General features: G+C 62.2%; 108 protein-coding genes and 1 tRNA gene (1 of these 109 only partly in view). 59 read left to right on the forward strand and 50 right to left on the reverse strand.

All coding sequences use genetic code 11. From position 1 onward, the window contains the following. Positions 1-131: 131 nt before the first annotated feature. The 3 genes from JJJ17_RS16640 to leuB all read right to left on the reverse strand — a co-directional run bounded on the left by JJJ17_RS16640 (position 132) and on the right by leuB (position 2,456). Positions 132-208 (reverse strand) — tRNA-Pro (locus JJJ17_RS16640). Between the two features lie 45 nt (positions 209-253). Next, entirely contained in the window at positions 254-1,216 is a 963-nt protein-coding gene (locus JJJ17_RS16645; protein WP_200688430.1) for a DMT family transporter, read from the reverse strand. A 118-nt stretch (positions 1,217-1,334) separates the two neighbouring features. After that, the gene (gene leuB, locus JJJ17_RS16650) at positions 1,335-2,456 is read right to left on the reverse strand and encodes a 3-isopropylmalate dehydrogenase (RefSeq protein ID WP_200688432.1); all 1,122 of its coding nucleotides are present in this window, start codon (positions 2,454-2,456) and stop codon (positions 1,335-1,337) included. A gap of 128 nt (positions 2,457-2,584) precedes the next feature. On the opposite strand from leuB, the gene JJJ17_RS16655 reads away from it, so the two are divergent. The 4 genes from JJJ17_RS16655 (at position 2,585) to JJJ17_RS16670 (ending at position 5,904) form a co-directional block, all read left to right on the forward strand. Beyond that, positions 2,585-2,956: a DUF488 domain-containing protein gene (locus JJJ17_RS16655; RefSeq protein ID WP_200688434.1), complete on the forward strand. Its 372-nt coding sequence runs from the start codon at positions 2,585-2,587 to the stop codon at positions 2,954-2,956. Between the two features lie 98 nt (positions 2,957-3,054). Beyond that, the gene (locus tag JJJ17_RS16660; protein WP_200688436.1) at positions 3,055-4,245 is read left to right on the forward strand and encodes an MFS transporter; all 1,191 of its coding nucleotides are present in this window, start codon (positions 3,055-3,057) and stop codon (positions 4,243-4,245) included. Then, positions 4,238-5,278 (forward strand): glycosyltransferase family 4 protein, encoded by a 1,041-nt coding sequence (locus JJJ17_RS16665; protein ID WP_200688438.1) that lies wholly within the window; start codon positions 4,238-4,240, stop codon positions 5,276-5,278. The genes JJJ17_RS16660 and JJJ17_RS16665 overlap by 8 nt, the downstream gene beginning before the upstream one ends. Further along, entirely contained in the window at positions 5,275-5,904 is a 630-nt protein-coding gene (locus JJJ17_RS16670) for a glycosyltransferase family 29 protein (RefSeq protein WP_200688440.1), read from the forward strand. The genes JJJ17_RS16665 and JJJ17_RS16670 overlap by 4 nt, the downstream gene beginning before the upstream one ends. Positions 5,905-5,950: 46 nt before the next feature. Here JJJ17_RS16670 and JJJ17_RS16675 read toward each other — a convergent pair whose 3' ends face one another. Then, positions 5,951-6,493 (reverse strand): nucleotide exchange factor GrpE, encoded by a 543-nt coding sequence (locus JJJ17_RS16675; RefSeq protein ID WP_200688442.1) that lies wholly within the window; start codon positions 6,491-6,493, stop codon positions 5,951-5,953. Positions 6,494-6,501: 8 nt separating this feature from the next. Beyond that, positions 6,502-7,557 (reverse strand): heat-inducible transcriptional repressor HrcA, encoded by a 1,056-nt coding sequence (gene hrcA, locus JJJ17_RS16680; protein ID WP_200688444.1) that lies wholly within the window; start codon positions 7,555-7,557, stop codon positions 6,502-6,504. A gap of 72 nt (positions 7,558-7,629) precedes the next feature. Here hrcA and rph point away from each other — a divergent pair, with 72 nt between their 5' ends. From rph to JJJ17_RS16700, 4 genes are read left to right on the forward strand one after another with little or no spacing between them, the layout of a single operon-like run. After that, entirely contained in the window at positions 7,630-8,343 is a 714-nt protein-coding gene (gene rph, locus JJJ17_RS16685; RefSeq protein ID WP_200688445.1) for a ribonuclease PH, read from the forward strand. Then, positions 8,340-8,945, forward strand: a complete 606-nt coding sequence (gene rdgB / locus JJJ17_RS16690) for an RdgB/HAM1 family non-canonical purine NTP pyrophosphatase (RefSeq protein WP_200688447.1) — start codon at positions 8,340-8,342, stop codon at positions 8,943-8,945. Before rph ends, rdgB begins: the two co-directional genes overlap by 4 nt. A 49-nt stretch (positions 8,946-8,994) precedes the next feature. Continuing rightward, a complete protein-coding gene (gene hemW / locus JJJ17_RS16695) occupies positions 8,995-10,182 on the forward strand; it encodes a radical SAM family heme chaperone HemW (RefSeq protein WP_200688449.1) in 1,188 nt (395 codons plus the stop codon). 1 nt (position 10,183) lies between these two features. Continuing rightward, positions 10,184-10,537 carry a YbaN family protein gene (locus JJJ17_RS16700; RefSeq protein ID WP_200688451.1) on the forward strand — a complete coding sequence of 118 codons (354 nt, stop codon included), beginning with the start codon at positions 10,184-10,186 and terminating at the stop codon, positions 10,535-10,537. A gap of 42 nt (positions 10,538-10,579) precedes the next feature. On the opposite strand, the gene JJJ17_RS16705 is transcribed toward JJJ17_RS16700, so the two are convergent. The 7 genes from JJJ17_RS16705 to JJJ17_RS16735 all read right to left on the reverse strand — a co-directional run bounded on the left by JJJ17_RS16705 (position 10,580) and on the right by JJJ17_RS16735 (position 17,852). Next, positions 10,580-11,473 carry a ParB/RepB/Spo0J family partition protein gene (locus JJJ17_RS16705; RefSeq protein WP_200688453.1) on the reverse strand — a complete coding sequence of 298 codons (894 nt, stop codon included), beginning with the start codon at positions 11,471-11,473 and terminating at the stop codon, positions 10,580-10,582. Next, positions 11,473-12,258, reverse strand: a complete 786-nt coding sequence (locus JJJ17_RS16710; RefSeq protein WP_200688455.1) for a ParA family protein — start codon at positions 12,256-12,258, stop codon at positions 11,473-11,475. Before JJJ17_RS16710 ends, JJJ17_RS16705 begins: the two co-directional genes overlap by 1 nt. Then, a complete protein-coding gene (gene rsmG / locus JJJ17_RS16715; RefSeq protein WP_200688457.1) occupies positions 12,251-12,847 on the reverse strand; it encodes a 16S rRNA (guanine(527)-N(7))-methyltransferase RsmG in 597 nt (198 codons plus the stop codon). Before rsmG ends, JJJ17_RS16710 begins: the two co-directional genes overlap by 8 nt. After that, positions 12,844-14,703 (reverse strand): tRNA uridine-5-carboxymethylaminomethyl(34) synthesis enzyme MnmG, encoded by a 1,860-nt coding sequence (mnmG, locus tag JJJ17_RS16720; RefSeq protein ID WP_200688459.1) that lies wholly within the window; start codon positions 14,701-14,703, stop codon positions 12,844-12,846. The genes rsmG and mnmG overlap by 4 nt, the downstream gene beginning before the upstream one ends. A 9-nt stretch (positions 14,704-14,712) precedes the next feature. Beyond that, positions 14,713-15,978 carry a tRNA uridine-5-carboxymethylaminomethyl(34) synthesis GTPase MnmE gene (mnmE, locus tag JJJ17_RS16725; RefSeq protein ID WP_200688461.1) on the reverse strand — a complete coding sequence of 422 codons (1,266 nt, stop codon included), beginning with the start codon at positions 15,976-15,978 and terminating at the stop codon, positions 14,713-14,715. Between the two features lie 23 nt (positions 15,979-16,001). Beyond that, positions 16,002-17,273, reverse strand: coding sequence for a transcription termination factor Rho (rho, locus tag JJJ17_RS16730; RefSeq protein WP_200688463.1), 1,272 nt, complete (start codon positions 17,271-17,273; stop codon positions 16,002-16,004). Between the two features lie 132 nt (positions 17,274-17,405). After that, positions 17,406-17,852 (reverse strand): CopD family protein, encoded by a 447-nt coding sequence (locus JJJ17_RS16735; protein ID WP_200688465.1) that lies wholly within the window; start codon positions 17,850-17,852, stop codon positions 17,406-17,408. A gap of 494 nt (positions 17,853-18,346) precedes the next feature. Here JJJ17_RS16735 and JJJ17_RS16740 point away from each other — a divergent pair, with 494 nt between their 5' ends. The 4 genes from JJJ17_RS16740 to JJJ17_RS16755 are packed head-to-tail and all read left to right on the forward strand — an operon-like array spanning position 18,347 to position 21,426. Then, a complete protein-coding gene (locus JJJ17_RS16740) occupies positions 18,347-19,201 on the forward strand; it encodes a shikimate dehydrogenase (RefSeq protein ID WP_200688467.1) in 855 nt (284 codons plus the stop codon). Next, positions 19,198-19,785, forward strand: a complete 588-nt coding sequence (gene coaE, locus JJJ17_RS16745) for a dephospho-CoA kinase (protein WP_200688469.1) — start codon at positions 19,198-19,200, stop codon at positions 19,783-19,785. The genes JJJ17_RS16740 and coaE overlap by 4 nt, the downstream gene beginning before the upstream one ends. Further along, positions 19,778-20,479 (forward strand): DNA polymerase III subunit epsilon, encoded by a 702-nt coding sequence (gene dnaQ, locus JJJ17_RS16750; RefSeq protein WP_200688471.1) that lies wholly within the window; start codon positions 19,778-19,780, stop codon positions 20,477-20,479. Before coaE ends, dnaQ begins: the two co-directional genes overlap by 8 nt. Before the next feature lie 53 nt (positions 20,480-20,532). Next, positions 20,533-21,426 carry a YihY/virulence factor BrkB family protein gene (locus JJJ17_RS16755; RefSeq protein ID WP_200688473.1) on the forward strand — a complete coding sequence of 298 codons (894 nt, stop codon included), beginning with the start codon at positions 20,533-20,535 and terminating at the stop codon, positions 21,424-21,426. Between the two features lie 54 nt (positions 21,427-21,480). On the opposite strand, the gene JJJ17_RS16760 is transcribed toward JJJ17_RS16755, so the two are convergent. Continuing rightward, positions 21,481-22,284 carry a response regulator gene (locus JJJ17_RS16760; protein ID WP_200688475.1) on the reverse strand — a complete coding sequence of 268 codons (804 nt, stop codon included), beginning with the start codon at positions 22,282-22,284 and terminating at the stop codon, positions 21,481-21,483. Positions 22,285-22,378: 94 nt separating this feature from the next. Here JJJ17_RS16760 and JJJ17_RS16765 point away from each other — a divergent pair, with 94 nt between their 5' ends. The 8 genes from JJJ17_RS16765 to JJJ17_RS16800 all read left to right on the forward strand — a co-directional run bounded on the left by JJJ17_RS16765 (position 22,379) and on the right by JJJ17_RS16800 (position 29,602). Further along, positions 22,379-22,525 carry a NepR family anti-sigma factor gene (locus tag JJJ17_RS16765; RefSeq protein ID WP_200688477.1) on the forward strand — a complete coding sequence of 49 codons (147 nt, stop codon included), beginning with the start codon at positions 22,379-22,381 and terminating at the stop codon, positions 22,523-22,525. Between the two features lie 38 nt (positions 22,526-22,563). Beyond that, positions 22,564-23,133: an RNA polymerase sigma factor gene (locus JJJ17_RS16770; RefSeq protein WP_200688479.1), complete on the forward strand. Its 570-nt coding sequence runs from the start codon at positions 22,564-22,566 to the stop codon at positions 23,131-23,133. A 4-nt stretch (positions 23,134-23,137) separates the two neighbouring features. Next, on the forward strand, positions 23,138-24,928 hold the full coding sequence (locus JJJ17_RS16775; RefSeq protein ID WP_200688481.1) for a sensor histidine kinase: 1,791 nt from the start codon (positions 23,138-23,140) through the stop codon (positions 24,926-24,928). A gap of 93 nt (positions 24,929-25,021) precedes the next feature. After that, positions 25,022-25,714, forward strand: coding sequence for a paraquat-inducible protein A (locus tag JJJ17_RS16780; RefSeq protein ID WP_200688483.1), 693 nt, complete (start codon positions 25,022-25,024; stop codon positions 25,712-25,714). After that, the gene (locus tag JJJ17_RS16785) at positions 25,711-26,382 is read left to right on the forward strand and encodes a paraquat-inducible protein A (RefSeq protein ID WP_200688485.1); all 672 of its coding nucleotides are present in this window, start codon (positions 25,711-25,713) and stop codon (positions 26,380-26,382) included. Before JJJ17_RS16780 ends, JJJ17_RS16785 begins: the two co-directional genes overlap by 4 nt. An 8-nt stretch (positions 26,383-26,390) precedes the next feature. Then, on the forward strand, positions 26,391-28,469 hold the full coding sequence (locus JJJ17_RS16790) for a PqiB family protein (RefSeq protein WP_200688487.1): 2,079 nt from the start codon (positions 26,391-26,393) through the stop codon (positions 28,467-28,469). A gap of 4 nt (positions 28,470-28,473) precedes the next feature. Then, on the forward strand, positions 28,474-29,118 hold the full coding sequence (locus tag JJJ17_RS16795) for a PqiC family protein (RefSeq protein ID WP_234464159.1): 645 nt from the start codon (positions 28,474-28,476) through the stop codon (positions 29,116-29,118). Between the two features lie 220 nt (positions 29,119-29,338). Further along, positions 29,339-29,602, forward strand: coding sequence for a TonB family protein (locus JJJ17_RS16800; RefSeq protein ID WP_200688489.1), 264 nt, complete (start codon positions 29,339-29,341; stop codon positions 29,600-29,602). A gap of 316 nt (positions 29,603-29,918) precedes the next feature. Here JJJ17_RS16800 and JJJ17_RS16805 read toward each other — a convergent pair whose 3' ends face one another. The 3 genes from JJJ17_RS16805 to JJJ17_RS16815 form a co-directional block, all read right to left on the reverse strand. After that, a complete protein-coding gene (locus JJJ17_RS16805) occupies positions 29,919-30,716 on the reverse strand; it encodes a 3'(2'),5'-bisphosphate nucleotidase CysQ (RefSeq protein WP_200688490.1) in 798 nt (265 codons plus the stop codon). Continuing rightward, positions 30,703-32,067 carry a TldD/PmbA family protein gene (locus tag JJJ17_RS16810; protein ID WP_200688491.1) on the reverse strand — a complete coding sequence of 455 codons (1,365 nt, stop codon included), beginning with the start codon at positions 32,065-32,067 and terminating at the stop codon, positions 30,703-30,705. The genes JJJ17_RS16805 and JJJ17_RS16810 overlap by 14 nt, the downstream gene beginning before the upstream one ends. Before the next feature lie 101 nt (positions 32,068-32,168). Then, positions 32,169-33,824 (reverse strand): DUF2125 domain-containing protein, encoded by a 1,656-nt coding sequence (locus JJJ17_RS16815; RefSeq protein ID WP_200688492.1) that lies wholly within the window; start codon positions 33,822-33,824, stop codon positions 32,169-32,171. A 77-nt stretch (positions 33,825-33,901) separates the two neighbouring features. Here JJJ17_RS16815 and JJJ17_RS16820 point away from each other — a divergent pair, with 77 nt between their 5' ends. Next, entirely contained in the window at positions 33,902-34,525 is a 624-nt protein-coding gene (locus JJJ17_RS16820) for an enoyl-CoA hydratase/isomerase family protein (RefSeq protein ID WP_200688493.1), read from the forward strand. A gap of 80 nt (positions 34,526-34,605) precedes the next feature. Here the strand turns inward: JJJ17_RS16820 and JJJ17_RS16825 are convergent, their stop codons facing one another. After that, a complete protein-coding gene (locus JJJ17_RS16825; RefSeq protein ID WP_200688494.1) occupies positions 34,606-34,947 on the reverse strand; it encodes a DUF2853 family protein in 342 nt (113 codons plus the stop codon). Between the two features lie 315 nt (positions 34,948-35,262). Between JJJ17_RS16825 and JJJ17_RS16830 the strand changes: the two genes are divergently transcribed. From JJJ17_RS16830 to JJJ17_RS16840, 3 genes are read left to right on the forward strand one after another with little or no spacing between them, the layout of a single operon-like run. After that, positions 35,263-36,027, forward strand: a complete 765-nt coding sequence (locus JJJ17_RS16830) for an amino acid ABC transporter substrate-binding protein (RefSeq protein ID WP_200688495.1) — start codon at positions 35,263-35,265, stop codon at positions 36,025-36,027. Further along, on the forward strand, positions 36,027-36,701 hold the full coding sequence (locus tag JJJ17_RS16835) for an amino acid ABC transporter permease (protein WP_200688496.1): 675 nt from the start codon (positions 36,027-36,029) through the stop codon (positions 36,699-36,701). Before JJJ17_RS16830 ends, JJJ17_RS16835 begins: the two co-directional genes overlap by 1 nt. Beyond that, complete coding sequence (locus tag JJJ17_RS16840) at positions 36,698-37,438, forward strand: amino acid ABC transporter ATP-binding protein (RefSeq protein ID WP_200688498.1); 741 nt, start codon at positions 36,698-36,700, stop codon at positions 37,436-37,438. The genes JJJ17_RS16835 and JJJ17_RS16840 overlap by 4 nt, the downstream gene beginning before the upstream one ends. On the opposite strand, the gene JJJ17_RS16845 is transcribed toward JJJ17_RS16840, so the two are convergent. Further along, positions 37,439-37,858 (reverse strand): hypothetical protein, encoded by a 420-nt coding sequence (locus JJJ17_RS16845; RefSeq protein ID WP_200688500.1) that lies wholly within the window; start codon positions 37,856-37,858, stop codon positions 37,439-37,441. 263 nt (positions 37,859-38,121) lie between these two features. Between JJJ17_RS16845 and JJJ17_RS16850 the strand changes: the two genes are divergently transcribed. The 3 genes from JJJ17_RS16850 (at position 38,122) to JJJ17_RS16860 (ending at position 45,490) form a co-directional block, all read left to right on the forward strand. Next, positions 38,122-39,048 (forward strand): glucokinase, encoded by a 927-nt coding sequence (locus tag JJJ17_RS16850; RefSeq protein WP_200688502.1) that lies wholly within the window; start codon positions 38,122-38,124, stop codon positions 39,046-39,048. A 104-nt stretch (positions 39,049-39,152) separates the two neighbouring features. Continuing rightward, positions 39,153-41,018, forward strand: coding sequence for an autotransporter assembly complex protein TamA (locus tag JJJ17_RS16855; RefSeq protein WP_200688504.1), 1,866 nt, complete (start codon positions 39,153-39,155; stop codon positions 41,016-41,018). Next, a complete protein-coding gene (locus JJJ17_RS16860; protein WP_200688506.1) occupies positions 41,018-45,490 on the forward strand; it encodes a translocation/assembly module TamB domain-containing protein in 4,473 nt (1,490 codons plus the stop codon). The genes JJJ17_RS16855 and JJJ17_RS16860 overlap by 1 nt, the downstream gene beginning before the upstream one ends. A 15-nt stretch (positions 45,491-45,505) precedes the next feature. Here JJJ17_RS16860 and JJJ17_RS20650 read toward each other — a convergent pair whose 3' ends face one another. Next, positions 45,506-47,089, reverse strand: a complete 1,584-nt coding sequence (locus tag JJJ17_RS20650; protein ID WP_200688508.1) for a PAS domain-containing protein — start codon at positions 47,087-47,089, stop codon at positions 45,506-45,508. A 61-nt stretch (positions 47,090-47,150) separates the two neighbouring features. After that, entirely contained in the window at positions 47,151-48,539 is a 1,389-nt protein-coding gene (locus tag JJJ17_RS16870; protein ID WP_234464160.1) for an ActS/PrrB/RegB family redox-sensitive histidine kinase, read from the reverse strand. Positions 48,540-48,562: 23 nt separating this feature from the next. On the opposite strand from JJJ17_RS16870, the gene JJJ17_RS16875 reads away from it, so the two are divergent. From JJJ17_RS16875 to JJJ17_RS16885, 3 genes are all read left to right on the forward strand, one after another. Then, entirely contained in the window at positions 48,563-49,195 is a 633-nt protein-coding gene (locus tag JJJ17_RS16875; protein WP_200688510.1) for an SCO family protein, read from the forward strand. Positions 49,196-49,257: 62 nt separating this feature from the next. After that, positions 49,258-49,815 carry an ActR/PrrA/RegA family redox response regulator transcription factor gene (locus JJJ17_RS16880; RefSeq protein WP_200688512.1) on the forward strand — a complete coding sequence of 186 codons (558 nt, stop codon included), beginning with the start codon at positions 49,258-49,260 and terminating at the stop codon, positions 49,813-49,815. An 80-nt stretch (positions 49,816-49,895) separates the two neighbouring features. Then, positions 49,896-50,207: an H-NS histone family protein gene (locus JJJ17_RS16885; RefSeq protein WP_200688514.1), complete on the forward strand. Its 312-nt coding sequence runs from the start codon at positions 49,896-49,898 to the stop codon at positions 50,205-50,207. Positions 50,208-50,254: 47 nt separating this feature from the next. Here JJJ17_RS16885 and JJJ17_RS16890 read toward each other — a convergent pair whose 3' ends face one another. Genes JJJ17_RS16890 through JJJ17_RS16900 form a run of 3 tightly spaced genes read right to left on the reverse strand, consistent with a single transcriptional unit; the run spans position 50,255 to position 52,015 of the window. Further along, a complete protein-coding gene (locus tag JJJ17_RS16890; protein WP_200688516.1) occupies positions 50,255-50,863 on the reverse strand; it encodes an HD domain-containing protein in 609 nt (202 codons plus the stop codon). Positions 50,864-50,869: 6 nt separating this feature from the next. Further along, complete coding sequence (gene secB, locus JJJ17_RS16895) at positions 50,870-51,394, reverse strand: protein-export chaperone SecB (protein ID WP_200688518.1); 525 nt, start codon at positions 51,392-51,394, stop codon at positions 50,870-50,872. A gap of 57 nt (positions 51,395-51,451) precedes the next feature. Beyond that, positions 51,452-52,015 (reverse strand): FxsA family protein, encoded by a 564-nt coding sequence (locus JJJ17_RS16900; protein ID WP_200688520.1) that lies wholly within the window; start codon positions 52,013-52,015, stop codon positions 51,452-51,454. A 110-nt stretch (positions 52,016-52,125) separates the two neighbouring features. Between JJJ17_RS16900 and JJJ17_RS16905 the strand changes: the two genes are divergently transcribed. The 3 genes from JJJ17_RS16905 (at position 52,126) to rimJ (ending at position 54,028) form a co-directional block, all read left to right on the forward strand. Continuing rightward, complete coding sequence (locus JJJ17_RS16905) at positions 52,126-52,782, forward strand: Tim44/TimA family putative adaptor protein (protein WP_200688521.1); 657 nt, start codon at positions 52,126-52,128, stop codon at positions 52,780-52,782. A 1-nt stretch (position 52,783) separates the two neighbouring features. Further along, a complete protein-coding gene (locus JJJ17_RS16910) occupies positions 52,784-53,383 on the forward strand; it encodes a Smr/MutS family protein (RefSeq protein WP_200688522.1) in 600 nt (199 codons plus the stop codon). 66 nt (positions 53,384-53,449) lie between these two features. Continuing rightward, positions 53,450-54,028, forward strand: coding sequence for a ribosomal protein S5-alanine N-acetyltransferase (rimJ, locus tag JJJ17_RS16915; protein ID WP_200688523.1), 579 nt, complete (start codon positions 53,450-53,452; stop codon positions 54,026-54,028). Between the two features lie 42 nt (positions 54,029-54,070). On the opposite strand, the gene JJJ17_RS16920 is transcribed toward rimJ, so the two are convergent. The 3 genes from JJJ17_RS16920 to hslV form a co-directional block, all read right to left on the reverse strand. Then, the gene (locus JJJ17_RS16920; RefSeq protein ID WP_200688524.1) at positions 54,071-54,250 is read right to left on the reverse strand and encodes a PLD nuclease N-terminal domain-containing protein; all 180 of its coding nucleotides are present in this window, start codon (positions 54,248-54,250) and stop codon (positions 54,071-54,073) included. A gap of 58 nt (positions 54,251-54,308) precedes the next feature. Next, the gene (gene hslU / locus JJJ17_RS16925) at positions 54,309-55,616 is read right to left on the reverse strand and encodes an ATP-dependent protease ATPase subunit HslU (RefSeq protein ID WP_200688525.1); all 1,308 of its coding nucleotides are present in this window, start codon (positions 55,614-55,616) and stop codon (positions 54,309-54,311) included. Positions 55,617-55,697: 81 nt separating this feature from the next. Further along, positions 55,698-56,255 (reverse strand): ATP-dependent protease subunit HslV, encoded by a 558-nt coding sequence (gene hslV / locus JJJ17_RS16930; protein ID WP_200688526.1) that lies wholly within the window; start codon positions 56,253-56,255, stop codon positions 55,698-55,700. A 101-nt stretch (positions 56,256-56,356) separates the two neighbouring features. Here hslV and JJJ17_RS16935 point away from each other — a divergent pair, with 101 nt between their 5' ends. Together JJJ17_RS16935 and JJJ17_RS16940 are read left to right on the forward strand one after the other, a co-directional pair. Further along, positions 56,357-57,253, forward strand: coding sequence for a hypothetical protein (locus tag JJJ17_RS16935; protein ID WP_200688528.1), 897 nt, complete (start codon positions 56,357-56,359; stop codon positions 57,251-57,253). 14 nt (positions 57,254-57,267) lie between these two features. Beyond that, a complete protein-coding gene (locus tag JJJ17_RS16940; protein WP_200688530.1) occupies positions 57,268-57,663 on the forward strand; it encodes a cupin domain-containing protein in 396 nt (131 codons plus the stop codon). A gap of 533 nt (positions 57,664-58,196) precedes the next feature. Here JJJ17_RS16940 and trxA read toward each other — a convergent pair. From trxA to tsaE, 5 genes are read right to left on the reverse strand one after another with little or no spacing between them, the layout of a single operon-like run. Beyond that, on the reverse strand, positions 58,197-58,517 hold the full coding sequence (gene trxA / locus JJJ17_RS16945) for a thioredoxin (protein WP_200688531.1): 321 nt from the start codon (positions 58,515-58,517) through the stop codon (positions 58,197-58,199). 60 nt (positions 58,518-58,577) lie between these two features. Further along, complete coding sequence (gene addA / locus JJJ17_RS16950; RefSeq protein WP_200688803.1) at positions 58,578-61,982, reverse strand: double-strand break repair helicase AddA; 3,405 nt, start codon at positions 61,980-61,982, stop codon at positions 58,578-58,580. Beyond that, positions 61,945-64,890 (reverse strand): double-strand break repair protein AddB, encoded by a 2,946-nt coding sequence (gene addB / locus JJJ17_RS16955; protein WP_200688533.1) that lies wholly within the window; start codon positions 64,888-64,890, stop codon positions 61,945-61,947. The genes addA and addB overlap by 38 nt, the downstream gene beginning before the upstream one ends. Continuing rightward, the gene (locus JJJ17_RS16960) at positions 64,883-65,557 is read right to left on the reverse strand and encodes a nucleotidyltransferase family protein (protein WP_234464162.1); all 675 of its coding nucleotides are present in this window, start codon (positions 65,555-65,557) and stop codon (positions 64,883-64,885) included. The genes addB and JJJ17_RS16960 overlap by 8 nt, the downstream gene beginning before the upstream one ends. Next, complete coding sequence (gene tsaE / locus JJJ17_RS16965) at positions 65,539-66,948, reverse strand: tRNA (adenosine(37)-N6)-threonylcarbamoyltransferase complex ATPase subunit type 1 TsaE (protein WP_200688535.1); 1,410 nt, start codon at positions 66,946-66,948, stop codon at positions 65,539-65,541. Before tsaE ends, JJJ17_RS16960 begins: the two co-directional genes overlap by 19 nt. A gap of 109 nt (positions 66,949-67,057) precedes the next feature. Here tsaE and JJJ17_RS16970 point away from each other — a divergent pair, with 109 nt between their 5' ends. After that, positions 67,058-67,669 carry a COG3650 family protein gene (locus JJJ17_RS16970; RefSeq protein WP_200688537.1) on the forward strand — a complete coding sequence of 204 codons (612 nt, stop codon included), beginning with the start codon at positions 67,058-67,060 and terminating at the stop codon, positions 67,667-67,669. Between the two features lie 70 nt (positions 67,670-67,739). On the opposite strand, the gene JJJ17_RS16975 is transcribed toward JJJ17_RS16970, so the two are convergent. Both JJJ17_RS16975 and dapB read right to left on the reverse strand, forming a co-directional pair. Continuing rightward, a complete protein-coding gene (locus JJJ17_RS16975) occupies positions 67,740-68,171 on the reverse strand; it encodes an HIT family protein (RefSeq protein ID WP_200688539.1) in 432 nt (143 codons plus the stop codon). Between the two features lie 25 nt (positions 68,172-68,196). Then, positions 68,197-69,033, reverse strand: a complete 837-nt coding sequence (gene dapB / locus JJJ17_RS16980; RefSeq protein ID WP_407673376.1) for a 4-hydroxy-tetrahydrodipicolinate reductase — start codon at positions 69,031-69,033, stop codon at positions 68,197-68,199. Positions 69,034-69,103: 70 nt separating this feature from the next. Between dapB and rbfA the strand changes: the two genes are divergently transcribed. Then, a complete protein-coding gene (rbfA, locus tag JJJ17_RS16985; protein ID WP_200688541.1) occupies positions 69,104-69,517 on the forward strand; it encodes a 30S ribosome-binding factor RbfA in 414 nt (137 codons plus the stop codon). Further along, positions 69,507-70,265 carry a phosphodiester glycosidase family protein gene (locus tag JJJ17_RS16990; RefSeq protein ID WP_200688543.1) on the forward strand — a complete coding sequence of 253 codons (759 nt, stop codon included), beginning with the start codon at positions 69,507-69,509 and terminating at the stop codon, positions 70,263-70,265. Before rbfA ends, JJJ17_RS16990 begins: the two co-directional genes overlap by 11 nt. Before the next feature lie 45 nt (positions 70,266-70,310). Here the strand turns inward: JJJ17_RS16990 and JJJ17_RS16995 are convergent, their stop codons facing one another. Beyond that, on the reverse strand, positions 70,311-71,870 hold the full coding sequence (locus JJJ17_RS16995) for a BCCT family transporter (protein ID WP_200688545.1): 1,560 nt from the start codon (positions 71,868-71,870) through the stop codon (positions 70,311-70,313). A gap of 310 nt (positions 71,871-72,180) precedes the next feature. Between JJJ17_RS16995 and JJJ17_RS17000 the strand changes: the two genes are divergently transcribed. Further along, entirely contained in the window at positions 72,181-73,821 is a 1,641-nt protein-coding gene (locus JJJ17_RS17000; protein ID WP_200688547.1) for an FAD-binding dehydrogenase, read from the forward strand. A 199-nt stretch (positions 73,822-74,020) separates the two neighbouring features. Here the strand turns inward: JJJ17_RS17000 and JJJ17_RS17005 are convergent, their stop codons facing one another. Then, a complete protein-coding gene (locus JJJ17_RS17005) occupies positions 74,021-76,228 on the reverse strand; it encodes a primosomal protein N' (RefSeq protein ID WP_200688549.1) in 2,208 nt (735 codons plus the stop codon). Positions 76,229-76,347: 119 nt separating this feature from the next. Between JJJ17_RS17005 and fsa the strand changes: the two genes are divergently transcribed. From fsa to JJJ17_RS17020, 3 genes are read left to right on the forward strand one after another with little or no spacing between them, the layout of a single operon-like run. Further along, positions 76,348-77,001, forward strand: a complete 654-nt coding sequence (gene fsa, locus JJJ17_RS17010) for a fructose-6-phosphate aldolase (RefSeq protein ID WP_200688551.1) — start codon at positions 76,348-76,350, stop codon at positions 76,999-77,001. Positions 77,002-77,021: 20 nt separating this feature from the next. Continuing rightward, a complete protein-coding gene (locus JJJ17_RS17015; protein WP_200688553.1) occupies positions 77,022-77,699 on the forward strand; it encodes a DUF484 family protein in 678 nt (225 codons plus the stop codon). Beyond that, entirely contained in the window at positions 77,696-78,637 is a 942-nt protein-coding gene (locus JJJ17_RS17020; RefSeq protein WP_200688555.1) for a tyrosine recombinase XerC, read from the forward strand. The genes JJJ17_RS17015 and JJJ17_RS17020 overlap by 4 nt, the downstream gene beginning before the upstream one ends. A gap of 6 nt (positions 78,638-78,643) precedes the next feature. Here JJJ17_RS17020 and JJJ17_RS17025 read toward each other — a convergent pair whose 3' ends face one another. After that, positions 78,644-79,006, reverse strand: a complete 363-nt coding sequence (locus tag JJJ17_RS17025) for a winged helix-turn-helix transcriptional regulator (protein ID WP_200688557.1) — start codon at positions 79,004-79,006, stop codon at positions 78,644-78,646. A gap of 163 nt (positions 79,007-79,169) precedes the next feature. Between JJJ17_RS17025 and JJJ17_RS17030 the strand changes: the two genes are divergently transcribed. Continuing rightward, a complete protein-coding gene (locus JJJ17_RS17030; RefSeq protein WP_200688559.1) occupies positions 79,170-79,640 on the forward strand; it encodes a nuclear transport factor 2 family protein in 471 nt (156 codons plus the stop codon). 72 nt (positions 79,641-79,712) lie between these two features. On the opposite strand, the gene JJJ17_RS17035 is transcribed toward JJJ17_RS17030, so the two are convergent. The 3 genes from JJJ17_RS17035 to JJJ17_RS17045 all read right to left on the reverse strand — a co-directional run bounded on the left by JJJ17_RS17035 (position 79,713) and on the right by JJJ17_RS17045 (position 85,227). After that, complete coding sequence (locus JJJ17_RS17035) at positions 79,713-81,647, reverse strand: autotransporter domain-containing protein (protein WP_200688560.1); 1,935 nt, start codon at positions 81,645-81,647, stop codon at positions 79,713-79,715. 205 nt (positions 81,648-81,852) lie between these two features. After that, entirely contained in the window at positions 81,853-83,127 is a 1,275-nt protein-coding gene (gene rhaI / locus JJJ17_RS17040; RefSeq protein ID WP_200688562.1) for an L-rhamnose catabolism isomerase, read from the reverse strand. 3 nt (positions 83,128-83,130) lie between these two features. Beyond that, on the reverse strand, positions 83,131-85,227 hold the full coding sequence (locus JJJ17_RS17045) for a bifunctional rhamnulose-1-phosphate aldolase/short-chain dehydrogenase (RefSeq protein ID WP_200688809.1): 2,097 nt from the start codon (positions 85,225-85,227) through the stop codon (positions 83,131-83,133). 192 nt (positions 85,228-85,419) lie between these two features. Between JJJ17_RS17045 and JJJ17_RS17050 the strand changes: the two genes are divergently transcribed. The 11 genes from JJJ17_RS17050 to JJJ17_RS17100 all read left to right on the forward strand — a co-directional run bounded on the left by JJJ17_RS17050 (position 85,420) and on the right by JJJ17_RS17100 (position 95,428). Beyond that, a complete protein-coding gene (locus JJJ17_RS17050) occupies positions 85,420-86,229 on the forward strand; it encodes a DeoR/GlpR family DNA-binding transcription regulator (RefSeq protein ID WP_200688565.1) in 810 nt (269 codons plus the stop codon). A gap of 30 nt (positions 86,230-86,259) precedes the next feature. Further along, entirely contained in the window at positions 86,260-87,252 is a 993-nt protein-coding gene (gene rhaS, locus JJJ17_RS17055) for a rhamnose ABC transporter substrate-binding protein (RefSeq protein WP_200688567.1), read from the forward strand. 54 nt (positions 87,253-87,306) lie between these two features. After that, positions 87,307-88,839, forward strand: a complete 1,533-nt coding sequence (locus JJJ17_RS17060; RefSeq protein WP_200688569.1) for a sugar ABC transporter ATP-binding protein — start codon at positions 87,307-87,309, stop codon at positions 88,837-88,839. Further along, on the forward strand, positions 88,836-89,807 hold the full coding sequence (locus tag JJJ17_RS17065) for an ABC transporter permease (protein WP_200688582.1): 972 nt from the start codon (positions 88,836-88,838) through the stop codon (positions 89,805-89,807). The genes JJJ17_RS17060 and JJJ17_RS17065 overlap by 4 nt, the downstream gene beginning before the upstream one ends. Further along, positions 89,804-90,802 (forward strand): ABC transporter permease, encoded by a 999-nt coding sequence (locus tag JJJ17_RS17070; protein ID WP_200688584.1) that lies wholly within the window; start codon positions 89,804-89,806, stop codon positions 90,800-90,802. The genes JJJ17_RS17065 and JJJ17_RS17070 overlap by 4 nt, the downstream gene beginning before the upstream one ends. Continuing rightward, positions 90,802-91,116 carry an L-rhamnose mutarotase gene (locus tag JJJ17_RS17075; RefSeq protein WP_200688586.1) on the forward strand — a complete coding sequence of 105 codons (315 nt, stop codon included), beginning with the start codon at positions 90,802-90,804 and terminating at the stop codon, positions 91,114-91,116. Before JJJ17_RS17070 ends, JJJ17_RS17075 begins: the two co-directional genes overlap by 1 nt. Further along, positions 91,113-92,480, forward strand: coding sequence for an FGGY-family carbohydrate kinase (locus tag JJJ17_RS17080; protein WP_200688588.1), 1,368 nt, complete (start codon positions 91,113-91,115; stop codon positions 92,478-92,480). The genes JJJ17_RS17075 and JJJ17_RS17080 overlap by 4 nt, the downstream gene beginning before the upstream one ends. 83 nt (positions 92,481-92,563) lie before the next feature. Further along, positions 92,564-92,953 carry a cupin domain-containing protein gene (locus JJJ17_RS17085; protein WP_200688590.1) on the forward strand — a complete coding sequence of 130 codons (390 nt, stop codon included), beginning with the start codon at positions 92,564-92,566 and terminating at the stop codon, positions 92,951-92,953. A 20-nt stretch (positions 92,954-92,973) separates the two neighbouring features. Next, the gene (locus JJJ17_RS17090) at positions 92,974-93,852 is read left to right on the forward strand and encodes a sigma-70 family RNA polymerase sigma factor (protein ID WP_200688592.1); all 879 of its coding nucleotides are present in this window, start codon (positions 92,974-92,976) and stop codon (positions 93,850-93,852) included. A 197-nt stretch (positions 93,853-94,049) separates the two neighbouring features. Next, positions 94,050-94,406, forward strand: coding sequence for an iron chaperone (locus JJJ17_RS17095; RefSeq protein ID WP_200688594.1), 357 nt, complete (start codon positions 94,050-94,052; stop codon positions 94,404-94,406). A gap of 254 nt (positions 94,407-94,660) precedes the next feature. Next, entirely contained in the window at positions 94,661-95,428 is a 768-nt protein-coding gene (locus JJJ17_RS17100; RefSeq protein WP_200688597.1) for a hypothetical protein, read from the forward strand. Positions 95,429-95,517: 89 nt separating this feature from the next. On the opposite strand, the gene JJJ17_RS17105 is transcribed toward JJJ17_RS17100, so the two are convergent. The 6 genes from JJJ17_RS17105 to rocF all read right to left on the reverse strand — a co-directional run bounded on the left by JJJ17_RS17105 (position 95,518) and on the right by rocF (position 102,803). Beyond that, on the reverse strand, positions 95,518-97,188 hold the full coding sequence (locus tag JJJ17_RS17105; protein ID WP_200688599.1) for an FMN-binding glutamate synthase family protein: 1,671 nt from the start codon (positions 97,186-97,188) through the stop codon (positions 95,518-95,520). Between the two features lie 136 nt (positions 97,189-97,324). Continuing rightward, positions 97,325-98,218, reverse strand: coding sequence for a LysR family transcriptional regulator (locus JJJ17_RS17110; RefSeq protein ID WP_200688601.1), 894 nt, complete (start codon positions 98,216-98,218; stop codon positions 97,325-97,327). Positions 98,219-98,302: 84 nt separating this feature from the next. Beyond that, on the reverse strand, positions 98,303-99,187 hold the full coding sequence (locus JJJ17_RS17115) for a universal stress protein (protein ID WP_200688603.1): 885 nt from the start codon (positions 99,185-99,187) through the stop codon (positions 98,303-98,305). Continuing rightward, the gene (locus JJJ17_RS17120) at positions 99,187-100,644 is read right to left on the reverse strand and encodes an amino acid permease (RefSeq protein WP_234464163.1); all 1,458 of its coding nucleotides are present in this window, start codon (positions 100,642-100,644) and stop codon (positions 99,187-99,189) included. The genes JJJ17_RS17115 and JJJ17_RS17120 overlap by 1 nt, the downstream gene beginning before the upstream one ends. 131 nt (positions 100,645-100,775) lie before the next feature. Further along, positions 100,776-101,867, reverse strand: a complete 1,092-nt coding sequence (locus JJJ17_RS17125; protein WP_200688605.1) for an ornithine cyclodeaminase — start codon at positions 101,865-101,867, stop codon at positions 100,776-100,778. A 9-nt stretch (positions 101,868-101,876) separates the two neighbouring features. Then, entirely contained in the window at positions 101,877-102,803 is a 927-nt protein-coding gene (gene rocF, locus JJJ17_RS17130; RefSeq protein ID WP_200688607.1) for an arginase, read from the reverse strand. Between the two features lie 111 nt (positions 102,804-102,914). Here rocF and JJJ17_RS17135 point away from each other — a divergent pair, with 111 nt between their 5' ends. After that, positions 102,915-103,361 carry an Lrp/AsnC family transcriptional regulator gene (locus tag JJJ17_RS17135; protein ID WP_200688813.1) on the forward strand — a complete coding sequence of 149 codons (447 nt, stop codon included), beginning with the start codon at positions 102,915-102,917 and terminating at the stop codon, positions 103,359-103,361. Between the two features lie 23 nt (positions 103,362-103,384). Here JJJ17_RS17135 and JJJ17_RS17140 read toward each other — a convergent pair whose 3' ends face one another. The 5 genes from JJJ17_RS17140 to JJJ17_RS17160 all read right to left on the reverse strand — a co-directional run bounded on the left by JJJ17_RS17140 (position 103,385) and on the right by JJJ17_RS17160 (position 108,202). Next, on the reverse strand, positions 103,385-104,071 hold the full coding sequence (locus JJJ17_RS17140) for a CPBP family intramembrane glutamic endopeptidase (RefSeq protein ID WP_200688609.1): 687 nt from the start codon (positions 104,069-104,071) through the stop codon (positions 103,385-103,387). Then, complete coding sequence (locus JJJ17_RS17145) at positions 104,071-106,131, reverse strand: prolyl oligopeptidase family serine peptidase (protein ID WP_200688611.1); 2,061 nt, start codon at positions 106,129-106,131, stop codon at positions 104,071-104,073. Before JJJ17_RS17145 ends, JJJ17_RS17140 begins: the two co-directional genes overlap by 1 nt. 132 nt (positions 106,132-106,263) lie before the next feature. After that, complete coding sequence (locus JJJ17_RS17150; RefSeq protein ID WP_200688613.1) at positions 106,264-106,908, reverse strand: TetR/AcrR family transcriptional regulator; 645 nt, start codon at positions 106,906-106,908, stop codon at positions 106,264-106,266. A 94-nt stretch (positions 106,909-107,002) separates the two neighbouring features. After that, entirely contained in the window at positions 107,003-107,290 is a 288-nt protein-coding gene (locus JJJ17_RS17155) for a hypothetical protein (RefSeq protein ID WP_200688615.1), read from the reverse strand. Positions 107,291-107,527: 237 nt separating this feature from the next. Further along, on the reverse strand, positions 107,528-108,202 hold the full coding sequence (locus tag JJJ17_RS17160; protein WP_325168830.1) for a rhodanese-like domain-containing protein: 675 nt from the start codon (positions 108,200-108,202) through the stop codon (positions 107,528-107,530). Between the two features lie 27 nt (positions 108,203-108,229). On the opposite strand from JJJ17_RS17160, the gene pedF reads away from it, so the two are divergent. The 4 genes in view from pedF to JJJ17_RS17180 are tightly spaced (at most 51 nt apart) and all read left to right on the forward strand, a layout consistent with a single transcriptional unit that may run on beyond the window. After that, positions 108,230-108,886, forward strand: coding sequence for a cytochrome c-550 PedF (gene pedF, locus JJJ17_RS17165; RefSeq protein WP_200688630.1), 657 nt, complete (start codon positions 108,230-108,232; stop codon positions 108,884-108,886). Positions 108,887-108,893: 7 nt separating this feature from the next. Further along, positions 108,894-109,670, forward strand: coding sequence for a quinoprotein dehydrogenase-associated SoxYZ-like carrier (locus JJJ17_RS17170; protein WP_200688636.1), 777 nt, complete (start codon positions 108,894-108,896; stop codon positions 109,668-109,670). Beyond that, on the forward strand, positions 109,667-110,623 hold the full coding sequence (locus tag JJJ17_RS17175) for a quinoprotein relay system zinc metallohydrolase 1 (protein ID WP_200688637.1): 957 nt from the start codon (positions 109,667-109,669) through the stop codon (positions 110,621-110,623). The genes JJJ17_RS17170 and JJJ17_RS17175 overlap by 4 nt, the downstream gene beginning before the upstream one ends. Positions 110,624-110,674: 51 nt before the next feature. Then, positions 110,675-111,891, forward strand: partial view of a PQQ-dependent methanol/ethanol family dehydrogenase gene (locus JJJ17_RS17180; RefSeq protein WP_200688638.1) — the 5' portion only. It continues 664 nt past the right edge of the window; only the first 1,217 of its 1,881 coding nucleotides appear in the window; its start codon is at positions 110,675-110,677; the stop codon falls past the right edge of the window.

Here is a 111,891-nt window from a genome sequence, read left to right on the forward strand (position 1 = left end):
CTGTCTCAGATAGAAACTTCGGTTGGAGGCGTGAGCGGAAACTCATCGAGCCTTACGTCAGCCTTCCTGCCGCAAAGGAAGAATAGTGGCCACTTGAGGAAGACTTTAGTGGCAATCCACAAACCGAAATCTGGTCGGAGCGAGAGGATTCGAACCTCCGACCCCCTGCTCCCGAAGCAGGTGCGCTACCAGGCTGCGCTACGCTCCGACCGTAGGACGGGCAGGTAGCGCGCGGAAAGGCTGAATGCAAGCCCTATCCGCCGCGCGGGGGCCACAATCTTTGCAGGACCGTCGTCTTCGGCGTTGTCACCGTTTCGGCGCGAAGGCGTGCCGACGTCACCGGGCGGTTGGCTGAATTTCCGCCCCTGCCCTCGCGCCAGACGATGTAGATGCCCGAGCCGATGATGATCGACGCGCCGAGAAGCGTCACTCCGTCCAGACTTTCGTCGAAGAACAGGATGCCATACCCGGTCGCCCAGAGAATTTGCGAATACTGCATCGGGGCGACGATCGCCGCCTCGCCCGCCCGGTAAGCGAGGATCAGCAGAAATCCCGCAATCAGCCCCAGCAACGCGATCAAGGACGATAGCGCCAGATGTGACAACTCCATTGGCCGATACTGGATGCTCAGCGCTGCTCCGGTCGCGACGAAGTTGCCTAACATCGGCCACATGATGAGGACCAAGGGTCGCTCGGTGCCGCCCAGACGGCGGATGATCAACGCGGTCGAGGCGCCGCCAAGTGCTGCCACCACGGCGGCGATATGGCCGAAGTCCAAGGGTTGCGAACCGGGTCGCAGGACGACCAGCACTCCGGTCAGCCCGATCAGCACGGCGGCCCAGCGGTGAATGCCCACCCGCTCACCCAGTATCGGGATCGACAGGATCGTCACGATCAGCGGGGCCGAAAACAGGATCGCGTAAACCTGTGCGAGCGGGAGAACCGAGAAGGCGTAGAACCCACAGATGCCGCCAAGCACGGCGAAAATCGTCCGGGCCGCGATCCAGCCGGGATTGGCAGGCCGCAGGCTTCCGGGGTTGCGGTCGCGCATCAAGACGACCGAGACCAGCGGGAAGGACAGAAGCGAGGCGAAGAACAGGATCTGGAAGGAAGGGTAAATGCCGCCAAGATATTTGATGATGGCGTCATGCGTCGCATAGAGGCCCATCGCCAGCAATGCCAGCAAGGCACCCCTGACATTCGCCGACCCGTTCATTCTGCTGTCTCCCCGACCCGCGCCACACCCTCGGCGCTAGGAGAAACAACTGCCGGAGGAAAGCGCAACCCCGCCCGCTACTGCGGACGGGGTTTCCAAAGGTTAACGTCGCGGCAGCTTATGCCTGTGCCAGCGCGGCGACGATCCGGTCGCCCATCTCAGAGGTCGAGACCGGGGTGCCGCCCTCTGGTCCCATTAGATCGGCGGTGCGGACGCCGTCGGCCAGCACCTTCTCGACCGCGCGTTCCAGCGCATCCGCCGCAGCGCCCTGATCGAAGCTGAAGCGCAGCGCCATCGCAAAGCTGAGGATACAGGCGATCGGGTTTGCTTTCCCCTGCCCGGCGATGTCGGGGGCAGAGCCGTGGACCGGCTCGTAAAGCGCCTTCGGACGGCCATTCGCCATCGGTTTGCCAAGGCTGGCCGAGGGCAGCATGCCCAGCGATCCGGTCAGCATCGCCGCCGCATCCGAAAGCAGGTCGCCGAACAGGTTGTCCGTCAGGATCACATCGAACTGGCCCGGTTTGCGGACCAACTGCATCAGCCCGTTATCGGCATACATATGGGTCAGCTCGACCTCGGGATATTCGTTGTCGCGGACCCACTGAACCTCTTCCCGCCAGAGGATGCCGGATTCCATGACGTTGGCCTTCTCCATCGAGCAGACCTTGTTGTTGCGCCGCCGCGCCAACTCAAAGGCCGAGCGTGCGACGCGCCGGATCTCGCCCGAGGTATAGCGCTGCGTGTTGATACCAACGCGACCACCCTCGTTGTCAGAATTATTGTCGGCATGGATGCCGCGCGGCTCGCCGAAATAGACGCCGCTGGTCAGTTCGCGCACGATCAGGATGTCTAGCCCCGCGACCACATCGCGCTTTAGCGACGAAAAGTCGGCCAGTGCGTCAAAGCACTGCGCCGGACGCAGGTTGGCATAAAGGTCCATGTCCTTGCGCAGGCGCAGCAGGCCGCGTTCCGGTTTCACGCTGAAATCGAGATCGTCGTATTTCGGCCCGCCGACAGCGCCCAGAAGCACCGCATCAACCGCCTGCGCCTTCGCCATCGTCTCGTCCGTCAGCGGCGTGCCATGCGCGTCATAGGACGAGCCGCCAACAAGACCGTGGCTGATATCGAAGGACAGGCCGCGATTGGCCTGAAGCCAGTCGATGACCTTGACGACCTCGGTCATGACTTCGGGGCCGATCCCGTCGCCTGGCAGAATGAGAAGCGAGTAGCTGTCGGACATGCGTTCCTCCATAAAGCGCCAGCGGTGGCGTTAATGGCGGGACTAGCGGTGAGCCGCCGCGGGGTCAAGTTCACAGGGTTCCGTGCTAGGCTGATCGGATACTGATCGGCCTTGGAAAGGATTTCGCCATGAACGCCGCCATCCTTACGTCTCATGTCCGTCTGAAACGCGCCTATCTGGCCGCTTCTGCGGACGATGGGTTGCGGATTCTTGTTGATCGGCTTTGGCCGCGTGGCGTGAGCAAGGAAAAGGCCGCCTTGGACGACTGGCTGAAGGACATCGCACCCAGCACCGAGTTGCGGAAGTGGTTCAACCACGATCCCACCCGCTGGTCCGAGTTCCAGAAGCGTTACCGTGCCGAGCTTGCCCGGAACCCGGCTCCGTTGCAGCAACTGCGCGACAAGGCGGCGGATCATGTCGTCACGCTGATCTATGGCGCCCGCGATACCGAACATAACGAGGCGGTTGTGTTGCGGCAGGTTTTGCTGGGCGAAAACTAAGCCTTTCGCCGCTGGCACCCCCGAAACTTCTCCGCCGGGACTCTTGCACCTTCCGCGCCCATGTCCCAGCCTGCCCGGGGAGATCGGGGGACCACGACATGCATGCCTTTTCGGCGGGGTTTATCAGCCTGGTTCTGGCCTATGTGCTAAGCCAGTTTTATCGCGCCTTTCTGGCCGTTCTTGCCAACACGCTGGAGCTAGAGCTGGGGGCGACGCCCGGCGATCTCGCGCTTTCTTCGGGGCTGTGGTTTCTGGCCTTTGCGGTGATGCAGATCCCGTTGGGCAGCGCGCTGGACCGGATCGGGCCGCGGCTGACGGTATCGGTCGTCCTGGGTCTCTGCGCAGGGCTTGGGGCGGCGGTCTTTGCGCTGGCCGAGACACCGTGGCACCTGCATCTGTCGATGACGCTGCTGGGCATCGGCTGCGCGCCCGCGCTGATGGGGTCTTACTTCATCATCGCCCGCGAATACCCGCCCGCTGCCTTCGGCGCGATGGCCGGACTGGTCGTGGGCCTTGGCTCGCTGGGGAATATCCTTGGGGCAACGCCGCTGGTCTGGGCAATCGAGGCAATCGGATGGCGCGAGGCTCTGTGGGTCATGGCCGCCGCCACCATCGCCATCGCGGCCCTAATCGCGATGACCGTGCGCGACCCGGCCCGGTTGGGTGCCGAGGCGCAGCGCGGAACACTGGTCGATGTGCTGCGCATCGGGGCGTTGTGGTTCATGCTGCCCCTGCTTTTCGCCAATTATGCGGCATCGGCGGCGATCCGGGGGCTTTGGGCCGCGCCTTATCTTGAGGGCGTTTTCGTCGCCGATACCGATCTGATCGGCCACGCGACTCTGGCGATGGGCGTGGCGATGATCCTTGGAAATTTCCTTGTCGGCCCGGCGGTGCGGCTTGTCGGCAGCCTGCGCCGCACGATCCTGATCTTCACCTTCGCCACGGTTCTGGTTCTGGCGGCGCTTGTGCTGCGCCCCGATCCGGGTATTGGCATCGCCGTGTTCCTGCTGGCACTGATCGGGTTGTCCGGCGCGGGCTATGCGCTGCTGATGGCGCATGGCCGGTCGTTCCTGCCGCCGCATCTGGTGGGCCGCGGCGTGACCTTCCTGAACATGGTCTCAATCGGCGGGGTCGGCATCCTGCAATTCGCCTCGCGCCCGGTTTATGGTGCGGCATCGCTGGCCTACCCCCCGCCGCAAGCCTTCGCTATGCTGTTCCTGTTCTTCCTGATCCCTCTGGCGGTCGGGTTCCTTTTCTACTTCCTGACACCCGAGGCCGATCATGGCTGAACACCCGCTGGTCATTGCCCCCAATCTGAAACGCCGCCTGTCGGGCGTCACCGCCACCGTGGTCCGGCTGATCCCGGTTCAGGCCCGGATGATCGCCATCCGCGCCACCGGCCCCGGCCTGCCGCCCGAGGTGCCGCATATCCCATTGCTGAAAGCCGCCACCCTGCCCCGCGACCGCTGGCGCATCTGGCACGCCCGCCGCAATACCGAAATGGCGCTTGGCCTGATCTTGCGCCGCGTTCTGCGTCGCAAATACCGGCTGATGTTCACCTCGGCGGCGCAACGCCACCATACCGGTTTCACCAAATGGCTGATCCGCCAGCAAGAGGCGCTGGTCGCGACCTCGGCCAAGGCGGCCAGCTATCTGGACCGCCCGGCGACCGTCGTGATGCATGGCGTCGATACCGAGATCTTCCACCCTGCCGCCGACAAGACCGCCCTGCGGCGCGAGCTAGGGCTTGATCCCGATGCCGTGCTGATCGGTTGCTTCGGTCGTGTGCGCGCGCAGAAAGGCGTCGATCTACTGACCCGCGCCGGGATCAGGCTGCTGCTGGACCGGCCCCGCGCCCAGATCATTTTCACCGGCCGCATCACAGCCGAACATCAGGCTTTCGCCGACGAGTTGAAGGCCGAGATCGCCGCAGCCGGTCTGCAGAACCGCATCCGCTTTCTGGGCGAGTTGCCATGGGATCAGCTTGTCCGCCACTATCAGGCGCTTGATCTTTTCGCAGCACCGGCAAGATGGGAGGGCTTTGGCCTCACCCCACTGGAAGCGATGGCCTGCGGCGTTCCGACCGTCGCGGCCCGTGTCGGTGCGTATGAGACGCTGATCAAGGATGGCGAAACCGGCAGTCTGATCCCTATCGACGATCTGGACGCCCTGACCGAGGCCTTGCGCCACTGGCTTGACGATGACAGCGCCCGTGCCGCCGCAGGCATCGCCGCCCGCCAGCATATCGAGACCAACCACGCCATCGAAGGCGAGGCCCGCGCGCTGGTCGAGATCTACAACGACCTTCTGGCCCGGCCATGAGCAAGCTGCGCTTCTATACAGCGCGGCTTCTGCGCGACGACACCACGATGGCGCATCTTTCCACCTCGCAGGACGATCTTCTGTCGGGACTGCGAGGCAAGGCGGTCGCGTTGGTCGGGAATGCCCGCGCGTTGGCGGAGACCGATCACGGCAAGGCCATCGATGCCGCCGATCTGGTCGTCCGTATCAACCGTGCGCCGATGCCACAGCCCGGCAGTCATGGCACAAGAACCGACTGGCTGGCGCTTGCGGTTCGGCTGTCGGACGAGGAGCTTGACCACATCGCGCCCAAGCGGATTTTGTGGATGTCCCCTAAGCGTAAGCGTCTGCGCCATCGCATCGCGCATTCGCCCGGCTTCTACCTTTACCCGCTGGCGGATTACGAAGCCCTGAAGGATCGCCTTGCCGCACCGCCAACCACGGGCGCGATGATGATCGACCTGCTGCTTCGCAGCGACCTTGCAAGCCTGTCGCTTTACGGCTTTGACTTCTTCGCCAGCCAAAGCCTGTCCGGGCGTCGGACAGCCGAACAGGTGCCACATGATTTCAACGCAGAATCCGGCTGGGTGCATGACCTGTTACGCCGCGATCCAAGGCTGTCGCTGACCCCGAATGTGAAAACATAAAAGCCCGACCGATTGGCCGGGCTTTTTTCATGGCTGTAAGGGTGGTTCAGCTTGCCGGGGTCGAGGAGACGCCGACTTTTGCCGGGCGCAGCAGGCGGTCATGCAGGCGGAAGCCGTTATCCATCACCTGAATGATCTCGCCCGCGATGGTTCCGGGCAGCGCGGCCTCGAACATCGCCTCGTGATAGGTCGGATCGAACTTGTCGCCCAGCTTGGGGGTGATCACGGTGATGCCGTGCTTGGCAAAGACGTTCGACAGCTCGCGCAGGGTCAGCTCGACCCCCTCGATCAGCGCCGAGGCGGCGCCGCGCTGGTCATCCGTCACCGCGCCCAAGGCACGCGAAAGCGCGTCATAGACCGGCAGCAGGTCGCGGGCCAGACGCGAGCCGCCATATTGTTCGGCGTCGCGGCGGTCCTTGTCGGCGCGCTTGCGGGCGTTTTCCGCATCGGCAAGGGCGCGCATGAACTTGTCGCGGAATTCGTCACGCTGGGCGGTCAGCGCCACAATCTCATCCGCCGGGTCCGCCAGCGGATCGGCAAGAGGGTCGTCCAGATAATCGTCGTTCTGCGGTTCGGGTTTATCGCTCATCTTCCCACTCATCCTTTCCGGCCGGACAGCACGCGCCCGACCAGTTGGGCCGTATAGTCCACAATCGGCACGATGCGGCCATAGTTCAGCCGCGTCGGCCCGATCACACCGACGGCTCCTACAATCTTACGGTCGGCATTCATATAGGGAGAAACCACCAAAGCGGAACCCGAAAGCGAGAAAAGCTTGTTCTCGGAGCCGATAAATATCCTGACCCCCTCGCCCTGCTCGGTCAGGTCAAGGAAATCGGCGATGTCGCGCTTACGCTCAAGATCGTCAAAGAGTGTGCGGATACGGTCCAGATCTGCTGCTTCGCGGTCCAGGAGGTTGCCGCGCCCATGCACGATCAGCCGGGCATCGGTCGAGCCGTTCTCCCACAAGGCCAGCCCGGATTCGACCAGCTCGGCGGCCAGCACGTCCAGTTCACGCCGCCGGACCGAGATTTCGCGGCTGATATGGGTGCGAAGCTCGGCCAGGGTTTTGCCCTCGGCCATGGTATTGAGAAAGTTTCCCGCCTCGCGCATCGAGGATGGCGTCTGGCCGGGCGGCGGGGTGAAAATCCGGTTCTCGACATGGCCATCCGCGAAAACCAGCACCACCAGCGCGCGGTCCGTCCCAAGGCTGACAAACTCGATATGCCGGATCGGGGCTTCGTGCTTCGGCATCAGGACCAAAGATGCGCCGCGCGTGATCGAACTTAGCGCGGTGCTGACACGGTCCAGAAGCACCCCAGTTTCGGGATCGTCATTGCCAAGCGTCTGATCGATTGCGGCGCGGTCGGTCGGGGCGACGGGGTCAACCTCCATCATCCCATCGACGAACATGCGCAGGCCCAGTTGCGACGGCAGGCGGCCAGCAGAGATATGCGGGCTGTCCAGCAGACCCATGAATTCCAGATCCTGCATGACATTGCGGATCGTCGCCGCGCTGATGCGTTCGGACAGGGTGCGCGTCAGCGTGCGAGAGCCGACCGGCTCACCCGTTTCCAGATAGGATTCGACAACGCGGCGAAACACCTCTCGCGAGCGGTCATTCAGTTCGTTGAGCAGGGATTCCTGGTTCATTTTCCGCTCGGGCTTGCGTCATGGGGTTGTCGGGCGGTATTGGGCTGCCAATCTTCATGAAAAGGATCACTCATGCGCCCCTCTGGTCGAAATCTAAGCCAAATGCGTCCGATTTCAATTGAAACCGGGGTGATGGGCCATGCGGAAGGCTCTTGCCTGATCCGTTGCGGCAACACCCATGTACTTTGCACCGCCTCGCTCGAGGAAACCCCGCCCCGGTTTCTGAAGGGCACCGGGCTTGGCTGGGTCACCGCGGAATATGGAATGCTGCCGCGCGCGACGAATACCCGCAACCGGCGCGAGGCGACGCAGGGAAAACAGTCTGGCAGAACGCAGGAAATTCAACGTCTTATCGGGCGCAGCCTGCGCGCTGGCGTTGACCGGGTCGCTTTGGGTGAACGGCAGATTACCGTGGATTGCGATGTCATTCAGGCGGATGGCGGGACACGCTGCGCCTCGATCACCGGGGGTTGGGTCGCGCTGCGTCTGGCGGTCAACAAACTGCTGAAAGCGGGCGCGATCACCACCGATCCGATTATCGATCACGTCGCGGCGGTGAGTTGCGGGATCTATGGCGGGCAACCGGTGCTGGATCTGGACTATGCCGAGGACAGCGAAGCCGGGACCGATGGCAATTTCGTGATGACCGGCGGCGGTAAGCTGATCGAGGTTCAGATGTCCGCCGAGGGTGCGACATTTTCGCGCGATGAGATGAACAAGCTGCTGGATCTGGCCGATCTTGGGCTGGCCGAGCTTGTCGCGGCACAGAAAGCTGCGGTGGCATGAGGAAGTTCACCGAAAAACGTCTGCTGGTCGCCACACATAATGCCGGGAAGCTGGCAGAGATGCGTGCGCTGCTGGCCCCTCGCGGCATCGAGGTGATCGGTGCCGCCGAGGCGGGATTGGCCGAGCCGGTCGAGACCGAGGATAATTTCGTCGGCAACGCGCGGATCAAGGCGCGCTCGGCTGTCGAGGCGACCGGGTTGCCGGCGCTATCGGACGACAGCGGCATCAGCGTCGATGCGCTTGGCGGCGCGCCGGGCGTCTATACCGCCGACTGGGCCGAAACCGGCAATGGCCGTGATTTCCAGATGGCGATGACGCGGACATGGAACGAGCTTGAGGCGCTGAACGCCCCTGCCCCACGGACCGCTCAGTTTCGCTGCACGCTGGTTTTGATGTGGCCGGACGGGCATGATGAGGTGTTCGAGGGCGTGTTGCCCGGTCAGGTCGTCTGGCCTCCCCGAGGGGAAGAAGGTCACGGTTACGATCCGATTTTCATGCCGGATGGTGAAGAACAGACCTTGGGCCAGATGCCCGCCGACAAGAAGAACAGCCTCAGCCACCGGGCACGTGCTGTGGCGAAGATGCTGGAAGGAAGTTTTTGAGCCGGGTTTTAGATAAACTGTCGGCATGTGGCCGGGTGGAACGACGAAGATGATCTCTGTCGCGCCAGACCTTGTCCAGCCAGACGAAGATTGGCGCGCAGGCGGCTTTGGGCTTTATGTCCACTGGCCCTTTTGCGCCGCCAAATGCCCCTATTGCGATTTCAACAGCCATGTCGTCGCCTCGGTCGATCAGAGCCGCTGGGCGGCGGCGTTGGCCGGTGAGATAGCACGTCTTGGCGCAGAGCTGCCGGGTCGGCATCTGGGCAGCATCTTCTTTGGCGGCGGGACGCCGTCACTCATGGCGCCAGAGACCGTGGACGCGGTGATACGGGCGGCGCGGGCGGCCTGGGGTTTTACCAACGATATCGAGATTTCACTGGAGGCCAATCCGACCAGCGTCGAGAAAGGCCGTTTCGGGGCTTATGCCGAGGCTGGGGTCAACCGACTGTCGATGGGCGTTCAGGCGCTGAACGATGACGATCTGCGGCGGTTGGGGCGGATGCATAGCGTGGCCGAGGCTCGCGCAGCCTTTGATGTCGCAAGGTCGTGTTTTGATCGTGTCAGCTTTGATCTTATCTATGCGCGACAGGGACAGGGCCGGGCCGAGTGGCGGGCCGAGTTGAAGGACGCGCTGACGATGGCGGTGGATCACCTATCGCTTTACCAACTAACGATCGAACCCGGGACGGCTTTCGGCGCCCGCGCGGCAGCCGGGAAGCTACGCGATCTGCCGGATGAAGATGTCTCCGCCGATATGTATCACGACACGCAGGAAATCTGCGACGCCGCCGGTATGTCTGGCTATGAAATCTCGAACCACGCGCGGGATAGTGCCCAAAGCAGGCACAATCTGGTCTATTGGCGTCAGGGGGATTGGGCCGCCGTCGGGCCCGGCGCTCATGGCAGGATCACGCTTCCGGGTGGTCGATACGCGACCGAGGCGCATATGGCGCCCGGGGCGTGGATCGACGCCGTAGAACGTGACGGAACGGGAGAGTCACTTAGAGAGTTTGTGCCCGACGACGAGCGCGCGACCGAATATCTGTTGATGGCGTTGCGATTGTCGGAAGGTCTTGACGAGACGCGATATGCGCGGCTGGCAGGGCGTGGTTTTGACGAGGGCGTGGTTGAACGACTGATGGAACTGGACATGATTGAACGGAGCGGCGACGCAATAAGGACAACGCCGACGGGTCGCCCCCTGCTGAACGCCATTCTCCGCGAACTGGCTGCCTGAGATGCGGATTCTTTGGCTAAGCATCGGCTGGACTGCATTGATTTTGGGCGTGATCGGGATCGCGCTTCCGGTGATGCCTACTGTTCCGTTTCTTCTGGTCGCCGTATGGGCGTTCGCGCGCAGCTCACCCCGGCTGCGCGCCCGCATCCTGCGTCATCCGACCTATGGGCCGCCGATCCGTGCGTGGCAGGACCGCGGCGCGGTCGGACGCTGGGCGAAGATCTGGGCAGTGACCGCAATGGCCGGTGGAATCTGTATCGCATTGATCCTAGGCCTGCCGCTTTGGATGGTAGCGATTCAATTCGGAATTTGCTCTGCAGTCGGAGCGTTCGTGGTCACGAGACCAGAAATGTAGCTATATATATAGTGGGTTATATGAAAAAAACCGCTATATATGCTAGTTTCCGCCCAATAGCTGACACAGTGCGTCTAGCTGATCGAGGTCACGATAGGTCACTGTTAAGGTGCCGCCGCCAGAATCCACATGGTTGATCACAACCTGCATTTTCAGGTGTGCTGAAAGATCGCCCTCAAGCGCGCGGGTGTCTGCATCTTTCTCGGAAGCCCCCGACGACCGCCGGGTCGGTGCGGATGTTCCCGGCTCAGATTTCTTACGTACCAAGCCTTCGGTTTCACGGACCGAGAGCCCGCCATCGATGACGCGACGCGCCAATGCAACGGGATTATCGGCGGTAATCAGCGCCCTAGCGTGACCAGCCGAAAGCTTACCCTCTTTAACGAAATCCTGAATAGAATCCGGCAGGTTCAGAAGCCGCAGCAGGTTCGCAATGTGGCTGCGGCTCTTATTGAGCGCATCCGCGAGCTTTTCCTGGGTATGGCCGAAGCGATCCATGAGCTGGCGATAGGAAGCCGCCTCTTCGATTGCATTCAGATCGGCGCGCTGGATATTTTCGATGATCGCGACTTCCAGAACTTCGGTATCCGAAAACTCACGGATGATCACCGGCAGCTCATGAAGCTGCGCCATCTGGGCCGCCCGCCAACGGCGCTCACCCGCAACGATCTGATACAAGCCTTCATCGCGCGGATGCGGGCGGACGATCAATGGCTGCAGAACGCCGCGCTGACGCAGCGAATCCGCGAGCTCTTGGAGCGCTGTCGGTTCAAAGCTCCGACGCGGCTGATCGGGGTTTGCAGTGATCTGCTCGATCGGAATCATCGTGCCTTCGCGCGATGTCTGCGAGGCGGTCGCGCCAGAGATGTCCATATCTGCCATGAGCGCAGAAAGACCGCGGCCCAAACCTCGTTTGGCAGTTTTGTGATCGGACATCAGGCTTCCTCCGGGACAAGCTTAAGGCGTTGGGCGAATTCTTTTGCGAATTGCAGATAGGCGGCGCTGCCTTTTGACGACGGATCGTAAAGCAGCACAGGTTGCGCATGCGACGGCGCTTCGGACACCCGAACATTGCGAGGAATCACGGTTGGAAAAACCAGATCGCCAAGCGTGGCGCGCGCGTCCGCCTCGACCTGCTGTGATAGGTTGTTGCGATAGTCCGACATCGTTAGCAGAACGCCGTTAACCCGGAGATTCGGATTTCCGCTTTGCCGGACATGCTTTACCGTGGTCAAAAGCTGAGAAAGGCCCTCGAGCGCGTAAAATTCGGCTTGAAGAGGCACCAACACCGCGTCCGACGCCATCATGGCGTTGATCGTCAGCAATCCGAGCGCCGGTGGACAGTCAATCAGGATGGTTGTTCCGTTAGTAGCAGCATCTAGCTTTTTACGTAGGAGTCGTGTCCGGTCCTGCATCTGGGATAGTTCAACATCGGCAGACGCAAGATCTGGTGTCGCGGGGACGATGCTAAGATTAGCGATATGCGTAGATTGCGAACAATCTTCCAGCGATTCCGGTCCCGCGAGCAAATCATAAACAGTCCGCTCACGCCGTTCCGATCCGATACCCAGGCCTGTTGATGCGTTGCCCTGAGGGTCCAGATCGACGAGAATCGTCGGATGCCCAGAAATCGCGAGTGCGGCCCCAAGGTTAATAGCGGTCGTCGTCTTTCCGACCCCGCCCTTCTGGTTCGCGATCGCAATCACGCTTTGCTCAGACATGAAATACCTCGCTGATCTCGAGTATTGCTGCGCCATCTTGCGATGCACTTGGGTGGGCTTTCACTTTGAATTTCCACTCTTTTTCTGCATCGGACATCTCTTCCTTCCAATGACGGCCCTTCATAAGCCACGCCGTCCCTTCCGGTGCCAAGTGACGCTGTAAATATGGCATAAGCCGGGGCAGCGGAGCAAGGGCGCGCGCGCTGAGATAGGCAGCATTCAGCGGATCCAGCTCTTCTATGCGCTTGTTTTCGACATTTACATTCGTCAGCGATAGCTCCCGGATAACCGTGCGTAAAAAGGCCACCTTCCGGCTATCACTCTCAACCAACGTAAAATCCGTGGTTGCTTCTACGTGGGCTATTGCAAGGACAAGGCCCGGGAAACCGCCACCGCTTCCAAGATCGACCCACCGGCCGTTTATGGGGCAGCAAAGTTGGGAAAGTTGAAGGCTGTCCTCAATGTGACGCGCTTTTATATCATTTAGCGATGCTGGTGCGACCAGGTTAATTTTAGGGTTCCAGCGCCTGACAAGCTGTTCAAATTGATCCAGCTTCTGAAGCGTTTCACGTGAAACAATCTCGCTCATGCTTTACGCCGTTGCAATGTCCTTGAAACCGCAAGCAAAAGCGAAAGTGCTGCCGGGGTCATCCCTTCGATCCTTGCTGCAGCGGCAAGGGTTGTTGGGCGGCGGGCTTCGAGTTTCGCGCGGAGTTCCCCTGAGAGACCCGAAATCGCGCTATAGTCCAAATCGAGCGGAAGTAGGACAGCCTCATCGGCACGCAAAGCCTCGGCATCGCGAGCCTGCCGATCAACATACTGATGATAAAGTGCGTCGATCCTAACCTGCTCGATAGCGTGGGGTGACATATCTTCAAGAGCGGGCACGAGCTTTGTAACTGCAGCGAAATCTATATCCGCCATCCCAAGCAACGCAAAAGCTGACCGGTTCTGGCCATCTTGCCGGATCGCCAAGCCCTCGCGTTGAAGCTTCGTCGGCGAAAATATTGCCTCGTCGGCCAATTTTCGGGTTTGATGATAGGCTTCCTGTTGTCGATCGAAAAGAATTCTCCGCCTCTCCGATATTAGGCCAAGCTCGATACCGAGAGGCGTCAGCCGCCGATCCGCATTATCAGCGCGCAGCGTAAGTCTGAATTCAGCCCGAGAGGTGAACATTCGATACGGTTCCGTCACCCCGCGACTTGTCAGATCGTCGATCATGACGCCAATATAAGATTCGGTGCGGCTGAAACTAATCGGAGAGCCCCCCTTCGCCGCCAATGCGGCGTTCAATCCGGCGACCAGCCCTTGCGCCCCAGCTTCTTCATAGCCTGTGGTTCCGTTAATCTGACCTGCGAGGTACAAGCCCTCAACATTCCGAAGTTTTAGCGTAGAATCAAGGGCTTGTGGGTCGACAAAATCGTACTCAACAGCATAGCCCGGTTGGAGAATCTCAACGTTCTCCAACCCAACGATAGTACGTACGTATTTCTGTTGCACATCAGCCGGGAGTGAAGTGGAAATCCCATTTGGATAGACAGTCGGATCATTCAGACCTTCAGGTTCGAGAAAAACCTGATGCGAGCTTTTGTCGGAGAAGCGAACCACTTTGTCTTCGATGGACGGGCAATAGCGCGGTCCCTTGCCGGTGATATGGCCACCATACATCGCAGATTTGGAGAGGTTTTTTTTAATAATTTCATGTGTTTCCGCGTTAGTGTGCGTAATTCCACATGCAATCTGCGGTGCTTCCGGCGCTACATTCAAATATGAGAACATCACCGGCGAATCGTCGCCTGGCTGTTTTTCCAGGCGGGACCAATCGATAGTATTGCCATCCAACCTGGGCGGTGTTCCGGTCTTTAGCCGCCCAAGCGGCAATTCGAATCTTTGAATAGACCGCGCCAGCCCAGTAGAGGCTTTGTCTCCCCAACGCCCGGCAGGGCGGCTGACGTCTCCAATATGAATGATCCCGTTCAGAAAGGTACCCGTCGTCAGAACAACACTTGTCGCTGCAAGCTCAGCGCCATTTGAAAGCGTTACACCTGTAACGCGAGTATCGTTGCCCGTAAGCGCCTCAACCTCGGCATAGATAAGCTCAAGCCCATCTACCTTTCGGACTGCTTGCATCGCGGCCGCCCTATAGAGCGCGCGATCCATCTGCGCGCGCGGGCCCTGAACGGCTGGACCTTTCCGACGGTTCAACAGCCTGAACTGGATTCCCGCACGATCAGCAATAACGCCCATCAGACCGTCTAGAGCGTCAATTTCGCGAACTAGATGGCCCTTTCCCAGTCCACCGATAGCGGGGTTGCATGAAAGGGTTCCGATATCTTCCGGTCGCATCGTAACAAGCGCAGTGAGCGCGCCCGCGCGTGCAGAAGCAGCAGCCGCTTCGAGGCCTGCATGACCGCCTCCGATCACTATGACGTCGTAATGTTTCACGTGAAACACCTACTTTCCGATGCAAAACGAGCTGAAGATCACATCCAAATACTCTTCCGCACCGATTCTGCCAAGTAAACGATCAAGTGAAGATGCTGCTGTTCGGATAGATTCCGCAAGTAATTCGGGCTCCACGTCCTCGGTGCGATGAAGAGCGTTTCTAGCATCCATCAAGGAGAGCAGTTGGCGTTCATGGCTGACTATACCTGCAATCGCTACGCGCTTCGATAACACCTGATGGATCAGATCAAGAAGATCGTCGATCCCAATGCCAGTGGTGTTGGATATGGACACATCGCCGTGCTCCGAGCTTAGGTCCGCCATCGTTCGGACCAAAATATCACCTGTTTCCCAAAGGCCCTCATCCCGGCTTCCGGTCGAGGACAGATGCAGCCGAAGGTCTGCCGATATTGCCCTCTGTTTAGCCCGATCGACTCCCATCCTCTCGATTCGGTCGTCCGATTCACGAAGGCCTGCAGTGTCGAGAAAGGTAACCGGCAGCCCCTTCAGATCAATTCGAAGCTCAATCACATCTCGCGTTGTCCCTGCGACGTCGGAAACAATTGCGACCTCTCTTCTAGCCACTCTATTGATAAAACTAGATTTTCCGGAATTTGGTGGTCCAATGATCGCGATCTCGAACCCTCGGCGAACACTTTCCGCCGCAGCATAGCCCGCAATCTGTGAATCCAGTTCCCTGCGAAGCACGTCGAGTAATTCGTGAACCTCTACCGGAACATCCTCAGGCACATCTTCGTCAGCGAAATCGACACTCGACTCCACCAGCGCTCCAGCCCTGATCAGAAGGCCGCGCCACCGCTCTGCATGCCGCCCAAGCTCTCCACCCGCCAAGCGCAGGGCCAGCCGACGTTGCGCCTCAGTCTCAGCCTCCAGAAGATCGCCCAGACCTTCGACTTCTGCCAGATCCATCCGCCCATTCAGGAATGCGCGCCGCGTAAATTCGCCCGCATCAGCCAATCGCAAACCAGATTCGCCGAGTAACATCATTACGCGCCTGACAATGACCGGCGCCCCATGAAGATGCAGCTCAACGACCTCTTCGCCGGTGAAGCTGCTTTCGTGCGAAAACCAGATGACCAGCGCTTGATCGAGGACGTCGTCTCCGTCCCGCAGATCGCGTAGATAGGCTCGCCGAGCCTCCGGCAAGGCGCCTGTCAAATTCTCGACGGCAGCCTTCGACCCAGATCCGCTCAGCCGAATAATGGAAACGCCACCCCGCCCCGGCGGAGTGGCTTCTGCAAAAATCACGTCCATGACGTCTCCGTCAGATTGCGCCCTCAGGCGTTCATCGAGTCGAAGAATTCAGAATTGGTTTTCGTCTGCTTCAACTTCGAGATCAGGAACTCGATTGCGTCCGTCGTTCCCATCGGATTCAGAATTCTGCGCAGCAGATAGGTCTTCTGCAGATCCTTCGCATCGACAAGAAGCTCTTCTTTCCGCGTGCCCGACTTCAGGATATCCATCGCCGGGAATACACGCTTATCAGCAACCTTACGATCCAGAACGATCTCGCTGTTACCCGTACCTTTGAATTCCTCAAAGATCACTTCATCCATGCGCGAACCCGTATCGATCAGCGCCGTAGCAATGATCGTCAACGACCCACCTTCTTCGATATTCCGCGCCGCGCCGAAGAATCTCTTCGGCCGCTGCAGGGCATTTGCATCAACGCCACCGGTCAGAACTTTACCCGAGCTTGGCACGACGGTGTTAAATGCCCTACCAAGTCTTGTGATCGAGTCCAACAAGATCACAACATCTCGTTTATGCTCTACCAGCCGCTTGGCCTTTTCGATCACCATTTCCGACACAGCGACGTGCCGACTGGCCGGCTCGTCGAAGGTTGATGAGATCACCTCACCGCGCACGCTGCGCTGCATATCGGTCACCTCTTCCGGCCGTTCATCGATCAGCAGAACGATCAGATAGCATTCGGGGTGGTTCTTCTCGATCGAGTGCGCAATGTTCTGCAGCAGCACCGTTTTACCCGTCCGCGGCGGCGCAACAATCAGCGACCGTTGCCCCTTACCAATCGGCGCAACCAGATCAATGATCCGTGCGCTGCGGTCCCTGATGGTCGGATCTTCGATCTCCATCTTCAGCCGATCATTCGGATAAAGCGGCGTCAGGTTGTCGAATGCCACCTTGTGCCGCGCCTTCTCGGGATCTTCAAAATTGATCCTCTCGACCTTCGTCAGTGCAAAGTAACGCTCATTCTCACCAGGCGCGCGGATCACACCCTCGACAGTATCACCAGTGCGCAAAGCATACTGGCGGATCATGTCGGGGCTCACATAGATATCGTCAGGACCGGGCAGATAGTTCGCCTCGGTCGAGCGCAGAAAGCCAAAGCCATCCTGCACGACCTCAAGAACACCTTCTCCACCGATATCCCAACCTTCCTCGGCATGCTCTTTCAGGATCGAGAACATCATCTCGCCCTTGCGCATGGTCGAGGCGTTCTCGATCTCCCATTCCTCTGCCATGGACAGCAGATCGGCGGGGCTCTTCGCCTTCAATTCAGACAGATTCAAACGTTCTTCGGTCATATGGTCACCTATCACCACCTCCACGGCATCGCATGGCAGGGGTACGGTCAATGTATCATCGGGAATCCCCGTACCGGACGGTCGGGCTTGGCGTGCAGATAGGCCTTCACAGACCGCGAGTCAATATTTGACTCAGAATTTGACGATCACCGACAGCACAATCACCACCATCAGCGCGGTCGGCAGCTCGTTCATCATCCGGTAATAGCGCCCGGCACGCGCTTGTCCCGCCGCCAGAAGCCGTCTCTCACGCGCGCACCACATATGGAACCAGGTCATCGCCAGCACGGCGGCTGCCTTGCTCCATGGCCAGATCATCGCCCAACTGACGATACCCGGCGTCAGCACCAGACATAAACCGCTTAGCCATGTCGCGATCATCGCGGGGTTCATGATCAGTCGCAGCAGCTTCTGCTCCATAACCACAAAGCTCTCCGTCGGCTCACCGTTCAATGCCTTGCGCTCGGCATGATAGACGAACAGCCTTGGCAGATAGAACAACCCGGCCATCCACGAAATGACCGACATGACGTGAAACGCCTTCACGTATGGATACAGGATCGCCAACAGGTCGGTCATCGTGCCTCGTCTCTGCTTTCTTCAATATTAATAAGGTAAAGAAGATAAGGATGATGATGATGTAGGCCCTGTGGGTAGCAGGATAAACCCCAAACAGCCAGATCATCCACGGCCAATCGCCCTTGTGGATAAATCGGTGACTGTTTATCATTAACGCAAATTAGTGACTAAATATCAATATGATGAACTTTGGATAACTTTACGGGAAAACGCATCGCAGCGGCAGCTTTCCACAACCTGAGGATAGAGCCGTGTCATCTTGTCCCACTGTGGATGATCAGCGCTTGTTCATGATCCGTTCATCGCCATGCTGACCACACAAAATCCATCCCCAATCGGCGACACAGGCGCCAGACCGATTCCTCCTCAAATTTATCCACAAGGTGCTGAGTCGTCGTTGCTACACCCTTTCCGCTTATCGGCGCTCAGGCCTTTCTTCGCGGGCAAACAGCCCCTATCCTGCAAGAAGGCCAGAAATAACCGCGACATAATTGATGACTGATGACAGCCACGCAAAGCCGCCTGCGCAAATCCCGCTTGCAGGCGTGATCGGGATGCCGGTTGCACATTCGCGCTCGCCGCAGCTTCATGGCTATTGGCTGCGCCAATATGGGATTCGCGGCCACTATGTTCCGCTTCCGGTGATGCCAGAGCATCTTGCCGAGGTCCTTCGCATCCTGCCGCGCGCGGGCTTTGTCGGCGTGAATGTCACCATCCCGCATAAAGAGGCGGTTCTTGCGCTCGCCGATGTCGTCACCGACCGCGCAGCCCTGATCGGTGCGGCCAACACGCTGATTTTCCGCGCGGATGGCAAGATCCACGCAGACAACACTGACGGCTACGGCTTTATCGCCAATCTCAGACAGAACGCGCCGGATTGGCAACCGGATGCCGGTCCCGCTGCCCTGATCGGCGCAGGCGGCGCCGCCCGCGCTGTCGTTGCCTCGCTTCTCGACAGCGGCGTGAAAGAGCTTCGGATCACCAACCGCACCAGAATCCGATCCGAGCAGATCAAGGCAGAGTTTGGCGCGCGGCTGGTCGTCTATGACTGGGCGCAGGCGGGCAATATGCTGGACAACGCGACAACGGTGGTCAACGCGACCTCGCTTGGCATGCAAGGCAAACAGGCGCTGCGGATCCCGCTGGACGCGCTCAACCCCGATGCGCTGGTCACGGATCTTGTCTATACACCGCTGATGACCCCTTTCCTGACCGATGCTCAGAGCCGCGGTTGTCGTATCGTTGACGGCCTCGGCATGCTTCTGCATCAAGCGGTGCCCGGCTTCGAGCGGTGGTTTGGCACCCGGCCAGAGGTTAATGACGACACCCGCCGGGCGGTTCTGGAATGACCTTCTTGCTTGGCCTCACCGGCAGCATAGGCATGGGCAAATCCACCACCGCACAGATGTTTCGCGATCTTGGTTGCCCGGTCTGGGACGCGGATGAGGCCGTGCATCGCCTCTATTCACCCAACGGTGCAGCCGTCCAACCCGTCAGCGCCGAATTTCCGACCGCATTGATCGATGGCCGCATTGACCGAAACGCCCTGAAAGCCATCCTTGCGGGTGATCCGCAGATGCTGACCCGGCTAGAGGCCATCGTGCATCCCCTTGTCGCAGCCGATCGCGAAGGCTTCATCGCCGATCACGCGGCGGAAAGGATCATCGTTCTCGACATTCCGCTGCTTTTCGAGAATGGCTATGAGACGCAGATGAATGGCGTGGCCGTCGTCTCGACGGGCGCAAAGACACAACGCGAACGGGTCATGGCACGCCCCGGCATGACGGCAGAAACGCTGGCCCTGATCCTGTCGCGGCAGATGCCGGACGCCGAAAAGCGCGAAAGAGCCGACTGGGTCATCCCGACCGACACGCTCGACGGTGCGAAAGCTGCGGTGCTCCGCATCGTGAAGGAGATCAAGGCCCATGCGTGAGATCGTTCTGGACACCGAAACCACCGGCTTCGACGCTGAAAAGGACGACCGCATCGTCGAAATCGGCGCGTTGGAGCTGTTCAACCACCTGCCGACGGGCCGAAAGCTACATCTCTACATCAACCCCGAACGCTCGATGCCGCAGGAAGCGTTCGAGGTTCACGGCCTTGGCGACGAATTCCTGCGCGACAAGCCGAAATTTGCTGAAGTCGCGCAGGAATTTGTGGACTTCATCGCGGATGATGCCCGGCTGGTGATCCATAATGCCAGCTTCGACATGAAATTCCTGAATGCCGAACTGCGCCGCGCCGGTTATGCGACCCTGCCGTGGTCCCGTGCACTGGACACGCTGGCCCTTGCACGCAGCAAATTCCCCGGCGCCCCTGCCTCGCTTGACGCGCTTTGCCGCCGTTTCGGCGTGGACAATTCCGGCCGCGAGTTGCACGGCGCGCTTCTGGACAGTGAATTGCTGGCCGAGGTGTATCTGGAACTGATCGGTGGTCGTCAGCCCGATCTGGTTCTGGCCCAGCCCGGCCAGAGCCAGCAAGAGCAGCAACAGGATGGCCAGCCGCGCCGTCGCGCCGCCCGTCCTGCGCCTTTGCCGCCACGTATTTCCGATGCCGAGGCTACCGCACATGCGGAATTCGTTGCCAAACTGGGTGAGGCTTCGGTATGGGCGCGTTACTCGGGCTAAGCTCGTGTGACTGACAGGCCCGCTTCGGACCTGTGGGGAACGAGGATGTTTTGATGGTGATATGGAGCATTCTTCGCGATGTCTGGGCCTTCTGGGCCGCAGTCTTCGAAAGAATGGACAAGATCCATATGGGCCTCATCGCCGCCGGTGTGGCCTTTTACGCCATGTTCGCCGTTTTTCCCGGCCTTGCCGCGATCCTTGCGCTATGGAGCCTGTGGTTCGACCCTTCGGTCATCATGGCCTATGTGGATGTCGCCCATGAATTCATCCCCGACGGCGCGTCAGAGATCATCGACGGGCAGGTTCATTCGCTGACCGCTGCCGGGCGCACATCGATTGGTTGGGCGTCCTTCGTGTCGTTCATGGTCGCGACAATCGCCGCCCGCGCGGGTGTCGAGGCGCTGATCCGGGGTCTGAACGCCGCCTATGGTGTGCGCGGCCATTCCACGGTCTTCGGCTTTCTTCTGGCCTATATGCTGACGCTTGCCATCGTTGGGATATCGTTGGCGGGGCTTGCAACCATCGTGATCGTGCCGATCCTGCTGACCTTCGTGCAGATCGGGCAGGTTCGCATCTGGTTGCTGGGCGGCCTGCCATGGGCTGCCATGTTCGGGCTGGTGATCCTTGGGATCGGCATCCTCTATCGCTACGGCCCCAACGTGAAGACCCCGCGCACGCCGATCTTCACATGGGGGGCGCTGTTCGCGGCCCTGCTTTGGGCGGCGGCATCGGTGGGCTTCTCGGCCTATCTCAGCAGCTTCAACAGCTATAACCGGATCTACGGCTCCATCGGGACGGTCGTGGCGCTGCTGATGTGGTTCTACCTTGCCGGCTTCTCGGTCCTTTTGGGCGCGCTGATCAATGTCGAGCTTGCCCGGCGGCGGCGCGTCAAGGCCGCCCGGGCGGCCCGGCGCATCGCGTCTGAGGCAAAGACCAACCCGGAATGAAAAAGGCGCCAGCCAAAGCGGCGGCGCCTTCTTATTGTCGAAATACCCGAAAGATCAGGCCTTCAGACCCTCGGTCGAGGCAAAGAACATCGCCTGACTGACGGCAGAGCGGACCTGCTCTTCGCTATAGGGCTTCGAGATCAGGAAGGCTGGCTCCGGGCGGTCGCCGGTCAGCAGCCGTTCGGGGAAGGCGGTGATGAAGATCACCGGAATGTCGCCCAGACTGCCCAACAATTCATTGACCGCATCGATCCCGGAAGAGCCGTCGGCAAGCTGGATATCCGCTAGGATCAGGTCGGGACGCTCGGCCCCGGCCAGCTCGATGGCGGCAGAATGCGTGCGCGCAACGCCGGTCACGTCATGGCCAAGAGCCTGCACGATGCCCTTCAGATCCATGGCGATGATCATTTCGTCTTCGATCACCATCGCCTTGCCGCGCACGACATTCGCCATCTCGTCCATCGCGATGCGAACCAGTTGCTCTGCCTCGGATTGATCGATCTGCATGATTTCGGCGACCTGGCCGAAACGCATTTCCTCGATCGTGTGCAGCAGCAGCGCCTCACGCGAGTTCGGGGTCAGCTTGCTCAGGTGATCCTGTGCGCGCCGCTCGCGGGACGAAACCTCGCCATCCTCGACCGGCTGGCCCGAGCTTTGCCAGATTGCGTGGAATGCCTTGAACAGACCGATGCGGACATCGGCCTCGTCAGCGATGATCGAACGATCGGTCAGGATCGCCTCCAGCGTCGCCGCGGCATAGTTGTCACCCGCGCTCTGGCTGCCCGTCAGCGCACGCGCATAGCGACGCAGATAGGGCAGTTCGCGCCCGATGGATGTGGCCAGATCAACAGATGCCATAATAATTTGTCCTTATTCCCGTATTGCGAGGAACCATAATTAACCCCTACAGGTTGGGTCGGGTGCGCACAAGATTTCCGGGACTAACAAAAAGATGACAGCGAAGCGAGATGATCGCCGCAAGGCCGAGGTCGAAAAGCAGATCGACGAAAACCTACGGCGAGTTTACGAACAAGATTCCACGACAGAGATACCGGATCGTTTCCTGGATCTTCTCAAGAAACTGCGTGAGCAGGGATGACGCCCCCGGCTTCGCGGCCGCTTCGTGACGGGAATGGAATGACACAATCCGCCTCTACCGACCCCAAGGACCAGTTGGTCGATCACTTGCCTGCCCTGCGCGCCTTTGCGCTGTCGCTGACCCGAGAGGGGGCGTCGGCGGATGATCTGGTGCAGGACACGATCGTCAAGGCATGGACGAATATGGACAAGTTTCAGGCCGGGACCAACCTGCGCGCCTGGCTGTTCACGATCCTGCGCAACACCTTCTATTCTGCCCGCCGCAAGACCAAGCGCGAGGTCAGCGATACCGACGGCATACATGCCGCCCGTCAGGCCACCCGGCCCGAACATGATGGCCGCCTTGCCATGCGCGACTTCCGCGAAGCCTTCCGGCAACTGCCCGACGAACAGCGCGAGGCGCTTATTCTGGTTGGCGCATCCGGCTTTTCCTACGAGGAAGCCGCCGAGATGACCGGCGTTGCCATTGGCACAGTGAAATCGCGGGCCAACCGCGGACGGCGGAAGCTTGCCGAGCTGATGCATATGGAAGACGGGGAAGAGCTGGACATGACGGATCAGGCGACCCTTGCCGTCATGGCGGCGAACCAACCCACCACATCGCGGTAACCCGGTGCTGCGCCATCTGGGCGAGAGACTGAATTTCACCCGCAAGCTGGGGTTTCGGCTTGGGGCGCTGCTTTCTGTCGCGGTTCTGCCGCTTGGCCTGATCTCGCTGATCCAGAACTTCAATCTGGTCGGCTCGGCCGAGCGCAGCGTTGAAATCGCCCTTCTGGGACGGACGACTTCGGCGGCTGCGGGTGAACGGGCGTTGCTGCACTCGGCGCTGGGCTCTGCCGATGCGCTTGGGCCTGCGGTGCTGGAGGTGCTGGACCGTCCGGGCGTCTGTGCCGATCTGATGCGCAATTTCATCGAACGCAGTGCCACCTATGTCTCGGCGGGCTTCGTCTCGATGGACGGGTTCAGCCGTTGCGCCTCATCCGGCGACGGCAGCCCGATTGATCTGCGGAAATCATCCGCCTTTCAGGAGTTCGCCGAGGATCCCGGCACCCTTGTCACCTCGGTCGAGCGGGGCATCGTCAGCGGCCGTTCGGTCGTGATCGTCCTGCAGCCGCTTTACCGGGACCGCGATCTTCTGGGCTATGTCTGGCTGTCGCTGACCTATGAGCTGCTGCGATCCACCCATGACATCAGCCTTGGGACCGAGGGCGCTCGGATCATCACCTTCAATCATCGCGGCGATATCCTGACCTCGGATGGCGGCGTTGCCCGTCAGTATGAAGATATCCTGCCCAGCAATACCGACATGCTCAGCCTGATCTCGCGCAGCGAAACCACCTTCAGGGCGCGCGACAATAACGGCCAGAACCGGGTGTTTACGGTGGTGCCGGTGGTGCCGGGGCTGGTTTATGCCATCGGAAGCTGGAGCCCCAAGATCGCCAGCGTCGGTCTGTTTCAGGCATCGCGTCTGGGCGCAGTGACCATTCCGATTGCGCTGTGGCTGGTGTCGCTGGGCGTTGCCTATTTCGCCGTTTTCCGCATGGTCCTGCGCCACATCACCGTTCTGCGCGGCCAGATGCGCCGGTTCGCCATCGGCAACCGTTCCGAGCCGCCGCCGGTTCTGAACCACGCCCCCGCCGAAATCGCCGATGTTAGCCAGACCTTCCACAACATGGCGCGGATTCTGATCCGCGATGAGGAAGCGATGGAGGAAGCCGTCGCCGAAAAGACCGTCCTGCTGAAAGAGGTTCATCACCGGGTCAAGAATAACCTGCAACTGATCGCCTCGATCATCAACATGCAAAGCCGGGTGATCGACGACCCCGACGCCAAGCGCGTGTTGCGTTCGGTTCAAGACCGGGTGGCATCGCTGGCGACGATCTATCGCAACCTCTATCAGGCCGAGCATCTGGATTCGGTCGAGGCCGGGCGGCTGATTTCGGACATCATCAACCAGATGGTGAATGCCTCGTCCGGCCATGGCGGTGAGATGAAGGTCGAGACGGAGATCCAGAACCTTGTCCTTCTGCCCGATCAGGCGGTGCCGCTGGCGTTGATGGCGACTGAAGCCGTGACCAATGCGCTGAAATATTCCGGCACCGCGCCGGGGCAGGACGAGCCTTGGGTGCGGGTGCGGCTGACTTCGCCCGCGCCGGGGAAAGGGCTTCTGGAAATCTCGAACCCGGTCGGTCAGGACCGCGATACCAGCGAAAGCACCGGCCTTGGCAGCCAGTTGATCGAGGCTTTTGCGACCCAGCTTGACGGTGTCGTCGAAACCGGGATCGATGAGAATGTCTTTACCATGCGGCTGGAATTCGGGATCGACAGCGGTATTCCCGGCGTTTCCGCAGATGCGCGCAATGTGGTGCTGACCTCGGCGGCGCGGGATGGGGCGCGTCACTAGGTGGCATCCCGGATTGCAACACCTTCCCGATGATCGATCTGCCCGTGCATCCTGCCGCTTGCGCGGCTTCATTCCCGGTTTATCTTGTTAAACATGAACACACCCGAAAACCCGCAGCTATCCTATGATATGAAGACCGGCGAGGGGCTGATGGCCTGCCCGCGCTGCGATGCGCTGCATGTCGAGGAAGAGCTTGATCCCGGCGAAACCGCCCGCTGCATCCGCTGTGGCGGCGTGTTGGCGAAACCGCAGGGCGGGGCATTCGTGCAACTTATCGCGCTGTCCTTTACCTCGATGATCCTGCTGATGGGCGCGGTGTTCTTCCCGTTCCTTGAAATCTCGCGGATGGGCTTTGGCAACGCCACCTCGTTGTTCGGGGTGGCGCTGGCCTTTGCGGACGGAATTTTGCTGCCGCTGGTGCTGGCGGTTCTGGTGATGATCGTCGGCCTGCCGGTGATGCGATCCTTCCTGATCGTCTATACCCTGATCCCGCTGGCGCAGGGGCAGGCACCCTATCGCCATGCCGCAACCGCCTTCCGCTGGTCCGAAATGATGCGCCCGTGGTCGATGGCCGAGATCTTCGTGATCGGCACCGCCGTGGCGCTGGTCAAGGTGGCCGGGCTTGCCTCGGTCCATCTGGGGCCGGCCTTCTGGGCCTTCTGCGCGCTGATCCTCGTGAACCTCGCCTCTCGCGGCTTCATGTGCCAGACGACGATCTGGGACGCGATTGAGGATGCGGGCCTGCCAACCGACGGGCGCGAACTGGTGCAGGGACGCCGCGCATGAAGTCGGGTGTGGACCATATCGCCCCGATCATGACCGCACATCGGGCGGGGCTGCTGGGATGCCGAAGCTGTGGTCGTGTCTGGCCGGAAAGCGAAAGCCGCTGCCAACGTTGCGGCGCCGCGCTGGTGCCGCCGGATCGCCGTTCGCTGCAGAAGGTCTGGGCGTGGTGGTTTGCCGGGCTGATCATGTATATCCCGGCCAACGTCTTCCCGATGATGAGCACGCAATCCTTTGCGGGTCTGGCGGGCAATACGGAATCGACCATCCTCGAAGGCGTGGTCGAACTGATCCATTACGGCAATTACGACATTGCGATCATCGTCTTCGTGGCCTCGGTCGTGGTGCCGATGGCGAAATTCGTGGCGATCGCATGGCTTGCTATGGTCGCCGGGCGCCCCGCGACCCACGATCAGGCACATACGCGGCTGCATATCTACGAGGTGGTCGAATTCATCGGTCGCTGGTCGATGATCGACGTTTTCGTGGTCGCGATTCTGTCGGCACTGGTGCAATTAGGCTTCGTTGCCTCGATTCATCCGGGCCCTGCCGCAGTGTCATTCGCACTGTCTGTTGCCTTCACGATGCTTTCCGCGCAAAGCTTTGATCCAAGACTGATTTGGCGCGGTCTGCCGCTTCGCAGCCGCACCGATACCGAGGGGCAGGGATAACCACACGAATGACTGACCAGCCGCAGCAGAACGAGCAGCAGTCGCCACCAACCCCGCCCGCACCGTCCAGCCCGGTGCGCAAATCCGCACGCCGCGCCGCGGCCGCCGGTTTGAACGTGGTCTGGCTGGTGCCGATCATCGCTCTGATCGTGACCCTTGTTATCGCGTGGAACGCCTATTCCGGCCGGGGCGAGCTGATCGAAGTCGAATTCGCCGACGCCACCGGCATCAATCCCGGCGAGACGACCTTGCGCTTCCGCGAAATCACCGTTGGTCAGGTCGAGGGCGTGAAATTCACCGCCGATCTGTCGCGCGTCGTGGTGGAAATCCGCGTCGATAAAGACGTGGCGACCTATATCGACGATCAGGCCGCGTTCTGGATCGTCCGCCCGCAGGTTACGGCCCAAGGCGTCACCCGCCTTGATACCGTCCTCAGCGGCTCTTTCATCGAGGGCTATTGGGACGCCGACGTGACCGCCCCGCAAACTCATTTCGTCGGTCTGGCCCGCCCGCCGCTGATCCGCGAGGATGCGAAGGGCACCTGGGTCACCCTGTCGATGGACAATGCCGACGGCATGACCGAAGGCGCCCCGATCCTCTATCGCGGGGTCGAGGTCGGTCGCCTAGAAAACCTGCGTCTTGACGAAAACAGCGACGGTGTCATCGCCGACGCCTTTATCGAGGCCCCGCATGATCAGCGCCTGACCACCTCGACCGTGTTCTGGGATACCTCGGGCTTCTCGCTGTCTCTCGGCGTGCGCGGTGTTTCGTTCAACGTGAACTCTCTCGCCTCGCTGCTACAAGGCGGCGTCGCCTTTGACACCATCGTCAGCGGCGGCCAGCGGGTCGAACCCGGCCATACCTTCGCCGTCCAGACCGACGAAGATACCGCCCGCAGCGATGTGCTAGCCAGCGAACAGGGCGAGGTTCTTTACCTCACCATGCGGATCGAGGATTCGCTGCAAGGTCTGGAAAAAGGCGCCGATGTGCAGTTCCAGGGCCTGAACGTGGGCCGGGTCAGCAATCTGGCCGTCAGCGTCGCGAATAACGGCTCGGGCCGCCCGGATGTCCAGCAAGAGGTGACGTTGGCGATCTCGCCCGCGCGCCTTGGCCTGCCCCATGACGCCACGCCCGAAGATGCGCTTGCCTTCCTTGAGGAAGCTGTCGCGGCGGGCCTTCGCGCCCGTATCGCCAGCGCCGGCCTTCTGGGTATCTCGCTGATGGTCGAGCTGGTCGAAATCCCGGATGCCGAGCCTGCGACCATCGACACCGATGCCGAACCAAATCCGGTCATCCCCTCGGTCGATGGCGATATCGAGGATTTCCGCGCCAATGCCGAAGGCTTCCTGACCCGCATCGGCAACCTGCCGATCGAAGAGACGCTGAAAGCCGCGACCGACATGATGAACAGCGTCACGGCCATTGCCAGCTCGCAAGAGACGCGGGCCATTCCCGGCGCTTTGCGTGAAACGCTGGACAACGCCAATTCCGCCGCCACCGATATCAGCGGCATTGCCCGCGAATTGCGTGAAAACGGCACCGCCGCTGAAATGTCCCGCCTGATTGCCGAAGCCGCCGATGCAGCCGAGGCGATCAAGCTGGCAGCAGCCGACGCGCCGGAAATGGTCGAACGGATCGACGCCGCTGCCGCCGCGGTCGAGGAATTCGGCTTTGCCGAAATCAGCACTCAGGCCGAGGGTATCCTTGCCGATCTGCGCGCCATGCTGGGCAGCGAAGATGCCGAGCAACTGCCGCGCAACCTGTCGAACACGCTTGAGGCCGCCTCGGGCTTGCTCAACGACCTGCGTGACGGCAATGCGGCGGGCAGCCTCAACAACGCGCTTGATTCCGCCAGCAATGCGGCGGATGAGATCGCCAAATCGGTTCAGGAACTGCCGCAGCTTGTTCAGCGTTTGCAGACAACCGCCGCCCGGGCCGATGCGGTGCTTGCCGCATATGGCGAGCGGTCGGCCTTCAACAACGAAGCAATCAACATGATGCGCGAACTGCGCCGCGCGACCGAGGCTTTCGGCTCTCTGGCGCGGCTGATCGAACGCAACCCGCGCGCCTTCATTCTGGGACGATGACCACATGACAGCGATGACCCATCCCCGCATGTTCGCCGCCCTTGCCGGGATCGGCCTTCTGGCCTTGGCCGGATGTTCGAACCCCGAAAAGACGGCGCGCTACCTGATCGATCCGCCGGTGACGGCAGGTCAGGTGCCGAACCGCCTTGGCACGGCGGAACTGAAGGACGTGTCCCTGCCCGAATACGCCTCGGGTCAGGAGGTGGCTTTCCAGACCGAGGATGGCGCCGTCCGCTCGAACCCCGACAACCTCTGGGCCGACAATCCGCAGCGCGGCTTCACACTGGCCCTTGCCCGCGCCATCTCCGATGCGTCCGGCGCCACCGTGATCGGTGAGCCTTGGCCCTTGGGCGAACCCCCGCAACGCACGCTTGAAGTGCGGGTCGAGCGGGCATTGACGCAGGCGAACAACGTCTATCGCCTCTCGGGCCGCTATTTCGTGTCCGACAGCAAAGGCGGCGGCACAAACCACGCCCGCAGCTTCGACATTTCGGTCCCGGTCGGCAGCGAAACCCCCGGCGCAACCTCGGTCGCCGTCTCGCAGGCCATCGCGCAACTCGCGGTCCAGATCGCCACCCTCTCAGGCCCCGGCCGCACGATTGCGACGCAAACCCCGGCGGACCCGTTCGGGCTCGACCCGTTGTTCTGATTATCGCTTGTAGCGCGACCAAATGGGGGCTTCGGTGAGGTTCATTTCGGCAGCACTTATTTCCGTCTGCTTTGTATGTTCAAGCTATGCAGGGCCTCGGTTAGAGAAGTCAGAAAGTCTCCTTGTCGCGACGGATGAAAATGGCCGAGGCGTCGTTCTCGTAACGAACGGGGGAGACTGGGTAGCTGTGATCGGCCACTACATCTCAAGGTCGATAAGGATGCCCAGACAAATCAGGGAAGACGGTCCTTGGGGCGACTTCTTGTTGAAAGTCAGATTCGTAGCCAGTCCCGAAGGTAAGGTGAAAGATGCGCGGATAGAGGAGAGTTCTGGCGACTCTCAACTCGATGCTTATGTACTGGAGGCCATCAGATCGTTGGAACTGATGCGTTTCACCAAAGATATGGGCCAAGAAGATCTGGCCTTCACGCTCCCCATCAATATCAGTAATCCCCCGCCCGCAGAGCCGGCGGTTTCAGATTGATCGCGATCAGTATTGAAGCCGAATTCTCGCTCCACATCGGTCAGGTGAAATTTCTTCTCTTGCATGCGCCTGCCGCCGGATTGCCCTCTGATCTGACAAGCGCGGCGGCGTAACGTCTCCATGTGACAGCCGAACCGATTGTTTCACCACCGCGCAACACCACCGTTCGCAAGCTGTGTACAGGCTGTGCACGCCCTGTGCCTATGCGGTGTACGCTCTGTGCAGTCAAAACCCCAGCATTTGCTGAAGTTCCTACATCACCGCTTCTTCGTTGCCAAAATACCGACAGCAACGTCCGCAGGTGTTGCGCGCCGCCTCAATTCGGGGGCTGTTCAGGCTCCAGCGCATCCAGCAACTGCCCGTGCAGCATCGACCCCGCAACGATCAGCCCGTCCACCATCGCCTTGGGCGAATTGAACTTCATCCGCTCCCCGCGCCGGTCCGAAACAACCGCCCCGGCGCGCTCTGCGATCAGGCTTCCCGCTGCAATATCCCACTCCCACGCTGCCCGCAAAGACAGCGCGGCATCGAACCGACCCTCTGCGGCAAGGCACAGACGCCATGCCAACGACGGACGAAATTCGCGTTTGAAATCAGGAACATGATGACCGCGCCAGAAGCCCGGCTCGGCAGCGGCGCGATAGGTCAGGACGGTCGCGCCGGGCAGGCTGGCATGGCTTGGCCGGATCGGCTCTCCGTTTCGCAGCGCCGGCCCATCCTCGAAGGCGGTATAGGTGACGTTGCGCACCGGCAGATGCACCACCGCCGCTACAATCCGGTCGCCCCGCGCCACTGCCAGCGAATGCGAAAAGCCCTCCTGCCCCGCGATGAAGGCTCGCGTGCCGTCGATCGGATCGATGATAAAGCAATGCCGCGCATCCAGTCGCGACGGATCGGCCTCGCTCTCCTCGGACAGCCAGCCATAATCCGGCCTGACCCCGCGCAGCATCCCCTGCAGCGCGTCGTTCACCGCCAGATCCGCCTCGGTCACCGGCCCAGCATCATCGGCCTTTTCCCATGATTTAGGATCGTTTTTCCAATAGCTTAGCGCGATCTTGCCAGCCTCTCGGGCGGCATCGACCAGCAGCGTCAGATCAACCTCAGGCCCCGGCAACGGTCATCCCCTCGACCAGCAGACTGGGCACTTCGGACCCGCGCCACGGCAGCGCATCATCCGCAGCGATCAGCGTCATCAGCATATCGCGCAGATTGCCCGCAATCGTGCATTCATTGACCGGATAGGCGATTTGCCCGTTCTCGACCCAGAACCCGGCCGCCCCGCGCGAATAATCCCCCGTCGTCCCGTTGACCGAGGCCCCCAGCATCGACGTCACCAACAACCCCTGCCCCATATCGGCGATCAACTGCTGCTGCGTCCGGTCGCCCGGCGTCAGGATCACGTTGCTGTTCGTAGGGGAAGGCGCCGAAGCCAGCCCCCGCGCGGCCGAGGCCGTGCTGTCCATCCCCAGCTTCCGCCCGGTCGCCAGATCCAGAGTCCAGCCCTTCAGAACCCCATCCTCGATGATCTTGCGCCGGAACGTCGCCAGCCCTTCGGCATCGAACGGACGCGAGGACGGATAGCGCAGCCTGTGCGGATCCTCGATCAGATCCATACCTGCGGGCAACACCTGTTCGTCCAGCGCCTTTCGCAGCCAGCTTGCGCCACGCGCGATGGCCGCGCCGTTTACCGCAGACAGCAGATGCCCGATCAATGAGGCCGCCACGCGGCGATCATAGAGGATCGGAAACGCGCCGGTCGGCGGCTTACGCGAACCGGCCCGGTCCAGCGTGCGGTCTGCCGCCAGTAGGCCGATCTCTTCCGGTTCGGGTAGATCCGCAGCCCAAATGCGGGATTCGGCGGCATAGTCACGCTCCATCCCCAAGCCTTCGCCGGTGATCGCCACGGTCGAGATCGCATGGGTCGAGCGTTCGTAACCCGCTGAAAACCCGTTGGAAGCGGCCAGCCAAAGATTGCGGCGGCTGAATGAGGCATTCGCGGCCTCGACCTGACTGATGCCCTTGCGGGACAGCGCCGCAGCCTCGGCGCGCAACGCCAGTTGTTGCAGATGGTCGGGCTGCGGATCGGGTTGATCGTCTGCCAGCTCCAGCCCGGTCGCGTCACGTTCGGCGGCAAGCTGATCCGGGTCCGCAAGCCCCAGATTGTCATCCACCGGAGCCTCGCGGGCCATGACGACGGCGCGTTCTGCCATGTCGCGGATGGTCGCCTCGCTATGTTCCGAGGCCGCCACACTGGCCTGCCGCCCACCGATCAGCACCCGCAACCCGATCTCGACCCCCTCGGCACGCTCTGCATGTTCCAGCGCACCTGCGCGGGTGTCGATGCTGACCGACCGACCATGCATCGCAAGGGCATCGGCCTGATCAGCCCCGGCCCGACGGGCGGCGGCGATCAGCGTTTCGGCCAGGTTTTGCAGGTTAACGGGGGCTTCGGGCTTGCTGGTCATGGCATCTCCTTGCTGCGTCGTATTTTTCGCGCACCGGATGCGGCAGTGCAAATGAAAAGGGCCGGGACTGATGCCCCGGCCCGAAGGTCAGTCGACCACGATTACTTGATCTGCTGGCCGTTGGCGAAGATCGAGCCGCCTTCACGGAATTCGATCTCGGTCGCCAGTTTGTCGGTTTCACCCTCGACCGGCTTGGCGAACATCGCCATCATCATGCGCACGCCCATAACCTGATCCTGCGGCACGAAGCCCATCGCCACGGCCTTGTCCAGAAGACCGTTGATGCCTTCGAAATTGCCCTGAAGCTTGCCGACCGGCTGCTCGGGATTGTCGCCGAAATCAAGTTCGCCGGTCACATCGGCTTTGGCGCCGACCGCATCAAGCGCGACACGGTTGACCTGCAGGGTCTTCGGCTCCATCGGCACCGGAGGCGCGACGGGGAAGCCGTTCGCATCGGTCTGCGGCTGGCTCAGCGCCGGATCGAACAGGTCCATCGTGACCAGCATGTCACCCGACAGATCGACCGTCAGGCTGGCAGGATCGCGCGGCAATTGGCTTTGCGGATCGAACAGGTTCCAGATGGCGTCATCCAGCGTCAGACCGCCCAGCGTATAGGCGAATTTGAACGGTTGCGGCTCTTCGCCCTTGGTCAGCGGCAGCATCAGATCCGCCGAGGTTTCCTGAATGCCGTAGCGGATCGGGAAGGGAACGTCGCTGATGTTCAGCTCGACATTCGTGTTCACCGAATGACCCTTATAGCCCATGCCTTCTTCGGCCATCGCGAAAGCCAGCTCGCTTGCGCCCGACGTGAACGTACCGTTGACGGTTTTCGCCGGTGCTTCCTGCGTGCCGGGCTGTTCGACGTTAAGGGTGCCTTGCATATCCTTGTAGCTCAGCGTGCCGTCGAAGTTGAAACCGGCAGCAAGCGCTTCGGCCATCTGGGTGCCAAAGTCGAATTCACCGGCAGGCGCAGTGCCCTCACCTTTCGAGGCGATGCCGTTCATCGTCAGATCGACTGCGAACTTGCCTTCCTGATTGGGCAGGTCCATGGCGCTGGTGATCTTCAATGCCGAGGCGACCATATCGAAGGTCGAATGGGTCTCATCAGCGCCGGTATTGCGCTGCGTGCCCTTCACATCGGTGAATTCCATCGTCGCAGGCAGGACAACGTCGTCTTCCTGCATCGGAATCTGCATGTCCAGCTTGATCGAGGGATAGGTGTATTCGTACAGCACATCCTCGGGCGAGCCCGACATCAGCATTTCGTTATCCGGCATCAAGATGGTGCCGGTCATTTCCAGCGTCTCGGTCGGCATGTCGGTGCCCGTCGCGGCGTCCGCATCGGCGGTTTCGCCTGCCGCGCCATCTTCGGCGGTCGGATCTGCGGCATCATCGGTTGCCGTGTCCTGATCCGGGCTATCCGTGCCTGCAGCGGCATCCGGGTTCGGAACCTCAAAGGTCGCGCTGAACGCCATATCGCCATCCAACACCATGCGCACCTTGGCGTCGCCGGTCTCGGTGAAGCTGATCTTCGGGATGGTGATGCTGGTTTCGCCAGGATTGTTCTGGAAGGTGAAGGCCGCGTCGGTGACGGTCAGGCTGCTACCGGCGTCATCGACAGTGCCGGTCACCTCATAGCCGAAATCCTTGTAGTATTTGGTCAGGTTTTCCCATGCCTGGGCCGGGGTAATGTCAGCCAGAGCAGGAGCCGCACCAACGATCAGCGCAACTGCCGAGGTTGAAAGCGAACGGAGCATGCCGGATACCTTTCGAAAATGCGTTTGGTCTTTCGGGTGTGTGACACAGACGGGACTTAAGTGAAAGGGAACATTCCGTGATTACGCTTGGGCATCGGCAAGGATCGGCAATTCTGACCATCGCTCGCACGGATAAGGCGAACTCACTTACCGAAGAGATGTTGCAGCACCTGACCGCGCATCTGGACGATCTTGCGGCAAGTGATTGCAGGGCGGTCATCCTGACAGGCGCGGGGCGGGTCTTCTCGGCCGGGGCAGACCTTGACGCGGCGCGGGCCGGGCTTGCCGTCTCGCCGGAATGGGAGCGGCTGTCGGCGCGGGTGGCTTCGATGCCCTGCCTGACGATTGCGGCGTTGAACGGCACGGCCGCCGGTGGTGCCCTTGGCATGGTGCTGGCCTGTGACCTGCGTATCGCCGTGCCAGAGGCGCGGATTTTCTATCCGGTCATGCGGCTGGGCTTTCTGCCACAGCCAAGCGATCCGATCAGGCTGCGCGCGCTGGTTGGTCCGTCACGCGCCAAGATGATCCTGATGGCGGGACAAAAGATCGGCGCGGCAGAGGCATTGGCTTGGGGTCTGATCGACCGGCTGTCTGGGCCTGACAGCCTGATCGATGATGCATTGGCGCTGGCGGGCGATTGTCTGGCGGCGGCACCGGATCACGTCGCGACGATCAAAGGGATGATCGACCGGGCGATCTAGCCGAAATCAGGACTGCCCAGCCGCGAAATCGGCTGGGCGATGTGCTGCGCGCCGTTCCCGAAGAAGAAGGCGCCCTGCCCTCAGCCGTAAACCGACTGGCGGCCGAAATGCTGGCACAGCAGGTAATACAGAACCGCGCGGTATTTGTTGCGGTTGGCGCGGCCATAACGCTCGATCACGGTATCGATCGCGGTCATCAGTTCGGGTCCATTGGCAAGACCCAGCTTCTTGATCAGATAGTTGTCCCGGACCCGCTCAAGCTCTTGAGTGTCGCTTGCCGCCACGGTTTCCGAATCCGCGTTGTAGATTGACGGCCCAAGCCCGATCGTCACTTTGGTCAGCAGATCCATATCTGCGGTCTCACCCAGCTTGTCCTTGATGTCGGCGGCGTATTTCGCGATCAGATCGTCACGTTTGCTCATTGTCCCTAACTCCCCTGTTGCGGCATCTCGCCTGCGTAGAGGATGCTGGCTGACCTGTATGAAATCAAGCGCTTCGACAGGTCTGACAGGGGCATAGGCAATCACGCGCCAGACCGGGGCCGGGGGTAAGATCGTTCCGAGAACGCGCCCTATTGCACCCCGGCGCGGAACGATGTTCCATGAATACGCGATAACAAGCATCACCTGTTCCATGCCGGGCAAAGGATCGTCAGACGGTTTTCTTTTTTCGGCCCGGCGCTTGTGGGCATCGGCGCCCGGGCGCAAGTAAGTGGCAAGAAATGAAGGAGTATTCTGATGCGCACCACCATCCTGTCGGCCATTCTTGCGCTGGCGACCGCCCTGCCCGTCTCGGCCGAGACCATTCGCGTCGGCATGTCCGGCGGCTATTTCCCGTTCACCTTCACCCGCGCCGATGAATTGCAGGGCTTCGAAGTCGATTTCCTGAATGCCGTGGGCGAGATCACCGGCGACGATATCGAATTCGTCACCATGTCCTTTTCCGGCCTGATCGGCGCGCTGGAGGCCGGACGCATCGATACCGTCGCCAACCAGATCACGATCACCCCCGAACGCGAGGCGAAATTCGCCTTTACCCAGCCTTACGTGTTTGACGGCGCGCAGGTGGTGGTGAAAGAAGGCAATGAGGGTGAAATCACTGGCCCGGAAAGCCTGAAGGGCAAATCCGTCGCGGTGAACCTTGGCTCGAATTTCGAGGAATTGCTGCGCGCCCTGCCCTATGCTGATGAAATCGATATCCGCACCTATGAAAGCAATATCGAACAGGACACCGCGCTTGGCCGGGTCGATGCTTTCGTGATGGACCGGGTGTCCTCGGCTCAGGTGATCGCCGAAAGCCCGCTGCCGCTGGCGCTGGCCGGTCAGCCCTTTGACGAGATCCGCAACGCGCTGCCCTTCCGTAATGACGAGGCCGGAAACGCCCTGCGTGACCGCGTCGATGCCGCCATTACCGAGCTGAAGGAAAATGGCACGCTGGCCGAGATTTCGCAGAAATGGCTGAAAGCCGACGTGACGCAGCCGCTGGCTGAAGCGGCGGAATAATGCGGGCACTGGACACCGCCTATATGTGGGATCTGGTGCCGGTGATTGCCGGTTATGTCCCGCTGACGATGTTCATGGCTGTGGTCTCGATGGTGGCGGCGCTGGTGCTGGCCGCCATCCTGGCCATCATCCGTGTGCTGCGGATTCCGGTCATTGACCGGATCGTGGCGGTGTTCATCAGCTTTTTTCGCGGCACGCCGTTATTGGTGCAGCTTTTCCTGTTCTATTACGGCCTGCCGCAGCTTCTATCCTTCATGACCGCGATCGATGGCATCACCGCCGCGATCTTCGGTCTGACGCTGCATTTCGCGGCCTATATGGCCGAAAGCATCCGCGGCGCGATCCTTGGCGTTGACCGCAGCCAATGGGAGGCCGCGCAGTCCATCGGCATGACCCAAGGCCAGCTTTTGCGCCGGATTATCCTGCCGCAGGCTTCACCCATCGCGGCGCCGACGCTGATGAATTACTTCATCGACATGATCAAAAGCACCTCGCTAGCCTTCACCCTTGGCGTGACCGAAATGATGGGCGCGACCCAGAAGGAAGCCGCTGGCAGCTTCCTCTATCTCGAAGCATTTCTGGTCGTCGCCCTGTTTTATTGGGTCATCGTCGAGGTTCTATCCGTCGGCCAACGCTGGATGGAGCGGCATCTGGGCAAGGCGGTGGCACGATGAGCTGCAATATAAGCATCAGCGGCCTGACCAAGCGTTTCGGCACCAATACCGTGCTGAACGACATCAGCCTTAGCCTGACGCCGGGCGAGCGGGTGGCGATCATCGGGCCGTCAGGGACCGGAAAATCCACGCTGTTGCGCTGTCTTAACTATCTGGACCGGCCCGATAAGGGTCTGATAACTTTAGGTGATCTGTCGGTAGATGCCGAACGCGCCAGCCGCGCCGATATTCTGGCGCTGCGCCGCAGGACCGGCTTCGTTTTTCAGAACTATGCGCTTTTCGCCAACAAAACCGCCCGCCAGAACATCATGGAGGGGTTAACGGTCGTCCGCGACTGGTCGAAGGACAAGGCGCGGGCGCGGGCGGATGAGATCCTTGCCCGGATCGGGCTTGCGGATCGCGGCGACAGCTATCCTTCGGCCCTGTCGGGCGGTCAGCAGCAGCGGGTTGGGATTGGCCGGGCGATGGCGCTGGACGCCGATCTGATGCTTCTGGACGAACCGACCAGCGCACTTGACCCGGAATGGGTGGGCGAGGTGCTGGATCTGATCCGCCGCATCGCTGACGGTCGGCAAACGATGCTAATCGTGACGCACGAGATGCAATTCGCGCGTGAGATCGCCGACCGGATCGTCTTCATGGATGGCGGGCGGATCGTGGAACAGGGACCGCCCGAGCAAATCTTCGGTAATGCGCAGGATGAACGCACCCGGGCCTTCCTGCGCCGCGTCGGCTGATCACTCCAGCCCGGCCGAGAAGTAATAAGTCTCGGCCTCGCGCTTGCCATCAAACCCCGTGCCCGAGGCGATGATGCAGCTTGTCCCGTCTCGCATCGGCTCTACCAGTGTCCAGGTGCCCATTTGTGCCGAACCCCAAAGCTCGGTGCCGTCGGGATCGTGGGAATCGACGTGGTCTTCGCTGAAATCATGGGTCAGCGTCCGCCGGATCTCGATGTGATCGGCGCAGTAGGGCTCTTCGCCGATGGCCATATCAGCCGTCGGCATGTCGCCGGACGTGATTTCAGGCGACAATGCGGGCATCGTCTGCTCTTGCAGCGGCTGCTCGGCGCGGATCGCCGCATGGACCGGCATCGAAACGATCAGAGCAGCACCTCCGGCAAGGACAAGCCGGGCAAGGGGATTTTTCGCGTGTTTCATGACGTCAGCCTTCCTCTGCTGTTGCCATCGAAGACGAGAAAAAACGCCGTATTGGCGTCAGGGTTCCGTTTTTTGACCTCGGAAGGTGGTTCACGAGGGGGCTGGGCTACGATCAACATTCTGTATTTATGGGATAAATCTGTGAGGCAAACCTTTCGCTGCAAGCACGGTGAAATCTTAAAGGTTCCGATTGTGTCCTGCTCGCGAAATTCGTAGCACAAACGCTGATAGCGATAGCAACGATTGGCGCGGCGGAGGTCGATATGGCGATGCTTCTGGGGGATGTCGGGGGAACCAATGCACGGTTCGCCCTTGCGCGGAACGGTGTGATCGACCGCGAGACTGTGACCCGTTATCGCGGCGACGATTTCCCGACCTTTGACGAGGTGGTGGCCCGTTTTCTGCAGGAACAGGGACAGCCGCGTATCACTTCGGTCTGTATTGCGGCGGCGGGACCGGTCAGCGGCGGTCGCGCCAGCCTGACCAACCGCGACTGGGACATGACCGAGGATGGGCTGGCGAAGCTGACCGATGCCGATCAGGTCCGGCTGATCAACGACCTGACCGCGCTTGGTTATGCGACGCCCGCCTTGCGCGGTGATGGGGTGCGGGTGCTGCGTGATGCGCCTGCCGACCGGGCGCGGAACGGGCAATCGCTGGTCGTGGGGCTGGGCACAGGCTTCAATGTCTGCGCCGTCCGCGCGCTGCCGACCGGCGGGATCGTCGCGATGGAAGCGGAAGAGGGGCATACCCAGCTTCCCGCGAATGTCTATCGCAGGCTGGTCGATCTGTTGGGGGCTGAGGCGACCGACCGCTTCTTCTCGACCGAGGAATTGTTCGCAGGTCGTGGCCTGTCGCATCTGCACGCGGCCCGCACCCGGACAGCGCCTGCGCGGGGCGAGGATATCGCCCGCGCCGCCGAATCTGGTGAGGCAGAGGCGGTCGCAACCTATGATCTGTTCACTGATCTGGTCGGTTTGCTGTGCCGTGAACTGTCAATGCGCTTCATGCCGCTGGACGGGCTGTTTCTGGCTGGCAGCGTTGGCCGCAGCATCGCCGACCGCATGGACCGTTTTGAGACCAGCTTCCTGGACGAGCCATACATGCGGCATATTCCTGAAAATACGCCGATTTTCCTGATCCTGGACGATATGGCCGCGCTTCACGGTTGTCTGGCGGCTTTGTCCTAAAGGTGACACACCGCCCAAAGATCGGTTAACTGGGACGATCCGCTGGATTCCCCGCTTCTTTCCTGTTCAAATAGCGCAAAGAACAAGAAATGCAGGGCAGGAAGATGCGGGTTATTCTGCGTGCGGCGCTGGTCGCGACCACGGCGATAATCTTTGGCGGCACGGCATTCAGCCAGTCATCCTCTCCGTTTTCCGGGATTTCCGGTCTTTTTGGCGGTGGCAGCGAAAGCGAAGGGCCGGTTTCGCTGACCTTCGAGGTCTCGGGCGACGATGATCTTGAAAGCTCGCTGCGCAACACTTCGCTGATTTCCGGCGCGCTGTCCGAGGATCGGACCACCGGGCAGGACGTGCTTGCCGCGGCCCGCGGCGATTATGCGCGCATTCTGGGCGCGCTTTACGACCGGGGCTATTATTCGGCGCAGATCTTCATCCGTCTGGACGGAGTCGAGGCGGCAGAGATCGCGCCGCTGGACGCGCCTGCGGTGATCCAGAATGTCGTGGTTCAGGTCGATACCGGGCCGCAATTCCGCTTCTCCCGCGCGGCGATTGCGCCGCTGGCACCTGAAACCGATCTTCCCACAGGCTATCGTCGGGGCGAAGCCGCCGGAACCGGTACGATCAAATCGGCTGCCACGGCGGGCGTCGATGGCTGGCGCAACTATGGCCATGCCAAGGCCAATGTCGATGGCCAGCGGATCGAGGCCGACCATCCGCAACGCACCGTTGACAGCCAGATCGGCCTTGCGCCCGGTCCGGTCGTCACGTTCGGCAGGCTGAACATGCGCGGCTATGAGCGGATGAACCCCCGTCGCCTGCACAAGATCGCCGGTCTGCCCGAAGGTCAGCGCTTCGACCCCGAGGATATCGAAGATGTCCGCAAACGCCTGCGCCGCAGCGGCGTCTTTTCGGCGATTACGCTGGAAGAGGCCGAACAGCTTGGGCCGGGCAACACGATGGACGTGAACCTGACAGTGGTGGAACAGAAGCCGCGCCGGATCGGTGCGGGTTTCGAGATTTCGACCACGGATGGCGCGATGCTGTCGGCCTATTGGATGCACCGCAACCTGCTGGGCGGTGGCGAGCGGCTGCGGATCGAGGGCGAAGTCAAGGACATGGGCTCGGACAGCAGTGGCCGGGACGAGGAAGTGACCATCCGGCTGGAACGCCCGGCAACGATCTCGCCCGACACCACCGCCTATATCGAGACGATTCTGGCCCGGATGCGGGAAGAGGATTATGACGCCGATGGTGGTGCAATCGGCATTGGTTTCAACCACATCTACAGCGACCGTTTTACCTTCGATGTCGGCATGCGCTATGAGTTTTCGCGTGTTTACGATGACTTGGGCGAGACGGACTTCAAGGTTCTGGCCTTCCCGATGAACGTCATGTGGGATGCGCGCGACGATCAGAAGAACGCCAAGAACGGCTATTATCTGAACGGCGATCTGGTACCGTTTAAAGGCTTTGACGATACCGGCTCTGGTGCGCAGGTGGTCGGCGAAGGTCGGGCCTTCTATTCGCTGGGCGAGGATGACCGCATCACCTTGGCAGGCCGCGCCCGTGTCGGCAGCGTCCTTGGCAGCGAAATCGACGATACGCCGCGCTATTATCTCTTCTATTCCGGCGGCGGCGGCAGTGTTCGCGGCCAGCCCTATCAATCGCTTGGGGTCGAGGAAATTCAGGGCGAGAACGAGCTGATCAAGACCGGCGGTATGAGCGTGGCGAATATGAGCGCCGAGATCCGCTGGCAGGTCCGCGAAAAGATCGGGGTCGTGGCCTTCTATGATTACGGCAGGCTTTGGACCGAAAGCGCGTGGGATGGGAATAGCCAGTGGCATTCCGGCGCGGGCGTCGGCATTCGCTATAACACCCCGATCGGACCCCTTCGCTTTGACGTGGCCGGTCCGACCGGCGGCGATACGGGCGAGGGTGTGCAGCTTTACCTTGGGCTTGGGCAGGCATTCTGATGCGTAAGATCTGGCTTATCCTGTTCGCAATCCTGTTCCCGCTGGCCGTTCTGGCGCAAAGCGCCGCCGAAATCTCGGAAGAGGTTAGCGACGACCGCGGCTTCATCACCCGGCTTCTGGAAGACAACCTTTCCGGGGCAGGGCGCGAGGTGGTGATCGATGGGTTTCAGGGCGCATTGTCGTCACGCGCGACCTTTGACAGCATCACGATTGCCGATGACGACGGGGTTTGGCTGACGCTGAAGAATGGCGCGATCCAGTGGACAAGGTCGTCGCTTTTGCGCGGCAGGGTCCAGATCGCCGAACTTTCTGCCGAAGAAATCCTGCTGCCACGTCTGCCGGGCGCAGGCCCGTCTGCACCGCAGGCCGAGACGCGGGAATTTGCGCTGCCAGAGCTGCCGGTATCGATCAATATCGACCAGATCGCCGCCCAGCGGGTTGTTCTGGGCGAGCCGGTGATCGGGCTGGAAGCCGCTATCTCTTTGCAAGGAAACATGAATCTCGAGGGAGGAGAGGGGAACGCAAACCTTAATATCCAACGCCTCGACGGCCCTCGCGGGGAATTCGTCCTTGATGCGGGCTATGCGAACGAGACCCAGATCCTGCGGTTGAACCTGTCGCTTGATGAGGCGGCGGATGGTCTGCTGGTCAATCTGGTCAACCTTTATGACAAGCCCGCCGTCAGAGCCCAGATCAATGGCGAAGGCGCAATTCAGGATTTCGCAGCCAATATCAGCCTTGCCACCAATGGCCAACCGCGCATCACCGGGCAGGTCAGCGCGTCGGGTGCGTTGGGCACCGACGGGACGCCGGGCACGGCCTTCAAGTTCCAGCTTGGCGGCGATGTGGCCTCGCTGCTCTCGCCCGAGAACCGGACATTTTTCGGCACCGAGACGCAGCTTCAGGCAGAAGGCTGGCGGGGCGAAACGGGCAGGCTGGATATCCCCGTCCTGAAACTTACCACCGAGGCTTTGGGGCTGGACGGATCGCTTGCACTCAACGACCGGGGCGCACCGCAGAATGCCAACCTTCTGATAACGCTTGGCGAAGATGCCGGAGCGACGCAGGTTCCGGTGCCGCTGCCATTTGCAGAGGGCTCAACCGTGGAATCCGGTCGGCTGACGCTGGATTACAATGCCGCAAAAGGGCAGGGCTGGACGCTGAATGGACGGGTCGGGCATCTGAACACGTCGCAGGTGCAGATCGGCGCGCTGACCTTGGACGGCGCGGGCGATGTCGTGATAAATGATGGCGCGCTTGGCGACATCACCGGCAAAATCGATTTCGGCAGCCGCGAAATGGGCTTCACTGATCCCGGCCTTGCCGAAGCGGTGGGCGAGGCGATCACCGGCTCGACCGATTTCACCTTCACGCCGGGCGACGCGCTGGTGCTGCCGAACCTGACCATCGACGGCTCGGATTACGGGCTTTCGGGCGTGTTCCGGGTGCTTGACCTTGATGAGGGCGGCCGGATTCTGGTGAATGCGGGCGCCCGTTACGAGGATCTGACGCGGCTTTCGACCATTGCAGGCCGTCCGATGACGGGACGCGCGGATGTGCGGGCGCGCGGCAGCTATGTCGTGCTGACCCGGGCTTTCTTCATCGATGCGACGGCGACCGGCAATGACATCTCGGTCGATCAGGATCAGCTTGACCGCCTGCTTGCGGGCGAATCCACCATTGCGCTGAATGCGCGGCGGAACCGGCAGGGGATCACGCTTGAAAACCTGTCCGTCAATGCGCAACGGCTGACCGCCGAGGCCAGTGGGTATCTGAATTCTGGCGGCAGCGATGTGACGGCGCAGATTTCGATGCCGTCGCTGGAAGATGCCGATCCGAACTTCTCAGGCGAATTGCAGGCCGAGGCGAAGCTGACCGGCCCCGACCGGGCGCGGCGGCTGACCGTGAACGGTGAGGCGGTCGATCTGCGGCTTGGCATCGATTTGCTGGACAATGCCTTGCAAGGCCGGACCCAGCTTGACGTGGCGGCGCAGCAATCGGCTGCCGGGTTCGAATTGCAGACCTTCAGCTTCGCCAACCCGCAGCTTCAGGCGCGGGGGCGCGGCAACTTTGCCACCGGCACATTGGACGCAACCGCCGATTTCGCGGTGCCGGACCTTTCGGTGCTGCGGTCCGATCTGGCGGGCGGCTTCGAGGCGCAGGCGAAGCTGACCGAACAGGACGGCACCCGCTTCATCGACCTGACCGGCACCGGCGAAAACCTGGGCATGGCGCAGAACGCCGAGGGCGCGCTGACCGGCACCACCGATCTAAAGGTTCTGGCCGAGGAAAAGGCCGGGGTGATCACGCTGCGCGATGTGCGGCTGAACAATGAACAGGTGAATGCGACGGCAAGCGGTGTTTATGGCGAGGGCGTTACCGATGTTTCGGCCGATCTGAATGTGCGTTCGCTGGCGTTCTTGGGGCAGGGCTGGCGCGGCGCGATGCAGGCGACCGGCAGCTTCCGCGAGGCGGGCGACGGCGTGCGCAGGCTTGAGGTGAACGGAAACGGGCGCGATCTGTCCTTTGGTCAGGCGCAGGTCGATGGCGCGCTGGCGGGCGAAACCCGGCTGGCCGTGCGCGGCACCGAACAGGCGGGCGTCTTTACCATCGAACAGGCGCAGGTCGAAAACCCGCGTCTGGCGGCGACCGCCACTGGCAAGGTCGGCGGCGGCGAAACTGATGTCAGCGCGCATGTTGATGCGGCTGATCTGCGCTTCCTTGGCAACGGCATCAGCGGCGCCGTTGCGGCCGATGCGCGGCTTCAAGAGGTGGATGGCACGCGCCAGATAAGTGCGACCGGGAACGCCAACGGGCTTTCGGTCGGACAGGCGAAAGTAGATCCGCTGCTGGCAGGACAGACCAGTTTCGACGTTGCGGCGACGCAGGCGGCAAGCGGAATTTCTGTGCAGAAACTGTCTGTTACCAACCCGCAACTGAATATTAGCGCGGATGGCGACACCATCAGCGGGCTGAATTTGCAGGCGCGCTTGGCCAATATAGGGCTTGTGCAGCCAGAATTTCCGGGCCCGCTAGAGGTCGGCGGCACCGTCCGGGAAGAGGGCGCGAATTTCATCGTCGATCTGGACATCGCAGCGCCGGGCAACACCCAGCTTGAGCTTTCCGGCTCTGCGGCGCGCGATTTCAGCACAACCAATCTGGCGTTGACCGGCAACAGCAACGCCTCGATCGCGAACAGCTTCCTGCGCACGCGCAGCATCGAAGGGCCGCTGTCGCTGAACCTGAATATCAATGGCGCGCCGTCGCTGAATGCGGTGTCGGGGAGGGTACAGCTTTCGGGCGGGCAGGTCGCCGATCCGGGGGTCGGCATCAGCATCAACGATCTGAACGTGACCGCCGATCTGAGTGGCGGGCGGATTCAGGTCGATGCGGGAGGCAATGTTGCGTCCGGGGGGCGCGTCGAGGTCAGCGGTCCTGTGGATCTGAACGGCGGTTCGATGGATCTGGCGATCATTCTGGACCGGGTGATCGCGCGCGATCCGAACCTATACCAGACCGAGATCAATGGCCGTCTGACCATGAGCGGCAACAACGCCGCCGGGCCTCTGATCGCCGGTCAGATCGATCTGGGTGAGACTGAAATCCGCATCCCCTCGACCGGCTTAGGCGGCGCGAAGGCGATCCCGGATATCAATCATGTGGGTGATACCCGTCCGGTGCGCGCCACCCGCGCCAAGGCCGGGCTGGAAGATTATCCCAGTCAGGCGTCGCGCGATGCGGGAATGGCCGGGCCTCCGTCAACGCCGCCCGCTGCGCCGCCGCGGCTGGATTTGACGATCAACGCGCCCAATCAGGTCTTCATCCGCGGTCGTGGCGTCGATGCCGAGCTTGGCGGCAGCCTTCAGGTTCAGGGCACCACCCGGAACGCCATTCCCATCGGCCATCTGGAACTGATCCGGGGCCGCGTCGATTTGCTGGGCAAGCGCTTCGATCTGACCGAGGGTCTGGTCGAGTTGCAGGGCAGTCTGATCCCGGTGATCCGGCTGGTGGCCGAGACGACGCAGGACGGCATCACCACCCGCATCATCATTGATGGAGAGGTGCGCGACCCCGACATCACCTTCGAATCCTCGCCCGAAATGCCCGAGGAAGAAGTTCTGTCGCAGCTTCTGTTCGGACGCGGCCTTGATAACATCAGCCCGCTTCAGGCGGCGCAGCTTGCCAATGCCATCGCTGTTCTGGCGGGCGCGGGCGGTGAAGGGATCATCGGCAACCTGCGCAATCAGGTCGGGCTGGACGATCTTGATCTGGCGACGGATGACGAGGGGAACGTGCAGGTCCGCGCGGGCAAGTATCTGAGCGATAACCTTTATACCGATGTGGCAGTCGGCAATGACGGCAAAAGCACGATCAACCTGAACCTTGATATCTCTGACACGCTCAGGGCGCGCGGCTCTGTCGGCAGTGATGGTGACAGCACGCTGGGCATCTATTTCGAACGCGATTACTGAGCCGTCCCGGGCGGCTCAGCCCACATCCGCCAACGGCGCGGAGGATTGAACCGGCTCGGAGAGATGGTTCATATCTGCGCTGCGGAAACTGATCATCTGCCGCCCAAGACCCAGATGGTTGACCGTCCAGCTCAGCAAATTCCCATCGGGGCCGGTCATGATGCCATCGCGGCGGGCATCGCCATTTTCGCCGCTCAACCTTGCGCGCAGGGCGGCAAATCCCGGCCCGTCCGAGCCGCGCGCCTGCCAGTCGGCCAGCATATCGGCCTTGGTCGGCGTGCCTTCGCCCCAAAGATTGCGATAGGCCTGATTGGTCAGTGCCACCTGATCACCCGGTGCAAAGACCACCAGCGCGTCGTCGATCGCGTCCAGAACGGTGTTGCCCAGCGACAGATCCGCCCGGAACTTGCGCGTCAGCGAGATTTCCGAGGTGATATCCTCGATCAGGAAGGCCACTGCGCCGTCGGGATGCGGGCGGCCCGTCACCCGATAGGTCTGACCGCCGGGAAGTGACCATGTCTCGACATGGCGACCCGTCGCGGCGGCGCTTTCCAGATGATACATCTGTTGCCGCCACGAGCGGTAATCCTTGGGTTCCGGCACCATCCGCAGCTCTCGCAGCTTGTCCAAAAGGTCGAAGAGCGTGGGGCGAGCGGTCAGAAAGCCCGTCGGCAGGCCTGTCAGATCGATCAGCGCCGGGTTGAAAAGCTGCAAATGCCGTTCCCGGTCGAAGATTGCGAGGCCGGTGGGCAGATCGGCGAAGGTTTTGGTCAGCGTCTGGACGAATTCGCGCAGGCTGCGCTCGGCCCGGATGGCGGCATCGGCGGGCAGGGCGAACATCATCGATTGGTCGGGATCGATCTGGTGGTTGTGGCAATCATACCAGCGCACATTGCCATTGTCGTTCAGGGCTGCGCGCTTGCTGCTGGTGCTGGCACCGGGCACGGCTTGCGGCGGCTCTAACAGGCGGGGCAGGGGCCACGTCACCTCGCCATCGGACAGGGCTTCTGCCTGACGCAGATAGGCGGCATTGGCCCAGGTGACGCCATGCTGCCGGTCCTGTCGCCAGACCAGCATCGGGGTCTGGTCCAGCGCACGGCGCAACAGGTCCAGCTCTTCTTCCATCGCCTGCAAGGACATGGAATCGACCACAATCCCCGCACCATCGGCCTGCGGGTCGGTCAGCGTGATCCGGACAAGGGCCTGATCGATCTGTTCCGCCAGAAGCCGCAGGCTGGCGCTGCCATTGCCGGAATGGCCGACAAGCTCGACCCGGCCCAGACGTGGAAGCTGATCCAGCCTGCCAATGTCGTCGGGAAATCGCGGGCCGATCCATTGCATCAGCCGCCCCCATTCGTGATCGACCGCGCCCAGCCTGTCGAACAGGTTTCGCGCCGGGGGTGTCGCATCGATCAGGCGCCCGTCGTTGAACAGAAAGACCATCGGCCGCAGCGCGCCATCCAGCCCGTCCGAGCTTCGGCGGCGTCGCGTGCCCTTGCGTCGGTCGTCCCATATCCGCATGCCAAGGATCGCCAGAACAAGCGATAATGCACCAGAAAGGATCGCAATGATCGCGACACAAAAACTATGAAAATCCACGGCACGGCCCCCGCTATTTGCACAACTTTAGCGAGCGCATACTTAAAAATCAGTTAAATTCTTATTTTTCGAGATTGGGGTTCTGCCCAAGCGCTGCCCGTGTGTCCGCGCGGATACGGTCCAGCGGCCAACGCACCGTGACAAGCGCCCCCGGTCCGCCATTGGCAAAGGTCAGCCGTGCCCCCGATCTTTCCAGCAGCGTCTTGGCTATGAAAAGGCCAAGTCCCATACCCTCATACCCGTTCCGCTGCGCGCCCGTCCTGCGGCTGGTCAGGAACGGGTCGCCGATCCGGGCCAGCAGCGCCGGGGAATATCCCGGCCCGTCGTCGCGGATCGTGACCGTGACGAACTCGCTGCCTGAATCCGCCTCGATCACCACGCGGGATTGGGCGAAATCGACCGCGTTCTGGATCAGGTTGCGCAGGGCGTGGATCACAGCCGGATCGCGGCGAACATCCGGGCCTTCAGCCAGTATTTCGACGACCGGACCGCGATCTGCATGCGGGCCAGCGGCATCCTCAAGCACGGCGCGAAGCGGGGCGCTGCGCAGATGCAGGTCTTCCTTTCCGGCGCGACCCATGCCGCGCAGAATCTGGCCACAACGCTCGGCCGATTCGCGCAGGGCATTCGCGTCGGCGTAAAGATCGGGCCGGTCCTTCAATTCATCCGCAAGCTCGCCTGCGATCAGCTTGATCGTGGCCAAGGGTGTGCCCATCTCATGCGCCGCCGCTGCGACGACGCCACCCAGATGCTGCAACCGCTGTTCGCGCGCCAAAGCCATCTGGCTTGCAAACAGCGCGCGCGAGGTCGCGCCCAGTTCCGCCGTCACCCTGCGGGCATAACCGGCGAAGAACGCGACGCCGATCACCAGCGCGACCCAGTGGCCGATGGCCAGAACCGGCTCCATCAACAATTGCGTGCCGTTGGCATCGCGCAGCGGCAGAGCGACGACCGAGGCGATAGAGATCAGGACAACGGTCGCCACGCCCAGCATCAGCGTCTGACGATTGTCGAGCGAGGTCGCGGCCACCGTCACCGGCGCCAGCACCAGCAGAGCGAAGGGGTTCGACAGACCGCCGGTCAGGGCCATCAGTGCCGAGATCTGGATCAGATCGAATGTCAGTTGCCCAAAGGCATGAGGGGTCGAGCTGCGCCTTGCCGGGCCAAGCACCAGCCAGAGGTTCATCAGAACCGCAGCGGCGATCAGCGCCAGAACCGGGCCTATGGCAAAACCGATGCCCATGGCCCAAGCGACGATTACCGTGGCAAGCTGACCGACTATGGCAAACCAGCGCAGCAGCACCAATGTGCGCAAGCGAATGGGTTCGGGCTCGGGGGCCTCGGACAGAAACAAGGGTTCGGATTGCGGCGATGCTTGGTCCATGCCATCCTCGGCTGCGACAATCGGCTCCTTGATACGCGGCGAGTGATGCGCGATCAATGCGCGCATTTTGCCAGCTTGGAATGATGAATATGAACGACCGGAAGATTTTGCTGATCGGGGGCGTAGTGGCCATTGCGGTAATCGCGATTGGCGGGATTTATCTTTCCACGCGCCCAAGCACGGGAAACCAGTTCGCGGCTTGTCAGGCCGGGGTTGTCTCGGGCGGCATGGACAGTTTCGGCACCGATTTCACCCTGACCCGCGATGACGGAAATCGGGTGACCGCTGCCGAGGTCTTTGACAAACCCTCGCTGCTTTATTTCGGCTATACGATGTGCCCCGATGTCTGCCCGCTCGACAGCGCCCGTAATGCCGAGGCCGAGGCGTTGCTGAAAGATGAGGGCAGGGATGTTCAGACGGTGATGATCACCATCGATCCACGCCGGGATACGCCCGAGGTCATGGCCGAGTTCACCGATCTTTTCTCTGAGAACATGATCGGTCTGACCGGGACCAACGAGGAAATCGACGCGGTCAGCAAAGGCTGGCGGAATATCTACAAGGCGCATGACGAAGAGGATAAGGAATATTACCTCGTCGATCACATGACGATGACATATCTGGTCCTCCCGGGAAATAAGACGGTCGAGTTCTTCCCCCGAGACGTGACGCCCGAGGTCTTGGCAGAGCGTGTTGGCTGTTTCCTCGACGCAGCCGGGTAGAGGGTGATATTGCCGCGCCTGGCCCGATGTGGCGCAAGGCCGGCTTTCCGAAAGGGCAAACCATGAGCGATCTTCCCAATCCTGCCGAAATCGGCCCCGATCCGTCGCTGCTGCTGGTCGATGACGACGAGATGTTCGTCAACCGTCTTGCCCGCGCGATGGAAAAGCGCGGTTTTACCACGCGCGCGGCACTGAGTGTCGAAGAGGCGATGCGGATGATTGTCGAATCCGCCCCGGCCTATGCGGTGATCGATCTTCGGCTGGAAGATGGCAACGGGCTTGATGTGGTCGAGGCCCTGCGCGAGGCCCGCGAGGATGCCCGGATTATCGTGCTGACCGGCTATGGCGCAATTGCAACCGCCGTCGCTGCCGTAAAAATGGGCGCGACGGATTATCTGGCCAAGCCCGCCGATGCGAATGATGTGACTTCGGCCCTGCTTTCCAGTGGTGAGACCCTGCCGCCACCGCCCGAAAACCCGATGTCTGCTGACCGCGTCAGATGGGAGCATATTCAGCGCGTTTATGAGCAATGCGACAGAAATGTCAGTGAAACGGCCCGCCGATTACATATGCACCGAAGGACACTTCAGCGAATTCTTGCCAAGCGCGGGCCGCGCTGAAATATATACAGGTTGAAACTTTTTGCATTTTCCATATTTATCGGAGCAGAAAGATATTCGTCTGAACTGGAAACCAATCAATGGACTTTGACTTCGACAGCATGTCTCTTAAGGAAATGCGTGAATTGCGGGGAAAACTGGACCGCGCCATAAATTCCTATGAGGACCGGAAGCGTCGTCAGGCATTGGCTGCAGTTGAAGAAGCTGCGCGCGAACATGGCTTCAACTTGGCAGAACTTACCGGCGTTAAAACCCGCCGTGCCGGAACTGTTGCCCCTAAATATGCAAATCCGGACGATCCGACCCTGACATGGACCGGACGCGGTCGCAAACCGCGCTGGGTTCAGGAAAGCCTGGAAGGCGGCAAAGAGCTTGATGACCTGCTGATCTGACGATCAAAATGAAGACCGCCTCCGGGCGGTCTTTTTGCTTTTAATGATTATGAATATGCGTCGATTTCGTGCATCAGCTTATTGAAGCGCGAAAGATACGCCGCCCGCACTTCTGCAGGTGGACGTAACGTAATATTCAAAACTGAAAGAATATGTTCATTTTGCAGGGGAAATAGTCTTTTGGCTTCGCCATCAGTGAAACCTGCAATCTGAACTGCTTCCAGTCTGGCGGAAATACGATCTGCCGCTTTAATCTTCTTTTTCATTGGTGCGGGCAACGTCGCCGGCAATCCGAAACGCCGGTGAATGGCGGCCATCAGCCGCTCGTCCATTGAACCATATTCCGCGCCCAATGCGGCTTTCACCGGAGAAATCATGTCGCCGATGACATATTCCGGGGCATCATGCAGAAGCGCGGCGAGTTTCCATTCCGGCGTAATGCCGGGATTCAGACGGTCGAAAATATCCTCGACCAGCAACGAATGCTCGGCCACGGAATAGGGCCAGTCGCCATGCGTCTGCCCGTTCCAGCGGGCGACAAAGGCCAACCCGTGGGCGATATCCTGAATTTCGATGTCGAAGGGCGTCGGATCAAGAAGATCCAGGCGCCGGCCCGACAGCATCCGCTGCCAGGCCCGGCGTGATCTTGTGGTCATCCGTGATCAGGACAGGCGCTGATCGGCCGCCGGCGCGGCTTCGGTCTGCTGAGACTGCGCGCGACGCTGCAGTTCCTGACGATACAGGGCGACGAAATCGACCGGGTCCATGTTGAACGGAGGGAAACCGCCGTCGCGGGTCAGATCCGAAATGATCCGGCGCACGAAGGGGAACAGAATCCGCGGGCATTCGATCATCAGGAACGGATGCAACTGATCTTCCGGCACGCCTTCGATGTGGAAGACCCCGCCGTAATCCAGCTCTGCCAGAAACAGCGTCGTGTTGTCGCTTTTGTTGGACGAGGTGACGCGGAACTTGGTCATCACCTCATACTGGTGATCGGCGCCGCGCTTGCGGGCGTCCAGGCTGACCTGCACGGTAATCTCGGGCTGAACCTCACCCTGCGGGGCGCCCTTCGTCGCGACGGCGTTCTCGAACGACAGATCGCGAATGAATTGCGCAAGGATCTGCATCTTCACTTGCGGCTGCGCGCCGTTCTGGGCTTGGGGCTGCTGAGTGTCTTCGACCATGATACTTCCCTTTGGATTTCAACTTGCCCAGCGTTCTATCAGGCGACGTTGATGGCCTCAATGCCGCGTCCATCCGGATTTGCCCGGCTTTGAGGGGTTATGAGGGGGGTGTTGGGACGATCCGTCCTCGTCCGACATATCCTGCGGCAGATCGGGCGGCATCCGTGGGCGGGTCGGCACAGGCTCGTCCTCGACCACATAATCGCCATCGATCACGCCGTCGCCATAAGGCGGACGATGCGCATCGTGCCGGGGCCGCCCGCCCGGATGCGTTACCCGAACCCGACGACCCATCCATCGCACCACAAGATCGCGCACCGGCGGGATCATCAGCAACAGACCGACGGCGCTGGTGAACAGCCCCGGAATGATCATCAACACGCCAGCGACCATGATCATCGCACCATGCGCCAGGGGTCGGGAAGGATCCCGCAACTCGTTCAGGCTGCGCTGCGCCTCAAGCCAGGCATGCCGACCCTGACTGCGAACGACCGTCATCCCCAGAACCGCACTCAGCATGACCAACCCAAGCGTGGCCCATAGGCCGATCACGCCGCCGACCTGAATGAACAGTGCGATCTCGATGATCGGCAGCGCGACGAACAACCATAGAAGCCACATGCGAATTCCCCTTCTTGCGGGCCGGATAACTGGACTTGTATCCCTGCAATCCCTACATAATGACACGAAGTACAGATACCAACAGCGCCTTTGCCGACGAGGTCCACCGAATGTCCAATCCATTGCTCCAGTTGCTCATCCTTGCAGGGATCGCGATCTTCCTGATCCTGCGGCTGCGCAATGTTCTGGGCACGCGTGGCGGATTCGAGCCGACCAAGGTGGAAACGCAGGAAAACCCGCGCGACCGCTTCGAGGTGATCGAGGGCACGGCGAACGAAGTTGACCACGACATTCTGGACCACGCGGAAGCAGGCAGCCCTACCGCAGAAGCCCTTGCAGCGATGAAGCAGGCCGAGCCTTCTTTTGCGGTTGGCGAATTTCTGGGCGGGGCGAAATCGGCTTATGAGATGATCCTGATGGCCTTCGAAAAGGGCGATCTGTCCGAGGTCCGGCCTTTCCTTGATGAGCCTGTCGCAGAGGCGTTCCAGTCGGTCATCGATGCCCGCGCCGAAAGGGGGCAGACGGTCGAGGCGCAGTATCTGGGCACGCGCGAAACCGCGCTTGCTTCGGCTGAATTCGATCACTCGACCGGCATGGCCGAGCTTTCGGTCCGCTTCGTCGGCGAACTGATCGCCGCAACGCGCGATGCTGACGGCAAAGTGATCGAGGGCGATCCCAAGGCGGCTCGCAAGCAACGCGACATATGGACCTTTGCCCGCCACATGGGTGAGAACGATCCCAACTGGCAGCTTGTCGCGACAAGCTGAGATGGCACGCCGTCGCCGCGGCCTGACGCCGGAAGAGCGGGACCTGTGGTCCCGCGTTGCACGCAGCGCGACACCCCTGCATCCTGAAAAGCCGAAAGGGAGCGAGCCGGTCGAGATTTCGTCCTCGCCCTTGCCGAAACCGCCTGCCGTCAGAACCTCGGTCCCGCATTTCGACATTGGACAATCCACGGCCCTGCCGATCCCCGATTATGGGCGGCCCAGCCCAAGCCCCGCACAACGCCTTGCCGCACAGCCGTTGCGGATGGACCAGAAGGTTCACCGCCGGATGTCGCAAGGCAAGCTGAAGCCCGAGGCGCGGCTGGATCTGCACGGCATGACCCTTGCCGCCGCGCAGCCGGAACTGATCCGCTTTATCCTGTCCTGCCATGCCAGCGGTCGCCGTCTGGTTCTGGTGATTACCGGCAAGGGCAGGGGTGATCACGGCCCGCTGCCGACCCGTCCGGGCGCGCTGCGTCATCAGGTGCCGTTCTGGCTGCAATCCGCACCGCTGTCGCAGGTCGTGCAACAGATCAGCGCCGCGCATTTCCGGCATGGAGGCGAGGGCGCCTATTACGTCTATCTGCGCCGGTTGCAGGATTAGCGCGGGGTTGTCCCGCCCCCTGATCATCTGAATGATGCCCGCGAAGCGCAAGATAGGGCGGGGCTGATGGCAATCTCTACGGAACGGACGCAGATCCGGCTCCTTGAGCCTGCGGACGCTGACGGGCTGCGCGACTATTACTTGCGCAACGCATCGCATCTGGCGCCATGGGAGCCGATACGTCCCGCAGATTATCACGATCTGCCGCAGTGGCAGGATCGCGCGGCAACCTACGCCAAAGAAGCGACCGAGGACCGATCCTATCGTTTCGTGGTAACTGAGAGGGGCTCAACCCCGATCATCGCCATCGCCAATTTCACCAATATTGTCCGTGGGTCGTTCCACGCCTGCCATCTCGGCTATTCGATCGACAGCGCGCATCAGGGCAACAATCTGATGTTCGAAATTCTCGACGCCCTCATCCCGCACGTCTTCACGACTTATGAACTGCACCGGATCATGGCCAATTTCATCCCTGAGAACCTTCGCAGCGGCAGGCTGCTGGAACGACTCGGCTTCGAGACCGAGGGTTATGCGCGTCAATATTTGCTGATTGCGGGGGCGTGGCGCGATCACGTCCTGACCGCGCGGATCAATGATGCCCTGTTACCGGCGCATGTCGGCGGAACGGGGCTTCCAAAATAGAACGGCCCGCCGGATCGGGCGGGCCGCTGATGTCACTGCGGATCAGGCCGAATAATTCGCCTTTGGTCCCGCGAAATACCACAGGATCAGGCCGAACACCGGCAGGATGGCGATGATCGCGATCCACAGCAGTTTGGTGCCATTGCTCTCATTCGTGTTGATGACCGAGGCGATGGCCCAGACATCCAGCACGAAGATGATAATTCCGAAGATATAGCCCATGGCCGGTCCCTTTTGATGCGTCACCCAGCAAACACGAAACCGGCCATTGCGGTTCCGCCTAGAGCACGTAGCGCGACAGATCGGTAGAGCGCGACAGATCGCCCAGATGCTTTTCAACGAAAGCGGCATCGACGCTGACCTTCTCGCCCGGCTTGTCCGAGGCGGTGAAGGACAGATCCTCGAACACCCGCTCGATCACCGTATAAAGCCGCCGCGCGCCGATATTCTCGACCGCCGAATTGACCTCGGCGGCGATCTTGGCCAGCGCCGCGATCCCGTCCTCGGTAAAGCTGACCTCGACCTCTTCGGTCGCCATCAGCGCGGTATATTGGCGGGTCAGCGCGTTGTCAGTCTCGGTCAGGATGCGCACGAAATCCTCTTCCGTCAGCGCCCGCAATTCGACCCGGATCGGCAGGCGGCCTTGCAATTCCGGCAGCAGATCGCTGGGCTTGGCGACATGAAACGCGCCCGAGGCGATGAACAGGATATGGTCGGTCTTCACCGGCCCGTATTTGGTGCTGACCGTGGTGCCCTCGATCAGCGGCAACAGATCGCGCTGCACGCCTTCACGGCTGACATCGCCGCCACGGGCATCGCTGCGGGCACTGACCTTGTCGATCTCATCGATAAAGACGATACCATTCTGCTGCACGGCCTCAAGCGCGGCAGCCTTCACCGCATCATCATCCAGCAGCTTGTCAGCCTCTTCCGCGATCAGCAGCTCATAGCTTTCGGCCACGGTCACCTTGCGCCGCACCCGTCGCCCGCCAAAGGCCTTCATCAACCCCGACAGATCCATCATCCCGCCAAGGCTGGCCCCCGGCTGGCCCGGCATCTCCATCGCGCCTAGGGGGTTCGACGTGTCCTGAACCTCCAGCTCGATCACGGTATCGTCCAGCTCGCCCCGCTTCAGCTTGTCGCGGAACATCTGCCGGGTGCCCTCACGGGCGGCATCCCCGGCCAAAGCATCCACCACCCGCTCTTCCGCGGATTTATGCGCCCGCGCCTTCACCTCTTCGCGCATCCTCTCGCGGGTATCGACGATGGCGGCGTCGGTTAGATCGCGGATGATCTGCTCGACATCGCGGCCGACATAGCCGACCTCGGTGAACTTCGTCGCCTCGACCTTGATGAAGGGCGCATTGGCCAGCTTTGCCAGCCGCCTGCTGATCTCGGTCTTGCCGACGCCGGTGGGGCCGATCATCAGAATATTCTTCGGATAAACCTCGTCACGCAGATCGTCGCCAAGCTGCTTGCGCCGCCAGCGGTTGCGCAGCGCCACGGCAACGGCCCGCTTCGCCTCTTTCTGCCCGATGATGAAACGGTCCAGTTCGGACACGATCTCGCGCGGAGTCAGGTCGCTCATATTCTTCCAGCCCTCAAGCTTGCCTTGGTCGTCAAACATCCCGGGGGTGAGGCCCGCATGGGCCGAGGGGGCAGCGCCCCCTTACCCTTCCAGCGTTTCGACCGTCAGATTTCCATTCGTATAGACGCAGATATCCGCCGCGATCGCCATCGCCTTGCGGGCCACGGCCTCGGCATCCATGTCGCTATCCAAAAGCCCGCGTGCGGCGGCAAGCGCGAAATTCCCGCCTGACCCGATCGCCGCCACGTCATGTTCGGGTTCCAGCACATCACCCGCGCCGGTCACCACGTAAAGCTCGCGCCCGTCGGTGACGATCAGCATCGCTTCCAGATTGCGCAAATATTTGTCGGTGCGCCAGTCCTTCGCCAGATCGACACAGGCGCGCTGCAACTGACCCGGAGCCTGCTCCAGCTTCTTTTCCAGCCGCTCCAGCAGGGTAAAGGCATCGGCGGTCGAGCCTGCAAAGCCCACCACCACATCGCGCCCGCCCGGCTTCAGGCGGCGCACCTTGCGGGCCGTGCCCTTCATCACCGTCGGGCCGACGCTGACCTGACCGTCACCCGCCACGACAACCTTGCCGCCGCGCCGGACTGCCAGGATGGTCGTGCCATGCCAGCCGGGAAACTTGTCTTCCGCCATAAGGCCCTCGTCAATGAACGTCAGCTTGCGTTCAGATATGGTTGCAATGCGGACTTCGCAACCCGTTGATCCGCAGACCAACCCACCCTAGCCTGCGCGGCATGAGCCATGCCCGCGAACTGCGCATCTACCTGACCGCATCGGTGCTGCAAACCGCGCGGGCCGGAAAGCTGCGCTTTCTCAATCGCTTGCGGGATCTGCTAGAGGCGCAGGGCTGGCAGACCGAGATCCTGCCCTCAACCCCCGAGGCCCGCAGCCGCGCCCCGAACCTGCCCGGCTACGCGCTTTATCATCGCGAAAAGCCCACCCATCCGGCGGCGATGACCTTTCGCCTTGCCTATCACTACCCGTTCTGGCGCCTTGAGACTCAGGCGGAACGCTGGCGCTGGCCGGTGGCCGAGGCGGCGTTTACGCTAGGAGATCCCGCCGCCGCACAGGATTTCGCGTCGAAACTGCGCAGCCGGGTGCTGCCCGGACCGGCGCCGCAAAACGGCTCTTATGCGCTGGTGCCGCTTCAGGGGCGTTTGCTGCAATGCCGGTCCTTCCAGACCATGAGCCCGATCGAGATGGTCGAAACCGTCGCCCGCACCGGCCGTCCGACCATCGCCACCCTGCATCCCAACGAACGCTACGGCGATGCGGCGCGCAAGTCGCTGGCGATGTTGGCCGCCCGCTATCCGAACCTGATCATCGGCAAGGATACCGCGAAACTTCTGCGCAACTGCGCCTTCGTGGCGACTCAGAACAGCGCCGTGGCCTTTGACGGCTATCTCTTGCAGAAGCCGGCGATCCTGTTCGCGCAGTCCGATTTCCACCATATCGCGCTGAATGTCGCCCAAGTCGGGGCCGATCAGGCGCTGGCCCTTGCGCAGGATCACCGCCCGGATTTCGATGGCTATCTGGACTGGTTCCTGCGCGGCACCAGCATCGACATGATGGCCGGTGACGCAAATGATCGCCTGCTTCGGGCGATGCGGGCCGGGGGATGGCCGGTCTGACAGGGAGGAAAAACATGAACGACGACGAAAATACCGCCCGCGCGAACAGGGTGACCCGCGAAGACTGGACCTCGGGGCGCGACCCTTGGCACGGCCATGTCGAGGGTCTGACCTTGGGCACCGATGCGACGGTGCTGTTTTATGCCAACGAGACGCCGGGGCAGGGGCCGAAATGGCACGTCCATCCCTATGACGAGATCTTCATCATCCGCAAAGGCCGCGCGCTTTACACCATCGGCGACCGCAAGATCGAGGCGAATGAAGGCGATGTCCTGCTTGGCCCGCGCGACGTGCCGCATAAATTCCACAATCTGGGACCGGGGCGGCTGGAGACCGTGGACATCCACCTGAACCCGACATGGGTGCAGACCAATCTGGATGATCCTGAATTGCAGGAGAGGCTAGAGTGAAACTCTAACTTGATCGGGCGACAAACCATTTGGTTGCCGCCCGATTAGCTACTTGCACTAGGCGTACTGAATGAGAACCCAGTCGACCGCTCGATAGTTGTGTGGCGGCATAACATTACCCTTGGCTATTGGAGCGGTTGTCGATGGGTAATCGTCTGAGCGCCAAATCCCACTCTCAGGGCATTTTCCGCCAGTCCGAACGCGAGTACCTATAGGAAGTTTGTTCCGCAAATACATGCTCAGGTCCTTTTGTTGTGTTGTTAGGACGGAGCAAGTTGGCTGCTAGGCTCGAATCGCTCCGCCCCACCCATGCGGGTACTCTCAAGTTCAATTTCGGAGCGCTCAGAGTCAAGGTTTATTGTTGTAATTGATACTCAACACATCATCTTGACATACACTATAAGCGATGAAGAGTTCTCAAATAAGAAAACCCGGGGACAAGCCCCGGGTTTTTTCCTCAAATCGTCAGAGCGATTCGAGCCTAGCCATTTAGTTATGATTCAGTCGGATTCGACGGTCAACACCCAATCCTATTAAATCGATTCGTCGATCCAGCTTTTCAGCGCGGCCTTCGGTGCAGCGCCCATGCGGTTCGAGATGACTTCGCCGTCCTTGAACATGAACAAAGCCGGGATGCCGCGCACGCCAAGGGCTGCGGCCTGTTCGGGATTTTCGTCCACGTTGATCTTCACGACCTTGATCTTGCCCGCATATTCATCGGACAATTCTTCCAGAGCCGGGCCGATCTGCTTACAGGGGCCGCACCATTCGGCCCAGAAATCCACCACGACCGGGGTATCGGCCTGACGCACTTCGGCGTCGAATTCGCTGTCGTTCACGGGCACTGTGGCCATCTTGAAACTCCTTCATGCAAGGCGGGGGCCGGAGATCCGGCAGGGAGGCTTGATCAACAGCTATGAACGCGGCGCGCGATGGTCAAGGGCAGCCATCGCCTGATCAAGCACCGGATCGGGCAGCATCATCAGGCTGCGGGTGGCGGTCCACAGCACCGCAGCCTCGACCCGGCGATCCGGCCAGATCAGTCGCAGCGCATCGCGATAGGCCGCCATCTGCCGCAGGATCCCCTCTGGCGTGGCTTCCGGCGCGGCGGGGACTTCGCTGTTCGACTTGTAATCGACGGCAAGGATACACTCGTCCGTGACGATCAGCCGGTCGATGGTGCCGTGCAGGATGCCGATGCCGGGCAGGGGGGCGCTGAGATCCACCTCGCGCAGCAACTCAGCATCCGGCCCCGGCGACATTATTTCCGTCAGATCGGGCGCATCGATCACCGCCGTCACCTCGGCCAGCAGCGCCGTCAGCTCTGCCTCATCCGGCAAGCCGCCCTCATCCCCCGACAAGGCCGAGGTCGCCACATCGCGCCAAGCCTCGCGCGCCTGCCCCGGCAGATGCTCCAGCAGCAGATGCAGCCGGGTGCCGCGCAACATCGCGGCGGCGCGGTCGGCATCCTCGACCGGGCCGCCCAGAACCTTCGCCCCGCCCAAAGAGGTCGCAGCCACCGGCCCGACATAATCCGGCTGCGGCGGTGGCGCGCGCAACGCCCAATCCGGCACCGCAACCTGCGCCTTTGCGACGGCGGCAGCAGCCACCGGCCCCGCAGGCCAGTTGCCAAAGGCCAGCCGCAGCCCGGTGCCGATGCCGTCGATCTCGATCTCGGACCGCTCCAGCGCCACCCGCCCGGCACCCTCTGCGATCATCGCATGCCAGCTTTCCATCCCGCTGCCGGTTTCCCCCGCAGCGGCCACGATTAGCCAGCTTTCCGCTCGCGTCATCGCGACATAAAGCAACCTGCGCCGCTCTTCCTCTTGCCGCTGGTCATGCTCGGCGACGGCGTCGGTGACCGGATCGGGCCGCTCTTCGGCGGAACCCTTCCAGACCGGCAGATCGTCCAGCCGCACTGTCCGGGCGCGGTTGTCGGCTTTACGTTTCTGGGTTTCGGGCAGGATCACCACCGGGCTTTCCAACCCTTTCGAGCCATGCACCGTCATCACCCGGATCAACCCGCCCGATCCGCCCGGCAATTGCCGCTTCACCTGCACGTCGTCGCTGGCCAGCCAGACCAGAAACCCGGTCAGCGAAGGCGTCTCGACCGATTCATAGGCCAGCGCCTGCGACAGCAATTCCTCGATCCCGTCCTCGGCCTCGGGGCCAAGCCGGGCCAGCAGGGCGGCGCGACCGCCGTGACGGATCAGCAGGCGCGAGATCAGATCATAGGGGCGAAGGTAATCCGCCTGAGAGAACAGGTCGCGGAAAATGGCCTTTGCGCGATCGTGCTGCGATTCTTCCAGTCTGGCACGCAGGAAAAGGTTCTTCGGGCGTCCGACGGCCAGCCGATACAGATCGTCTTCGGTCAGCCCGAACAGGGGCGACCGCAGGGCAGCAGCCAGCGAAAGGTTGTCCTCGGGCGTTGCCACGACGCTCAACAGCGCGGTGATGTCACGCACCGCCAGTTCGGCGGCAAGCTTTAGCCGGTCGGCGCCTGCGACGGGAAGGTTTGCCGCCTTCAGCTCTCGGATCAGATCGTCGAACAGCCCTCTGCGGCGCTGCACGAGGATCTGAATATCGCCCGGCCCGATGGCACGCGGCAGCCCGCTTTTCGCATCAAGGATCGGCGTGCCCAGCATAGCGCGGATCTGGCGGGCGATGGCGCGGGCCAGTTCGGTATCGGCGGCGTTTTCAGCCGGGGCATCGACGGGTTGGGTCCAGTCGGCGCGTTCGGGCTTTTCCGGCTCGGGCAAGGCGGGCCAGAGATCGACGCGGCCCGGCAGGGCGTCGCGAAAGGCGATATGCCGGGGCGGATCGCCAAGGCCCTGCGCGGCGGGACCGTCGAAAACCGCATCGACCAGCGACAGGATCGCGGGCGACGAGCGGAAGGAATGCGCCAGCCCGCGTTGCTGCATCGGCTGTTGCACGGCGGCGAAATCATGGTCGAAACGGTCGCGCATTTCCTCGAACACGGCGATGTCGGCGCCCTGAAAGGAATAGATCGACTGCTTCGGATCGCCGACGACGAACAGCGTCCGGGTGCGGTCATGTGCCCCGGCGCCGCTGGTGAATTCGTCGGTCAGGCGGCGGATCACCCGCCATTGGTCCGGACTGGTATCCTGCGCCTCGTCCACAAGAATATGGTCGATCCCGCCATCCAGCCGCCACAAAACCCACTGCGCCATACTGGAATTATCCAGCAGATCGGCGGTCCGCAGGATCAGGTCATCGAAATCCAGCCAGCCATGCGCGGCCTTGCGCTGGTTCACCCGCCCGGTGAAGGCATGACCAAAGCGGTGCAGGGCCAGCGTCTTTTGCGCCAGCCCAAGCGCCATGGCCGAGGGGCGGGCCTCCTGCACCCGCAACATCAGGTCTTCGAGATCTGGCATGAACGCCTTAGCCGCGCCACGCTGCAAACCGACGGCGGGCACCGTGCCAATCTTGGCACTGAACGGCTCTTTCGTCTTCGCGCCCGTCAGCAAAGCATCGCACAGCACCTCAAGCTCTGCCATGCCCGGATCGCGCCAGCGTGGGCCGGTCAGTTTCGCGGCCAGCTTCTGATCGTTCGTGCCGCTGCCATGCAAAAGCGGGATCAGCACGTCGAACAGATCCCCTTCGCTTCCGTCGAACACCTGCGCCAGCAGCGCATCCCCGGTCAGACCCACAGGCAGGCCCATCGCCGCCCAGATCGTCGCTGGATCGGGCGGGTCGCGGAAATCCGTTTGGGACAGCCCGGCAAGGAAGCTGTCCAGATTGTCGCCGGATTGCAACGCGGTCAGGTCGCGGATGGCGGGATCGCCCTCCTCGGCCATCTCTTCGACGATTTCGGCGCGCAGCGCGCGGGCCGAGCGGTCGTCCAGTTCCGAAAATCCCATTGGCACGCCCGCCTCTAGCGGAAACCGCCGCAGCAGCGCCGCGCAGAAGCTGTGGATGGTCTGAACCTTCAGCCCGCCCGGCGTTTCGATGGCGCGAGCAAAAAGCCGCCTTGCCTCGCGCAGATCGGGTTCGCCTGCCTCGCCCAGAATCCGCAATTCGGCCCGCAGTTCCGCCTCTGGCAGCATCGCCCATTTGCCCAGACGGGCCAGCAGGCGGTTCTGCATCTCGGTCGCGGCGGCCTTGGTATAGGTCAGGCACAGGATCCGTTCGGGCGGGGTTCCGGCCAGCAAAAGCCGCGCCACCCGGTCGGTCAGCACCCGCGTCTTGCCCGACCCGGCATTCGCCGTCAGCCATGTCGAGCGCGCGGGATCGGCGGCCTCGATCTGGTTCCGGGTCGCATCATCCATGATCGCCCACCTTTTCCGGCTTGGCGTCATCGGCCAGCGACCATTCGCCGTATCGGGCCAGATGGTCGTAATCGCCTGCATAGCTGGTCTTTTCGGGCGCGCGCATCGAGGTGAAGCCGGTTCCCCCGGTCAGATAGGACGCGATCAGCCGCACAAACCCGTCCCAGTTCTCACCCTCCATCTGGAAGGAGAACTCGCGCGCCTGTGTTTTTCCCTCGCCGCCAAGCTGGATATAGCGGATGCCCGCAATATCGACCGGCCCAAGATCAGCGAAGCCGCCTTTCCGCGCCATCGCGGCCTCCAGCACCAGTTGCTTGTCGAAATGGCGGATCTGGGCGTCGGTGGGCGGTATGCCGGATTTATAGTCGTAGATCACCGCCTGACCGTCATTCAGCAGATCGATCCGGTCGGGCTTGGCGGTCAGGGTGAAATCCATCCCGGCCACCGCCACCCGTCCGCGATTTTCGACCACGACCGGCTGACCTTCCGCCTGTCGCAGCAGTTCATCGGCCACGATCTGATCGGCGATCTTCTCCATCCGGGCCTGCCAGAAGGCGCTGGCGGCGGGCCATGGCACCTCATCCTGCAACACCTCGGCGGCGATGCGCAGAAACTCGGCCTTGAGCCTGTCGGGCGGCATATCCGGGCCGGGCTTGGTCGCCAGCAGCTTTTCGACGATCTTGTGCAGCGTCTGGCCGCGCAGGGCGGGGTCAGGCTCGGGGCGGATCGCGGGCAGCGGGCGCAGGCCAAGGACGCGCTTGGCATAGACCGCATAGGGATCGCGGATCAGCAGCGACACATCGGTCACTGGCAATTCGCGGAAGGGCGGCGCAGGCGGGATCGGCGAGGGGCGCAAGGCAGCAGGAATTTTGTCCTGCGGATGCGCCAAAGCCGCAGCCATCCCCAGCCAGACCTTGCCGCGTTCGCGCATCGCGGCCAAAGCCTCGGGGCCGTGACGGTCGGGCAGGCCGGTCATCAGGTTCATCAGCCGGTTCAGCCAGCGCGAGGGGATCGTCTCGGCCTCGGCATCGCGGCGGGCGCGGGTCAGGATCACCCGGTCCTGCGCGATCGCCTGTTGAAAGTCATGCGCCGACAGGCCGATCTGCCGTTCAGGCACGGTCAGCCCGGCATCCAGCCGCATCTGCCGCGACAGCCACGGATCGGGATCGACCGCCTTCGGCCAGCCGCCTTCGTTCAGCCCCGACAGGATCACCGTGCCATGCCCGACGATCCGCGCCTCGCGCGGGCCGCGGATATGCAAAAGCAGATGCGCCTCGCCTTCGATCCGCACGGTCTGGGCCTGCAATTCGTCGTTCAGAAGCGCCGCGAAATCGCCGGGGCGCATGTCGGGGCCTTGGGCGGCGTGGTCCGCCAGATGGTCCATGACGGCGCGGGCCTTCTTGCCCTCGCGGTTTTGCCACAGCGCCGATGCCTCGGGATCGCCGCCCGGCCCGGCGGCCAGATCCTCGGCCAGATGGCGCAGGTCGGACAGCCGGTCGGGCAGGGGCCGGGATGCCGTGTCACGCTCCAGCGCCTTGATCCGATCCAGGACAGCGGCCAGCCACTCCGCCCAAAGCTTGCGTTGCGCATCGCCCTTTGTGCCCCAGTCCCGCAGCGTGTCGCCATCGGGGAAAGCCGGACCTTTCGCCCGCAGCTCCAGCTCCAGATTGCGTGACAGAAGCCGGGCGTCGTTCGACCCGATCACGGCAGATCCGGTCATCGCCACCGGATGCTTCAGCAGGATCAGCAGCCGGTCGATACTCAACGTCTCGCCAAAAAGGCCCGCAAGCTGGCGCAGGAACAAGCCTTGCGCGGTCAGCGACAACGGCTCGCCCGCGCCTTCATCCGGCCGCAGGTGCCATCGGTCCAGCGCGGCATTGACCCGGCGGATCAGGTTGCCGTCGGCGGCGATCAGGGTGCAGGGCTCGGACCGTTCGGCGGCGTCACGCATGATCAGCGCGATCACCTCGGCCTCCTGACCCGGTTGATCCGCCTCGATCAGCGTCAGATGTTCGGTGGGCGCGATCAGATCGGGCAGCGACGGCCCCTCGGCGATCCACTGATCGGTCACCGGGGCAGGGCGCAGGGCCAGCGACATCAAGCGGTTGCGATCGGGGGCATAAGGCGCGGCATCGGTCCAATGCGCCGGATAGCCCGCGGCGCGGATCAAGGGCGCGAACCGTGCCTGCGGATGGTCGTCCGACCGCTCGCCCAGGCTGTCCCACACCGCCTGCGGCTGATCGAAGTCAAAGCCCGGCAGCACCACCGCGCCTTCCGGCAGCATCGACACCGCCTGCATGAAAAGCCGCGTTCCGCCATGCGATCCGGTCGAGCCCGCGACGATCACCGGCCCGTCGGGCAGGTTCTCGCCCCGCGACCAGTCGTCCAGAAACATCTGCGCCGCCGCCCGCTGCCGCGCCGCCCGGTCCACCATCGGCGCATCCAGATGAAACTCTGCCGCGATCCGCAGGAAGGTCAGCGCGTTCTGCCAGTGGCGGGCATGATCGCCGGTATCAATCGCCTCCAGCGCGGCAAGATCGCGGCCCTCGTTCTGCATCTCGGCCATCAGCGTCGCCAGCGACCGTGCCAGCATCGCCACCGAATGCCCCGCCGCAAGATCGGGCCGTGTCTCCAGCAGATGCGAGACCAGCCGTGCCAGTTGCAGCCGCCGCGCAAGGGGCGAGGCAAGCTGGATATGCCGCAGCGACGGGTGGTCCAGATTGGTGACCGGACGCAGGCGCGGCAGCAACAGCGGGCCACGTTCGTCAAAGGCCGCGCGCAGTTCCGCCAGCGTGCGCGAGGCGTTGGCGTAGATGGTGACGCGGGCGATGGCCTCGGGCGGGCGGCCCTGCATCCGGTCCAGAAAGCCGCGCACGAATTCCCGGGCGAAATCGACGCCGGGGGGCAGTCCGTAAAGGCCGTGAAAGGGCTCAGCCATTCAGCATCGCCTCGGCCAAGGGGATCGCCTCGGGCGAGCCGACATCGCACCAGCAGCCGTCATGGATCATCGCATGGGCGCGACCCTCGGCGATCAGCAGATCCCACAGCTTGTTCAGCGAAAACACCCGGTCGGGAATATCGGCCAGCCGGTTGGGGCGGATGATCTGCGCGCCCGCATAGACGAAATCGCCCTTGCGGCTGATCCGGCCATCGGCGTCCACGCTGAAATCGCCGCCCCCCTTGCGGGCCGTCGCCCGGTCCAGCGGCACCAGCGCCAGCAGCGCATCCATGCTATCATCCCACGCCTGAAGCAGCGCCGTCAGCGGGTTGGGTCCGGTAAAGACCACATCCGGGTTCAGCGTCATCACCGGCCCATCGCCCAGCAGGGGCTGCGCCTTTTTCAGCCCGCCGCCGGTATCAAGGATCTCGCCGGCCTCGTTGCTGATGGCCACGTCCTGTCCGGCAAGATGCTGGATGATCTGCGCGCCAAGATAATGCGTATTGACCACGATGGGCGCCGCACCGGCATCGCGGCCAAGGCTCAGCGCGCGGTCCAGCAGGGTCGTGCCTGCGACCTCGATCAGCGGCTTCGGGCGCAGGTCGGTCAGCGGGCGCATTCTGGTGCCAAGCCCGGCGGCGAAGATCATCAGCGGCAAGTGGCGCATTGGCTGCGGATCCTTTCGATGATGGCGGCATCAGGGGCGGGCAGGCTGTTCACCGCCTCGGCCAGCGCCGCCAGCCCCGGATGGGCAAGGTTGCGCTCTACATAGGCCCAGACGCGCGGCATGAAATCCAGATAGCGGGTCTTGCCGTCGCGCAGGCACAGCCGGGTAAAGATGCCGATGATCCGCAGGTTCCTTTGCGCGCCGAGCAGGGCATAGGCGGCGCGAAAGCGGGCCTCATCCATGCCGGTCGCGGACAGATAGCGGGCAATGCTGGCGGCCTCAATCTCGGGCGCGACATCGCGGCGGGCATCTTGCAGGGCGGATACAAGATCGTAGGCCGGGTGACAGGTCACGGCGTCCTGATAATCGATCAGGCCAAGGGCCGCATCGCCGCGCCAGATCAGGTTTTCGGCATGAAAATCGCGCAGGCTCAGCACCGGCGCGATATCGGCGGCCAGTTCGGCATGCAGGCGTTCGATCAGCGGGGCGATCTCTGCGCCGGTCGCCTTGCTGCCTGCCGCTTGGGGATACCATTCGGCGAAAAGCCCCACCTGTTCCGCAAGCGTCGGCCCGTCCAGCGGCTTGACGAAATCCGGGGCGGGATGGCGGTGCAGGTCCACAAGAAAATCGATGATCCGGGCATAGATTTCCGGCGCGGCCTCGGGGCGGCGTTCTAGCACGCGGGCGACCAGATCATCGCCCAGATCCTCGACCAGCAGCAATCCCGCCGCCTGATCTTCGGCCAGCAAAGCGGGGGCGCCAAAGCCATGCCCCCGCAGCCAGTGCGTCATTGCCACAAAAGGCGGCGTGCTGCCGGAAGGGTCGTCCATCAGCACCGCCTGCCCGTCACCCTCCAGCCGGAAATACTGCCGGGCCGAGGCATCGCCCGCCAGCGGTAACACCCGGGCCTCGCCCCACCCGGCATCGATCACAAAGCGGGTGCGCGCGACCGCCCGATCCAGACCCAGCCAGCCGGTCAGGGTGATCCGGCGCAGGTCGGGATTTGCGTCTGCCTCGATCATCACGGTCAGGGCGCCATCCGGCAGCCGCTCCATCCGGTCGGGCCATTCGATCAGGCTGATGGCGCTGTCCAGCGCCTCATCCAGCCCAAGCTCATCCAGTTCGGACGGATCGGTCAGACGATACAGGTCGGCATGCCAGATCTCGGTCCCCATCGGGTCGTCATAGGTCTGGACCAGCGTGAATGTCGGGCTGGGCACGTCCTCGGCCAGCGCCCCTTGCCGGGCGCGGATAAAGGCCCGGGCGAAATGGGTCTTGCCCGCGCCGACCGGCCCGTCCAGCAGGATCGCCTGACCGGGCCGGGAGATCGCGGCCAGCATCCGCGCAAGTGCGGCAGTGGTTTGTTCATCGGCAATCAGGCGCGTGGTCATGCTGCCGTTCTAGCCGCTGAAAATCGCGGTGGGAACAGCTTGCGAAACCGTGTGATGCGGAATGCGGCGGGGCGCGCTAGGCTGCGGGCAAGTCATCGAAGGAAATTCCATGCTGCGCCTCATCGCCCCTGCCCTTGTCGCCTGCCTGCTGGCCGGTCCCGCATTGGCTACGCAGGAATACATCCTGCCGACGCTGTTCGATGTAACGAATGTGGCCAGCGACGATGTCTTGAACGTCCGGGCCGAGCCGGATGGTTCCGCCGCGATCATCGGCACGCTGGCGCCCGATGCGAAAGGCGTCGAGGTGATCGAGGAAGCCGTTGGCTGGGGCCGGGTGAATACGGGCGAGGGCTCTGGCTGGGTGTCGATGCGTTATCTGAACTATCGCACCGACGTTTGGGAGCCTGGCGCGCTGCCCGCCGATTTCCGCTGTCTGGGCACCGAGCCGTTCTGGGATTTGAAGGTCGAGGGCGAGAATTTGGTTCTGAGCGATCCCGACCAGCCCGTCAGCCAACCCCTAGAGGCGGTGCTGGATACCGGCATCTTCCGCGATCCGACGCGGGCGATCCTTGGCGGAACTCTGACAGTGTTGGCGACGCCGGAGATTTGCTCGGACGGAATGTCGGACCGGCTGTTCGGGCTACGGGCAACCGTGATCCATCGAGGGGAAGGCGAGGCATGGATGCTGAATGGCTGCTGTCTGATCGAGCCGGGGGACTAGCAGAACTTTAGACGTGCCGGGTCGGGGAAACTGACCCGTCGGACGTCTTGTATGCGGATTTTCTGGTGACCTAAGACAGCGTTTCGCCCAACTCGCTTGCAATCCGGGCCATCCGCTCGGGCGGCAATTGCGGCGGAGCAGAGAATTTCTCCGGTCCGTCCTTCAGATATTCCAGCGAAGTCACGTCATGGATGTGATGCATCGGCACGACATGGGCATGGGCGTGCGGCACATGGATGCCGGTGTAGAACATCGAGACCCGCTCGACCCCGTAAATCCGCTTCATCCCTCGCGCGATCGCCTGCGCGCAACTGGTCACACGGGTCGCCAGAGCCTCGGGCAGATCCTCGAACCAGATGTGGTGATCCTTGGGGATGACCAGTGCGTGACCCTCGCGGATCGGATGCAGGTCGAGGAAGGCAAGGATCGCGTCATCCTCATAGACCTTGTGCGCGGGAAGTTCACCCGCGGCGATACGACAGAAGAGACAATCGGCTGGCATCGCATCCCCCTTGCGCTTGCCCGGATCAGTTCAGGCCTAGCACGTCGTCCATATCATATTCACCCGGACCTTTGTCCTGACCCCAGATTGCCGCGCGGATCGCGCCGCGCGCGAAGATCGCCCGGTCGGTCGCCAGATGGCGCAGCACCACGCGCTCACCCGCACCGGCGAAGATCACGTCATGTTCGCCCACCACATCACCGCCGCGAATGGCGGCAAAGCCGATGCTGCCCGCCTCGCGTGCGCCGGTGATCCCCTCGCGGCCAGGCACACGCAGATCGGCCAGCGCCTTGCCGCGACCTTCGGCTGCGGCCTCGCCCAACATCAGTGCCGTGCCGGAGGGTGCATCGACCTTGTGGCGGTGATGCGCCTCGACGATTTCGATGTCCCAGTCTTCGCCCAAGGCGGCGGCGACCTTGCGGGTCAGGCCGACCAGCAGGTTGACGCCAAGGCTCATATTCCCGGCGCGAATGATCGGCGCATGGCGGGCGGCGGCGTTCAGATAGTCAAGCTGCGCCTGATCCAGCCCGGTCGTGCCGATCACATGCACTGCCCGCGCCTGCGCCGTCAGTTCGGCATAGGCGACCGTCGCATTCGGGGTGGTGAAGTCGATCACCGCCTGCGCTTTCGCAATGACCGATACGGCATCATCGCTGACGATGACCCCGACCGGCGCGCCGCCCATCGCCTCGCCCACGTCGCGTCCGACCCAGTCGTGACCCTCGCGGACCAGCGCGCCGACCAGCCGCGTTTCGGGGTTTTCCAGCACCAGACGGACCAGCATCTGACCCATGCGACCCGAAACGCCGGTCACCACGATGCCGGGAACTTCGGTCGTCGCGGTCATTTCAAAGTCGCTCATCGGACACCCCCTGTGCTAGAAACCTCTTATCCCGTTGCGGCGCGGCCCGCGACCCCCTACATCGGACGCCATGGCACAGAACCGCTTTTCTCATGGACAAGGCCCCTCGCAGCGACAGCTTCGCGTGGGCGAGCTGATCCGCCGGACGCTTTCCGACGTGCTTTTGCGCGCCGATGTGCATGACCCGGACCTGAACCGCCACTCGATCACCGTCGGAGAGGTGCGAACCTCGCCCGATCTGAAGGTGGCGACGGCCTATGTGCTGCCACTTGGCGGACATGATGCGGAAGAGGCATTGGTCGCCCTTCGCCGCAATTCCGCCGAGTTGCGGCATCTGGTGTCGAAATCGCTGACGCTGAAATATGCGCCACAATTGCGGTTCCAGTTGGACGAGACCTTCGACCGTCTGGACGACACCCGCCGCCTGTTCGCGGATGAGCGTGTGCGCCGCGATGTCGAGGCAGCGGACGACGATGAGGATTAAGGTGCAACGCCGTATTGGCGTGGCCTTTGGCATGCTCTTGGCGATGGCGATCCCTGCCGCTGCGGATGGTTGCGGACGGATGAGCCATGACGGCCAGAACTATGTGATCTGCGAAGTCGCCGCCGCCCAGGAGCCCGCGTTGCGGCTGTGGCAGGATGACGAGCAGGGTCAGCCGCTGCGCAACTTCAACAATGTGCGGCGGTTGCTGGGGCAGGGCGAAAGCCTTGGCTTTGCGATGAATGCAGGGATGTATCACCGCGACTACAAGCCAGTCGGGCTGCTGGTGATCGATGGCGAGGAAAAGCATCCGATCGTCACCGGCGGAAGCAACGACAATTTCGGGATGCTGCCGAACGGGGTGTTCTGCACCGGCGGCGAGAAACCTTTTCAGGTGATCGAAAGCCGCGCCTTTGCCGATGCCCGCCCGGAATGCCGCCTTGCCACGCAATCCGGCCCGATGCTGGTGATCGAGGGCGAACTGCATCCGCGTTTTCTGGTCGATTCCGACAGCCGCTATATCCGCAACGGTGTGGGCGTGTCGCCTGACGGACAGACGGCATGGTTCGCGATCTCTGACCGTCCGGTAACGTTTCACGAATTCGGGCGTCTGTTCCGCGATGGCTTGGGCGTGCGCGAAGCCTTGTATTTCGACGGCTCGATTTCGCGGCTCTATGCGCCTTCGGTCAACCGTGCGGATTTCGGCCGCAGTCTGGGACCGATGATCGGGCTGGTCGAGCAGGCGGGATAACCGCCGCGGATGGCGAAGCGCCCGAAGGCGCCTCGCCGGTCTTGATTAGCGCCCGCGTTTGACGCCGCCGGTATGGGGGTCCAGTTCCTCGAAATGGCCGTGGACCTCGATATCGTCGAGCAGTCCTTTCCATAGCGAGATACAAAGCCCGACCATGACCAGCAGGAACGGCGCCGCCGCGATGATCGAGGCGGTCTGAAGCCCACCAAGTCCACCCATCACCAGAAGCACCGAGGCCGACGCTCCGGCCAGCAGGCCCCACAGCACGACGATGCCCGAACGTGGCTCGGTCGTCCCGCGTGAGGACAGCATACCCATCACCACCGAAGCCGCATCAGCGCCCGAGACGAAGAAGATCGCCACAAGGAACATCGCAATGGACGATGTGACGCCGACCATCGGATATTGCTCCAGCAGGACGAACAGCGAGACTGCCTCGCCACGCTCGGCGATTGCCTCGACCAGACCGCCGGGGCCGACCAGTTCGGAATGCAGCGCGCTGCCGCCCATGATGGTGAACCAGACGAAGGTGACGGCGCTGGGGATCAGCAGGACGCCGAACACGAATTCGCGGATGGTGCGCCCGCGCGAGATGCGGGCGATGAAGACGCCGACGAACGGTGCCCAGGAGACCCACCATGCCCAGTAGAAAATGGTCCAGCTTGCCAGCCATTTGCCGTCACCGAAGGCCGAGGTGCGGAAGGACATCGACACCAGATCGCTGAGGTAAAGGCCAAGCGCCTCGATCAGCGTGTCCATGATGAAGACGGTCGGACCAAGCGCCGCCAGAAACAAGAGCAGGATCAGAGCGACGATCATGTTGAGGTTGCTGAGGAACTGGATGCCCTTGCCGACCCCGGACACCGCCGAGAGGATGAACATGACCGTCAGGACGGCAATGATCGTCAGCGCGATGGTGGGCGATTCGCCGGTATTCCACAGGAAATTCATGCCGCTGTTGATCTGCTGCGCGCCAAGGCCCAGCGAGGTTGCGGTCCCGAACAGCGTCGCAATGATTGCAAGCACATCGATGGTGCGCCCGATCGGGCCGTGAATGCGGTCGCCCAGCAATGGGAAGAACGCGCTCGACACCAGCGTCGGCAGGTCGCGGCGATAGCTGAAATAGGCCAGCGCCAGCCCGACGACGGCATAGATCGCCCAAGGATGCAGCGCCCAGTGGAAATAGGCGAACTGCATCGCGACCATGGCCGATTCCGGCGTCTGCGGTGCGGCAAGCTCATGCGGCGGTGTGGCGAAATGTTGGATCGGTTCGGCCACGCCCCAGAACATCAACCCGATGCCCATGCCGACGCTGAACATCATGCAGACCCATGACCGGGTGCTGAATTCGGGGCGCTCTCCGTCGTGACCAAGCCTGATACTGCCGAAGCGGCTGAAGGCCAGAAACACGGCGAAGACCAGAAAGACCGCCGTTGAAATGACGAAGCTCCATCCGAAGACGCGGATGATCCAGTCGAGCACGCCGGAGGCAATGGCAGACAGGCTTGCGGGGGAGGCGACCCCCCAGACGACAAAACCGCCGGCAATGAAGATCGCTGGCCAGAAAACGCCGGGATCGATGCCCCGACCGAGTTTTTCTTGCATATCGTTACTTCCCGGTTGAACGAGCGTGAAAGCGGAACGGGTCCGCCAATGGGTCTCGGTCAGGGACCGGACCTCACGCCGGTAACTTGGCGCATTCACGTTCCTGTCATGGTTCAGGGGCGACCAGCATGAAGGCGAATCCGACAGCACGCGCAGATTGCACCGCAAATCCGGGGAAACAGCGTCATTTTGCCGGTTTTGGGCGCTTTGCGCGGCGTTGGCGGTAACGCTGCGTCGAGGGTGTCAGAAGAACCTTCATCCGACGCATCGCGATGGTCTAGCCTGATCGGCGGTAATGGTGGGGGAGATCATGACCGAACAGACAGATGTCATCATCGTCGGAACGGGACTTGCGGGCCTTGTCGCCGCGACCGAACTGATCCGCCGTGGCAGAAGGGTGGTCCTGCTGGATCAAGAGCCACGCGCCTCATTGGGCGGGCAGGCTTTCTGGTCGCTGGGCGGGTTGTTCATGATCGACACGCCCGAGCAGCGGCGGATGCGGATCCGCGATAACCTCGATCTGGCCCGGCAGGATTGGCTGGGCTCAGCCGGGTTCGACCGGCCCGAGGATTACTGGCCGCGGCTTTGGGCCGATGCCTATCTGGATTTCGCCGCGGGCGAGATGCGCGGATGGCTGCACGGTATGGGCATGCGCTGGTTCCCGGTCGTCGGCTGGGCCGAACGGGGCGGCAGTCTGGCCGATGGGCACGGCAACTCGGTCCCGCGCTTTCACGTCACATGGGGCACCGGACCGGGCGTGCTGGAGCCATTCTTGAAACAGGTGCTGGCGGCTGAAACCGAAGGCAGGATCGCTTTGAGGTTTCGTCATCGCGTGACACGTCTGATCCGCGACGGCAGCGGGGTGTCCGGCGTCGAAGGAGAGATACTGGCCGATGATCCGGTTGATCGCGGTCGCCAATCAAGCCGCGATGTGGTTCGGGATTTCCGGCTGGAAGGGCGGGTCATCGTGGCCAGCGGCGGCATTGGCGGGAACGAGGCTCTGGTCCGTCAGGCATGGCCCGCCGACCGGCTGGGACCGCCGCCTGATCGCATGGTCTGCGGCGTGCCGCACCATGTCGATGGTCTGATGATCGGCCATGCCGAACAGGCGGGCGCACGGATCATCAACCGCGACCGGATGTGGCACTATACCGAGGGTATCCGCAACTGGGATCCGATCTGGCCCAATCACGGCATCCGTATCCTTCCCGGCCCGTCATCGCTGTGGTTCGATGCACGCGGCAACCGCATGCCCGCGCCGTGTCTGCCGGGCTTCGACAGTCTCGCCACGCTGAAGCATATCTGCCGGGCCGGTGATCGTCACAGTTGGTTCGTGACCACGCAGAAGATCATCGGCAAGGAATTTGCGCTTTCCGGGTCCGAGCAGAACCCGGACCTGACCAATCGCGACATCGGTTTGTTGCTGCGCAGCAGGCTGGCAAAGGGCGCGCCCGCGCCGGTCGAGGCGTTCAAGCGGCATGGCGAGGATTTCGTGGTCGCCGACACGCTGGAAGCGCTGGTCGAGGGGATGAACCGGATTGGCGATCATTCGATCGATCCGGGCCATCTGCGGGCGCAGATCGAGGCGCGGGACCGCGAGCTTGGAAACACCTTCGCCAAGGATGCGCAGATCGTGGCGCTGCGGCAGGCGCGGGCCTATCTGGGCGACCGGCTGATCCGAACCGCGCGCCCGCATGCGATCCTTGACCCCAAGGCGGGGCCGCTGATCGCGGTCCGGCTGCATATCCTGACGCGCAAGTCGCTGGGCGGGATCGAGACCGATCTGGACGGGCGCGTCCTTGGCGATGACGGCCAGCCGGTTGCCGGGCTTTACGCCTGTGGGGAGGCGGCTGGCTTCGGCGGCGGCGGGTATCATGGATATAACGCGCTGGAAGGCACGTTTCTGGGCGGCTGCATTTTCTCGGGCAGGGCGGCGGGACGAAGCGCCTAAGACGGCGCGTCGAAGAATAACCGTTTCCTCTGCGAGACGAAGAACCCGCGGCCCTCGGCACTCTGGCAGATCATTCCGGCGTATTGGGACATGCATCGCCTGTTGCGCAAACACTGCTGGACCACGGGCGAGGAACAGTTCGGCAAAACCTATGATTGCGATGCCCCATATGCGGCCCCGATGCGAACCTCGTTGGCGATTACAAGAAGCTCTGCGGATCGATATCGATCGACAGCCGCAAATTGGTCGGTAGCTTCACCGGCGCAAGCCAGTCCGCAATCGCCGCCTGCACCGCCGCCTGTCGCGGCGCATGGATCAGAAGCCGCACCCTGTGCCGCCCCCTGATCCGGGCAATGGGCGCAGGCGCGGGCCCCCAAAGCTCTGCCCCCGCATCGCGCAGCACCTGTGCATTCGCGGCCAGATGCCGGGCGAAATCGCTGACCACGGCCAGATCGGGATGGGACAGGATCACCCCTGCCAGCCTGCCGAACGGCGGCATCGCCGTCGCCTGCCGTCCCGCTGCCTCGGCGTCCCAGAAAGCCTCATCCTGCCCGGACAGGATCGCCCGGATCACCGGATGCTCGGGCTGATAGGTCTGCAACAACGCCACGCCCGGACGATCCCCGGCCTGCCGCCCGGCACGCCCGGCCACCTGCCGCATCAGTTGGAACGACCGCTCCGCCGCACGCATATCCGCGCCTTGCAGCCCAAGATCGGCGTCGATCACGCCCACCAGCGTCAGACGCGGAAAGTTATGCCCCTTGGCGACGATCTGCGTGCCGATGATGATGTCGGTCTCGCCATTCGCGATCTCGGCCACGGTTTCCTTCAGCGCCCGGGCCGAGCCGAACAGATCGGACGACAGCACCGTTGCCTTCGCCCCCGGAAAGCGCGCTGCAACCTCTTCCGCGATCCGCTCGACCCCCGGCCCGATGGGGGCAAGTTTCCCCTCGACCCCGCAAGAGGGGCAGGCTGCCGGGATCGGGCGCGTCTCGCCGCATTGATGGCAGACCAGCCGGTTCTGGAACCGATGCTCAACCATGCGCGCATCGCATTGGTGACAGGCGATCTGCTGCCCGCAGGCGCGGCAGACCGTCACCGGCGCAAAACCGCGCCTGTTCAGAAACAAGAGCGACTGTTCCCCGCGCGCCAGCCGCGCCTCGACCGCCTTGGCGAGCGTTGGCGAGATCCATTTGCCCGAGGGCAAATCCTCGGCCCGCAGATCGATCGCCGCCATATCCGGCAATTCCGCCTCGCCATAGCGGGACCGCAGATCCAGCCGCGCATATTTGCCGCTGGCCGCGTTCACCCAGCTTTCAAGGCTGGGCGTCGCCGAGGCCAGCACCACCTGCGCCCCCGAAATCGAGGCGCGCAACACCGCCATGTCGCGGGCGCTGTAAAAGACCACGTCTTCCTGTTTGTAGCTGCTGTCATGTTCCTCATCGACGACGATCAGGCCCAGATCGCGGAAGGGCAGGAACAGTGCCGAACGCGCACCGACAACCAGCCCGACCTCGCCCCGGCCCGCCATGTGCCACAGACGACGACGCTCGGTCCGGGTGATGCCGCTGTGCCATTCGCCGGGGCGGTTGCCGAAACGTGCCTCGACCCGGTCCAGAAACTCGGCAGAGAGCGCGATTTCGGGCAGCAGCACCAGCGCCTGACGACCGGCGCGCAGACATTCGGCAACGGCTTCCAGATAGACCTCGGTCTTGCCCGAGCCGGTGACGCCGCGCAGCAGGGTGGTGCCATAGGCGCGGCTGCGAACCGCCTGCCGCAGACTGTCGGCGGCGGCTTGTTGTTCCGCATCCAGCGCCTTGCCCGGCAGGTTCGGGTCAAGCTGCGGATAGGGAACGTCGCGCGGAGCCTCGATTTCGGCCAGGGTGCCCGCCGTCACCAACCCCTTCACCACCGACACTCCGACTCCAGCCAGTTGCGCCAGCTCGGACGGGGCAAAGCTGGCCCCGCCGTGATCGGCCACAACCTGCATGACCCGTTCGCGCGCCTCGGTCATGCGTGAGGGTGGATCGCCCGCCGGAACGATCACTCGACGCGCAGCCGGCGGTTGGTCCAGATCGGGCGCACGGGTCGCCATCCGCAGCATCAGGGGCGGCGGGGTCAGGGTGTAATCGGCGGCGCGGGTCAGAAATTCGACGAAGCCGCGCCGGAACGGTTCGGCGTCCAGCACCCGTGCGACCGCGCGCAGTTTCGCCAGATCGAAATCGCCCACCCCTTCGCCCCAGACCATGCCCAGCACCCGGCGCGGCCCAAGCGGCGCCAGCACAAGCTGACCCTGACGGACGCCACCCTCAGGTGCCAGATAGTCCAGCACGCCCACCGGCTCGGTCGTCAGAACCGCGATCCGGGCGCGTGGCGGGTAGAAATCGGGCAAGCTGTCGCGAGTCATCGTTAGCGATAAAGCCTCAACAAGGATTGGGCGCAATCCCGACATGTCATGGTTCTGCCCTTTCAGTTGTGCCGCATCTGGAGTAAGACGCCTGCGAGCCGCAGGAAAGGAGCCGGAATATGAAATTCTTCGTAGATACCGCCGATGTTGACGCGATCAAGGAACTGAACGATCTGGGCATGGTCGATGGCGTGACCACCAACCCGTCGCTGATCCTGAAGGCAGGCCGCGATATTACCGAGGTCACCCGCGAAATCTGTGAACTGGTCGATGGTCCGGTTTCTGCCGAGGTCGTGGCCGAAAAGGCCGAGGACATGATCCGCGAGGGCAAGATCCTTGCCAAGATCGCCGACAACATCGCCGTCAAGGTGCCGCTGACCTGGGACGGGCTGAAAGCCTGCCGTGCGCTGTCGGACGAAGGCCACATGGTCAACGTGACGCTGTGCTTCTCGCCCGCGCAGGCGATTCTGGCAGCAAAAGCCGGTGCAACCTTCATCAGCCCCTTCATCGGTCGTCTGGACGACATCCATCTGGATGGCATCGATCTGATCGCGGATATCCGCGAGATCTATGACAATTACGGCTACGAAACGCAAATCCTTGCGGCTTCGATCCGGACGGTTAATCATATCATCGAAGTCGGCAAGATCGGCACCGATGTCATCACCGCCCCGCCCGCCGTCATCAAATCGATGGTGAAGCACGTCCTGACGGATAAAGGGTTGGAGCAATTCAACGCCGATTGGGCCAAGACCGGCCAGAAGATCGGCTGATAACGGAAAGAGAGGCAGGAATGACGTCCGCACTGGACCCGGAGATTCGCGAAAAGCTTTTGTCCGATCCGGGCGTCATTCTGGCCGACCGTGACCTCATGCGCGCGCTGGTTTCGGCGCGCGAGGCGGAAATCGGCGACAATGTCATCGATATCCGCGGTCGCGCGATGGAGGCGCTGGAAGGTCGGCTGGATCGGCTTGAAGTCCAGCATGAAAGCGTCATCGCCGCGGCTTTCGACAATCAATCCGGCAATGCGGTGGTTCAGCGCGCGGTGATCGGGTTGCTGGAAACCCATGACCTGAACGAGTTGATCGACAGCCTGCAATCAGACATCGCGCCGCTGCTGCGGATCGAGACGTTGCGGCTGGTGGTCGAGGCCGATCCGGTCATGCCCGATCTTCCCGAAGATGTGCTGATCGCCCCGGAAGGCGCGGTCGATCGCATCATCACCGCAGGCCGCCGGACCCCGCGCGGCGACGATATCGTGCTGCGCCCCGCCTCGCCCATCACCCAGCCGATCCATGGCCGCGAAGTCGCGTCCGAGGCTTTGCTGCCGCTGGATCTTGGCGCCCGCCGCCCGCGCGCCCTGCTGGTCATGGGCAGCGCCGAGGCTTCGCGCTTCATGCCAGCGCATGGCACCGACCTGTTGCGCTTCTTCGGGCAGGTCTTCCGGCTGGTGTTGATGAGACGGCTGTGACCGCCGCACCAGCCACGCCCTTGGCCCTTGCACCGGCGACCGCCGATGCGCTGGCCCGCTGGCTGGAACTGGAAGCCGCGACACGCGACCGCTCTTTGCACACGATCAACGCCTATCGTGCCGATCTGCTGGCCTTTCTGGCCTTCCTTGGCGGCCATCATGGCGAGGCGGCAACGCCGAAGTCCATTGCCGGGCTGAAGCAAGCCGACATGCGCGCCTTTGCGGCGTCCGAGCGGGCGCGGGGACTGGGCGCAAGATCGCTGGCCCGGCGGCAATCGGCGGTCCGCAGCTTCCTGCGCTGGATATCCGACCGCGAGGGCTATGACCTCTCGGCGGCTTTATCGACCCGCAGCCCAAAATATGCCCGCTCCCTGCCCCGTCCCCTGACCATCGATCAGGCGCAGGACGCGCTGGATATGGTGGCCGATGGTCACCCGACGCCATGGGTCGCGGCGCGTGACGCGGCAGTGATGACGCTGCTATGGGGTTGCGGGTTGCGCATTTCCGAAGCCCTGGGACTGGACGGGCGCGAATGGCCGTTCCGCGACGCACTGACGATCACGGGCAAGGGCGGCAAGGAGCGCAAGGTGCCGGTGCTGCCGGTCGCCCGCGATGCGATTGCCGAATATCTGCGCCAATGCCCGTGGCGGCTTGCCCCCGATCAGCCGCTGTTTCGCGGTGTCCGAGGCGGCAGGCTAAGCGCCGATCAGATCGCCTCGGCCCTGCGCCGCGCCCGCGCCTCGCTGGGCCTGCCCGCGACAGCCACGCCGCATGCGTTGCGCCATTCCTTCGCCACGCATCTGCTGGCGGCGGGTGGCGATCTGCGCACCATTCAGGAATTGCTGGGTCATGCCAGTCTGTCCACAACGCAAGTCTATACCGGCATCGACGATGCGCATCTGATGGCGGTCTATCGCTCTGCGCATCCCCGCGGCTAAAGCGGATCACCCCTGTTCATAGGCCCGCCGGTTCAGCACGATATCGCGGTGATTGGCATCGGCCCATGCGATCATGCCCTGAACCTGTTGCATGAAGGACCGGCCAAGCGGGCTGAGGCTGTATTCCACGCGCGGTGGCACCTCGGCAAAGACCTTGCGGGTCACAAAGCCGTCCATCTCCAGCCGCCGCAGGGTCTTGGCCAGCATCTGTTTCGATATATCGCCGATCCCCCGCATCAGGTCGCTATAACGAAGGGTGCCGTGGCTTAGCGCCTCCAGCACCAGCAGGCTCCACTGATCGCCGATTCGGTCCAGCACGTCGCGGATCGGGCAAGGCTGGTCAAAGATCACTGTTTCGTCAGCGGGCATCACCGGCCTCCTGCAATTGTCCAAAGGTCAGTCTGGAGTGACCTTGTCCCGCGAAGAAGAGTTCTTGCGAGCCTGAATCACCCTTCATAGCCTGATGGTCGTGTTTTTAGACCATGTCGCGGCAGCGGACAATTGCCCGGCATCCAAGCAAGGGAAATCAGTGATGACGGCAATCAAAAGGGTGATTCTGGGTGGTGTGCTGGCGGCGGCGATGCTGGGGCAACCGGCATTGGCGGAAACGGCGACGCGCGATCTGGTGCAGGAAGAGGCCAACCGGGAACTGGTGATCGGGTTCTACAATCGCTTCTTCAACGACCACGAAACGGTCGAGGCGGCGGAGGTCGTGGCCGAGGATTACATCCAGCACAACCCGCAGGTTCCAGACGGCAAGGCACCTCTGGTCGATTACTTCACCGGCTATTTTGCCGAGAACCCCGAATCGAAAGCGGAAATCGTGCGTAGCGCGACCGATGGCGATCTGGTCTATCTGCATGTCCACTCGACCAATGGCGCAGAGGATCGCGGAACCGCTGTCGTCGATATCTTCCGGGTCGAGGATGGGATGATCGTTGAACATTGGGACGTGCTTCAGGAGGTTCCCGAAGAATCCGCAAACGACAATACGATGTTCTGAGATCGTCGGTCAGGCCTATCGGCGACAAGCGCCCGCCCGGATTTGCCGGGCGGGCGCAGCCGTTCTTGCGGGTCAGAACCGCATGCTGACCCCGGCCCCGACGGCGGTTTGCGAACCGGCGTCATGGCCGACACGACCATCGACCGAAATCCAGCCCACCGCCTGCGGAGACAGCTCCATCTCTGCCGAGACGCCGATCCGGCCGAAGGAATCATCCGCGCCGGTCACGCCGACCTTGCGCGCGGTGCCGGTGCTGTCGGTCACCGTCACGCTGTCGGGACGACCATCGGCCAGTTCGCGCACATAGGCCGCATGCGCCGAAAGCCGAACCGCACGGCCGCCCATGTCGATCCGCTGCCCGACCTGACCGCCCAGTTGCAATTCAAGGCTCTCGAAATCCATCTCGTCATAGCTGACCGCGCGCCTGTCATTGCCGCTTTCGGTGAAACCGGCGATGCGGGTGCTGGCATAGTCCAGCCCGATCACCGGGCCATAGCTCAACCCCTCGGACGTGCCGAAATCATGTCCGGCATGGATGCTTGCGCCCAGCATATAGGCATCGGTGTCATAGTCGAAATTGCGCCGCAGAATCTCGGCGCCAAGGCCCGAGGTCATGATGAAATCGCGGTCGCCCGACAGATCGGCTTTGCCATAGCTGACCGCCGCTACCGCCCAGCTTGCCCCCCGTTTCCATGCCGCGTCCAGCCCGGCAGAGAACGATTTTGCCGATACCTCGCCACCATCGGACAGGTCATTGCCGCTGTGCCGATAGCTCAGCGCGCCGCCGAAGCTCAGTTCCTCGCTCATCTGCCAGAAGCCCCCGGCATGTGCCGACAGGGCCGAGCCGCCATCGGTGCCAAGATCCGAATTGCCACCCGGACGGGCCAGCCCTTCGACCGTGACATTCGGGGTAAAGCGCCCGATCTGCCCCGGCATCGCCAGCCGCGCCCGCGCCGATTGCAGCGAGAAGGCCGACAGGTCGTCCTGCTGCATCGCCACGACATCGGCCATCTGCGAGGCGGCCATGCCCGCATTGCGGGACGACGCGATCAGGTCGGCGCCGGTCTCTTCGACCAGCAGGCGGGTCAGCAGCAGCGAATAATCGTGCAGACGCTCGGGGATGCGCTCTTCGCCGAAGGCTGCCGTCAGCACGTCCCAACGATCCAGTTCCGGCGTGTGCCAGGTCGCGCCTCCGGGGATCGCCGGATTGTCGGTCTGGGTATAGCCGTCAAGATCGCCCAGATCCCAGTTGGTCGCCTCCATCCACAGAATCGGAATATCCAGGGCCTCGAACGGGGCCGCGTCCGAGCAGCAGCCGGTATCGACCGGGTAATGCGGATTATTGCCGGGGTTCGAGCGCAGATCGATGTCAAGCTCGTCTGCGATGGAATGAATGCGGGTCCAGAAGGATTTCAGCTCTGCATTGGTCAGATAGTTCGTGCCTGCATGGGCGTATTTGTGATCGCCGGTGATCAGGCTGTCGATATTGATCATCCCGGCGATGTTCTGTTGCTGCTCGGGCGTCAGGTTTTCGACATAGTAGCGACTTCCCTGCAACCCGATCTCTTCCGCGCCGAAAGCGTTGAAGACCAGACCCGTTTCCAGATCCATCCCCGACATATGAGCCGCAAGCTCGGTCAGCAGCGCCGCGCCCGAGGCATTGTCATCGACGCCTTGAAGGTCGTCAAACGTGCCCGCCGTGTCGAAATGCGCGCCGACGACGATGAATTTGCCGTTCTCGCCCTCCATTTCGCGCAACAGGTTGTGTGACGGCCCCCAGCTAGAGGTGAATTCCTGCCGTGTGACAGTGCCGCCGCCAAAGGCGAGCCGGTCGGTCATATAGTCGCTGGCTTGGGTAAATTTTTCGCTGCCGGTATAGCGGCCCGGATAATCGAAGACCAAGGCGCGAATGGAATCATAGGCATAATCCCCGAATTCCTGCGCAAGGACAGGCGCGGTGGAAAGCGCCGTGGTGATGGCGAGCAAGGCGGCAAGCTGATGTCGCATGATGGTTTCCCCGTCGATTTTGTGCGTTGTTGTTGGTTAACGATTGCAGCTTTCGAGGGGATTGCAAGACGAGGCAGCGCGGAATGCGTCAGTTGTTCCGATCCGACGCGAACATTGCTCGGCATCACCGCATTGCGTTGCATTATGCGCTCTGCATCATCACCGCAGCGGTCAGGCTGCGGTTGATCTTTTGGACGGGTGCCTTTCAGACGATCCCGCCACTGCCGCCGCTGACTTTCGGTCGCGTCTCGGCGACCTTCACCCGGTAGCCCGAGGCGCGATAGGTCGCGACCGGATCGACCGCGGCATTCTTCCGCAGCCGCGCCATGGCAAGGATCGGCTCTACATCGGTCCGAAACGCCTGCCGCAGCGTGGCTGACGCCATCAGCGCATCATTCGCCGCCTGATAATCGGCCAGCGCTCCCCGATCGACCAGCGATGCCTGTATAAAGGCGCGCTCGATCTCCATGGCCGAGATCATCAGGCTTTCGATCGGATCGGTGACATTGTGGCTTTGGTCGATCATGTGGGCCAGATCGAGGCCGGAGGTGTTCTCCAGCTCGACCAACTCATTGAAGACCAGAAACAGCCGGTAAGGTTCGATTGTCCCGGCGTCCAGATCGTCGTCGCCATATTTGCTGTCATTGAAGTGGAAACCGCCCAGCTTGCCTGCGCGGATCAGGCGGGCGACGATCATCTCGATATTCGTGTTCGGCGCGTGATGGCCCAGATCGACCAGACATTGCGCCTTCGGCCCAAGCTCCTGCGCGATCATCAGGCTGGTGCCCCAGTCCTGCACCACGGTCGAATAGAACGCCGGTTCATACATCTTATGCTCGGAAAAGATGCGCCAGTCCTCCGGCAGTCCGGCATAGATGTCCTGCATCGAGGCCAGATAGCGGTCGAACTGTTTCGACAGCGAGGTCTGACCGGGGAAGTTGCTGCCGTCGCCGATCCAGACGGTCAGCGCGCGCGAGCCGATCTTTTGACCGATCTCGATACATTCAAGATTGTGCTCGACAGCTTGCGCCCGCGTGGCCGCATCGGCATGGGACAAAGAGCCGAACTTGTAGCTGAGGTGCTGATCGGGCTGGTCCTGAAAGGTGTTCGAATTCATCGCGTCGAAGCCAAGCCCAAGCTGGGCGGCCTTTTCGCGCAGCAAGGCCGGATCGGCCTTGTCCCACGGGATGTGCAGGCTGACCTTGGGCGTCGCGCCTGTCAGGTGATGAATGACGCCGCAATCGTCAAGCTTGTCGAAAATGTCACGCGGCTCTCCCTCGCCGGGAAAGCGGGCGAAGCGGGTGCCGCCGGTGCCGGTGCCCCAAGAGGGAACGGCAACGCCAAAGTCTTCCGCACGCGCCGTCAGCGCCTCGATGTCGATTCCGCGGCGGTCAAGCTGGGCGGCAAGCGCGTCGTAATCCGATTGAAGCGCGGCGCGGCGGGTGTCGTTCTGTTGCTCGATCAGGGTGGGGTCGATCATGGCTTACCTCGTGAATGCCTGCACATTGCCGGCATCGACATTGAGGATATTCCCCGTCGATTTCGCCGACAGATCCGAGGCAAAGAAATACGCCCCCTCGGCGATGTCATCCGGCAGAACCGCGCGTTTCAGCATCGAGCGCTGGCGATACATTTCCTCCAGCCCCTCCTTGTCGGTGCGGTAGGTCGAGGCGCGTTGATCCAGCCACTCTCCCTCCCAAATCCGCGATCCGCGCAGGACGGCATCGGGATTGACCACATTCACGCGGATGCCCGCTTCGGCCCCTTCCAGCGCAAGGCAGCGCGCAAGATGGATCTCGGCGGCCTTGGCGGTGCAGTAGGCGCTGGCATTCGGGCTGGCGGCAAGGCCGTTCTTCGAGGCGATGAAGATCACCGAGCCGCCGATATCCTGGGTGCGGAACAGCCGGAACGCCTCACGCGAGACGAGGAAATAGCCGGTGGACAGGATGTCCATGTTCTTGTTCCACAGCGCCAGAGAGGTTTCCTCGACCGGCGCGGATGAGGCGATCCCGGCATTCGAGACAAGGATATCGATGCCCCCGAACTCGACCGCCGCATCGGCATAGGCGGCGATGACCTGTTCTTCGCTGGTGACGTTCATCTGCACCTTCCGCACCACGTCCTTGCCGTGGCGCGCAGTCAGATCATCGGCGGTCTGCAACAATGCAGCCTCATCTATATCGGCCAGAACGACGCAGGCGCCGTCCTTCAGAAAGCGTTCGGCCGTTGCCGCGCCGATACCGCCCGCGCCGCCGGTGACCAGCGCCACGCGGCCCGCCAGCGCCTTGGGTTTCGGCATCCGTTGCAGCTTGGCTTCCTCAAGAAGCCAGTATTCGATGTCGAAGGCTTCCTGTTCGGGCAGCCCCTGATAGGTCGAAACCGCCGAAGCGCCGCGCATCACATTGATCGCGTTCACATAGAACTCGCCCGAGATCCGCGCCGTCGCCTTGTCCAGCGCAAAGGTCAGCATGCCGACGCCCGGCACCAGCCAGACCACCGCATTCGGATCACGCAGGGCAGGGGAATCGGCGCGCTTGCAGCGGTCGTAATAGGCTTTGTAGTCTTGCCGATAGGCTTCGGCGGCCTCGGCAAGTCCGGCGATGGTGCGGTCCAGATCGGGATTGGCGGGGTCGAAATCGACCACCAGCGGACGGATCTTGGTGCGCAGGAAGTGATCGGGGCAAGAGGTACCCAAAGGCGCCAGCCGCGCCAGATCATGCGAGCCGACGAAATCCAGAACCGCCTGCTGATCGTCGAAATGACCGATCTTGTAGCGATCCTTCGAAATCAGCCCGCGAATGATCGGCATCAGCCGCGCCGCGATGGCACGGCGGTCGGGCGCGGGTAGGGTGGGCAGCTTCTGGCCACCGAATGCGGGCTTCGCCGCTGTCCGTTCCTCGAGCCATGCCGCCGCCTTGTTGATGATCGCCAGCGTCGTCAGATAGCAGTCTTTCGCGGTATCGCCCCAGGTGAAAAGTCCGTGGCTTTCCAGCACGCAGCCCTTGGCCTCGGGGTTCTCGACCGCGAATTTCTCAAGCCACAGTCCAAGCTCATATCCGGGCTTTTTCCAAGGCAGCCAGCCAATCTCGTCACCGAAAATCTCGGCCGTCAGGTCGCGCGAATTGACCGAGGCCGCGATGGCGATGATCGCATCGGAATGGACGTGATCGACATGTTTACGCGGGACATAGGCGTGAAGCGGCGTATCGATCGAGGCGGCGCGGGGGTTCAGGTTGAAGGTGCAATGGGGCAGGTAGCCGACCATCTCATCCTCGAACTCGACGCCGCGATACTTGCCCTTCAGCGCTTGCAGCCGGTCCATGTAAAGCGTTGAAAACCCGTCCATCTTCATGGAGCCGATATCGCCGCCCGAGCCCTTGACCCACAGCACCTCGACGGGATCGCCGGTCAGCGGATCGGTTTCCATCACCTTGGCGCTGGTATTGCCGCCGCCGTAATTCGTCACCCGCTTGTCCGAGCCCAGCAGGTTCGAGCGGTAAAGCAACTGCTCTGATTCGCTCATCCCGGTGGCGCGGGCATCATCCCACAGGTTTTCAAGCCGATTGGCGTCGCGCGTCATGGTCATCGATAGCCTCCCCTGGCGCGGATTCGCCGCGCCTGCTTACCGGCAAAAATGCCAGCCGCCGACAGAATGTCAATCAAAAACGATCACAAACAATCATAATGCACGTGCAGAAAGACATTCTGCGATTGAAAATGATTGACAATGATCGGAACAGCGGGAAATGTGACAGCAGGGAGGACGCGATTCATGCATGAAACCGAACGCCATCGGATCATTCTGTCGGCTGTGCAAGAGCGCCCGGTTGTCACCGTGGCAGAACTGTGCGCCATGACCGGCGCGTCCGAGGCGACGGTGCGCCGCGACATTGCCACGCTGCACGTTCAGAAGAAACTGCGCCGCGTGCGTGGCGGGGCCGAGGCGATTGCGCCGCCGAACTATGTCGGCATCAATGCGCGCCCCTTTGCCGTGCAGGAATCGATCCATACCGCCGAAAAGCGGGCCATCGCCCGCGCCGCGGTGGAATTGTGCGAGGATGGCGATGCGATCATCATCAATGGCGGCACGACCACCTTTCAGATGGTCCACCCGCTGACCGCCAAGCGGCTTCAGGTCTTCACCAACAGCTTCCCGATTGCCGAGCATTTGCTGAAGCACTCGAAGAACACTGTCCTGCTGCCCGCTGGTGCGATCTATCGCGAACAGAACATTATCCTGTCGCCCTTCGATGAGGACGGCTCGCGCCATTTCTATGCCAAGCGCATGTTCATGGGCTGCCGGGGGCTTGGCCCTCTGGGGCTGATGGAGGGGGATCCGCTGCTGGTTCAGGCCGAACAGAAGCTGATCGGGCAGGCGGATGAGCTGGTGGTGCTGGCGGACAGCTCGAAATTCGACAACCGCTCAAGCCTGCTGCTGTGCCCGCTGTCGCGCATTCATACCGTCGTCACCGATGAGGGGATCACCGACCGTGCCGCCAAGATGCTGGAGGCGGCGGATATCAGACTGATCGTGGCCAATGTGGCCGCGAGCGAAAGAAAGGCCCGCGCTCAGGAGGAATGAGCCGGCACATATGCTCAGGGGAGGAACAAGATGGGCATTCTGACGAAAATCATGACAACGGCGGCGGTCGCGACCGCGCTGATTGCCACCAGCGCCAGCGCCGAGACGAAGCGTATCGCCATCGTCGCCAAGGCGCTTGGCATCGGCTTTTTCGAGGCAGCGGCCAAGGGGGCAAACGAGGCTGCGGCGGAACTGGGCGATGTCGAAATCATCTATACCGGCCCGACCGACACCACGGCGGAAGGCCAGATCGAGGTGATCAATTCGCTGATCGCGCAACGGGTGGATGCCATCGCGGTTTCGGCCAATGACACCGACGCGCTGGTGCCGACGCTGAAACGGGCGATGGATCGCGGGATCACGGTCATCTCGTGGGATTCCGGCGTCGCGCCCGAGGGGCGGCAGATGCACCTGAACCCGTCCTCGAACCCGCTGATCGGCAATACGATCATCAAGCTGGCCGCCGATCATCTGCCCGAAGGCGGGGATGTGGCGGTACTGTCGGCCACCACCACCTCGACCAACCAGAATATCTGGATCGAGGAAATGACCAAGGTTCTGCCGGATTATCCGGGGATCAACGTGGTCGCCACCGTCTATGGCGACGATCTGGCCGATAAATCCTACCGCGAGACGCAGGGGCTGTTGCAGACCTATCCCGATCTAAAGGCCATCATCGCGCCGACCAGCGTTGGCATCGTCGCCGCCGCGCAGGCCGTGACCGATGCCGGCAAGGTGGGTGAGGTGAACGTGACCGGGCTGGGCCTGCCCTCGGAAATGGCGGGTCATGTGAAATCGGGCGCGTCGCAAAGTTTTGCGATCTGGAACCCGATCGATCTGGGCTATGCCGCGACCTATATCGCCTATGAACTGGCCAGCGATAAGGCCGAAGCCGCGCCGGGGGCCGAGATCTCGATGGGGCGCATCGGCACGGTGACGCTGGACGACAATAACGAAGGCGCCATGTCCGATCCCTTCACCTATGATGCGTCGAATATCGACGAGTTTTCCTCGATCTTCTGATCATGTGGCGGGTCCGCTGTGCCGGGCCCGCCCCAACCCCGACAGGTCCGATCCATGCAGGCTGAACTGAATGGTCCCGGCGATGGCGCGCCCGTGCTGTCGCTGCGCGGGATCAGCAAAAGCTTTCCCGGCGTCCGCGCGCTGAATGCGGTGCAGCTTGACCTTTATCCGGGTCAGGTGACGGCGCTGGTGGGTGAGAATGGCGCGGGCAAATCAACCATCGTCAAAATCCTGACCGGCATCTATCAGCCGGATGAGGGCACGATCGCCGTCCGCGGGGCCGAGACGCGTTTCCCGACCGCGCAGGCCGCAGGCGAAGCTGGCGTGACCGCGATCCATCAGGAAACGGTGCTGTTCGACGAACTGACCGTGGCCGAGAATATCTTCATCGGTCATGCTCCGCGCGGGCGCTTTGGCCTGATCGACAAACGCCGGATGGAGCGTGAGGCGGCCGAGATTCTGGCCTCCATCGGTGCCGATCTGTCGCCCCGCGTGCGGCTGCGCGATCTGGGCATTGCCTCGAAACATCTGGTGGCGATTGCGCGGGCTTTGTCCATCGATGCCAGCGTGGTCATCATGGATGAGCCGACGGCGGCGCTGTCGCACAAGGAAATCCACGAGCTTTACGATCTGGTCGCGAAGCTGAAGGCGCAGGGCAAGGCGATCCTGTTCATCAGCCACAAATTCGACGAAATCTTCCGCATCGCCGACCGCTGGACGGTGTTCCGCGACGGTCAATTCGTCGGCGAAGGCCTGATGGGCGAGGTGGACGAAGGCCGTCTGGTGCAGATGATGGTCGGCCGCGAGGTCGATCAGATCTATCCCAAGCGTCCGGCCCGGATCGGCGCGCCCGCGCTGACCGTTGCAGGCTATTCGCATCCGACCGAGTTCGAGGACATCACCTTCACCCTGCATGAGGGCGAAATCCTTGGCTTCTACGGTCTGGTCGGCGCGGGCCGTTCCGAAGTGATGCAAGCGCTGTTCGGCATCACCCGCCCGTCCAAGGGCGCCTGCCGCACCGGCGACGGCATCCGCGTCATCCGCAGCACCGCCGAGGCCATCGACGCGGGCATCGTTTATGTCCCCGAGGATCGTGGCAGGCAGGGTGCCGTGCGCGGTCTGCCGATCTTTCAGAACGTGACGCTGCCGTCGCTGTCGCGGACCTCGAAATCGGGCTTCCTGCGCTTGGCCGAAGAATTCACGCTGGCCCGTGAATATACGCAAAGGCTGGATTTGCGGGCGGCATCGCTGGATCAGGATCTGGGGCTGCTGTCGGGTGGAAATCAGCAGAAGGTGGTGATCGCGAAATGGCTGGCGACGAAGCCTAAGGTGATCATTCTGGACGAGCCGACCAAGGGCATCGACATCGGATCAAAGGCCGCTGTGCATGACTTTATGTCGGAACTGGCGGCAGAGGGGTTGGCGGTGATCATGGTCAGCTCGGAAATCCCAGAGGTTCTGGGCATGTCCGACCGCGTCATCGTCATGCGCGAAGGCCGCATCGCCGCCGAGTTCGCGGGCGAGATGATGACTCCCGAAAACCTTGTCCGCGCCGCTGCCGGCATCCGTGAAAGGAACGCCGCATGAGCCTGCTCAAATCGCGCGAGACGGTTCTGGGTCTGGCGATCCTGCTGTTGCTGGCGCTGATCTATAGCCGCTTTCCGGGCTTTGTCCGGCCTGCCAGTCTGGCCCGCGTGCTGACCGACACTTCGCCGCTGATCATTCTGGCGCTTGGGCAGATGGCGGTGATTCTGACAAAATGCATCGATCTGTCGATGGCCGCCAATCTGGCTTTGTGCGGGATGGTCGCCGGGCTGATGAACATGGCCGGGGTGCCGCTGCCGCTGATCTTGCTGGCGGTGATCGCCCTTGGCGCAGCGCTTGGCGCGTTCAACGGCATTCTGGTCTGGAAGCTGAACATCCCCTCGATCGTGGTGACATTGGGCACGATGACCATCTATCGCGGGATCATCTTCCTGCTGACCGATGGCCGCTGGATCAACGCCCACCAGATGAGCGCAGGCTTCAAGGCGTTTCCGCGCACGGTCTATCTGGGCTTGCCGGTGATGACTTGGATCATGATCGTCATCGTCGCGGGCTTTGCCGTTCTGATCTACCGGACGCCGCTTGGCCGGGCGTTCTTCGCCGTTGGCGGCAATCCTCATGCGGCGGTCTATACCGGCATTTCGGTCGGGCGGACGCAGTTCTGGGCCTTTACGCTGGCGGGCGCGCTGGCCGGGCTGACCGGATATCTGTGGGTCGCGCGTTATTCGGTCGCCTATGTCGATATCGCCGCAGGGTTCGAGCTTGACGTGGTCGCCGCCTGCGTGATCGGCGGCATCGCCATTGCGGGCGGTGCTGGATCGGTGGCGGGCGCGGTGATGGGCGCGCTGTTTCTGGGCATCGTCAAGAATGCGCTGCCGGTCGTCGGCATCTCGCCTTTCTGGCAGATGGCGATTTCCGGCACCGCGATCCTTGTCGCCATCGCCTTCAATGCGCGCGGACAGGGCCAGCAGGGCCGGATCATCCTGAAAAAGGCGGAGCAGCGGGAATGAGCGTCACCAGCGAAGAACCAAGGGGCCGCCAGATCCCCGACCGCCTGACCTCGCCCCTGCGGAAGGCGCTGAGCAGTTGGGAATTGCTGCTGTTCGGCGTGGCGGTGGCGATCTTCATCGCCAATTCCTTCGCCTCGCCTTGGTTTCTGGATCCGTGGAACCTGTCGGATGCCAGCTTCAACTTCACCGAGAAGGCGCTGATCGCCTTTGCCATGGCGATGCTGATCATCGCGGGCGATATCGATCTGTCGGTCGCCTCGATCATCGCGCTGACCTCGACCATGATGGGGCTGGCGATGATGGCAGGCGCGCCGATGCCGGTTCTGGTGCTGGTCGGGCTGGTGACGGGGTTGGTTTGCGGGGCATTCAACGGGCTGCTGGTTGCGGGATTTGGCCTGCCCTCGATTGTGGTGACCATCGGCACGATGAGCCTCTTCCGGGGGATCAGCTATATCGTGCTGGGCGACGGAGCCTTTACCGGCTACCCGGCCAGTTTCGCCTATTTCGGACAGGGCTATGTCTGGTGGGTGATCACGTTCGAGCTGTTCCTGTTCGCGCTTTTCGCCGTCATCTTCGGCGTCCTGCTGCACAAGACCAGCTTTGGCCGCGCCGTCTATGCCATCGGCAACAACGCCACTGCCGCCCGCTTTTCCGGCATCCGGGTGAACCGCATCCGCTTCATCCTGTTCCTGCAAACCGGGCTGATGAGCGGGATTGCCGCGATCTGCCTGACCTCTCGCCTCGGCTCGACCCGCCCTTCGATTGCCACGGGGTTCGAGCTTGAGGTGGTGACCATGGTGGTCCTTGGCGGAGTCTCGATCCTTGGCGGATCGGGGTCGATTCCCGGCGTGGTCATCGCGGCACTGGTCATGGGGCTGGTGACCTTTGGTCTGGGGCTTCTGAATGTGCCGGGCATCGTCATGTCGATCATCATCGGTGCGCTGCTGATCGGCGTGATCGCGCTGCCGCGGCTTTGGTCGATGTGGAGGCGCTGATGCAGAAATATGCCTTCCGCATGGTCCTGAACCCCGGCGCAGAAGACGAATACCGCCGCCGCCACGACGCCATCTGGCCAGAGCTGACGGCGCTTTTGAAAGCGGCGGGGGTCGAGGATTACTCGATCCATCTCGACCCCGAAACCAATGCGCTGTTCGGGGTGCTGTGGCGGCGCGACGATCACGGCATGGATGATCTGCCAAACCATCCGGTGATGCGCGACTGGTGGGCGCATATGGCCGATCTGATGCAAACCCACCCGGACCATCAGCCGGTGGCGGTGCCGCTGATCCCGATGTTCCACATGCCATGACCAACCCCCGCCACATCGCCGTCATCGATATCGGCAAGACCAATGCCAAGCTGGCACTGGTCGAGGCGGCAGGCCTGACCGAGATCGCGGTGGTCACCCGCCCGAACCTCGTCCTGCCCGGACCGCCTTATCCGCATTTCGATCTGGAGGGGCATTGGAGCTTCTTCCTTGACCACCTGTCGCGCTTTCATGCCGCGCATGGCGTGGATGCGATTTCGGTCACGACGCATGGCGCCTCTTGCGTGTTGCTGAACGCGGAAGGTGGGCTGGCAGCGCCGATGCTGGATTATGAACATGACGGCCCGGATGATCTGGCCGGGGAATATGATGCGATCCGCCCGGATTTCGCGGAAACCGGCTCACCGCGCCTGCCTGCCGGACTGAACCTTGGCGCGCAACTGCACTGGTTGTTCAAGACGCAATCCGGTTTGGGGGACAGGGTGGCGCATGTGCTGACCTATCCGCAATATTGGGGCTACCGGCTGACGGGCGCGCTTGCCAGCGATGTCAGTTCGCTGGGCTGTCATACCGATCTGTGGAACCCCTATGAGGGGCGGTTTTCCTCACTGGTCAACCGGCTGGGCCTTGCGGAGAAGCTGGCACCGGCGCGGCGGTCTAGCGAGGTTCTGGGACATCTGCGGGCGGATTTGGCAAAGCGGACCGGACTATCGCCCGACACGCCGGTCAGTTGTGGCATCCATGACAGCAACGCCTCGCTTTACCCGCATGTCAGTGGGCGGCAGATGCCGTTTGCCGTGGTCTCGACCGGGACATGGGTTGTGGCGATGGCGGTTGGTGCCGCGCCGGTGCCGCTTGATCCGGCGCGGGATGTGCTGGTGAATGTCAGCGCGCTTGGTCAGCCTGTGCCCTCGGCGCGCTTCATGGGTGGCCGGGAATACGAGGTGATCCGGGCGGGCAGCGAAGCGCAGCCGGACGACGCCGACCGTGACCGGGTGCTGCGCGACCGCGTGATGATCCTGCCTGCCGTCGAGCCGGGTTCCGGCCCGTTTCAGGGGCGACACATGCGCTGGACCTCGGAACCCGCCACCGAGGGCGAGCGTATCTTCGCGTTGTCGCTGTATCTCGGGCTGATGACGGATGCCTGCCTGTCGCTGATCGGGGCGCAAGGTCCGGCAATCATCGAAGGCCCGTTTGCCCGCAATGCGGATTACCTGTCGATGCTCGCCGCGTTGCGCCCTGACGGGGTAGAGATCGCGATTTCGGCAACGGGAACCTCGGTCGGCGCGGCCTGTCTGTGTCTGACGCATGCCAGGGCGCCCGAAACCAGCAAGGTCAGGCAAGGGCCTGCTGCGGACCTGACCGCCTATGCCGCCGCATGGCGCGATCTGGTTCAGGCTGGCTGATCGCTGCATCGCGATCCATCGCTGCGATGTCACATTCGGACTGCCCCGGTCGTCATAACTTCTGCACGCACAGGAGTTTTGACATGAAGACCTTTCTGCTGATCTTGGCCGCACCTTTTCTGGGGGTGACAGCCGCCATGGCCCATGAGGGCATGGTGACCCCGCTTTTCGCCGCCGATATTCCCGAAATGCCGGGGAAAGAAATCGTGCTGATCAGCGTTGACTATGAGGCGGGCGATGAAACCCCGACGCACCGACACGATGCGCATGCGGTCGTCTATGTGCTGGAGGGGGCGGTGATCATGCAGGTCGAAGGGCAAGAGCCGCAGACAGTGACGACGGGTGAGACGTTTTCCGAAAAGCCCGACGACATCCATCTGGTCAGCCGCAATGCAAGCGACACCGATCCGGCGAAATTTCTGGTCTTTCTGTTGAAGGACAAAGACAATTCCATCGTCGCGCCGAGCAATTGATCTGAAGAAGGAGCCCGCCGATGCCGACGGTTCCGGCAACCGAGCTTTTCGAGACGCAGCGGCCGCGTCTGCTGCGTCTGGCCTATCGCATGCTCGGCTCTGTGACCGAGGCAGAAGATGTGGTGCAGGAAGCGTGGCTGCGTTGGCAACGTGCGGACCGGAGCGATATCGATCGGCCCGCCGCATGGCTGACCCGCGTTGTGTCCCGGCTGTGTCTGGACGTGATGAAATCCGCCCGCATGCGCCGCGAAACCTATGCGGGCCACTGGCTGCCCGAGCCGCTGGTGGAACCCGAAGATGATGAACTGCGCGCCGACAATCTGACGCTGACACTGATGCTGGCCCTTGAACGTCTGTCGCCTTTGGAACGGGCGGCCTTTCTGCTGCATGATGTCTTCGACGTGCCCCTGTCCGAAATCGCCGATACGCTGGGCCGCGAAAAGGCGGCGGTGCGGCAATTGGCGTCGCGGGCAAGGCGGAACGTGCAGGCGGACCAGCCGCGCTATGCGGTTGACCGGCAAGAGGGGAACCGCATCGTCCACGCCTTTCTTGACGCCACCCAGACCGGCGACATCGACCGGCTTCAATCATTGCTGACTGAGGGGGTCGAGATCCATTCGGACGGCGGCGGCAAGGTTCTGGCCTTCCCCAACGTGATCCGCGGGATCGACCGCGCGCTGAAGCTTTACGAGGGGCTGTTCCACAAGCTCGGCCCGGCGCAACGGGTGCTTCGCCTGACCCGGATCGACGGCCTGCCGGGCTATATCAGCCTTTATAACGGCGTGCTGCAGACGACAGCTTTCGAGATCCGCGCCGGTCGGATCGCCGCCATCTACATGATCCGCAACCCCGACAAGCTGACCCATGTGCGGATCGGCGTGGAAGATCGCCTGCATTGAGTGGCGTCTTTCACGGTGCTGCTATGTGATCGGAATGCGGGTGGTGTTACTGTGTATGGCGGGCGGGGCCGTCGGGCCTTTCCACTCCAGCAATCAGCTAAAGCTGACCTGATGTCGGATGTTTGCCCTGCGGGACGAAACCTGCTGATCGCCACGAGATAACTTGCTGATCGAGACTTGGTTGTGGATAGTAAGTCATGGCGAAGTTTACAGACCACGACGATTATATCGCAGCGGCCCCCGAGCAATTTCGCCCGCTGCTGGGTCAGTTGCGCTCTCGCTTGGCTGAAGTGCTTCCCGACGCGGACGAACTTATCGTTTATGATATGCCGGGGTTCGGCTTCGGGAAGTCCATCATTGCCGGTTATGCGGCCTTCAGCAAGCAATGTGGTCTGTACGTAAGTAACGCTGCCATCACGGCACATGCAGATGAAATCGTCGCAGCCGGCCTCAAGTTTACCAAGACCGGCCTCACCTTCTCGCCGCGTCATCCCATTCCGGACGAACTCGTCACCAAACTCGCCCTTGCCTCGCGCCGGGAGCTGGGAGTGTGAATCGCTGCGGGAAAATCAGTCCCTTCCTGTCGGATGGCTTCACGATCAAATGACCGAAATGAGCTATACGCGTCGGCGATAGAAGACCGCTATTCGGGACGAAACGGTCGTTCGCCATATGTGCCCGACCTCGGCTTAGGTTGACAAACAAGTTCACCGTGATAGCCCGTCTGGGTTAGAAATTGCGATCCCATATCCGGCTGTCGAGTCCTGTCGAAGGGCATGCCGGATTAAGCCGGCAGGCATAGGGTCACATGCTAACTCTCAAACTGATTTTGGTCCCGCTAGCCCTGCTCTGCGTCTCGCTGTTCAGCCAATGGTGGGGGCCGAGAGTTGCGGGGTGGCTCGCCGGACTTCCCATCATTGCGGGGCCAATTCTCTTCCTTCTGGTCCTCACCAATGGCCCGGAATTCGGCGCGCAGGCTGCGACACTCGCACTGGCAGCGACACTGTCATCCGAGATGTTCAATATCGCCTACGCCAGATCCTGCCGAAGATATGGTTGGCCCATCGCGTGGTTGTTCGGCATTGGCGCTTGGCTTGCGACGGCCGTCTGCCTGGCTACGCTTCCGGCGACGCTTCCATTCGCGACTATGGCGGCGCTTTTCTCTGTGGTCTTCGGTTTCAGCCTCTTACCACGCGGCACTGTAATTCTTCCGCAGGTCACCGTGGCCAAGGGCCAGTTGCTTGCCAGAATGATTGCCGGGACCGTTTTGAGCTTTACGGTCGTTTCTCTCTCCGCAGGCATCGGTGCAAGGTGGAGCGGGCTTCTTTCGGTATTTCCGCTGATTAGCTGCATCATGTCGGTCTCATGCCACAAGGCCTATGGGCCAGAGTTCGTTGTTACGCTCTTGCGTGGCATGGTCTGGGGAAGGTTCAGTTTTTCGGCATTCTGCCTATGTTTAAGCCTGACGCTTCAAAAGCAGCCTGTTTATCTGGCTTTCGGCGAGGCCACACTTCTCGCGCTATTCATACAGTTCATGACGACACGCCTCATCATAGCGCCTGTAAGGACATGCTAGCAGACACAGCTTGGCCTCTCTGCAACTTAGTTATCGACAGTCAGCTTTGGGCCCGTTCGCGTCGGACATCTGACAGCAAACCGTAGCAATCACAGCGCCGGGACCTTCAGCGATTCCATTTTGCGGCGGGATTCGAACGGTCCGAACGGGATCTCCGGTGGGGCGAAGCTGTCGGCGCTGGCGCGTTCCCAACGGTCATACCAGTCGGCGAGCTCGGGATATTCCTCGCTCTCCAGCAGGAAGCCGTCGGGCAGATAGGGATAGACCTCGTTCCCGTCCAGAAAGACGTTATCCTTCTGCCGGAACATGAAGTGATAGGGCATGAAATCGCGCGGATCGGTCAGCCCTGCGGCTCCGGCGATCTCGGCCAGCGCATGCATCGTGTTGCGGTGGAACCGCGCCACCCGGTCGCTTTTGTCGCCGACATTCAGCGCCTTCTGACGCAACTGATCCTGAGTGGCGATGCCAACAGGGCATTTGTTGGTATGGCAGGACTGTGACTGGATACAGCCGATGGCGAACATGAAGCCGCGCCCGGAATTGCACCAGTCGGCACCAAGCGCGAAGGCGCGAGCGATCTCATAGGCGGTGATGATCTTGCCCGCAGCGCCCAGCCGGATCTGGTCACGCAGCCCCGCGCCGCGAAGCGCGTTATGAACGAAGGTTAGCCCCTCCAGCATCGGCATGCCGACGCGGTTGGCAAATTCCACCGGCGCGGCGCCGGTGCCGCCTTCAGCCCCGTCGATGACGATGAAGTCGGGCAGGATGCCGGTTTTCAGCATCGCCTTGACGATGCTCAGGAATTCACGGCGATGGCCGATGCAGAGTTTGAACCCGATAGGCTTGCCGCCCGACAGTTCGCGCAATTGCCGGATGAACTCGACCAGCCCGGTTGGGGTCGAGAAGGTGCTGTGCGCAGGAGGCGAGATGCAATCGATGCCCATCGGGATACCCCGCGCCTCGGCGATCTCGACCGAGATTTTCGAGGCAGGCAGCATGCCGCCATGGCCGGGCTTTGCCCCCTGACTCAGCTTGATCTCGATCATCTTGATCTGCGGATCGGCGGTGATCGCGGCGAACTTCTCGCGCGAGAAGCTGCCATCGTCGTTACGACAGCCGAAATAGCCCGAGGCCACCTGATAGATCAGATCACCGCCCGCCTCGCGGTGATAGCGGCTGATCCCGCCCTCGCCGGTGTCATGGGCGAAGCCGCCCTGTCTCGCGCCCTTGTTCAGCGCAAGGATCGCCGCGCCGGACAGCGCGCCGAAGCTCATCGCCGAGATATTGTAGAGGCTGGCATCATAGGGTTGCAGGCAATCCTTGCCGCCGATCCGCACGCGGAAATCGGAATCCGGGATATGCACCGGCGTCGCCGAATGGGTCAGCCACGAATAGCCCGAGCCATAGACGTTTTCGATGGTGCCGAAGGGGCGCTTGTCCTCGGCCCCCTTGGCGCGCTGATAAACCAGCGCGCGGGCCTGACGGCTGAATGGCACCTCGTCCTGATCGCTTTCGATCATGTATTGCCGGATCTCGGGGCGAAAACTTTCCATCAGGAAGCGGATATGGCCGATGACCGGATAGTTCCGCAGAACCGCGTGGCGCGTTTGCACAAGGTCATAGATGCCAAGCAATGCCAGCGGCACCAGAACGGCTGCGGCAAGGCCGAACCACGGAGACAGCAGCACCGTAGCGATCAGCGACAGGATCGCGGTGACAATGCAAAGAAGGAATATCGTGTAGCGCGGATTGGTTAACATGGCTTTTCGACGTTGCGCACCGACGTTCACCGGCGCGGCAAGGACCCCGAGGCTGTGATGAATGATGCCATCTTGCTGGCTTGTGCGGGTGATAGGCTGCTCTGCCCGGTTTGACCAATGCCAAGGCAGTCTGAAACTATGACGTTTCGGAATAACCTTCCGCGGCGGCGTTCCAGACCCGTTCGACAATCCCGCGAGAGCGGGCGGCGTTGCGGTAAAGCCTGATCTCCATCGGCAGTTCCGGCGCGACGATTTGCAACTGACCTGATGTGATTTCCGCCGTGACCAGACTGCGCGGCAGCCAGGCGACGCCATGACCTTCCAGCGCCATGAACTTCATCGCCTCGGCCATCGAGTTTTCGTTGATATGGGCGATATAGGTGCGCGGCGCACCGGGCTGGCCCTGCGCCAGCGAAGTCAAAAGCCCCAGAAACGAGCCGCGCGAATATTGCAGCAGCGGCAACCGTTCGGCGGCGCGCCAGTCATCGATCCGGGTGCTGTCGGCGACGGCGACAAGGCTGTCATGGCCGACGATAATCGACGGATAGCGCGCCGGATCAAGCGGGATCGGCACGCTTGGGTGATGGAAGGTCAGCAGGAAATCATAGCCGCCCTCGACCAGCGCCTGCATGCAGATGGCGTGGTTTTCAGGCAGGATGCGGGTGCCGATCTCGCCCAGATCCGCGCGCAGCCTGTTCAGCCAGGCGGGCAGAAAGGTAACCGCAAGCGTATGCAACGCGGTCAGCGCCAGCGATGCTTGCGGCAGGGGATCGCGGCGACCGCCCAGACTGGCGCGGCTTTGATAGGTCAGGCGGACGATTTCCTCGGCCGCCTCGCGAAAGGCGCGGCCATCGGCGGTCAGGCTGACCGGATAGGTCGAGCGGTCCAGAAGCTCTGCCCCCAGCCAGACCTCAAGCGAGCGGATGCGGCGGCTGAACGCGGATTGGGTGACGTTGCGCGCTTCCGCCGAACGCGAAAAGCTGCGCGTCGTCGCGATGCTGAGGAAATCCTCAAGCCATTTCAGTTCCACGACAATCTCCCACCGGTCGCGGTATTCTGCGCGATGAGCGGGCCGAAAACAATCGGCCCGCCCGAACCCTGTGGGTCGCGCCCCTCAGCCCTTTTCCGCCAACCGTGGCAGAATGATCCGCGGCACCGGCGCATGCCGCAGGATCTTGCCCGAATTCGAGCCGACAAAGACCCGCATCAGCGCGCCAAGCCGACTGGAGCCGATCAGCAGCACCTCTTGCGGGTCCCAGTCGATCGAGTTAACCGCCTGCCGCCAATTTGGCCCGTCGCCGATCACCGTCTCAAAGGGAAGCTCCCCCTGCCATTCCTTGCGGATACGGCCATAAAGCGCCTCGGCCTCGGACCGGATCCGGTTAGAGATCATATGTTCCGCGTCATATCCGGCAATCGATGGATACATCTGCCGATCACGGACCACGAAGCTGGCCAGCCGCAGCGAGGCGTTCAGCGACCGTGCCAGATCGCAGGCACGATGCGCCAGCGGGATCGAAGCGTCCGAGGCGGAAACCGCGCAGGTCACGCGGGTGATCCGTTGCCCTTCGGGCGCGTAGCCGCGGGGGGCAAGGGCCACCGGCAGCGGCGCGCTGCGCAGAAGCTCGGACGCGACGACGCCTTCCTGAAAGCGCGACATTGGTGCCTTCCTCGACGATCCGAGAACGATCATCTGCGCGCCAAGCTCTTGCGCCGCCTTGGTCAGTCCTTCGCCGGTGCTGTCGGCATGGCGGGCGTGAAACTGCGCCGGGATGTCCTCGGGCACCGATTTCCGGGCCGTTGCCAGCGCCTTTTCGGCGTGGCGATCCAGAAATTCGGCATATTCCACGTCCACCTTGGCGGGCGAGGGATGATCCCATGTCTCGGGCAGGACCGTCACCGCGTCGATCCCGGACGAGGATGAACGGGCCAGAAGACTTGCCAGAAGCAACGCCTCGGCCCCGCCTTTGTCGGCGGAATATCCGACCAGATACCCCATCACGCAGCCTCGCCCTGATCGCCGCGTTCCAGCGCCGAGTTGCGCGAGGAATAGAGGAAGTAGATGGTCGCAGCGATGACCGCCCAGATCGCCGTCAGCTTATAGACGATCAGCGACAGGCTGGAGATCAGATAGAGGCAGGACAGGATGCTGAGGATCGGTAGCAGCGGGAAGAACGGCACCTTGAAGCCGCGCGGGGCGTCGGGCTGGCGATAGCGCAGGATGATCACGCCGATGGACACCACGGTAAAGGCGGTCAGCGTCCCCATGCTGGTCAGATCCCACAGCACGTCGGCAGGCAGGAAGGCCGCGATCGAGGCGACGATGCAGCTTACGATGATGGTATTGGCCGTCGGCGTCAGCGTATGCGGGTTCACCCGGCTGAAGATCGGCGGCAGCATCCCGTCACGCGACATCGCGAACAGCACCCGGGTCTGTCCGTAAAGCACCACCAGCGTGACCGAGAAGACCGAGATCACCGCACCCGCCGACAGGATCACCGACGGAATCGCAGAGCCGGTGACGTTTTGCAGGATCACGGCCAGACCGGCCTCTTGCCCCTCGAACATCCCTTGCGGCTGCGCGCCCAGGGCGGCGAGCGCGACCAGCAGGTAAAAGCTGATGACGATGATCAGCGCCAGAATGATCGCCCGTGGCAGGTTGCGGCGGGGGTCTTTCACCTCTTCCCCGGCTGTGGACACCGCGTCCAGACCGACGAAGGTGAAGAAGATCGACCCGGCCGCCGCGCTGACCCCGGCGAAACCGTGCGGGGCGAAGGGGGTGAAGTTTTCCGAGTTAAAGGCGCTCAGCGCGATGGCGATGAACAGCGTCAGCACGCCCAGCTTGATGATCACCATGATCGCATTGGCCCGCGCCGATTCACGCGAGCCGCGCGTCAGCAGGAAGCAGCACATGAAAACCAGAATGGCGGCGGGCAGGTTGATCCAGCCGTCGCCGCCGAAATGCAGCGAATACCCCTCGGCCACCAAAGGCGCGTGCAGCAGCGCGCGGGGCAGTTCCAGTCCGGTCGTGGTCAGGATCAGGTTGTGCAGATACTCGCTCCACCCCACGGCGACCGCGCCTGCGGAGACGCCGTATTCCATGATCAGACAGGCCGCGACCAGAAAGGCCACGCCTTCGCCCAGCGTCGCATAGGCATAGGAATAGCTGGAGCCCGAGACCGGGATCATCGAGGCCATCTCGGCATAGCAAAGCGCCGTCAGCCCCGCCGCGATCCCGGCGATGAGGAACGAGAACATGACAGCCGGTCCGGCGGTCGGCACCTGTTCGGCCAGCACGAAGAAGATCCCCGTGCCGATGGTTGCGCCGACCCCGAACATGGTCAGCTGGAAAAGGGTGATGCTGCGCTTTAGCTCTGTGCCGTCGGCGCTGCTTTTCGTCGCGAAATTGCCGAGCGGCTTCTTGCGAAGCGCACGTTCCATGAACGATGAACTCATAGCCTATCCCTGTGTTGTCGAGAGAACGTTTCAGTCGTCTTCTTCGTCTTTTCCAGCGTCGTCGCGGAACGGCTGTCCCGACGACGCTGGCCGTTGCTTTCCGCATCGGAAAGCCTTTGCTGGCAGAAAGGTCAGACCGCAGTTGCGGATGCGGGTTTCGTGGGCGATGCCACCTCGGATTGCTGGGCGCGCAGGACCATGCCGAACAGATCGCGCGGTTCATCGGGGTCGGCGATCATGTCCAGATCCTGATAGCGGCCCGAATCCTTCAGCCGCGAATGGACATAGCGCAGCGCCGAAAAGTCCTCGATGGCAAAGCCGACGCTGTCGAACAGGGTGATCTGACGGGCATCGCGGCGACCTTCGGCCTGACCGGCGATCACCTGCCACAGTTCCGTCACCGGAAAGTCGGCGGGCATCTGCTGGATCTCGCCCTCGATCCGGGTCTGCTCGGGATATTCCACGAACACGTCCGAGCGCAGCAGGATATCCTTGTGCAGTTCGGTCTTGCCGGGGCAATCGCCGCCGACCGCGTTGATGTGAACGCCGCTGCCGATCATGTTGTCGGTCAGGATCGTCGCATATTGTTTGTCCGCGGTGCAGGTGGTGATGATCTGCGCGCCCTGCATCGCCTCTTCGGCGGTCTTGCAGGGAACCACGTTCAGCCCCCGGCCTTCAAGGTTGCGGACGCATTTGGCGGTGGCTGCCGGGTCGATGTCGTAAAGCCGCACCTCTTCGATGCCGCAGACGGCCTTCATCGCCAGCGCCTGAAATTCCGCCTGCGCGCCATTGCCGATCATCGCCATGACCTTCGAATCGCGCGGCGCCAGCCATTTCGCGGCCATGGCGCTGGTCGCGGCGGTGCGCAAGGCGGTCAGGATGGTCATTTCCGACAGCATCAGCGGATAGCCGGTCGCCACATCGGCCAGCAGTCCGAATGCGGTCACGGTCTGCAACCCCTGCTTCGTGTTCGAGGGATGCCCGTTCACATATTTGAAGCCATAGGTCTGCCCGTCCGAGGTCGGCATCAGCTCGATCACCCCGATATCGGAATGGCTGGCGACACGAGGGGTCTTGTCGAACAGCGGCCAGCGTTTGAAATCGGCTTCGATCTCGGTCACCAGATCGACCATCATCTTTTCGATGCCGATATGCAGCACCAGCCGCATCATGTTCTCGACGCTGACGAAGGGCACATAGGCCTGACGGGAAGGTTTCAGCATGAATGTTACTCAGTTGAAGCTGCGGGTGGGGCGGTCGAAGACCTTCTTGCCCATGAGAGAGCCGACCAGATCGACCATCAGCTTGGCCGTGCGGCCCCTGTCGTCCAGAAAGGGGTTCAGTTCGACCAGATCGAGCGATGTCATCAGCCCGGATTCGTGGATCAGTTCGCAGACCAGATGCGCCTCGCGGAAGGTCGCGCCACCGGGGACGGTGGTGCCGACGGCGGGGGCGATGGAGGGGTCAAGGAAATCCACGTCCAGCGAGACATGCAGCATGCCGTTCTGCGCATGCACCAGTTCAAGGAAATCGCGCAGAGGCGCGACAATGCCGCGCTCGTCCAGAACGCGCATGTCGTTGATGGCGATGTCGGTTTCATGCAGCGCCGCATGTTCCGCCGCATCGACCGAACGGATGCCGAAAAGGCAAATCCGTTCGCCCGGCACCACGGCGGGGAAGGGCGGGAATTGCTCGAACCCGTCGCGGCCCGCGATATAGGCGACGGGCGTGCCGTGCAGATTGCCCGAGGTCGTGGTCAGCGGCGTGTGGAAATCGCTATGCGCGTCGAGCCATAGCACGAACAACGGGCGCCCGGCCGCTTCTGCATGCGCCGCAGCCCCCGCAACCGTGCCAAGCGCCAGCGAGTGGTCGCCGCCCATGATCACCGGCAAACGCCCCTGACCCAGAACGTCGCGGACGCTGGCCGACAGCGCGTCGGTCCAGGCGATGGTTTCGGCAAGCTGGTCAACGGCGGGGTTGGGGCTGGCGATCGGCTGAAGCGGCGGCAGCGTGACATCGCCAAGATCGGTCGTGGGATAGCCAAGCTCTGTCAGAACGGTGGCAAGTCCGGCGACGCGGTAGGCGGCAGGGCCCATCAGGCAACCAAGGCGGCGTTGGCCGGAATCGACCGGCGCTCCGATCAGCGAAATCTGGGTCATGGGAATCTCCTTGTTCCATATAGAAATGCCAGCCAGTCTGTGATGGTTTCAACGCATATTTATGCTAAAACGGGTATGACTTTGACCGTTTTGATAAGTGTGACTGCCGATATGGACAATCTTGACCTTGCACTGATCGCCGAACTCCGCCGCGATGGCCGCGCGCCGATTTCAGAACTGGCCGAGAGGCTGAAGGCCAGCCGCGCCACCATTCGGGTGCGGCTGGAGCGGTTGCAGGCTCAGGGAGAGATTGCGGGTTTCACCGCGCTGACCCGCGCCGATGTGTCCGAAGCACCTGTGCGCGGGCTGATGATGATCGGGATCGAGGGGCGCGGCGCGGACCGGATCACCGTGCGGCTGACCGGGTTACCCTCGGTCATGGCGGTGCATTCGACCAACGGCAAATGGGATATCATCGTCGAACTGGCGACGGAATCTTTGTCCGAACTAGACGACGTGATCCGCTTCATCCGCAACATGGACGGCGTGGTGACGTCCGAGACCAACCTGCTGCTGGCGACAAGGCGTGCCTCCAGCCGCCGGTCCATGTTGCGTTAAGGGTTGTCCCTTGGCTTGCTGGTTCAGCCGAGCGAATAGGTCAGCAGCCAGAGGCCGTTGAAGACGACGTGGATCAGCAAGGCGGGCCAGAGTGAGCCGGACTTGCGAAAGACGAACCCGGTCAGAATGCCGACCAGCAGCGCGTTGAAGAAGATCACGCTTGGACCATGGACCGCCGCGAAGATCGTCGCGCTGCCAAGGATGCCCGCCCATGCGCCGTATTTGTTCAGCGCGGATGCGATGACGCCGCGAAACAGCACTTCCTCGCCGAAGGGGGTGAGCAGCGCTCCGGTCGTCACGATGATGAACAGCGCCAGCGGGCCGCTGGTTGCGGCGGCCATGAAATCATCCTGCGTCGTCTCGGGCGGCATGAACGAGAAGTAGATACCTTCGATCAGGATGCTGAGGATGAAGGCCGCAAGGCCCATCGCCACCGCGATCAGTAGCCAGCGCCCTTCCGTCGCGCGAAAGCCGAAGGCGCGCAAATCGCGGATACGGATGCTGAAAGCCGCAAGCAGCGCCAGTGTGCCGGCCACCCCGTTGGCCGCCATGCCGAAGATCCCCCGCAAAGCGGCCTGTTCGTCGGGCATGTTCAGCATGGCGACGCCGATCAGCATGATCAGGACCAGATAGATCGCCAGCCCTGTCAGGGCCTCAGGCCAACCCGGCAACTTTCGCTGCTCCACTGCGGAGATTGTGGTCGCCGTCATCAGTCGCGCTCCAGTTCAAGCCCGGTCCAGTAGGCTGCGAAGGCCCACATATCGGCGTGATGGGCGATGATCTTGTCCAGTGGCATCCCGGCCCCGTGGCCCGCGCGGGTCTCGATTCGTATCAGCCGGGGTTTCGGGCCCAGATCAGCATATTGCAGGGCAGAGATATATTTGAAGCTGTGGCCCGGCACGACGCGGTCGTCGGCATCGGCCGTGGTGACAAGGATCGCCGGATAGTTCTTGCCGTCCCGCATCGTGTGATAGGGCGAATAGGTCAGCAGATTGTCGAACGCTGCCTTGTCCGAAGGGCTGCCGAACTCTGCCGTCCACAGCGCGCCGCCGGTGAACTGATCATAGCGCAGCATGTCCAGCACGCCGACGCCGGGCAGAGCCACATCGAACAGGTCCGGTCGCTGGTTGGTTACAGCACCGACCAGCAGACCACCGCCGGATTCGCCCTGAATGGCCAGCCCCTTCGCCGAGGTGATGCCTTGGGCCTTCAGAAACTCGCCCGCTGCGATGAAATCGTCAAAGGCGTTCTGCTTGTTCTGAAGCCTGCCGCCCTGATGCCATGCGGTCCCGTATTCGCCGCCGCCACGGATATTGGCGATGGCCAGCACGCCGCCCTGTTCCACCCAGGCGATCTGCAGCGGGTTATAGGCCGGAAGCATGCTGATCCCGAAACCGCCATACCCGTAAAGCAGCGTCGGTGCGGGGCCGGTCACATCGCGACGACGCACGACAAACATTGGCACGCGCGTCCCGTCTTTCGAGGCGTAGAAATGCTGCTCGACCTCGATCAGGCTGGGGTCGATCTTCAGCTTGGGTTGCGCCCATGGCGTCACTGAATCGGCGGCGATATTGTAGCGATAAACGGTTGTCGGGGCGTCGTGGCTGGTGAAGGCAAAGAATGCCTCATCATCGGTCGGGTGACCGCTCAGCCCGCCTGCCGTGCCGATGCCGGGCAACCGGATATCGCCTTCCAGCGTGCCATCAAGGCTGAAACGGCGCATTTCGGTCTTTGCATCGACGAGATAGGCCACGATCAGCTTGCCGCCCAACAAGGCCGCGTCATTCAGAACGCCCTCTGCCTCGGGCAGGATCTCGACCGGCTGCGGATGGGTTTGCGACAGATCAAGCGTCATCACCCGCCGCCGCTCGGCCCCGTCGGTTGTGATCAGATACAGCCGTTGGCCGACATGGCCCAGAAGGTGCCATTCGCTATCCATCTTGGGGAAGATCGTGCGCGGGGTCCATTCCGGCGCCTCCAGATCAACCACGGTCAGGGCGCTTTCATTCGTGCCGGGCGTGGTGGAGATGTAGAGATAGCGACCGGCAGAGGTCCGGTCGGCGATGTTCAGCATCTCGGGGCGATCCGGGGTCGCGTAGATCAGCTTGTCCTCGTTCTGCGGATTGCCAAGACGGTGAAAGTAAACCGCCTGATTCCTGACACCTGCGCCAGAGGTCGCGCCGCCCTCGGGTTCGGGATAGCGCGAATAGAAGAAGCCCGATCCGTCCGGTGCCCAGGCGATCCGCGAGAAACGGGCCCATTCGATGCTGTCTTCCAGCAACTCGCCGGTCTCGACATCCATGACCTTGATCGTGCGCCAATCGGTCCCGCCGGTTTGCACGGCAAAGGCCAGAAACAGCCCGTCATCGGAAACGGACCATTCGGCCAGCGCGTCGGCATTGTCTTCGGACCAGCCATTCGGGTCGATCAGCAGGCGATCCTGACCGGATTCTCCATCGCGCACATAAAGCGTCGACTGGTTCTGCAGGCCGTCATGCCGGGCAAAGAAATATTGCCCGGCCCGTTTCCGCGGAATGTCGTGGCGTTCGGTGTTCAGCAGATCCGCCATTCGGCGGCGGAACAGTTCACGCCCTGGAAGGTTTTCCAGATAGTCATTCGTGACGGCGTTCTGTGCGTTGATCCATGCCCGGACCTTGCTGTCCTGACGGGCATCGGCTTCCAGCCAGCGATAGGGATCTGCGATTGCGGTGCCGAAGAAATCGTCCACGACATCACCGCGTTCTGTTCGGGGATAGGTCAGTTCGGGCATTGGGTTCTCCGGGAAGGAATGGACTGAAACGGGGCTGCCAAACGCAGGAAGCGCCGCAGTCAGGACAAGCGTTGCGAACAACGCGGCTGGGAAAATCATGTGATACCTGGGGTCGGTGCGACCCCCGTCCGCCTAGGCAGAGCTTGTGTCGCCGAAGGGCTTTGGCACGACGGGATCGCAGAATGGCAGATTACTGACGGCGCGGATCGCCCTGGAAAGCTGAACGACCACTTCGTCGGTGGTGAAATGCTGGCCGTCGCGGATCGCGGCCATGCTGATTGTCTCGTCTATGGTGCGGATCGCGGCCATGACGGCGGCGGCGCAAAGGCGGACCTCGAATTCCCGATGAGAGCGGTCAAGCCGGTCGCCGATGATCCGGGCCATCGGCTCGACCCCCTCGTCATAGGACAGAAGCCAGGTTGTCCGCAGATCCGGTTCCTCGGGCAGCGCGGCGATCAGCCTGACGATCAGCACGCCGTCCGCCGAATCCTCGGGCGAAATCTTGTGCAGGTCGAAGCGTTCGGCGAACTGCTCTTCAATCGGAGCGCTGCGCGGCCAGTCGCGAAGATCCTCGGCATATTGCTTGCTCGACAACTCGAACAAGGGCGCGACGCAGCTTTCCTTGGTGCGGAAATATCGCCAGACGGTGCGTTCCGAGATGCCAACGGCTTCGGCAATATCGCTGCCGCTGGTGGCGGCGAAACCCTTTTCAAGGAAAAGGCGTGCCGCGGCGCGGGCCACCGACAATTGCGATTTTTCTAGCCGGCTGCTGGTCATGCCAATTCCTCTTCCGTCTTCTGGCGACCCTGCCTCGGGCCGATGTTCGGGTCGTGCAGGTGCAGATTGACGCGACTTCGCCCGATGCGAAAGCCTAGTAACAGCCTCCCGTCGCCTGACAGGACAATCCGCCCGCAATTGCGCCCAGCAGGGCACCCTTGGTCTTCGAGCCGCCGGTCGCCTCGGCGATCAGCGCACCGGCGCCTGCACCGCCCACGGTTCTCAGCGCGGCATTATTGGCGGGGCGATTGGTGGTCTGGCCGTAATACTGGCCGCTTTGGCCGTAGCCGGGCGTTCTGGAATAATTGCCCGGACCCGGCTGGGCGCATCCGGCAAGCACGAGAATGATCGTCCCGATTGCAGCAAACCTGATCTTGTTCATTTTCTTCTACCTTTGAGTGGCGCAGGGCGCATGCTGGTTCAGTGCCACTCTCAAATCATTATTGGCTTCAAGCGTCAATATAAATGTCAGTTTATGACAATATGTAAAATCGAACCAGCCATTCTTGCGGAACACATTGAATTTCATTCTGAAATTTTACGAATCATCGGATGCAGGGATTCTATGTTCGCGAAAACCGCACAGTTTACGCTAGGTCAAATTGCGCGCGAGGGTGATTCACTCGCCCGTGACAAGCGGAGCGGGGATGATCGACGGGTCCACGGGATAAGGTTCGACGCGCGCCAACGGATTGCCGAAATCCGCCCATAGATCGGTGCCGTCGGGGAACCAGTAAAGCTGCGAATAGCCAAGCGCCGAGAGCCTCTTGGCGGTGTTCCAGCTTAGCCAGCAATCGACCTTGCAGAAAATGACGATGGGAGTGTCGCGCCGATTCCCGGTCAGTTCTTCGACGCTTTGGGTGAGATAGGCTTCTTCCCACGGTTCCAGCTTGCCCCAGCCTACGACCGGCAGCCAGACCGCGCCGGGTAGGCTGTCGCGCGCCTCGCTTGCGATCCATGTGCCGTCCGCGCGGATACGAAAATTGCGCAGCCCGACCACGTCCAGCAATAGCGCCTTTTCGTCGATCAACCGCTCTACATCGGCCCAATCGACGGTCGTTGCGCCCGGTGCGGTGGCGGGCACGGGCGCGCGATAGTCATGCATCCTGAAGCCTGTTTCGGCTTCAGAAACAGGGGCTTCGGCGTGAAGCGGCGGCAGTCCTGACGCCAACAGCAGCCCAAGTGCAAGGATCGTCAAGCCGCGCATACGACCATTGGACAATTTACCCTCCGGGGTTCTCAGAAGATTTTGAAGTCCTGTTTCCGGTCCCCGTGCAATGCAGAGAGAAGGCATAGAACCACGATGTCACGCAAGCCCCTTATGCTAGCCCTTCCGCTGATCCTGTGTGCAGGTCTGGCCTATTCCCACGGCGATGCCGTGCCGCAGGCGGTCAATACGGCGGGCCTTCCCGAACTTCCCGAAGTAGGTGTCGAGAACCCTTGGCGCGAGGCCGAGGACGATGTGCGGATCAAAGCGTTCGAGATCGGTGCCAAAGGCTACAACAGCAACTGCGCCCGTTGTCACGGGCTAGAGGGGATCTCGGGCGGGCTTGCGCCCGATCTGCGGTTTCTTGAGGCGACCGATTTCGGCGATGAATGGTATCTCGACCGGGTTATGAACGGCTACGAACAGAACGGCGCGGTGAAGATGCCCCCCTTTGGCGACATTTTCACGCCGCAGGCTGTCTGGGCGATCCGGGTCTATATCGAGACGCTTCCTGATGCCGACGAGGTCTCGGACCGCGAAAGCGAGCTGGCAGCATTTCAGGAGAAGGTGAAGGGCGTCACCGAAGGCACCGATCCGGCCGAGGTCTCGGCCCTGGTCGAAGAGCTGAACACCGCAGGCGACAGTTTCGCCGCGCTGTCGGGTGGTGAGCAGTCGGTGACGGTCCTGCATCGCGCCGCGCATTTGATCGAGGTCAATCCGGCCCGCGGCTCTGCGGCGGCTGACCTGATCGCCGCTGAAATCGCCAAGTGACAAGGTGATGGGCGGAACGCTGCAACAGAGGCTGGCGGGCGGCGATGAGCCGCTGATCGTCGGTGCGACCGGCGCCGCCGCCGTCGGAGGCGATGCCTTTGACAGCGGCATGTGGCCGCTGCACCGGGCCGAGTATCTGGGCGATCCGCAGAACTGGGTGAACGATCCCGCCACCATCGTCCTTGCCCCGAAAGCCGCCGAGGATTCGGGTCATGTGCCGTTCCTGATCGACGCGACCGGGCTGGATGGTTCGGTGGATGAGATCGTCGTGACCATCGACTACAGCCCCTTCCCCCATGCGCTGACCTTCCGTCCGGGCCGGGCCAAGCCGTTTCTGGCATTCGCCGTGAAATACGAAATTGCGGGGGCGCTGCGTGCCTCGGCGCGGGTGGATGACGGCTGGCATGTTGGGGCTGCCTGGGTCAGCGCGCTTGGCGGTGGGTGCAGCGCGCCTGCCGTCGCCCATGCGCGGCCCGACTGGCAACAGGGTTTCGGCGAATTGCGCGCCCGGATTTGGGCCGATACCGGGCGGCTGCGGCTGAATCTGCGGCATCCACAGGATACCGGACTGGCCGATGGCATCCCTGCGCATCACCTGACGCAATTGCGGCTGCTGGATGCGGCGGGCGAGGTGATCGCGTCGCTTGACCTGTTCGAGCCGCTGGAGGAAAACCCCTCGCTGACCTTCATCCTGCCGCCGGAACTGGCGGCCGCGCCGGTCACGATCAGCGCGCAGGACAATCTGGGCAACAGCTTCACCGGCACGGTCGAGGCGATGGCATGAACATCCTCGCCCCCACACGCCGTCAGCTTCTGGCCGGAGCCGCCGCGACCCTGCTGCCGATCCCGGCATTTGCCAGCACCAGCAGCCGTTTCGGCTTCGCTCCGGTCGAGGTGGCAAACGGCATCTGGATGATCGAGGGCGCGCGCGAGGTCTTCTCGCGCGAAAATGGCGGTGCCATCGTCAATATCGCCTTCATCGAAACCCCGCAGGGCGCGGTTGTGGTCGATACCGGCTCCAACCTTTCCATGGGTCAGGAAATCCGCGCCTTTGCCGAGGAGCGGCTGGGCGGGGTGGCGCTGGTGGTGAATACGCACCATCACCCGGATCACTGGTTCGGCAATGCGGCCTTCGACGACTGCCGGATCGTGGCGCTGGAAGAGACCATTTCCACCTGCACCCAATATGCGCAGGATTTCGCGGAATCGCTTTACGCGATCCTTGGATCGTGGATGCGCGGCACCAATACCCGCCCCGGCGACAGTCCGATGCAGGGCGGAGAAGCGCGGATCGGCGGGCGGTCGATGCGGTTCATCGCGCTGTCGGGCCACACCCAAGCCGATCTGGCGATCCTTGACGAAGAAACCGGCACGCTGATCGCGGGCGATCTGCTGTTTCTGGACCGCGCGCCAAGCCTGCCGGATGCGGATTTCGCCGCATGGAACGCCGCGCTGGACGAATTGCAGGCGCTGGCGCCGTCGGGGACGGTGCCGGGTCATGGCCCCTTCGACCGCACGGATCAGGCACTGGTGCAGACCCGCGCCTATCTGACCGCGACGCGGGCGCGGCTGGATCAGGCGGCGGCGCTTGGCCTGTCGCCGATCGAGGCGATGTCCGCAGGCCCGGTGCCCGAATTTGCCGGGCTTGGCGCCAACCCCGAGGAATATCTCCGCTCCGTCGTGCAGCGATGGGCGGATCACGAGACAGAGGCACTGCCACTGATTGGCGGACTCTGAAGGAAGCTCCGGGCGCAGGTCCGGCCTGTTCATGAGATGGAGGAGACAACCATGACCAGATTGCTGAAACTGACGACAGCCAGCACACTGGCACTTGTTTGCGCGGGGGCGCTGTCCTTCGCTCAGGCACGTGAAGTCAAGGACGTGACGTGGGAAGACATTCTGAACGACCACGAAACGACCGAAGACGTGCTGATGTATGGCCTTGGCAACAATGCCCAGCGTTGGTCCACGTTGAACCAGATCGACACCGAGACGGTGGGCTTTCTGCGTCCCGCATGGGCATTCTCGTTCGGGGATGAAAAGCAGCGCGGGCAGGAAACGCAGGCGCTGATCCATGACGGCGTGATCTATGTCACCGGCTCTTACAGCCGGATGTGGGCGCTGGACGCCAAAACCGGCGAGCGGCTGTGGAAATTCGAGGCACGTCTGCCCGACGACATCCGCCCCTGCTGCGACGTGGTGAACCGCGGTGCGGCGATCTATGGCGACAAAGTGTTCTTCGGGGCGCTGGATGCATCGATCTATGCGCTTGACCGCGAGACCGGCAAGGTCGTCTGGCGCGAGAAGTTCGAGGATCACAAGGTCGGCTATACGATGACCGGCGCGCCGACGATCGTGCAGGACAAGGAAACCGGCCGGGTCATGCTGATCCACGGCTCGTCCGGGGATGAGTTCGGCGTGGTCGGCAGGCTTTACGCCCGCGATGTCGATACCGGCGAGGAAATCTGGATGCTGCCCTTCGTGGAAGGCCATACCGGCCGCCTGAACGGCGAAGACAGCATCGTGACCGGCGATCCCGAAGCGCCCTCGTGGCCCGTCAACGACGATGGCAGCAAGGTCGAGGCATGGAGCCATGGCGGCGGTGCGCCTTGGCAGTCGGCAGCCTATGACCCCGAGACGAACACCATCGTCGTCGGTGCAGGCAACCCGGCCCCGTGGAACACCTGGGCCCGTTCGCAGGGTGACAATTACTGGGATTACGACTCGCTCTATACTTCGGGTCAGGCCTATGTGAACCCGTCCGACGGCAAGCTGATCGGCTTCTATCAGCACACGCCGAACGACGCATGGGACTTCTCGGGGAATAACGAGATCATCCTGTTCGACTATACCGACAAGGACGGCAACACCCACCGCGCCGGTGGCCATGCCGACCGGAACGGCTTCTTCTACGTCACCGATGTCGATGCGCTCAGCGACCGCGAGAATGCCGAGATCAACCGCCCGACCGCGCTGCTGAACGCCTTCCCCTTCGTGGACGAGAT

The sequence above is a fragment of the Paracoccus caeni genome (assembly GCF_016629665.1).
GTDB classification, from domain to species: Bacteria; Pseudomonadota; Alphaproteobacteria; order Rhodobacterales; family Rhodobacteraceae; genus Paracoccus; species Paracoccus caeni.

Coding starts and splice junctions, on each gene's coding strand:
- pedF (WP_200688630.1), top strand. CDS start 108,230: ATGCTAGCCCTTCCGCTGATCCTGTGTGCAGGTCTGGCCTATTCCCAC.
- rhaS (WP_200688567.1), top strand. CDS start 86,260: ATGGGCATTCTGACGAAAATCATGACAACGGCGGCGGTCGCGACCGCG.
- JJJ17_RS16790 (WP_200688487.1), top strand. CDS start 26,391: ATGACTGACCAGCCGCAGCAGAACGAGCAGCAGTCGCCACCAACCCCG.
- JJJ17_RS16870 (WP_234464160.1), bottom strand. CDS start 48,539: ATGCGCGCATTGATCGCGCATCACTCGCCGCGTATCAAGGAGCCGATT.
- JJJ17_RS17005 (WP_200688549.1), bottom strand. CDS start 76,228: ATGACTCGCGACAGCTTGCCCGATTTCTACCCGCCACGCGCCCGGATC.
- dnaQ (WP_200688471.1), top strand. CDS start 19,778: ATGCGTGAGATCGTTCTGGACACCGAAACCACCGGCTTCGACGCTGAA.
- JJJ17_RS17045 (WP_200688809.1), bottom strand. CDS start 85,227: ATGACGCGCGACGCCAATCGGCTTGAAAACCTGTGGGATGATGCCCGC.
- JJJ17_RS16900 (WP_200688520.1), bottom strand. CDS start 52,015: ATGTGGCTTCTATGGTTGTTCGTCGCGCTGCCGATCATCGAGATCGCA.
- JJJ17_RS17085 (WP_200688590.1), top strand. CDS start 92,564: ATGAAGACCTTTCTGCTGATCTTGGCCGCACCTTTTCTGGGGGTGACA.
- JJJ17_RS16670 (WP_200688440.1), top strand. CDS start 5,275: ATGAGCAAGCTGCGCTTCTATACAGCGCGGCTTCTGCGCGACGACACC.
- JJJ17_RS16910 (WP_200688522.1), top strand. CDS start 52,784: ATGGCACGCCGTCGCCGCGGCCTGACGCCGGAAGAGCGGGACCTGTGG.
- rsmG (WP_200688457.1), bottom strand. CDS start 12,847: ATGAGCGAGATTGTTTCACGTGAAACGCTTCAGAAGCTGGATCAATTT.
- JJJ17_RS16890 (WP_200688516.1), bottom strand. CDS start 50,863: ATGACCACAAGATCACGCCGGGCCTGGCAGCGGATGCTGTCGGGCCGG.
- JJJ17_RS17155 (WP_200688615.1), bottom strand. CDS start 107,290: ATGAACAAGATCAGGTTTGCTGCAATCGGGACGATCATTCTCGTGCTT.
- JJJ17_RS16765 (WP_200688477.1), top strand. CDS start 22,379: ATGACAGCGAAGCGAGATGATCGCCGCAAGGCCGAGGTCGAAAAGCAG.
- JJJ17_RS17015 (WP_200688553.1), top strand. CDS start 77,022: ATGACGTCCGCACTGGACCCGGAGATTCGCGAAAAGCTTTTGTCCGAT.
- JJJ17_RS16655 (WP_200688434.1), top strand. CDS start 2,585: ATGAACGCCGCCATCCTTACGTCTCATGTCCGTCTGAAACGCGCCTAT.
- JJJ17_RS16960 (WP_234464162.1), bottom strand. CDS start 65,557: ATGCGCCACTTGCCGCTGATGATCTTCGCCGCCGGGCTTGGCACCAGA.
- JJJ17_RS17035 (WP_200688560.1), bottom strand. CDS start 81,647: ATGCGACATCAGCTTGCCGCCTTGCTCGCCATCACCACGGCGCTTTCC.
- secB (WP_200688518.1), bottom strand. CDS start 51,394: ATGGTCGAAGACACTCAGCAGCCCCAAGCCCAGAACGGCGCGCAGCCG.
- JJJ17_RS17150 (WP_200688613.1), bottom strand. CDS start 106,908: ATGACCAGCAGCCGGCTAGAAAAATCGCAATTGTCGGTGGCCCGCGCC.
- JJJ17_RS16830 (WP_200688495.1), top strand. CDS start 35,263: ATGCGCACCACCATCCTGTCGGCCATTCTTGCGCTGGCGACCGCCCTG.
- JJJ17_RS17135 (WP_200688813.1), top strand. CDS start 102,915: ATGGACAATCTTGACCTTGCACTGATCGCCGAACTCCGCCGCGATGGC.
- rocF (WP_200688607.1), bottom strand. CDS start 102,803: ATGACCCAGATTTCGCTGATCGGAGCGCCGGTCGATTCCGGCCAACGC.
- JJJ17_RS16940 (WP_200688530.1), top strand. CDS start 57,268: ATGAACGACGACGAAAATACCGCCCGCGCGAACAGGGTGACCCGCGAA.
- rho (WP_200688463.1), bottom strand. CDS start 17,273: ATGACCGAAGAACGTTTGAATCTGTCTGAATTGAAGGCGAAGAGCCCC.
- JJJ17_RS17080 (WP_200688588.1), top strand. CDS start 91,113: ATGACCAACCCCCGCCACATCGCCGTCATCGATATCGGCAAGACCAAT.
- JJJ17_RS17000 (WP_200688547.1), top strand. CDS start 72,181: ATGACCGAACAGACAGATGTCATCATCGTCGGAACGGGACTTGCGGGC.
- coaE (WP_200688469.1), top strand. CDS start 19,198: ATGACCTTCTTGCTTGGCCTCACCGGCAGCATAGGCATGGGCAAATCC.
- JJJ17_RS16995 (WP_200688545.1), bottom strand. CDS start 71,870: ATGCAAGAAAAACTCGGTCGGGGCATCGATCCCGGCGTTTTCTGGCCA.
- JJJ17_RS17175 (WP_200688637.1), top strand. CDS start 109,667: ATGAACATCCTCGCCCCCACACGCCGTCAGCTTCTGGCCGGAGCCGCC.
- hrcA (WP_200688444.1), bottom strand. CDS start 7,557: ATGAACCAGGAATCCCTGCTCAACGAACTGAATGACCGCTCGCGAGAG.
- JJJ17_RS16885 (WP_200688514.1), top strand. CDS start 49,896: ATGGACTTTGACTTCGACAGCATGTCTCTTAAGGAAATGCGTGAATTG.
- rdgB (WP_200688447.1), top strand. CDS start 8,340: ATGAGGAAGTTCACCGAAAAACGTCTGCTGGTCGCCACACATAATGCC.
- JJJ17_RS17105 (WP_200688599.1), bottom strand. CDS start 97,188: ATGTTAACCAATCCGCGCTACACGATATTCCTTCTTTGCATTGTCACC.
- JJJ17_RS16825 (WP_200688494.1), bottom strand. CDS start 34,947: ATGAGCAAACGTGACGATCTGATCGCGAAATACGCCGCCGACATCAAG.
- rimJ (WP_200688523.1), top strand. CDS start 53,450: ATGGCAATCTCTACGGAACGGACGCAGATCCGGCTCCTTGAGCCTGCG.
- JJJ17_RS16815 (WP_200688492.1), bottom strand. CDS start 33,824: ATGCTCCGTTCGCTTTCAACCTCGGCAGTTGCGCTGATCGTTGGTGCG.
- JJJ17_RS16780 (WP_200688483.1), top strand. CDS start 25,022: ATGAACACACCCGAAAACCCGCAGCTATCCTATGATATGAAGACCGGC.
- JJJ17_RS17115 (WP_200688603.1), bottom strand. CDS start 99,187: ATGGGGTATCTGGTCGGATATTCCGCCGACAAAGGCGGGGCCGAGGCG.
- JJJ17_RS16660 (WP_200688436.1), top strand. CDS start 3,055: ATGCATGCCTTTTCGGCGGGGTTTATCAGCCTGGTTCTGGCCTATGTG.
- JJJ17_RS17025 (WP_200688557.1), bottom strand. CDS start 79,006: ATGCCCGCTGACGAAACAGTGATCTTTGACCAGCCTTGCCCGATCCGC.
- trxA (WP_200688531.1), bottom strand. CDS start 58,517: ATGGCCACAGTGCCCGTGAACGACAGCGAATTCGACGCCGAAGTGCGT.
- mnmE (WP_200688461.1), bottom strand. CDS start 15,978: ATGGACGTGATTTTTGCAGAAGCCACTCCGCCGGGGCGGGGTGGCGTT.
- JJJ17_RS16875 (WP_200688510.1), top strand. CDS start 48,563: ATGAACGACCGGAAGATTTTGCTGATCGGGGGCGTAGTGGCCATTGCG.
- JJJ17_RS16990 (WP_200688543.1), top strand. CDS start 69,507: ATGAGGATTAAGGTGCAACGCCGTATTGGCGTGGCCTTTGGCATGCTC.
- JJJ17_RS17030 (WP_200688559.1), top strand. CDS start 79,170: ATGACGGCAATCAAAAGGGTGATTCTGGGTGGTGTGCTGGCGGCGGCG.
- JJJ17_RS16935 (WP_200688528.1), top strand. CDS start 56,357: ATGAGCCATGCCCGCGAACTGCGCATCTACCTGACCGCATCGGTGCTG.
- JJJ17_RS17140 (WP_200688609.1), bottom strand. CDS start 104,071: ATGACGGCGACCACAATCTCCGCAGTGGAGCAGCGAAAGTTGCCGGGT.
- rbfA (WP_200688541.1), top strand. CDS start 69,104: ATGGCACAGAACCGCTTTTCTCATGGACAAGGCCCCTCGCAGCGACAG.
- JJJ17_RS16840 (WP_200688498.1), top strand. CDS start 36,698: ATGAGCTGCAATATAAGCATCAGCGGCCTGACCAAGCGTTTCGGCACC.
- JJJ17_RS16710 (WP_200688455.1), bottom strand. CDS start 12,258: ATGTCTGAGCAAAGCGTGATTGCGATCGCGAACCAGAAGGGCGGGGTC.
- rph (WP_200688445.1), top strand. CDS start 7,630: ATGCGCCCCTCTGGTCGAAATCTAAGCCAAATGCGTCCGATTTCAATT.
- JJJ17_RS17090 (WP_200688592.1), top strand. CDS start 92,974: ATGCCGACGGTTCCGGCAACCGAGCTTTTCGAGACGCAGCGGCCGCGT.
- JJJ17_RS16770 (WP_200688479.1), top strand. CDS start 22,564: ATGACACAATCCGCCTCTACCGACCCCAAGGACCAGTTGGTCGATCAC.
- JJJ17_RS16740 (WP_200688467.1), top strand. CDS start 18,347: ATGACTGATGACAGCCACGCAAAGCCGCCTGCGCAAATCCCGCTTGCA.
- JJJ17_RS16810 (WP_200688491.1), bottom strand. CDS start 32,067: ATGACCAGCAAGCCCGAAGCCCCCGTTAACCTGCAAAACCTGGCCGAA.
- JJJ17_RS17095 (WP_200688594.1), top strand. CDS start 94,050: ATGGCGAAGTTTACAGACCACGACGATTATATCGCAGCGGCCCCCGAG.
- JJJ17_RS16645 (WP_200688430.1), bottom strand. CDS start 1,216: ATGAACGGGTCGGCGAATGTCAGGGGTGCCTTGCTGGCATTGCTGGCG.
- JJJ17_RS16855 (WP_200688504.1), top strand. CDS start 39,153: ATGCGGGTTATTCTGCGTGCGGCGCTGGTCGCGACCACGGCGATAATC.
- JJJ17_RS17170 (WP_200688636.1), top strand. CDS start 108,894: ATGGGCGGAACGCTGCAACAGAGGCTGGCGGGCGGCGATGAGCCGCTG.
- JJJ17_RS17120 (WP_234464163.1), bottom strand. CDS start 100,644: ATGAGTTCATCGTTCATGGAACGTGCGCTTCGCAAGAAGCCGCTCGGC.
- JJJ17_RS17065 (WP_200688582.1), top strand. CDS start 88,836: ATGAGCCTGCTCAAATCGCGCGAGACGGTTCTGGGTCTGGCGATCCTG.
- JJJ17_RS16970 (WP_200688537.1), top strand. CDS start 67,058: ATGCTGCGCCTCATCGCCCCTGCCCTTGTCGCCTGCCTGCTGGCCGGT.
- JJJ17_RS16785 (WP_200688485.1), top strand. CDS start 25,711: ATGAAGTCGGGTGTGGACCATATCGCCCCGATCATGACCGCACATCGG.
- JJJ17_RS16845 (WP_200688500.1), bottom strand. CDS start 37,858: ATGAAACACGCGAAAAATCCCCTTGCCCGGCTTGTCCTTGCCGGAGGT.
- JJJ17_RS16880 (WP_200688512.1), top strand. CDS start 49,258: ATGAGCGATCTTCCCAATCCTGCCGAAATCGGCCCCGATCCGTCGCTG.
- JJJ17_RS16920 (WP_200688524.1), bottom strand. CDS start 54,250: ATGGGCTATATCTTCGGAATTATCATCTTCGTGCTGGATGTCTGGGCC.
- hslV (WP_200688526.1), bottom strand. CDS start 56,255: ATGGCGGAAGACAAGTTTCCCGGCTGGCATGGCACGACCATCCTGGCA.
- hemW (WP_200688449.1), top strand. CDS start 8,995: ATGATCTCTGTCGCGCCAGACCTTGTCCAGCCAGACGAAGATTGGCGC.
- JJJ17_RS17070 (WP_200688584.1), top strand. CDS start 89,804: ATGAGCGTCACCAGCGAAGAACCAAGGGGCCGCCAGATCCCCGACCGC.
- rhaI (WP_200688562.1), bottom strand. CDS start 83,127: ATGATCGACCCCACCCTGATCGAGCAACAGAACGACACCCGCCGCGCC.
- JJJ17_RS16675 (WP_200688442.1), bottom strand. CDS start 6,493: ATGAGCGATAAACCCGAACCGCAGAACGACGATTATCTGGACGACCCT.
- JJJ17_RS16835 (WP_200688496.1), top strand. CDS start 36,027: ATGCGGGCACTGGACACCGCCTATATGTGGGATCTGGTGCCGGTGATT.
- JJJ17_RS17100 (WP_200688597.1), top strand. CDS start 94,661: ATGCTAACTCTCAAACTGATTTTGGTCCCGCTAGCCCTGCTCTGCGTC.
- JJJ17_RS16700 (WP_200688451.1), top strand. CDS start 10,184: ATGCGGATTCTTTGGCTAAGCATCGGCTGGACTGCATTGATTTTGGGC.
- dapB (WP_407673376.1), bottom strand. CDS start 69,033: ATGAGCGACTTTGAAATGACCGCGACGACCGAAGTTCCCGGCATCGTG.
- JJJ17_RS16800 (WP_200688489.1), top strand. CDS start 29,339: ATGCCCAGACAAATCAGGGAAGACGGTCCTTGGGGCGACTTCTTGTTG.
- JJJ17_RS17060 (WP_200688569.1), top strand. CDS start 87,307: ATGCAGGCTGAACTGAATGGTCCCGGCGATGGCGCGCCCGTGCTGTCG.
- JJJ17_RS16735 (WP_200688465.1), bottom strand. CDS start 17,852: ATGACCGACCTGTTGGCGATCCTGTATCCATACGTGAAGGCGTTTCAC.
- JJJ17_RS17160 (WP_325168830.1), bottom strand. CDS start 108,202: ATGCCTTCTCTCTGCATTGCACGGGGACCGGAAACAGGACTTCAAAAT.
- fsa (WP_200688551.1), top strand. CDS start 76,348: ATGAAATTCTTCGTAGATACCGCCGATGTTGACGCGATCAAGGAACTG.
- JJJ17_RS16665 (WP_200688438.1), top strand. CDS start 4,238: ATGGCTGAACACCCGCTGGTCATTGCCCCCAATCTGAAACGCCGCCTG.
- JJJ17_RS16860 (WP_200688506.1), top strand. CDS start 41,018: ATGCGTAAGATCTGGCTTATCCTGTTCGCAATCCTGTTCCCGCTGGCC.
- addB (WP_200688533.1), bottom strand. CDS start 64,890: ATGGCTGAGCCCTTTCACGGCCTTTACGGACTGCCCCCCGGCGTCGAT.
- hslU (WP_200688525.1), bottom strand. CDS start 55,616: ATGAGCGACCTGACTCCGCGCGAGATCGTGTCCGAACTGGACCGTTTC.
- JJJ17_RS17050 (WP_200688565.1), top strand. CDS start 85,420: ATGCATGAAACCGAACGCCATCGGATCATTCTGTCGGCTGTGCAAGAG.
- JJJ17_RS16795 (WP_234464159.1), top strand. CDS start 28,474: ATGACAGCGATGACCCATCCCCGCATGTTCGCCGCCCTTGCCGGGATC.
- JJJ17_RS16905 (WP_200688521.1), top strand. CDS start 52,126: ATGTCCAATCCATTGCTCCAGTTGCTCATCCTTGCAGGGATCGCGATC.
- JJJ17_RS16760 (WP_200688475.1), bottom strand. CDS start 22,284: ATGGCATCTGTTGATCTGGCCACATCCATCGGGCGCGAACTGCCCTAT.
- JJJ17_RS17075 (WP_200688586.1), top strand. CDS start 90,802: ATGCAGAAATATGCCTTCCGCATGGTCCTGAACCCCGGCGCAGAAGAC.
- JJJ17_RS16705 (WP_200688453.1), bottom strand. CDS start 11,473: ATGTCCGATCACAAAACTGCCAAACGAGGTTTGGGCCGCGGTCTTTCT.
- JJJ17_RS16975 (WP_200688539.1), bottom strand. CDS start 68,171: ATGCCAGCCGATTGTCTCTTCTGTCGTATCGCCGCGGGTGAACTTCCC.
- JJJ17_RS16850 (WP_200688502.1), top strand. CDS start 38,122: ATGGCGATGCTTCTGGGGGATGTCGGGGGAACCAATGCACGGTTCGCC.
- JJJ17_RS16755 (WP_200688473.1), top strand. CDS start 20,533: ATGGTGATATGGAGCATTCTTCGCGATGTCTGGGCCTTCTGGGCCGCA.
- tsaE (WP_200688535.1), bottom strand. CDS start 66,948: ATGACCACGCGCCTGATTGCCGATGAACAAACCACTGCCGCACTTGCG.
- JJJ17_RS17125 (WP_200688605.1), bottom strand. CDS start 101,867: ATGCTGAAACCTTCCCGTCAGGCCTATGTGCCCTTCGTCAGCGTCGAG.
- JJJ17_RS17145 (WP_200688611.1), bottom strand. CDS start 106,131: ATGCCCGAACTGACCTATCCCCGAACAGAACGCGGTGATGTCGTGGAC.
- leuB (WP_200688432.1), bottom strand. CDS start 2,456: ATGTCCGACAGCTACTCGCTTCTCATTCTGCCAGGCGACGGGATCGGC.
- addA (WP_200688803.1), bottom strand. CDS start 61,982: ATGACGCCAAGCCGGAAAAGGTGGGCGATCATGGATGATGCGACCCGG.